We start from the raw sequence: 115,343 nt of genomic DNA, 5'->3' as shown, positions 1-115,343 counted from the left end.
ATACCATTGAGCGTTCGCATGTTCCGTTCATGACAATGGCCATTCGTTCGATATCCCTCTGTTGATATTGCCGCAGTGACGATAAAAAAGCCGGAAGAACATCCGGCCTCATTGCATCATTTTTTCTTATACAGTTTTCTGTATTGGCCCGGCGTTATGCCTTCCTGTTTGCGAAATTTCTCGATATACTTGGAAACACCGATATACCCGACGCGTCCCACGATCTCCTTCACCGGCATATCCGTCTCGACAAGTAGACGCTTCACCTCATTCTGCCTCAAATGCTGAACATAATCGGTAAATGTCATACCCGTTTGTTCCTTGATAAACCTGCTCAAATAGGAGGAGGATAATCGAAAATGCATAGCCAATTGTTCCAACGAAAAATCAAGGGAAGGATACCGCTCATTTATTTCGGCAATGACTGCATCCCTCAAGCGGGTATTGTTGCTTTCCCGATTATGGACGACATGCTCGCATATGTCCTCGACCACTTGCCGCAGCCGCGCTGCCAAATCATTCAGCGAAGCATACTTCGCAACCATCCGGATTTGATCCGATATGTCCACGAACCCCATCTCTCTCATCGTTTTGAATACCGAATTGATCAGATCGGAGCAAATTAAACGGAGCATCAACATCGACTGCTCCCTTTCCGCGATGCTGGCTATGATGCGCTGCAGCGTTTCCGAAGCAATCTCTGCATCCCCTTGCCTCAAGCTCTGTACAAACCTGACTTGCTCTTCTACTGGATACCATAGATCGTCATGCAAACTATTTTCGATCTCATCGAAGAAAATCAAACTGCCGCTGCCTTCCCGAAGTTTGAACGCCATTGCACCTGACGCTTCGATAAAAGAACGATTGATCCAGTGGAGTTGCTTGTATGCTTGTCCCACAGCCAGCGTAAGCGGCGTACCAACTCGCTCTGCCGTTAGTCGCTGCAATTTCCTCACCACATTCAATTGGACCTGTCTGATTTCATCTTCCTCGTGTTCGACCGATATAATTAGCGCCATCCTCGTTTCCCAGTCCAACATCACGCCATAAGCAGTGCCTCGATCCACCGTGAAATGGTTCAGAGCGCTCGAAATCTCTTCCTTTTTATCAGCTGACAGCAAGTCATCCGGACCGTTCTCCAAATCTACTGTCAGCACAAAAAACAGATTGCCCTGCAATTTCAGATTATATGTTTTGATCCCGTCTTCAAGCTCCTGCAATTCAAGCTTTCCTTCCAACACATTCAGGAAGAATTTTTCTTTCACGATCTCCTTTTGCAGATCGACTTGCTCGATCAATTCGAGGTTGTTGCGATAAGTCGTTTGCAACGTAGTTCCGATAAAATCGAGTTCGCTTTCCAACCGATGTCCGGAAGACCCGGAGCGAATCGTCAGCGCACTTTGAAACAAGCTGCCGATCGGTCGGTACTGACGCCGCGAAATGACAAGGGAACCGACAAATCCGAGGCAAACCATCATTCCCAAAACAATCCAAACAAACATCTTCATATCAATAACGCGCGAAAGAAACTGTTTCGTGGGCATCAGGGTGACATACGACCAGCCCGTACGTTCCGACTTGGCATATGCGAGTGAATAGCTTTCTTTTTTCCAATGGATTTGCCTAAGCCCCGGCGACCAATCCGATTGCCATACATCGGAAATGATCGTTTGTCCGACAGGCAGACTATTGTTCTTGTATGCCATCACCTGTCGGCTCTCATCAAGGACAAAGATGCTTCCGCGAAGATCCCCCAGCAGTTTATCGATCTGGTTCGTCAGACTGTCTCCGTTCAGCATGAGCACGGCCTTTCCGTAATGCAGAAACGTGCTTCTTGGAATGGGTGAAACATAGGCGATCAAGTTTGAATCTCGTTTTTTCTCAGTTCTGTCCTTCAAGTTGATCGCCTTTATGAAAGACGAGGCGGGCTGAACATCCGATCGCTCAAGCCAATCTGACAGATTTCGATCGGGGAAACTGTAAAATTCGCTGGACAATATATCCACCGACATCGTTCCGGTGGTGGAGTAAATATTGGGGTCGCCGTAATAATATATCAAAATATCTTCGAGATGCGGGTTGTAGGATTGATAACGATTCAGTTCACGAACGGTTTCCAGCAAAGAGTAGCCGGATTTGCTGACCAAATAAGGCGTAAGCTTAGGATCCAAGGACAGTTGAGTAGCCAGCGTATCCATCTCCTGCATAAGACTGTCCATTTCGTCGCGCACCAAGCCAAGTTGCCGAATGTTGCTCTTCTCGATTTCGCGCTGCAAGTTGATCACCATGCTGTAATAGACAATGCTGCCCAAAATCAAAAACGGTACGGCAAACATCAAACCGTAAGACAGCCATATCTTCTGTTTTAAACTCGGCCTTCTCATCATAAAAATCTCTCCACTGCTAAATTCATCTTTGAGCCGGCAGTTGATCTGGATTCATCTCTGACTGTCAGGATGATTCAAAATGAAACACCTCGTTAATCGGCCTCAGCACTTCTCCATTCTGCCGCAAGAGAAGATCCGACATGAATTGCTGCCATTTCACATTTGCCGGATGGTGCTCCAGCATAGCTAATGTTTCTTTAATATTAAGCGCTTCCATATAAGCATACAACCTGCCATTATCGTAATAAATGCTGTATGTCCGCACACCTGTTTCCCGAAAAGCTTGCAACAGGTCCTGATCGACGTTCCTGTGCCTCTCTAAATAAGTCTCCAAGTTAGCCGGATCGATTTGCAGCACAAACGAAAATCTTTCCATATTTTTATTCGCCCCTTTGTTTATCGTTTTACTTTGTCGGCTCCGCAGATGCATTCCTTTATTTTGGATCTGTTCTATGAAATAATAGGGCTACTCCGATGCAGTGAAAGAAGGAATGCACATTGTCGTCTTTCAAGGAAAATTATATCCAGGCTTGGAGCGCCGATTCCGAGCGAATTATCGCCACACCGTCCGCATTTGCTAAAAAAACGCTTTTCTTCATTCAGGAGATCGGAAATTTCCGCACGCATCCCCCTTACTTTACCGAGCGGGAGCAATTGACGTCCTTCCTGCTCGTATTCACAGTAAGCGGAGCCGGCAAATTAACGTACAATGGAGAAACTTACTCGCTGCGCAGCCGTCAACTGTTCTTGATCGACTGTATGGAATACCACCGTTATTGGACAGTACCCGGCGAATCATGGGACTTGCTGTGGGTTCACTTCAACGGACAATCCGCGAGAGGCTATTTCGAGCTGTATGACGAAGCTGCTGGCCCCATTCTGGATCTTGCCCCGGATTCGCAAATCCCGCTTTTGATCAAGCAAATGATTCAACTGCAAAAGCAACGAAGTGTTGTTCATGAACTGCTAATCTCCAAATTATTGGTAGAGCTGTTGACGATATGCATACTGGACCATCGTCATGCGCAAGCCATTGCCCTTGAACCACCGATATACATTCAAGGACTTATGCAGGAGATCACAACCCGCTATGCCAGTAAGCTTACACTGGATGATTTCGCCAAACAGTTCTCGATCAGCAAGTATCATTTGGCGAAAGAATTCAAGCGGCACACCGGATTCACGCCGAATGAATACGTTATCAATATACGAATCACGAAAGCCAAGGAATTACTCAAATATACGGATCGATCAGTGGCTGACATCGCTGCCGAAGTCGGGATTCACAACGTCAGCCATTTCATTAACTTGTTCAAGCACCGTGAAGGAAGCACACCGCTAGTTTACCGAAAACAATGGCGCCCCGAGTAGTGCTCCTCCCCGGATTATAACGCCACACACTTGGTATTCATGAGTTCCCCGACTTTCTCGAACAGGGAAGCGTTATGACCGATAGACATGGCGCAATGGTGCGTAGGCGCCTCCGCAAACCACTTCGACATATAGGCATCCGGATGGCTGCTAAATCTAATCGGGGTTTGCGTGTTGCCAATGCGCATAATAGGATTGTCCGTAGATTCGCCTTCGCTGATGATCATCTTCAATCTGCCGTCGCCCGTTTGTGTCATACCTAACGTTGTAATCGGTCCCGTCTTTACTTTCGCTTCCACGGACACGCCCGTTCCCTGTTTGCCATGATATAATCCCATGCCCCGAAGAATCGGCTTACCTTCGGAGATCGCAATATGAAACGGACCATCATGACCGAGCAAAATCGTACCGTCCACATAGTCCACGACGACGATTTCGGAATAGCTGCCACCGGTTCCAAGTATATCACAGATTTTCATCGCAACAGCTGTCTTCAGATCCCCTTCACCCGAACAGGGAATGCCGCGCGCCGTCAGCAAAGAGTGCCCAACGATGAACCCGCCCTGCAGCTTCTCGTATTCTCCCCCCGGAGACCCGTGATAGTAATAAGTCAATGCATCCAAGTCATAGGCCCGCACCATCTTCTCCTGAGCCGCCGCCACTTTGCACGACCACACCATCTGCTCGTCAGTCGGCTTACGGGCAATGGGGTCCGAAGGAGAATCGCCGCTAATTTGGAACATCGCTTGCACCTGCTCCAACTTCTCTTCAACCTCCGTCTCTGTAACCTCATGCAAAAAGCGGTTTAAGTCGCACAGCTCCAATACTTCGACATGAAGCCCCGTCTGCGCCTGAATCATGGTGAAATCACTGTACATATCGAGCATGCCGCTGTAGGTATTCCCCAGGAAACCGAATCGGCTGTGTCGCAACATTCGCGGAACGCTGGCCGCTTTCGTCCACTCCTCGATCTCCCGCCATGCGCGGATAGCCTCGATCCGTTCATACGTCGACTCATTCGTTAAAGATATCGCCGGGGTATCGTGCAGGCCAAGCAGACCGTTCACGACGCGGAATGCGATTCCCGCGCGCGCCAACGCGTTGGAAAACTCCGGAACCGGGCACGCCCCGCAATGCGCCAGCCACTCTCCTGTTGTCGTATGCTCATAATCGATACTCGCTGTCGGCTGCAAGTTCAATAGGACAACCGGCGCATGACAAATTTGGTGGACGGGCAATACCGTTGAGCTTGTCGCATAAGTGGCAGCATGACAAAAGACGATGTCGACGTTGTTGGCATTCAACCATTCGCCCGCTCTCCGTCCTTCCCCTTCGGTGTCTACTAATCCGAAATTATACACATCGGCCCATTCCGATATACGTTGTTCGATGAATGCATTGTACTCGCATAACCGCTCCCGCAAGCCCTCGAATTGCTCCCAGTACGCCCGCAATCCAACAGAATACAAGCCCACTCTGGCCTTCATGTTGGGTTTAATCGGTGAAAAAAGCACAGGCTCAGCCCCTCTCAATATAAAATAACAGCATCACAACTCCATTATAATTATTATATTTATAAGATCATCCAATAATATTGTTCAAATATAATAGAATCTTGTTGTCTAAATGCCACGGTGTAGATGCGCCGGCTAGCCCCCATCCAGACCGAAACATCCCTACTCTCTTGTAAGAGATCACCTATGTAGACGATTAGATAGATGCCTATACAGATGGCAAGCGCCCGCGTACCGTAGACGCAAACGGCTTTACCGGTAGCTTTGCAACACCAACAGCTTCTAACGGTCGTGACAACCGCTAATTCTATTAGCAGAGCTGCATTTCATTCTAGCGGTCGCGACTGAGCCTATTTAGCCACAAGCTGCAGTCGACACCGCGGCAACCTGCAAACCTTGCAGCATTATTAGACACCGCCCCTTCATTCATGATACGCTGAGCCAAATCAGTAAAAAGGAGAATCGGAATGAAGGCATTCAAGCAGTTAAATGAAGTGCGAGCGACAATCGAGGAGCATCGGCTGATGTTGCTCTTGATGAAAACGGAGCATTGCGGCGTATGCGAGGCTATTCAGGCTAAAGTAGAAAGTCTGGTGGAAGAGATGCCTCGTGCACATAGCGGATATGTGTATGTGGAGGATGTACCGGAGCTTGCTTCCGAATACTTGGTGCTTACAGCCCCTGTCCTGCTGCTATTCTTCGAGGGACGAGAGGTGCATCGCTTCTCCCGCTTCGTCCGTCTGGACGAGCTGCACAGCGTGTTAGAGCGATATATCCAATGGATGGATGCTGACACTGACATTCCGCACCCTGAGCATGTGGTAGCGGATGGAATTTTTGGGGGTCAACAACCCGATAAACGGATTTAGCGATGGTTCAAGGAGCAAAACCACCCTGGTCAGCAGACGGCTTTTCTGAGATTGAAGCTCCTTGGCCAGTATGCTGCTCCTTCCATATCGTCATTCCCCTCAAGGATCTTCTCCACTACAAGTAACTTTTCCCCTTCCGCTCTGGCCACAGAACACAAAAAAACAGGCTGATCCCTTGACATAACCGGAAATACAAGCTACTCTTTATACAAGATTAAACTTATATAAGTATAGACTTGTATAAAAACAAAATTTGCAGATGGAGCTGAGTGTTGATGTTTAATTTAGAATCTTGTTTGGGAGCGGTTACCCGTACGGTATCGGAGCTCGAGCGAGAGGGAAAGCCGGCTCGCAACGTTACGCTGGAGCGCTCTTACGATACGACGCCGGAGGATCTTTGGGATGCAATGACCAATCCGGAGCGGTTGCTTCGCTGGTTTGCGCCGGTCAGCGGTGAATTGAAGCTCGGGGGCCGGTATCAAATTAAGGATAACGCCGGCGGCCTTATTACCGAATGTGTGCCACCGCATTATTTCTCCGTGACCTGGGAATTCGGAGGTGGCTTTAGCTGGGTCGAGCTACGCTTGGCCGCTGAAGGGGAAGACCGGTCCCGCCTGACGTTGTCTCATATTTGCCCGATTGACGACCATTGGAAAAAATTTGGACCGGGTGCAGTCGGTGTCGGCTGGGATCTAGCTTTGGTTGGCTTGGCTTTCCACCTTTCGGCGAGCGATACGGACCGTATAGATGAAAACGCCTTTAGCGCCTCGAATGAAGGAAAATCTTTTATGGCTGACTGCAGCGAGGACTGGCGGCGTGCGGCTGTTGCAGCCGGAGAGAATCCGTCCTGGGCCGAGGAGGCAGCGAAGCAGGTCACGGCCTTCTACACGGGCAGCGGATTGCAGGGTGCCGAATGAACGCCTTCGACGTACTCGGCGACCCGGTACGGCGTCGCATCTTGGAGTTGCTCGCCGAGGGCGAACGACGCTCGGGTGATATTGTCGAGGTCATCCAACAGGAGTTCGGCATTACCCAAGCCGCCGTTTCGCAGCATCTTCGGGTTCTGCGGGACAATGGATTCGCCAGCGTAAAGATCGATAAGCAGCGTCGGATCTATTCGTTGGACGCCCAGTTGTTGCAGGAGGTCGACGATTGGCTCGATCGTTTTCGCTCCTTCTGGGAACCGAAGCTCAGCGCGCTCGAAACCGAGATCGCGAGGGGCAAAAAGATGCGGAAAAGTTGAAGTCGACCTTCAGACATGAGTGCAGGATGGACTTCGATAGCATGATATGGCGCAGTGGTATTGGGCTGGACATGGCTCACAGCGCTGGCAGCGCGGAGGTTTAAAAAAAGAAGAAGGAGTCGATTGTCATGGAAAAGATTACGCCATTTTTAATGTTTGAAGGAAAAGCGGAAGATGCGATGAATTTCTACATCTCTGTCATCGAGGATTCGGAGATTACGAGCATCTCTCGTTATGGAGCAAATGAAGCAGGCGAAGAGGGAAGCGTCGTTCAGGCTACCTTTACGTTAAAGGGCCGGGAATATATGTGTATCGATAGTAATGTGAAGCATAATTTTACTTTTACACCTTCGTTTTCTCTTTTTATTACAGCCGACACGGAAGAAGAAATTGAGCGTCTTTATAAACTGCTTTCCGAGGACGGGGCTGTCCTAATGCCGTTAGCTGATTATTCGTTCAGCAGGAAGTTTTGTTGGGTCGTTGATAAGTTCGGAGTTGCATGGCAAATAAATCTCCCATAATTGCGAATAAGTGATTGCAAAGGTTTACTATCTAGTTGCTCCACATGTTCAATACAACTCTACTACTTTTCTTTCTTCACAATGCCCTCGCATCAGCTCCGCAATGAACTAAAAGTTGATATGTGGATGATTGGTGCATGCGGCATTGCGTATCGGATGTCTATCTTGGCGATGTCGAGGGGGTGCAGCGCTCTCTCTCACCTCGAATTAATAGTAGATACACTCATTTTACCATACATACGTTCTCATGATAGGATATTTTTGTAAATCCATTCCTAACCTGTTCATTTCTCAAATGGCTGTTTTCCGAACATCCCAGAAGGGATGTTCGGAAAAAACGTCATTCATCCCCCACCTGCTTCGCTGAGGAAGGAAACTTCTGACGCATGGAGTTAAAACTAAAGGGTTCAGACAAAATAAACGCATCTATCCATCAGGATGGTACAAAATGAACGAGATGGTTTTGAGCTGCCGGAACCAGTTTTATTGTATAATATATGTGCAAATCACATTAAGGATGTGAAGGTGATGAAGAAAGCAGTGAAGTTTGCCTCCTAAATATCAAAAAAAATTTAGGAGGCATTTAAAAATGAATTTCAATCCAATTGATTTAAGAACTTGGGAGAGAAAACCTTACTTTGAACATTTTCTAAATAATACTAGATGTACGTTCAGTATGACTGCAAACTTAGATATTACAAAAGTGCTGGAGAGAACTTATGCTGAAGAAATTAAGTTCTATCCAACGTTTATCTATATGGTGATGAGGGTCGTTAATTCTCAAGTTGAATTTAGAACTTGTTTTGACAGAGAAGGAAAACTGGGTTATTGGGAATATATGATGCCTAGTTACACTATATTTCATAACGATAATAAAACGTTCTCTAGTTTATGGACAGAGTATGAAGTGGATTTTCAATCCTTTTATAAGAAGTATGAAGAGGATATGAATCAATATGGCCATGTGAAGGAGTTGAGTCCGAAAAAACAAGCCTCGGAAAACTTAATTCCCATTTCTTGCATTCCTTGGACGACCTTCACTGGTTTTAACTTGAATATTTTTAATGAGGGCACATTCTTATTACCAATCATTACAGGTGGAAAATATTTCAACCAGGAAAGCAAAGTAATGCTGCCTATTTCCTTACAAGTCCATCATGCTGTCTGTGATGGTTATCATGCCAGTTACTTCTTTAACGAGTTGCAGCGGTTAGCTTATACCTGTGATGACTGGATGCAATCGCATTGTTGTTGACAGCAATACAAGGTGGCCTAACGTGCAGTAAGCAAGGATTTGCAAAAGGGCGGTTGCTTCGGCAACCGCCCTTTCGCAACGAGCAATACTAACGATAGAACAAGAGAACGCCTTCCATTATAAGTGCGGCATATGCTACTTGTAGCAGCGGACCTCGCCAGTTAAACCTTGCTGTGAGGACTCGCATGCTGATTGCGGCTGTTAACTGGATTTTATGTCGTTAATCAAGCTGAAATCGTCGTATTAGCAGCCATACATGGAATTTGTACAGTTAAAACAGCTCATTTCGCACAATAGCCCAACTATGGTTGAAATCAGTAGCATGAAATCCAGTTAATCTCGAAAATGGTTAACCGTATGAAATATTAATGACATAAAATCCAGTTAATATTTGTGTGAGAGTAGTAAAAGAAGCAATCCGATCCACCCGATCCACTCCACTCACCAACCGGAATACCGAGAGAGCGAGCGCTAATACACTTCATATCCATAAAAAGGAGGTCGCCTTATGAAACCGGACAGCATTCAAATTCATTGCGATTATCCCGGAGGAAACATCATATGGACGGGCGTGGAAGGGAACACCGTCTTCGCCGGTCCCGACCTGCATGGAGGGCCTTGGTGGTTCTACTGGAGCTTTCGGCTGGAAGGACCTGCGGGGGAACTGGTCACGATCCAAATGAACGACGAAGTCATCGGGCCATGGGGGCCTGCCTTCAGCACCGATCGAATGCATTGGAATTGGCTAGGGGAAGAAAGCCGAATCGACACCAGCAGCTTCCGTTTCCGCATTCCGCAAGAGGGCGGCAGCTTCTACTTCAGCTTTGGTCTGCCGTACCAGCTCTCTCACTTCCATGCCTTCGCCCATTCGCTCGCGCACGATCCTCTTGTCAGCGTCAAGACACTGACGGTATCCGAGGGCGGACGCGATATTCCGCTCATGTCGGTGGGCAGTACAGACGCAAAGCGCCATGGGCTGCTGCTCGGCCGCCATCATGCTTGCGAGGCCGTTCCCGCTTATACTGTAGAGGGACTGCTGCGCGCTCTGCTGGAGCAATACCGCCCGTGTCTGGAAGGGATCTGCTTCCACTATGTGCCGTTCGTGGATATAGACGGCGTGGAAGAAGGGCTTCAGGGGAAAACAAGGCAACCGCACGATCATAACCGCGACTACACGGAGCAGCCGCGATACGCCGCCACAAAGGCGATTATGGCGTTGATCGATACGTACAGCTACGACATCGGACTGGACTGGCACTCCCCGTTCCGCTGGGGCGACCGCAACGATCACTTCTTCTTCGTTCTGCCGGAGTCGCCGGCAAGAGAGGAAGCGGTGAAGCTAAGCCGCCTTCTGACGAGGGCCGCTGCTCGCCTACAGCAAGCGAACGGGCCGGCGCTGCGTTACGATCCCGTCTGGAACATCGAGCCGGGAAAGGATTGGAATCTGCCCGGTAAGCCGACCTGCAGCGCCTATATGCGCGCGCGGCATATCCCGTTGGCGACCACGCTGGAATCCCCTTACTTCGGCACGCCCGATTCCAAGGTAACGATTGAGAGCGCGCGGCAGTTCGGGGCCGTATTCGCAGCGGGACTCATGGACTATCTGGCATCGTCCTAGCGCTCCAACAGCCACTTCGCCGTCTCTTCCGGCCGATTCAGCGGGAAGTAATGCCCGTGGGGAACACGCTTGACGCGAATGCTGGAAGGAATGTCATCCGGCAGACGGTACTCGCCGTCCCCCTCGCCCCAGACGATGCGCGCACGGCGGCCGAGCCGCGCCAGCTCCTCCGGCGCAAGCGCGAGCTCCCCGCCGTACAGCGCGCGCAGCAGCCCGGCGTTCGCCGACGCAATGCGCGGCGAGCTAAGCCTGCGGCTGGCCGCGGCGGCATAGCCCGGCGGCAGGCCGCCTTCGCCCGCGGAGCGGCGCATCGCCGCCGCCAGCGCGCGCGGCTTCATCCGGCGCAGCAGCATGCGCGCTGCAGCCGGGGACACGCCCAGCGCGCGCTGCAGGACGCCGCGCCGCGGGCGGTGCAGGACGGGCTGGAGCAGGATCAGCTCCTCCAGCCCGTCCTGCAAGAGCGCGGCCGCTCGGGCGGCGATGACTGCGCCGGCCGAGTGGCCGACCAGCCGCACGCGGGAGCCCAGCTCCGCGGCGGCCTCCGCGACGGCGGCGGCGAGGGCATCCGGCCCGCCGTCCGCCGCGGATGGCGACCTGCCGAATCCCGGCAGGTCGAGGGTCCACACCGGCGCGCCGCTCAGCGCGTGCAGCCGGTCAGCCAGCGGCGCGAGGTCCTCCGCGCCGCCCAGCACGCCGTGGACGAGCAGCCACGGCACCCCCTCGCTCGCACTCTCACTCTTATCCGCATTCACACCCGCTGTCGTCTCCGTTTTCTTGCCCGCCTTCACACTCGCTGTCGTCTCCGTTTCCTTGCCCGCCTTCACACCCGCTGTCGTCTCCGTTCCCTTGCCCGCATTCACACCCGCTGTCGTCTCCGTTTCCTTGCCCGCCTTCACACCCGCTGTCGTCTCCGTTCCCTTGCCCGCCTTCACACCCGCTGTCGTCTCCGTTTCCTTGCCCACCTTCACACTCGTTATCACCTCCGCCACTTTTCCCGCGCTATCGCCGCCGCGCACCAGTGCGGCGAGACGGCCTGCGCGGGCGCGGGCGAATCCCGCCGGCTCCGCATGCCCGGGATTCGACAGACGATAGTCGAGATCGGCGACGACCAGCGGAAGCACATCGCGCACATCCATATCTTGTTCGGCGTCCATCCCCCGCAGCAACTCCTTCGCTCTCGCCGTAGGGAACGGTTTATTCGTGATGAAGGCCATCGATTCCACGGGAATGCCCGTCAGCCGGCCAAGCCCCGTACCCATCGCCTTGCGCAGCAGCCCGACAGGCACGGAACCGCGCGGCTTCGGCATTCCAAGCCCTCCCGCAATCGTATCCAGCAGCTCTTTCATGTCGGGGCTCGCCGCCTTGTCGTCCAGCATGTGATAGGTGCCGCTCTGCGGCGCTTGCTCTCCCGCCAACCGTATGATCGCGCGGGCAATTACGTCGTTCGTCACCATCGGCACCCAGTAATCCGCGCCGCCGGGCACGACCGGCATAAGCCGGTTGCGCACCGCATGTACAAGTATGCCGAGCCCGCCTGTCTGCTCCGTTGCGCCGGAAGGCCTCGCACCGATGACCGTGCTGGGATTGACGACAGACAGCGGATATCCCTGCTTGAGAGCCTGCTGCCGGATATACAGATCGGCGAGAAACTTCATTTTCTCATACGGGGCCACTCCGTCCAGTTCCTTCTCCATCGCCGCCATATTCGTATTCGCTGTTACGTTGCCTTCGTGGAACGGACTCATATACCCCACCACATGAATCATATGGCGCAAGCCCTTCGCCCGATGAATCTCGGAGGCCAGCTCTGCCAGATAACGCGCGCCATCCAGGAACATTCGCCTTGCCGCAGCCTCGCCCAGCGTAATGTCCATCGGTCCTCCAGCGTGAATAATGACATCCGCCCCAAGCGCCCTCTCTCTGTCCGATTGGCTCAGTCCAAGCCCCTGCGCCGCGAGGTCTCCTCGCAGCAAGTGGATTCTCTTGCCCAGAACCTCCCCCAGACCAAGCTCCTCCAGCATCGCACGCGTCTTCTCCGCCGACCGGACAAGCAGCAGCAGCTTCTCCTCTCCCCCGGCCCATTGCCTCAGCACTTCCTTCCCGATAAAGCCGGTACTGCCCGTCATCAATACAACCATCATTGATTCGCCTCCCTGATCTCATGTGTGCAAGCCAACTCTCATTACGGTGATCGCCGAACTAACTCGCTCGGAATATCACACATTCAGCTTTATTTTAGTACCATTCAGTACTACTCAACTTCAAAAAAAGATGCTCCGCTAACGAAGCATTTTGAAAAACGACCGCCCCGATTGTGCAATGAGCGATGCATCGGACGTCGTCTCGGCCAAAACCAGCGCCCCTTCCAACGTGGTCAGGAACAGCGTGGACACCTCTGCCGCATCGATGCCGGAACGGAATTCTCCCGCTTCGGCCCCTTGCCGGAACAGCTGCTCCAGCGCCGGCCTCAGCTCCGTAAAGAAACGCCCGATTCGCGCTCTCACCTCGGACGCTTGGCCCGGACTTTGCACATAGAGCGAGACGAACGGACAGCCGCCTCCGCCATTGCGGGCCTCGAACCCTTCCGCCAACACCTGAAGAAAGGCCATCGTACGTTGCTCCACACTGCTTCCCCGGCTGCTAATCAGCTCATTAAGCGCCGTCTCATACTTATACGCCCAGTATTCCACGACAGCTAACAACAGCTCCTCCTTGCTCTTGAAATGATAGTAAATGTTCGACTTCGAAACCCGGCTTTCCCGCATCACATCATCCATGCTCGTATGGGCATATCCGCTCTGCAGGAACAACTGGGCGGCTGTCGCGATGGCATGCTCGCGATTGGATGGCTGGACAGACTTCATTTTTTTGGATGTTCTATTCATGAGTAGAACTATACAGTACTAATCCCTCATTAGTCAATAGGATTTATGGGAAGAAAGGACGGACACTAACAAGGGGAATGCGCACGATTTCCGCACGCACTCCCCTCTCTATCCCTCTCGGTCATTCCCCTCTATTCCCCAGCCTTCTATTTCACGTTACAGCAGCTTCGCCTCCAGCTTGTCTATGCGTTCGCATAATTCCCGCTGCCACTCCAGATCTCCGCTTTCATACGCCACAAAGGCTACCGCCTTCAACGAATCCAGATTGAACACGAGATCATAGTTCACCTTCAAGCAATGCTCCAGCTCTTGCCGCTCCACCGGAGACAATGCGCTGTAGCTCCCCAGCTTCCTTGCTTTGTTCGTCAGCTCCGCCAGCCTGCGATGCACAGGATGAATGCCAATCATGCCGCAGCCTCCTTCCAAATCATTGGTGTTACTAGCATTGCCCGACAAGGCTTTCGTGAAACGGAATAATCATTTGCAAAAAATAATTCCTTCGCCGGTGTGGCTTTTCCTCCCTATGCGGTGTCTAATAAAATGTAAGATCAAGAGGAGGAACCGCCCTATGTCACGAGCTCATGACAATAGCACTGTTCATCCGGAGGAACAGGCTAACCAGGCATGCTTTGAAGACGTCTATAATCGTTATCGCCATAACATTTACAACTATATCGCTATGAAAGTGAATCCCGGCGCCGCGGAAGATTTGACACAGCAAGTATTTTTGAAGGCTATGGAGAATCTGCAATCGTTCCATGGCAAGTCCGGCTTATTCACCTGGCTATTCAAAATCGCTCAAAATACGGTTAAGAACGAATTCCGCAGCCTATCCAGAAAAAAGGAACTCCTTTATGATTTTACAGACTACGATTCCCAAACGATCTCACTGGATTTCGCCAAATATGTAGAAATACGCCTCGATATTAGTCACGCATTAACGAAGCTAAAGGAATTGGATCAGCAAATTATAGTTTTACGCTTCTTCGTCGACTGTCCTATCTCTGAAGTAGCCGTCATTGTAGGCATGCGCGAAAGTGCTGTTAAAAACCGGTTATACCGGGCACTGGAAAAGCTAAAAAAAGAGTTGAAAGAATGGGGTGACATTGCCATTATGTCTATTCAAGAAATGATTTCAATTGTCAATAAAAACGAATCGGAATCCGCTGACAGCCGGAAGAAAGTCCATAACGACTTAATGCAGCAGTTGAAAAAGAACGTGGACCGACTATTGACGATTTATGAACATCAGCCATCTCAAAAAATCATAATCGAAATTTATCCGGATCTGCCGACCTTTCACCGGGCAGTCGGGGAAGCCGATGCTCCCAATTGGTTCATGGGCACTTACTCCGGGAACGTGCTAAAGATCGTCTCTCCGCTTAATCCCGGTCCGGAGCATACGTATGAATCGATTCTGAAATCGACGATTCATCTGTTCGCAATGTGGTTAATTCATGATGTGAATCCCCATGCGCCCAAGTGGCTGCGTCAAGGCATTGGCGGATTTGAAGCGAAGCAGATGGCGCCTGCATTCATTCAATCCACCACTGCGGATGCGATCCGCAACAAGAACGTTCCTACGTTCCGGCAATTAAACGATGATACATGGGGCTTCGGGAGCATGAAGGGATTTCAGTTCTCCTACTTGCTGGTCTCCTTCATCTTGCAGACGTACGGGACGGATGCGCTGAACAAGCTTATTAGAACGCCTGATGATTTCATGGGCATATTGCGTCTATCGGAATCGGAGCTATATGAGCAGTGGGTAGATTACCTGACGGAACGCAACGCTTAATAATCCTTGCATGCCAACAGAGCGAAGGGTCGACCATTCCGGCCCTTCGCTTCATGACCATAATCATTCCGTGGAATCCCCATGCTTACTTCTTCCTCAAAGGCACATCCTTCAAAAAAAGCATCAGCACCAGCCCGACGCCCGCAATGATGCAAGTCGTCGTATAGATTGCACCGATAGAAGCCGCCAGCGTCTCCCGCAAGCCCAGCAGGTAGTCGTCCAGCCTGACCGCCTCCTCAGCCGTTATGCCAGCCTTCAACGAAGCCACATATTCGCCGTCGAATAACGCTTCCGCACCTTCCAAGCCTCCCCCGCCGCTGCTATCCAGCTTGGCCGCGACAAAAGCGGGAGCCGCAGCTGCATCTCCGCCCGCCAAGCGGCTGTTAAGCAGCATGCCCAGCAAGGCCACGCCGACCATGCCGCCGATATTGCGAAGGAACTGCACCGAAGCCGTCACCGTCCCGCTCTCCGACTGCGGGAATACATTCTGTGCCGATATGACGAAGATCGGCATCATCAGCCCTATACCTGCCCCCGTCACCGCCATATTCACGGCCGCGTAGGCCGTCGACGTCTCCATATCCATCTGCGACAACAGCAGCAGGCCCGTCAGCAGGACGGCGAATCCGGCAACCGTCATCCACTTGTACCGCCCGATCCGGGAGATGAGCTGTCCGCTTGCAATGCTTGCCACTACGACGCTTAGCATCATAGGCATAATCAGCCTGCCCGCATCCGCCGACGATCCGCCGATAACCCCCTGGACGAACAACGGCGTATACGTAATCGTCCCGAACATGGCCACCGCCATGATGAAGCTGCCCAGCCCGCTAAGCGCGAAGGTCGCGTTGCGGAAGTAGCGCAGCGGTATGATCGGCTCCTTCGCCTTCGCCTCTACCCTGATCAGCAGCAGGAATGCCAGCAGGAACAGGCCCAGCAGGCCTATAATAAGCGGCGACGACCAAGCGTACAGCGAGCCGCCCCATGACAGCGCCAGCAGCAGCGGAACGAACGATCCAATGAGCAGCGCGGCTCCGTAATAATCGATCGACTTGCTCCCCGCGCGCCGCCCTACGGCAGGCATCCCAAGCCAGACGACCGCCAGAGCAATCAGACCAACGGGCAAGTGGATGTAGAAAATCCAGCGCCAGCTCAGCTGATCGGCAATAAACCCGCCCAATATCGGCCCTGCTACGCTGGCCAGCGCATAGACGGAGCCGAGAAGCCCCTGATACCTTCCTCTCTCCGCCGGCGGGAACAGATCCGATACGATAGCCAGGGCGTTCACGGAGATAATCCCGCCAGCTACACCTTGCAACATCCGGAATAGAATGAGACTGTTCATCGATTGCGCCAGTCCGCACAGCACCGAGCCCGTCATGAACAATACAATGCCAATGGAGAATATTCGCTTCCTTCCGTACAGATCCGCCAGCTTGCCGAAGATCGGCATGGAGATGATCGTGGCCAGCATGTAGGCCGTGAACATCCAGCTCACATATTCCACTCCGCCAAGCGCGGCGGCGATTCGGGGCAGCGCGGCGCTGACGATCGTCGTATCCAGGGAGCTGAGCAGCATCCCCAGCATAATGCCTGCCAGCACTAGCCCCTTGCGCCGTCTATCCAGACCAATATCCATCCGCTCACAACCTTATCTTCATCCTAGTATCGGGCAGCAACCGTATTGGCGCTACTCTTCCTCATTCGTCCTACTCCAAAATCTGCACATACCCTTCCGTTCCATTCAGACGAATGCGGGCTCCATCCTTGATCACCGACGTTGCGTTATCGATGCCCGCCACCGCGGGAATGCCGTATTCGCGGGCAATGACAGATCCGTGCGACATCAGTCCGCCGACTTCGATAACGAGACCTACGGCAGAAGCGAATAGCGGCGTCCATCCGGGATCGGTGAACGGAGCGACCAGTATCTCTCCCGCATTCAACTGCGCGTCCTCCGGCTTCATGATGACTCTCGCAACTCCCTCTACGATGCCTGCAGATACGGCCGTGCCTTCCAGCGCGCCCTCCGGCGCCTTGCCGCCCTTCACCTTGCCCGTCAGCACTTCCCCTTCGCTGGTCATGACGCGGGGCACCTCGCGCTCCAGGTTGCTCTCATGCTGATGCTTCCTCTCCTCGACCATACTGCGCACATCCCGGTAGAACGTCCCGTCAACGAGCGCTATAAGCTCCTCCATTGTCAAGAAGTAGACGTCTTGCTCCTCCGCCAGCACGCCCTTCTTCGCCAGCTTCCTAGCCTCTTCCATAATGACCTTCTTATACAGGGCAAAATGTCGGATAACCGCATATTTGTGATGCTCCCGCATGCCCATCAAGTACCGGTAGCGCTTGATCGCCTTCTTCAGCTTGCCCCGCTTCATAGCGCCTGTCTGCTCCAGAATGTGCCGCTCCGCCACTTCCGCTTCCTTCACGCCCTGCTGGAACTTGCGCCGATGCTCCCCGTTCGAGGAAGTGCGCATATGGCTAAGCAGGGATGGCAGTATAAGCGTAGGGTCTTCATACCATCGTGGCTTCGTAATGTCGATCTCGCCAGAGCAGCGCATGCCATGCTTGCGGAGGAACGCCTCCAGCGCTTGCCGGAACGCTTGGCCTCCGCGGCATGCGAGCAGCCGCTCCTGGAAGTCTTTCGCCTCCGCACGCTGCAGGTATTCCGCCACCTCCGGGTGTTGCCGAGCCAGATCGGCCAGATCCCCCAGCTCCAGCCCCATCTCGGACGTCACATTGCCGGGCAGTGACTTGTTCAACTGGCTCATATACTGCTCCGCTTGCTTCTCGCCGAATAAGCTCGTCAGCTCTCTCTTCAGGGCGCCCGCCGTCTGCACGCCTACTACCAGCCCTGTAGCCACCTTCGTGACGACCTGCGGCAGCAAGATGCCAAGCTGTTGTCGAATGCGGGCGAGCCGCTCAGCCCCCGTCGCCTCCGCAATCGCCCGTTCGTGCTTCACCACAGCCTCCTCGATGAAGGCGTCTCCCCACGCTGCCACCTTCTCCGGATCGGCCTTCTTGTGCCGCATCACTTGCATGACTCTGTCGAATGCGATCGGCACAAGCTTGCCTGCCATTCGTCGCACAGCCTTGCCCGGCAGCTTCCCGGATTGGAAGCCCTCATGCTGTACGGCTTCAGCAGCCGCCGCAGCCAGCTTCGCATCCATGCTGCCCAGCACCTTCAAGATGACCTTGCGCGCCGGCTTCATCTTCAGCGGTCCCGTGAAGTCGATGAACATGCGGCCGCCGGACGGATAGAAGAAGAAGCTGTCGACCGAATCCGGGTCCTCCTTGAGGAATCCCGGCAGCTTGCTGATGAACGACAGCGCAAGCGGCCTCATGGGGTCGGTCATCATCTGAATATGGCCGAAGGACAGCAGCACCCGCCACTCCTCATCCGGCAGCTCCGGTACGGGGTACAGCGTCGTAATCGGACGGCTTTGCAGAATATACAGCTTATCCCCTTCCAATCCCCACTCGATATCCTGCTCCGAGCCGTAATGGGCTTCGATCGACTGCCCCAGCTTCGCCAGCTCCAATATGTTCGCATCCCGGAGCGCTTGCTTCTCCTGATCCTGCTCCGGAATATCCGTCGTCATCGTTCCGCCTTCGGGCAGCGAGTAGATCGCCGTCCGCTTCCGGGAGATCTGCTTCTTCAGCAGCTTGCCTCCGCGCACCTGATACAGGTCCGCGCTGACAAGACCGGACACAAGCGCTTCCCCCAGCCCGAAGCTGGCATCGATCGAGACAGTGCCGCGGCGTCCTGAGATAGGATCGGCCGTGAACATAATGCCGGACACCTCGGGGAATACCATCTGCTGCACGACGACGGACAAGAAGACCGAGCGATGGTCGAAGCGGTTTTTGATCCGATAGAGAATGGCTCGATCTGTGAATAGAGACGCCCAGCATCGTTGAACGGCATGCAGCAGCTGCTCCTGTCCACGCACGTTCAAGTATGTATCCTGCTGACCGGCGAATGACGCGGTAGGCAAGTCTTCCGCCGTTGCGCTGGAGCGCACCGCATAAGCCTTGTCGCTCCCCGAATTCGTCCAAGCGTCTAGGATCGCATGCTCCATCTGCTCCGGCATCGTCATGGAGAGGATATGCTCCCGAATTCGTCCGCCCCATTCCTTTATGCCGTCGCTATCCTCCTGTCTCAGCTCATCCAGCCGCTCCAACAGCTCGCCGATCTCCTCGCTTCCAAGCAGCAGCACCTGATAGGCGTAGGTCGTCACGCAGAAGCCGTCCGGCACCGGGAAGCCCGCTTGACTCATCTCGCCCAGATTCGCGCCTTTGCCTCCGACATACGGCAAGCAGGATTTATCGATTTCCCTGAAGGATAGAACGTACTTATCCATCTTCCATTCTCCTCTTTATCGTCATTTGGCTTTCATAGAATACTATGAAACCATAAAGTATTTTTCAGTTTCCGCGCGCATGGGATGAGAAGAACGCGGCCTTCTTCCTATCCCGAACACAGTTCACCGCAGCCATCTGCTGCTCATCCTTCTATTCGCATGCCAGCTTCAACGCATCCATCCACTAATCCGCCTTTATACGCAAGCCTACCTTCACACATCATCCATCCACTAATCTGCCTTTATCCGCAAGCCTACCTTCCATTGCCACCCAAATGGATTTAATGTCATTAATTGCACCGATTAGCTTCGATTAGCACTATTCAAATGGAAATCATGTACTTATTTAGCCTGATCATGCGCCAACTCGACTCATATGGCAGAAAACAACTGGAAAAAATCCATTTAGCTGTACTCACCAACAAGATTCGTTAAATTTAATAGCCAATAATCCATTTAGCCAACTGATGCGAAAGCAGTAAACTTCTACCGATCGATCAATTGACCTGAATAGAGCATTCGATTAGTGCACTTCCGCATCTGCCCGTTATCATTACTCCGCAGCTGCCTCTTCTTCAATGCCTCCGGCTGCAATCCCCTTGCAGAAAATGTCCATGTACGTATCCAGCACTTGCATTCTGGAGTAGCGCAGCTCCGATGCTGCATCCCTCGTTGCCAGCGCGTGCATGCATGTCGACAAGATTTCCGCAAGTAGCGGTACAGAAACATTGTCGTCAATGACACCGTCGTCCTGCAGCTTCTGCAGCAGCCGCACCCCCTTCTCCCGCCTCTCCATTCGGAACGTCTTGTAGCGCGAAGCCAGATCGGGGAGGTACTTCTCCATATCCTTCAGGAATAGTGGGCCGAATCGCATCGATTCCTCCCTTACTTCGATGAGCACTTCCTTAATGACGCGAAGAGAATCATTCTTGTCCACATGATCGAACCTCTTGGACGCTTCGTCCAGCCGCGACATCGACTCCATGACGACCGCTTCCGCTATTTCCTCCTTGCCGGAGTAATATTGATAGATCGTCTTCTTGCTCATGCCGAGCTGCTCCGCAATCTCTTGTATCGTCACGCTCCGGTAACCCCTCGTATTGAAAAAATCTCTCGCCACCTTCAATATGCGGGCGTGATTGCCGTTATCCGTATGAACATGCATTTCTCTCACCTCATGCTTTATGTTAAGAAAAAACTAAGGAAACCGACTTATTTATTATTAGTTTCCATCTTATTCTTTAAAATTTACATTGTCAATAGCTTAAAACAAACTGGCCCATCCATAGAAAAAGCAGGCGGAGAGGACAAATCCGTGCCCCGCCCTCCCTTGCCTGCTTCTTACCTCAAAAAATTCGTCTTTACTCTTCATTAACATTTTCAAGCCAGTCAAATTGAAGACGAGACGCATCAGCATGCACTCCCAGTCCCAACATATTGAGCTAACCGCCACAGCATTTTTTATATTTCTTCCCGCTTCCGCATGGGCAAGGATCGTTGCGGCCGATTTTGACGACTGTGACGGGTGGATGCGATACCATCTTAGACACACTTGACAGCAACGATTGCGTGTCGAGCTTTTCCTTTAGCTGGAAGCATCCCCAATACTCCATTTCTTTAATCGTATCCGTCAGCAACTCATACCTATAACGATATGATTGAATGGCCATCTCCTTTGACTTTGCCAATGTTTCCTTCACACTGTCCAAGTCAATCATTCCAGGATCTAGCATGTCTTCGTCATACAGTCGTTCAATCTCCGGGTATACTTCTTCGGGATAGAGGTCATTGCTACAGCTGACGATCTCCGAATTAAAGTAATAGCTTGACTCCGTAAGCTTATCTGTCATAAGTTGCTTAAAGTATTCCAAAACGAACTCTCTCGAAAACGTCCCTTCATGAACAAGAGCAACCATAGCAACCAGCCCTTGTCCTCTGGCGTATTCGTCCGCTTCTTCATTTTCAATAAGGGAATATAGTAATGGGAGATCCCCATTGTAAGTGCTGGCCAATATCCTCCCCATGTCCTCCGCGATAGAGTCGCCGAACAACTCATCTGCTATATATCCTGGCAAGGACAATAACTCGATCAGGAGGGGGAATGCCTCTTGCACGCGGAATTGAGCCAATAAATAATAGGCATATGTAAAATCTATCCGACGCATATCTTCAGTAATGATTGTGTAATCATCTCTAACATCCTTCAATATCTGCAACAATAGCGGAATAGCCTCTTCCTTTCGCTCAATTATTTGCAGCAGCTCTTTCCGAGGAAAAGTTCCGTCGTTGTGCTTTATGCTTTGTATAAGCTCTTTCATGTCCATTCTCCCTTAATGTGATGATACTATAAGTATATATGCAGCAAGGCACTTGGGACCAGCACGTTTTGGCATTATTTTTTCACAAAACTATACGGATGCAACGGACGGGCGTTCCCGTATGGCGACAGTTCGACAGCATCCACCATTCCCCTTCAACCCAACTGAGCGTATTCATCCGGCTTGATGCCTTCATAGCGGGTGAAGGCGCGCTTGAACGAATAGACATTCTCGTAGCCTACCCGGTGCGCAATGTCGTCGATTCCGCGCTTCTGCTCCCGGAGCAATTCCTTGGCCATTTCCATTCGCAATCGGCACAGATAATCGTAAAAGTTGATGCCGCTCACTTCCTTGAATATTTTCGAGACGCTCGACACCGACATGCCATGCATCTCCGCCAGTTTCTTCAACGATACGTCCGCATGCGTATAGTTCTGATTGACGTATTGCAGCAGCTTGCCGCCGACTTCCATCGCCGACGACGTATTGGAATACTGATTGCGTTCGCATATTAACGTACCCACTTCGTACACATAGCTCCACAACGCCTCGGGCTCCGACCCGCTAATTCGATTGGCGAATTGCTTCGCATAAATGCCCGTGTCCAGATTCAGCTCTTGCAGCACCCGAAGCATCGTCTCCATAAGGAGAGACACCAGCTTGATCATTCTGCCTTCGGACAACTGCCGCTTCTCATTCTCAGCATTAATTTCCTGCAGAATATGCATCGAGGTATCAAGGTTGCCAACCTTCAAATTGTTGATCAGTTGCACTTCCCAATCCGTCGGATAATAATAGGCCACTTCATTCCCGATCTTCTCTTCCTGCATCGCATGCAGATGGCCGCGCGAGAATATCATATACTGCAAGCTTTCATTCGCCGCATAATAGGATTTACTAATCCCGATTAGTCCCCTCTCCACCTTGCCCGGCAGCACATCGGGGAGAAATCCGCTGGACTGCTCGATTTCCGACGCCGCCTCGAACGCGATTCGTTCCATCATGCTGTCGCTCCCGAATGCCGCGGCGGCGGATACGATGATCGCTTTATCGGCATTGGTAACTTCCAGAAGCTCGAACTCCAGCCGGTAGCGTTGCATGACCTTTCCTATGACAAGCATAGTGAGCATCTCCATTTTTCGAAGTTTCCCGAAGTCGGATATATCATGAACGGCGTTGAAGCTGACAAGCATGACACAATAATACATATCGTCGGTATACGGAATGCCTAATTTTTTTATTTCGCTCATGTGCATATCTTCTGCGAAGTAACCCTTCAGCAAGCGCAGATACAGGCTAGACTTGGCCGCATGCTCATAATCCTGCATCGTCTCATGAAGCGTATGGTTCTCCCTTACCAATCTCTCGAACGACTTCTCGATGAACTTGTACTCGGAGCCGGAGTAGCCCCCGCCGCGGGTGTCGTCGTACCGAATCGCGGTCATCAGCTTGTTCAACAATACACCAAGCGGACGGTAAGTGAGCTTGGCCAGGAAGAAGGCGCAGCAGGCGCCAAGCGCAATCGAGATAAGCGTCGCCGTCAGCGAGCCGACTAGCGTGCTGATTCCAATAGCGTTACTGTCGAAGTAGGTCATATTGTATTGCCAGTCGCTTTCTTGGGAAGGCACCGCGAATACACTTTCTTGCCGCCGGGAAGCGCTCCCCTCTTCCGTATCTTGTATATGTCTATAGACGAACGATTCGCCATGCGTTATCCATATGTTCTTGGCATCGAGACTGACGAAGCGTTGGATATACTCCGACAAGTAAGCGCTGTCAATAAACTGAACCAGGACAGCTCTCGGTTGATTGACGGCCTCCAGACTCTGAATGACAGGAATGACATGCTTGGCACTATCCCACACGTCGATTGCTCCCGCCGGCATGATTCGGAAATAATGCTGCTCTTGCATGGCGCTTCGGATCGCTTGCAGCATATCTCCCTCCGGAATCGCAACGGTCGAGAAGAATTCCTCCTCGGAGAACTCCCCCCAGGCCGACTGCACAAGCTGCTTCTCGGGAAAAACGATGATGCCGAAGGAGAGAATGTTCAACGAGCTGATGGCCGTATTCAGATCGTTTCGAAGCTCGATCATTTTGAGCAAGTCGAATTCCTGATTGTATACGTTCGTGCCTTGCATCATTTTTTTCAACCACAATTCATTGCGAAGATTTTCCCCCATCCACTTCAGATCGTTCAGCTTATTGTCCACAATACTTGCTATTCGCTTCGCATCCCTCTCGTGCTGCTCATACAGCCTCGCTTGCTCCTCCGTCCAATTCCGCTGCACGCTTATGGCGCTGAATACGATAATAGGAATAATCATGATCGCCATATAGGACAAAAACAAATTGCGAAACGCGCCGCTTCCAAATTTGATTTTACGCAATTGACCCGCTCCTTTCCGAAACGCTCTCTGGCAGGAAACAAAGGAAGGAAATGACGAATTGTCCGCATGATGAACGGAGTTCGCCATTCCCAATCCAGCTTATAGTACTGTGTTATTGAATGCTATTATACCTGTCATGCAAATACTGATCGATTTCCAGCAACTCGTCGAGTCCCAGCTTCTTCAGATCGGCCATATAATCGTCCCAGTTGTCGAGCGATTTCTGTCCAAGCGCCAGCTTCGTCGCCAGCTCGGAAGAATAGGTATTCAGGTTGGTTAAAATTTTCGTCTTCCGCTCTAATTGCTCATCATCCGGAATCGCCAGATAGTTGTGGTTCATGTTGACGTAATACGGCTTATAATCCATAATCTTGAGCTGGTGCTCCCCTTTAGGCTGCTTCACACCTTTAATCTCCGATTCGACGTTGTCGAATTGCACGCGCGGGAATACCGTATCTCCATAGAGCTCCTTCCCGACGACATTGCCCGTTTCGGCTTTTGCCGCCTCCGATCCCGCATCTATGCGTTCTTCCATCCCGCTCTCTCCCAATGTGTAGGTCTTCCCTTCGATTCCCCATTGGACAAGTCTGGCATACGGTTCAGAGTATACCGTATCGAAGAACTTGATGGCTGCTTCCACGTTTTTGGCGTCTTTCGTAATCGCATACTTCTCCCACACCAGGTATGGAGGCTCCACTTGCGCGGCCGGCACTATGGAAGGGTGCGCTTTAAGCGGCATAAGCGGGAGGAATTCGCCGCCCCCCTTAATGGTCGGCTCATACCACTCGATCATGTTGTAATCATGCAAGGAAGCGACCTGGTTCTCCGTTATTTTCTGTTGTCTCTGCTCGCTTGACCCGCCGATGAGGCTCGTATCCAGCACTCCGGCTTCCACCAGCTGCTGCAGATAACGGAAGTAATCCTTGATGCCTTCCTGGTACCACGGCGATACAACCTTCTTGTTCTCGATGTCGACTGCGGAGATATCCGTTCCAAGCCCGAACCATTGCGCAATCGCGCCGGAGAAGTTGCTTGGATCGTAGACCAGCACTTCATCCTTCTGACCGTTGCCGTTCGCATCGTTCTCACGTATATCTATTAACGTCTGCATATATTGTTCCGCCGTCGTTGGGACCGGGAGCTGAAGCTTCTCAAGCCAATCTTTCCGAATGAGCATAGTCAGCCCGACGGGCGCCGGCTTGGAGCCTTCGTACGTCTTTTTGTGCAGGTTGCTGAACCAGTACATTTTCCCGTCCGGCGATGTGGTCGCTTTTTTGGCGAATGGGAACTCGTCGTTATACATCTTCATGATATTTCCATTGCTGTACTTCTCGATGAGCGGATTCAGGTCGAGCAGGACGCCTTGCTTCGCCAGATTCAGCACTGTCGTATTATCGAGCCTGGAGATGTTGACGATATCGGGCAGATCGCTTCCCGTCGCCATCCGCGTCTTAATGACAACACTGTACTGTTCGTTCGGGACGATCTCGTATGCAAGGTCGAGACCGGCTTCATCGAACAGCTTGATCGTTTCCTGCCATACAGGATATTTTTCCCGCTCTTCGAATTTGATTTGCTTATGCGTTTTTCCCGGCCCCAACAAGTTCAGCTTAACGGCGGCCTTAGAATCGGAATCGACGTTCCCCCCGCTTTTCTCCATTGCTTTGTCGCTGCTGCAAGCCGTTGCGACAACGCCGACCACCATCATTGTCGCCATCGAAGCGAGCAACGATTTTTTCCAGTTTCTCATTTTTGAATTCCTCCTCGCAAGATCTCCATAATTATTCTTTCAAGGAACCAATTAGCGCTCCCTTGATGAAGTACTTCTGGAAGAATGGATAGGTGAATATAACGGGCAATGTCGTAAACACGATAATCGCATATTTCAATTGAATGTTCGACAGCATCGTAGTCATCGCTTCCTTCGCGTCCCCGAGCGACAGCGTCTTCAGATCGACCGATTGTTGGACGACGACGCGGTATAGGTACATCTGCAGCGGATGCAGCTTCTCATTCGACAAGTAGACGAGCGCGTCGAACCAGCTGTTCCAGATGCCGACGATCGTATAGATGGCGATAACTGCGATAATGGGCTTTGATACGGGCAAGATGATTCGGAATAGCAGCTGCCAGTGGGAAGCCCCATCCATGAAGGCGGACTCCTTAAGCCCGTCCGGAATGGTCGTGAAGTAGGTTCGGACGAGAATAATGTTCCAGATGCTGACCATGCCGGGTACAATGACCGCGAGCATCGTGTTGTACATCCCGAGCTTATATACCAGCAGGAAGGATGGAATCAATCCTCCTCCGAAATACATGGGGATCAGCAGGAAGGCGACCACCCATTTGCGCCCCTTGAGGTTTCGTACTGTAAGCGGATAAGCACCCGATACGGCCATCAGGCAGTTCAGTACGGTGCCGGCGACAACATAGATGATCGTATTGGAGTAAGCCCACCACATCTTTGTATCTTGCACGATCAGTTCATAGGAACCGAGGAAGAACCCTTTGGGATACCAGAATACATTCATTCCCGCCGCCTCCAGAGGCGAACTGATAGACATAATGATAACGAAATAGAAGGGATACAGCGTAACGATACAAATCATGATCGTAATGATGAATAAGACAACGTCAACGACGACAGAGCCTTGCTTGATCCTGTTCGCATTTTTCCTGAGCGCGATGGCCACATCGTTCTCCTCCTTACCACAAGGCGTAATCGGCGTATTTGCGGCTTAAGTGATTGGCGATAAACAGCAGCGTGAAGTTGATCATCGATACAAACAGTCCGACTGCCGTCCCCAAGCTGAAGTTGCCGCCCAGCAGACCGTCGCGGTACAAATAAGTGCCGATAACGTCCGCTGTCTCATATACCATCGGATTATAAATCAAGAGAATAAACTCGCTGTTCGCCGTGAGCAGGTTGCCGATGGCAAAGATCAGCAGGATGAAGATCGTTGGACGTATGGAAGGCAGCGTAATATGCATCATTTGTTTGAATCGGTTAGCTCCGTCCATCTTGGCCGCTTCATACAAGTGAGGGTCGATGGAAGACATGGATGCCAAGTACAGAATACTGCTCCAGCCGAATGACTTCCATATGCTTGTTATGATGTATATCGCTGGGAAGTAGCCCGGTTCTGTATTTAAGGCAATCGGCGCTCCACCGAACAATTTGATGACAGCGTTTACAATTCCGTCGATATTGATGAAGGATAACACCATGCCCGCTACGACAACCGTCGAAATAAAATGAGGCAAGTAGCTTGCCGTCTGGATCAATTTTTTGAATGCGCCACTCCTCAGTTCATTCAGCAATAGCGCGAACAGAATCGGAATCCAGAATCCGAACAGCAGGAAGTAGAAGCTGAGCAGAAAGGTGTTGCGCATCAATCGGCCGAAATAAGGACCGTTGAAAAATTCAATAAAATGCTTGAAGCCGACCCAGTTGGTTTCCGTAAACGAGAAAAACGGTTTTCCCGGGTAGTAATCTTGAAAAGCAATAATGATCCCATACATGGGAATGTAACTGAATATGAAAATATGAATCAATACAGGAACCATTATGAGATAAAGCTGCATATTCTCCCGAAAGCGAAAAGAAAAGCGTCTGCTGTTCGATTGTTCAATGGCCTTCATGATCTACCCCTTTCACCTGAAAATGACGGAAAATTCCGGGCCCGTTCCGCAAGATTTATGTTAAAGGGTCGCTTCCGTATGAGGCAAGCAACAATATTTGATCGGCTGCGCAATATTTGCGAAGCCCGACAGCATGCGGATTCGCCTCAAAAAAAAGCAAAGAAGACATCGACACCGCCAAGGTATCCCTGTCTTCTTGTTACCGCTATTACCGTGAACTTACCCGCCACAGCATTTCTTGTATTTCTTCCCACTGCCGCATGGGCATGGATCGTTGCGCCCTATCTTCTGCTTCGTCTGCATGCTGTACACATTGCCGATCTTGTTTTCCGCTCGCAACGGAGCAATCTTTTGTTCTTCCCTCATGTTTGACATCTGATTAGGCGAGTGACCCTTCAACGCCCACTGCGGTGTCGCATGGTATAACGTAAAGAACAAATCCGTCAATTGCTTCATGATTTCCATAGATGGCGCGTCGAATTGTCCTAACAGATCGGCCAGCACTTCGTTCGGCGAATTGCCCATTACTATCGCCATTACACTTTCTTCTACGATGAGGTCTGCCATTTCTCGCTGGATATCATAGTGACTCGTCAGGAACGACACCAACTTCAAGTAGCTTTCATTCCGCTCGACATAACCATCCTCTTCTTCCGCCGCTTGCATGACTTTCTTCCTGGGGAGATGGGCATATTCCAACTCCGAACGAGCCGCATGCTCCATGACAACCTCCTCCTGATCCGCCATATAGTAAGTGAACCCTCTGCCAAAAGGAATAATACCTTCATCAAAATGCGAATAGTCCAGCAAAATGTCCATTACATCTACAGATGAAACTTCTCGCTTCGTATATTCTTCTATCTTCCGCTCCAGCAAATCGAAGCTGGCATATCCATAATAGTAGAGCAAGCCCTTGGCAAGCTTGGTCCATTGCGTATTTCGCCGAATGACATCGCTGTACTCTCTCAGACGCTTGTCCGTCAGCTCCTGCCGAACCTCCCAAGGCACGCACATCCGGTCTTCTCTTGCAGCATCCGGCAGCAGGAGACCGTATGCCATGAAATAACCGATATTTATATCATCGAATATGACAAGCTCCTCGACCGCTACTCCTACAGGGCTATCCAGAACTTTTTGGAGCACCTCTAACCGGCGCACGTCGAAGCGATGCAGTGCCACATTCACATAGAACGGGATATCGCGCGCAAGACACGCTGCCAATTCGCTCTTATTCAACTGACTAGCTCCCTTTATCCTCAAGTTTTTCCGAATTTGATGAAGCTCGTCTTTCGTTAATGCAGCTAATAATTGTTTTAGCGTCTGCCCTTGACTAGTCATGCTCCAGCGCTCCTTGTTCGCTACCGCCAGTAACTGCTCTTTTCCCCGGATCTGCCTGACGTACCTTCGCAGCGGCTTTTTTTGCCGCTTTCTCCTGGCGCTCCTCATACAACTCGTGAATCCATACATGCACAGGGGCTTTCCACTGTTGATTGGGAGCAGGTATGTTCTTTATCAGACTCCGGGGGTTCAACCCCATTTCCTTCGCCATGCGAACCGTTTCCTCATTTAATCGGCATAGCTTCTTCGCCTTCTTCCATTCTTCCGCTTTCTTATCCGGATTAGCCAATGCTATCTCTCCTCTGGATGTAATTATAATGCCAGCAGCTCCCGAATGTCTTGTTCAGATAATGCGGACAATTGTTCTTCACCCGGTTGCACGACTTTATCGATCAAGTCCCGCTTCTCCTGCTGAAGCTCGTACATTTTTTCTTCAATGGTTCCTGCTGTCATCATCCGAATGACCTGCACCACATTTTGTTGCCCGATTCGATGGGCGCGATCGGCTGCCTGTTGTTCAACAGCGGGATTCCACCACATATCATATAATACGACTGTATCTGCTCCGGTAAGATTCAGCCCCGTTCCGCCGGCCTTTAACGATATTAAGAAAATACTGCGCTCACCTGTATTGAATCGTCTGCACAACTCTACACGCTCGCTTGATTTCGTGGAACCATCCAGGTAGAAGTGCTGAAAGCTTCGAGCATTCAATTCTTCGCGAATAATGGACAGCATTCCGGTAAATTGAGAAAACACAAGCACTCTGCGGCCAACGTCCATATATTCCTCAATCATCTCCATTAGCTGTTCCAGCTTGCCTGACTTCCCGCCATAGTCTTCAACGAACAACGAAGGGTGACAGCAAAGCTGACGGAGTCTGGTGAGCCCCGCAAGAATTTTCAATCGGCTCTTCTGAAAGCCCGCCTCATTCAATTGTTGAACCGTCTCCTCTTTCAATCGCATCAAATAAGCCATATATAGTTTTTTCTGTTCTGGAATCAATTCCGACGTCTGCAGCGTTTCGATCTTATCCGGCAGCTCGGTAAGCACATCCCTCTTCAGACGTCTCATCATGAACGGACGAGTTTTTCGAGCGATTTGCTCTGGCGACAGCTCCTTAAAGGATTGCCTGCCTGCAAACAATTCCGGGAAGATGGCATTATAAATCGACCACAGTTCCTCTATGCGATTTTCAATCGGGGTCCCTGTTAATGCGAAGCGATGTTTGGCGACAAGACTTTTAATCGCTTGAGCTGTCTGTGTCGTATGATTCTTTATCGCTTGAGCTTCATCAATTATGATGCTATGGAATTTCCGTTCCTCATATAAATCCGTATCTCTGCGAAGCAGCGGATACGATATAATCATAACATCAAATTGATCAACCCGCTCCGCCAATGACTCCCTCTCGGCACGAGTGCCAGACATAACTGCACACCTTATATGCGGCGCGAACTTGGCAAATTCATGTTTCCAGTTGAACATTAAAGATGCTGGACATACAATTAACGTCGGCGGCAAGGCCTGATTCGCCAATGGCCGTGCATCATGCTCCGATACGATGTAAGCGATGCTTTGGAGTGTTTTCCCCAAGCCCATATCATCGGCTAATATACCGCCGAAACCATAGTAACTCAACATTTTCATCCATTGGAATCCTGTCAGCTGATAATCGCGCAAAACACCCGTTATAGATGCAGGCAGCTCGAACTCCAGATTATCGGGATATCTCAAATTATGAAGAAGACGCTTCAACGATTTGCCCAGCTTCACATTGCCGCGACGCGAGTCGGACCACTCAGCCAGTGAAAGTCCGCGAACAAGAGACAACTGCACCTTGCCCCCTTTCAACTCAGCTTTCGTCATCCCCAACTCATCGAATAAACGGTCAATTTCCCTGAAAGCTTCATCTTCAAGGGAGACGAAAGCGCCGTCTGACAATCGGTGGTAAGAACGCTTCTCACGAATGGATTGCAGGAGCTTGAGCAGATCCTTGCGGTTCACTCCTTCCATATCGAATGTTACCTCTAGCCAGTTCAACGAATGGTCGGCCTCAACGGATGTTTTCGGAATCATTCTCCGTTCCGGTTGTATCGCCTTCACCGCATTGGTCGCATATACCTCGGCCACAGTCTGCAGATGAGTCAAGCTTCCATACAGGAATGCATATTGCCCATCCTCGGAGTCGAGAACAAGCTCGGCTCGCTTCTCCTGGAATCCGGCATGCCGCAACAGGGTGAGAATAGCAGCTTCTTCTTCCTTCTGCCGCAAGATGACGACTTCTGTCGTCTCTTCCTTTCGATTGTCGACGAAGCATGGAATAACGTGCTTCCCGTACTGGAACTCGACTTTAGCGCGAAGCAGACCGTCCTGATAGTCCAGATACACATGCGATTGAAGCGGTTCGTTGACGATGCGCTCTTCTACCCTTGCATCTATCGTGAGCTTTCCAATTTGCCTAAGCCCGGGAATGACTTGATTCAAATACGGCTCCAACTGAGCAGCGGGAATCGCCACTTTTCCTGTTCCCGTATCGGAAGCAATGGATTGCAATCGGTGAAGCCTCGCTAACTCGCTCTGCCCGAGCTTATACATCTCGCCTTGCTTCCCTACTGCCAATTGATAGGCATGTATCGGCAACAGTTCCTGAATGCCTGTCATTGACAACCAATACTCTCTATCTTGTCGTCCTCTCTCAATGCCGAATGTGATGGGCGGCGGCTCGTCCTTCCAAGCAAGGGAGGGGCAAGCTCGTCCATTCACCGTATATTCCGTATTCGTCTCCTTTAAGAGCTTCAGTAATTGTTGAAAAAAAGCAGGAGGAATAAACAGAGCGCGATCACCATTGCTTATAGAATAAGGATAAGATTGTTGTCTTTTCTTATAACACTGTTCTATACCATAGATTTCATGAAGCAGCTTCAAGACATCTTCATCTTGCTGGCGAAATACATGAACGTCGGAATCGTATGTAAACTTCTTCGTGAACGGATAAGATTGACCTGAGGCAAGCTTGGTCAGGAAATCTTTTATCTTGTGCACAACGTATGTCCTCGAAACGCCTACTTTAAGCTCAATCTCTACCGACTCTTGATAACCTGTGCTCATCTTGCAAATAAACTCCGTCGTTAATTCGTCTCGCCAACTATTTTCTCTGACCACTGCATTATTGTTCGTATGGCTATCGGCTTCGAATAAGGCTAAAAGCTGTTCGGATACTTGTCGTTCTTGCCATGATAGTCCGGCCGTATCCTTGGCCGGCTGGGCAACGGATGAATTCCGTCGAGGCTGCGATACCTTCTCTTTCAGGCTGACCAACTCCTCGACTTCCAGCATGACAGCGGCCACGTGCTTGCAGTATTGGTAGGAGGTCGCGAACGCCGGGCAATTGCACTGCGCCTCCACATCCATCGTATGCTCATCAATCATAACTGCAACTTGATAGCTGCTGCTCCCTCTTACAACCGCATGATAGGTGAATTCGTTGGGGTCATAGCTAAGCTTGTGCACTTTGCGCATAATCTGATCGTTCATTCCCCTTGTATAGGAAGTGTTTCCGCATAACTCCTTAATTTGCCGCTTGCTGAGCGAAGCGCCTGTGATCACATCGTATTCCCCTTTCAACCTGGACTAATACTAATTTCTGAATCCTCCGTACAGTTGATCGTATTTCCTCTCTCTCCTCACCATCCACTTTACGCCAACGTGCATTCCGTCCATTCGATATCGTCATTATCGCACCTTTTTTCGCGAGGCTCAAACCTAATAAAAAAAATTAAAATTTATTTTCAAACAATGTCGATTTCCCCATTTCTCATTCGTAGTCTTAGTAAACAGGCAAAGGAGACTTCCCATGACTATGAACATGAACATTGCAAAATCGAAAGACGGAACCAAAATCGCATATGACAAAATCGGAACAGGACCGGCGCTCATTCTCGTAACGGGCGCATTCGGCTATCGCAAATTCCCTGCGCAAATCGAGCTTGCGAAGCTGCTCGCGGGGCACTTCACCGTCTACAGCTACGATCGCCGCGGCCGCGGCGACAGCGGTGATACTGCCCCCTATGCAGTAGAGCGCGAGATTGAAGACCTCGGGGCGCTCATTCGCGAGGCCGGAGGCTCCGCCCATGTATGGGGCTTGTCATCCGGAGCGGTGCTGGCGCTGGAAGGAGCCGCTCGAGGGCTGAACATCACGAGATTAGTGCTTCACGAGCCGCCGTTCATTGTTGATCCAAGCGACCGCAAGCCGCCCGCCGACTTCAAGAAGCATCTGAGCGAGCTTGTAGCGGGCGACCGCAGGGCGGAAGCCGTAAAGTATTTCATGACCGAAGGAATGGGCGTCCCCTCCTTCATCGTCGGCATGATGCGCATGATGCCGGGCGTATGGTCGAAGCTCGTCGCGCTTGCTCATACGCTCCCTTACGACGCCGCTTTGCTGAACGACTATTTCCGCGGGGCTCCGCTCCCGGCGAGCCGCTGGAGCTCCGTCGCCATGCCTGCGCTGGTGATGGAAGGGCCGGAGAGCCCCGCATCGCTGCGGCACGCTGCACAAGCCGCCGCCCGCGCCTTGCCGAATGCGCGCCTGCTGAGCAAGAAGGGACTCGGCCATACGAAGAAGCTGAACGCAGGACTGATTAGCCAGGAACTTATCACGTTTTTCCAGGAGGAACAATCCCTATGCACATCCAAGTAACCGCGAGAAGAACGTCACCCGTCGTGCGAACACTTCTGGCAGGGGGCGTGGCAATTGCCCCGTTATTTTATGCCGTATCCATCATTCAGGCTTTGACACGAACAGGCTTCAATCTCAAGTATCACGCCATTAGCAATCTCACATTGGGAGAGCTCGGCTGGATGCAGAGCGCCGCTTTCGTTCTTGCAGGATTGCTTGCGCTGCTCATGGCCATAGGCATACGAGGCTTGCTGCGCGGCGGCAAAGGCGGAACATGGGGAGCTGTTCTGATCGGCATTTATGGCGTTGGCATGATCATGGCCGGCCTGTTCAAGCCTGACCCCGGCTTTGGCTTTCCCCCAGGCGCTCCCGACGGCATGCCTGCCGCAATGAGCAATGAAGCGGCTGTGCACATGATGGCTTTCTTCATCGCCTTCATCTGTCTGATCGCAGCCAGCTTCGTACATGCCCGAAGATTCGCCGCGATCGGCGAGCGCCGCTGGAGCGTCTGCTCGATGGCTTCCGGCATTATTGCCATAGCGCTCATTGTCTGGGGCATGAGTGCAAGCAGTTGGATCGGTGCCATTATGGGCTCCGCAGGAATTGCCGCCTTCGGATGGCTGTCGGCGCTTGCCGTCCGCCTGCGCGCCGAAGCCGCAGCCCGATGATATCCCACCTTGCAGGAACAGAGGCAGTCGTTATCGAAGAAGCTATCAGATGGTGATGAAGCGAATGCAATCCGTTTTTCAATAATAAGGAGGAATAAACATATGCGATTCATGATGATTGTAAAAGCAACGACAGATTCCGAGGCGGGCGTTAAGCCGAGCCATGAGTTAATTGAAGCGATGCAGAAGTATAATGAGGAGTTGGTGAGAGCCGGCGTATTGCTGGCCGCGGACGGCCTGCAGCCAAGCTCCTCCGGTATCCGAATCTCCTATCCCGAGCAGGGGGGCAAGCCTAAGGTAACCGACGGCCCGTTCACGGAAGCGAAGGAAATTATTGCGGGCTATACGCTGATTGAAGTGAAATCAAGGGAAGAAGCTATCGAATGGGCGCTGCGCATGCCGGACCCTCACGGCTTCGGACAAGGGGAGATCGAGCTTAGACCCGTATTCGAGGTGGAAGACTTAATGGATAATCCCGACTTGCTGGAGAAGGAAACCGTGCTGCGCCAGCAGCTTCAAGGTCAGAGCAAGCCGTGAGCCGCTCTCCCGGTATGCAGGCCTATCGTCAGATCGAGACGATATGGGGAATGGAATCGGCCAAGATCATCGCCGCATTGACTCGCATGCTGCGCGACGTGGCTCTTGCGGAGGACTTCGCCCATGATGCCCTGGTCGCAGCCCTGGAACGCTGGCAGGATACCGGCATTCCCGATAATCCCGGCGCATGGCTCATGATGACGGCGAAGCGGCGCGCGATCGATTATTTGCGCAGAATCAGGCTGCGTGACCGGAAGTACACGGAGGTCGCGCGCAATACCGATTGGCATACGGAGGTTCATGAGCTGTATACGGGCGAAGATACAATTGAAGACGATCTGCTGCGACTCATCTTCATGACCTGCCACCCCATCTTGTCGAGGGAAGCGCGCGTCGCCCTGACGCTCCGGCTGCTATGCGGACTGACGACGGAGGAGATTGCCCGCTCCTTCCTCTCTGCCGAGTCGGCAGTCGCGCAACGAATTGTACGAGCGAAGCGAACGCTTAAGGAGAAGGACGTTCCGTTCGAGGTCCCTGAAGGAGATGAGCTTCAAGAACGGCTTGCGACCGTCCTTGAAGTCATCTATCTCATGTTCAACGAAGGCTACTCCGCCACGTCCGGGAAGGAATGGGTCCGGCCGCTCCTATGTCAGGAAGCGCTGCGCCTGGGGCGGATGCTGGCCGCGATCGCCCCCGGAGAGCCGGAGGCTCACGGACTGGTCGCCCTGATGGAGCTTCAGTCTTCCCGATTGAAGACGCGGGTGGGACGTGACGGACAACCCATTCTTCTGATGGATCAGAATCGGGCACAGTGGGATCATCTGCTTATCCGCCGCGGCCTTGCCGCATTGGAGCGCAGCCGCGCAATTAGCCGGACACCGGGCCCTTATGCCCTGCAAGCCGCGATATCGGCATGTCATGCGCAAGCTCCCACTGCGAGTGAGACGAATTGGCCCCGCATCGCCGCTCTGTACGAAGCGCTTGCCCTCACAGCTCCATCGCCGGTCGTCGAATTGAACCGGGCCGTCGCGATCGCGATGGCGTTCGGTCCCGCCTTCGGTCTGCAGATCATCGATAACCTGGAGGAGCAGTCCTCTCTGGACGGGTATCATCTGCTGCCGAGCGTCCGCGGCGACATGCTGGCGAGGCTGGGCCGCCACGAGGAAGCCCGCATCGCCTTCCAATATGCCGCCTCCCTTACCCGCAACGAGCGTGAGCGTACCTTGCTCCTGTCGCGAGCTGAGGAATGTGAATGGGAGGCTTCCAGATGAGACATTGCATCGTATAGCTAGCTGACGAACACAGGCGATATCCAGGCGAACTGGTTGTTCGCCTGACGAATTTCCGCATAATACACATCCGTCTCCAGCTCTTTTTCAGTGTCGCTCCACTCCAGATGCACTTGATAAGCGGATTTCGGAACGGCGCGATGAATAAGCAGCGCTTCCGAATTGTAAGAATGGATATGCATCGACCTTGACCCTTCCAGCAGCTCTCCCACGCTTACTTCTTTCTCCATACCGTTAGCCTGAACGGCAAGCCTGGTCGCTTCGTCGCCTTCGATCTCCAGCACAACCGCCGCCGTTGCCGGATGCAGGGTAGAAGGGTTCTGGAAGGTGGTGCAGGTCCAGGCAAGACCCTCTTCCGATTGTGCCACGATTTCATTGCCCAGCTTGTTCATATCGGGGTTATCCCGCATGCCGGGCTCAGGCGCCAACACGCTTTGGCCCCGGAAGCAGCTGTCCACCGACAGCAGCTTGCCGCCGCTAACCCGTGCTTTCGCCTTCCAGCTATACCCCTCTCTCTCGCTGCCCCAGCCAAGCTCTATTCGCACTTTATAGGTTCCAATGCCGCCTTGACTCTCCTTACGCACCAAGCTCTCGCCCGCCAACGCTTTCCATGGCTTGGCATTTTTATAAATGGTGATTTTGTCGATGTAGTCGCAGCACTCCGCATCCAACACAAGCTGTCTCGGCTCCGAGGTTTCAAGGCTGCTGCCCATCTCGGCGCCGTTAACGGAGAAGCGGCAGGCAATCTTGTCTCCCGTTACCGCATATGTACGGCCGGCTTTGATCGCCTCCCATATCGATTCGCGCGTTTTCTCCTTCGCCCATACGGCCACCCTGCCGTCGCCGTATGAACCGGGATAGCCTGCATGATGATCGGTGGAGCCGGCGAAGCTGAATTTCTTTCCTTTCTTGAGCCCGGTCAGTACCGTATTGCGGGAATCCTTCGGCCCCATCGTATGGTAGTAAGGATAACTGCTGGAATCCGACATGCCGCAGCCATGCTTGGAGAACACCTCGACAATCGGCGAAATATCGGAACGGAATGCCTCCCAGTCAATGCCGCGATACCCTGGCGTGTAGCCGATATGATGCGGCACGGCGATGGCGTCATACGCAGCCAGCTGATCGGCCAGATCCTGAGGCGAAGCCGCATACTCCAGCGGCAGCTCATCGCTTGGCGACAAGATATGATGATCGCCGAATGCGCTGGAATGAATCTCATAGCCCTGGAAGGTCACGAATTCATGCGCAATGTTCGCTTCCTTCACCTTGGAGCGAACGTTCTCCCAATCCTCTCGCAATTTGGCGAATCCTTCATTGTGGAAGTCGACCAGGAAAGCCGTTGCGTCCGTTCTGCCCGGCATATCCGGCCACATCGCGTGACCGATAATGGCACAGAAGTCGAGCTGGCTCTTCGCCGCTTCCAGCGCATGCTCCAGTGCGCCGAATCCATAAGTAATGCCGCAATGATTATGCAAATCTCCCCATAAAAGCTTCATACTCTCTTCCCCTCTTCTTGCTGCAGCTATTGCTGCAATTGATATAAGCGAACCTCGGCATACGAATTCCATTGATTAATACTGTTGCCATGACCCGTAATCCGCACATAGCGGGCATCATGCTGTCTGACATATGTTTTCTCAAGAGCGAGCGTTTCGCCGCTGCTTTGCCCGGAGAATGACTTGTACCAGGAGACGCCATCCATAGAAGTCTCGATGTCGAACTTGAAGCTGCGCTCGTTGCCGCGTATGAATGCAATGCCGACGCTGTTCAGCGTTCGCGCTTCACCCAGGTCGAACATGATCCATTGATCGCCCTCGGCTCCCCAGTACGTATCGAAATTGCCGTCTATCGCTTTGTCTTCCGTATTGCCTTTGTCAGCCTGCGATGCGCTGGCGGACACGGCCGCGATTGGAAGCTCCGCCAATCGCTCCTCTTCGCCGTTCATAGGAACCAGCTTGTAATGGAAATAATAGACGCTCTTAATTTCCGGACTTTGCAAGGAAGAGACGATCAGCTTCGTTACCCCCGGCACCTCATCCGCCGGCACAACCTGAACCTGATAGCGAGTCTGATCATACGTGAATGTCAAGTCAGGGACATCCGTATAATCCAGCGGGTACGCAATCGTATAGTTGAACGTCCGCTCGTCGAAGCCTTCGACAGCCTTGCCGTCAATGCCGGCCCCTTGAATAACCGGAACAATGAGATCGCCGTCCGCAATGCTCCACTGCCCCAGCGGCATGGGAACGATTGTCGTATCCATGTCTTCCGCAGCGCCGACAATCGGAATCATCGTTACCGTCAAGCGCATTTCCTTCACTCCGTCAAGCTTGACATACAGCTTGCGAATGCCCTCATTGGCATTCTGATTCGCCGGATTCGGAGATTCCGGCAGCGGCTGTGCATCCATCACTGCGAATCGGGCGGATACCGGCTCGCCGGACTCGTCGCGGGCGTCGCTGTTCAAGCCGACCCACAGCTTCTCCCCGCCTTTGCTGAACACTGCGGATTGGCCGTCCTCGCCGATCTCAATCTCAGCCTCCGTATGCATGAACCAGTAGGCTGTCGATGGAGACAGGAATTGAACCTCATCCTGGATGGTCGCTCTCATCCGGTTGGAAGCCAGCATGACGCCCCGCTTCGCCTCGGACACCTGCCCGTCGTATGCTTCGGCAAGATTGGCGATTGCGAATCCGCCCAGCGGCTTGCTTTCCGTCTTTTCTATTTTCGAGAAGGCTTTAATATTTTGCTGCGCGCCGCCATCCGGGTTAATAACCAGCGTATTGTGGCCTTCCGGATTCAGGCGGTAATACGTCAGCCGCTCCTTGTCGTAATTGGAATAGCCGGGCAGATTGTAATCGTCCTTGCCCAGATCGATCGCCCACTGCTGGCCCAGCGCTTCGAAGACAAAGCTGCCCAGATCGTAGTGGCCGTGGCTCACAACGTTGTTCCCCGCCTTAAGGCCAAGGAAGGTCGCGGCAGGGTCATCCCACTTGCTTCGGAATGTCGCCACTTCCGTTCCGCTGAAATAACGATCCAGCTCAAGCATCTGACCGGGCATATAGAAGCTTGGCTCGTACCACAGCATTTCCAATTCCGATCCTGCGTTTCTGTATTTCACTTTGTTGTCCAGATGAACGGAAGCCAGCAGCCTGTCCCCGTATGTCTTGGCGATCCACAGCTCCTCCGCGGAGATGACTTTATTGTTCGAGGCATCGCCGTAGTTAAGCGAACCCACAGCTCCGCTTAAGAAGGTTGGGAAGTAAGCTGTCTTGTCCAGCCCGGGCGTCTGATCGTAGCCGTAGCTGGTGCCGAGCGCCGTCTCCATTGAGGAAATAAAGCGGACAATATACTCCAACGTATATTTCCAGTAGCTTGGCCCCTCCGCCCATGCGCCATCCGGCGTGAACTCCAGCAGGATAAAGTCCTCCAGCGCATTGAAGGCAATATCCAGTATCTTGCCTCCGAACTGCTGCATCGTCACCGTTTCTTTTGATGGAAGCGCAATCGACTTGTCCACGTCCCCGATTGCCATTAAGGCCAGTATCGTGGAGCCGTTGCTTACCGCATTCCAGTTGTTCGCTCGGGGATAAGTATGAATCCACCATACATTTTTGTTATAGGCTTCTAGAGATTTAATCAATCCTTTCTGAACAATCGCCTCTTCCAGCAGCTGCCGTTGGGCAGGTGTCCAAGCATCGTACAGCCAGTCATAGGCGATCGCCACGCCCTCCATAAACTCCGCCGTATTCAAAAATTCATTGTCTTCATTCCAGCTTGGAAATTGCGAGACGGCATACACTTCATCCCATATGCGCTGCTTGTACTGCTCCTTCTTGACCGCATCGTCGCTAAGATGATAGAGCATGCCCAGATTGATCACAAGCGGTCCGACCTGCCTGGAGCCGATCATGCGTCTGCCGTCCGGCAGGTCGTCGGTAGGGAGCGGCATGGCGAGGTGCTTTTCACCCTGCTTCCGGATATCCTCGTACCACTTGCCAATCGTTGGCTCGTTCTGCAGCAGCATGGCTTTAATCCGGTCGAAATCGGAGGACGTCGCCAGCACTCTCGGATGCGGAGCATTGTAGTCGATCAGGCGGTTCATCGCTTGCTCGCCGCTCGGGCGATCATACACGATCTGCTTTACCGCTTCCTCAATATAAAACTTCTCATTGTCCCTCGGCTTTATATTTTCGTCCGCCCGGTCAAGCGCATCGTCGAACGGCTGCGCATCGTCGCCTATGACGATAAGCCCCCTGCCTTTGTAATCCGTATAGACCTGCTTCTGCAAAATGCTTGCCGCCATATCAAGCGGCACCAGCACCTCGCCGGCAATAAATGCAATATGCTCGGTAGGATGAACGACGCCGCCAATAACGGCATGATTCTTCGTCACGACATTCATCTGTCCGTTTACTTTCGCACGGGCGCTTTTGCCGCTTATTTGCACGTCGATACCAAATAATTCGCCAATTCGGCGCAGCGGCACGATGACGGTTCCATCCACCTTGTGCGGCTCAGTCTGTTCATTGAATGCGTTAACCATTCTGACATTGTCCATGACCGCATTGGGATTATTCAGCATCATGGCCAGTGCGCCGGCCAGCCGATCCTGAATCGAAATGCCCAGCTCATTGTCGAAATCCATCAGCGATTCCGGTCTTTGAAGCTCCTCCAGCTCTTCCATCGTCTTCAGCTCAGAGCCCTCATACACCCGCATTTGATCAAGCAAAGTGGTAAAGTTATGATTGCCTTCCGTATCCGGCTGCAGATCGGCCGGCGATACTCTCTTGGCTCTTACTCTGATATAATTCATCCCCGCCGCTTGATTGCTGTTGTTCAGCGCAATCGAATCCAGCTTCTTCTCTCCGTCCACATAAAGAGAGGCCGTCATGGCGCTTCCTTCCACATTCATGGCGAAGGAAAGTCTGTGCCATTGATTCAATTGCAGCGGAACCTTGCTCATTCCCAGCTTCAGCATGCCATCCGTGCCGATACTGGCGAGCGTTATGCCTTTGTTGCCGCTATCCTTCATCTCGATGAATCGGCTGCCGTTGCGATCAAGCAGCTTTATCTCGAAGTCGACTATAAGCTCGCCGGTCAGATCGTCCGCCCCGAATCGCTTGGCTAATCCTGCATCCGGCTGATCGGGCACACTTTCCTCGATACGAAGAGACACGCTCGTTCCGTTGGGAACAGTATGCTCGTTCCGAAGCGCGCCGCTTGAGCTTTTCACGGCAGCATTGCCTGTCATCTCGAAGCCGCTTGGCGGAGCGCCCGTTTTCGCATAATCCTCGAAATCGTCATACAAGTGCACGGCAATATTCGCTTCTGCCGACGCAGGAAGCGCGGCGCCCGTTATTCCGCTCATCCCCAGAACCATACACAACAGTACACCGATGAATCGATACGTTTTTTTACACATTCTCATTGCTCCTCTCAGAGTCATTTATGAATCCGCATATCCTTGCCATATACGGCAATCCGATAACGTTCTTCATGTGTGAATTCGAAGACGCCGCTCTCCGCTTCGCGTATCCGCACTTCCGGAAGCTCTTCGCCTTGATACGGAATAAGCACCGTCAGCATGACTGCCGTGCCGCTGTACCTGCCTTGGAAGCGGACTCTCGTAGCCGGTCTCGCCACATCGTTCGTATCCGACAATCTGCCCGGCAGGAACTCCGGCCGCTCCAGCCCGCTCGAATAAATGGCCAGATTAGCGATATCGCTTGCTGCCATGACACCGCCCGGACATTCCCGCACATCGGTGAAATCCAGGTGGAAATAACGTTGAACGTTATTCCCCTCCAGCCCCTCCACACGATCCGCAACGACGATGAATCGGCTATCGACCAGCGCAATATGGCGATGATGGACGATCGGCTCGTAATTCAAGTGGTAAGCGCTTGCAATTTGATAAAACTCCCTGTTATCCACATTATAAATTTCTCCGTTTTTTTGCGGACCGTAATGGAATGAGCCCCTATACTCGAAGTGATCCCTCTCGTCGATTAAAAGCGTGGAATGATAGTTCGAGCTTTTGAACTGTTTGCGGTCCTCATCGTCCCGATAGCAGAAAATGCCGGGATCACACACCATATCCTTGCCGAGCGCCGTAAAGTCGAAGCTCATCAGATCGATATGGGCATGGAAATTTTGAATCGGACTTCTGCAAGTGAACAAGAAGCTGAGCGCCTCGGTATCCCAGCCGCTGCGAATAATCGCCTGATGCAGCGTGCGATTCCAGAAGGTCGTCCGCTTGTCGCATTGAAACGGCTTGTCTTGCACGATGCGCAGATCCTCCGCGAACTGCCGCACGTCAAGCGCGCGCCATGCATGCTTGCCTGCCTCCCGCATGACCTCTGCCGCATCAATCAGATTCGCGGCGAGCCCGAGCCATGTGCTGTCGTCCAAGGCGAAATAACCGTATACGCCTCCCATAACCGCCAGATGATTGGCATGCGAATCTCCGACCGGCACGCACTTCCCCGTAGGCCGCAGCGAATAGATCGAATAATCCAGATTGCTCCTGAATCGTTCCATATAGGCCTCCGAGAAGCGGAAGCCGAACCGCTTCGCGAGCACGACCGCCAGTCCGAACCAGAACATGCAGCCGTTATGATACGACGGACAGCCCTCGATCTGTCCACCGTCCTCCGTCAACTGCGCCATGCAGCATTTCTCAATGCCATCAATCGCGAACGCTTTCCATTCCTCCGCTTCCTTCAGCTCAGGGAAATAAAGCGACGTGGTCAAGATGCCCAGGCATTCCATCAAATAATGATTATGATCCGCATTGGGCCACAACTGCGGCGACACTTTACGCAAAATGATCATTTGCATGCGGACGGCGGCTATATATCGCTCCAGCACTTCGGCGGTGAACAGCTCGCTATGTCCCAGATGCTCCAGCACTAGCGGCCATGTCTTATAGCTGCGAATGCCGAGCTCCAATGCCCGAAGCGGATGACACTCACTATAATAGCTCAGCGGCCGATCCAGCAGGTCTTCCGTTATCTCCACTGTCTGAATCCAGTCCAGCAGCTCATCGACGACCTTGCGCCCGTATCTCTCCTCCTTCGTCAAGGAATAGGCCTCCAACAGATCCTGCCAATGGTTCATCCGGTTAAGCTGCCATAGGTACTCGTTGTCATTATGCCTGCGCTCCAGCCAGCATGGCGGATTGCCGACAAATTCCCTCACTCCTCCCGTGCCAGGGAGCTTAATCATCCCCTGATAAGCCAATTCCGCATTAGCGATCGTATCCCGAGCCAGCTCCGGCATATGACGGGCAATGTAGTCTGCCTTGGCATCCATCGGCTCCAGCCGGGAGCGCAATCGGTTCAGCAGCTCCGATGAGGACATCGGCTCCTTCAGCCAACTTTGCAAGCTCAAGCGCTCATCTCCTTTTCAAAGGCTGTAAACCTTTCAGCATCTTTCATCGCTTGACTACAGCTCATGAATGCATCCGGTTTACAGCCTTTTCCCTTCCCGATTATTGATTCAGCTCGGCTATATAGCGATCGTAAGCCGCCTGATTGATTTCGACCAGACGACGTGCACCAAGCTTCTCAAGCTCCTTGACGAATGCCGCGTGATCGACCGGCTTGGCTCCCAGTATCCATTGCTGCCTCGTTTCGACAATATAGGTGTCTACTTTGGGACTCAGCTTCTGGAGTTCGTTCTGCTCTTCTTCTGTAAATTTCAGTACGGGATATTTGTCCATGAACACATCATTTTCTTTATATTGATTAATGCCTTCCATGGCAAGCGGAAGCGTCCATTGCTCCTCGTAGAAATAATCCTGCTGGAAGCCGAAGTTCGATTGCGCTCCCGTCTCGCGAATGACGTCCACCGGCGCTTTATCCGATTTCAGCACCATATCTGTGAAGATCGGCTTGCCGTCTACCATGTTGTAAGTATCGCCTTCGATCCCAAAGTTGGCCATCCGTCTTCCTTCCTCTGAGAACCAGAAGTCAAAATATTTAATGGTTGCGACCGGGTCCGGATTGCTATGCGAGATTCCCCAGCCGTAGTTTTTGGCACGATCCCGCTTTGACGGCTCTTTCACAACGCCGTTCACGTCTGCCGGAGGCAGCATCGGCTCGAAGCGGAACCCTTCAATTTTGCCTTGAAGCTGCTCGTTGTAGTTGCCCGTAGATGCGAAGAAATCATGCGTCAAGCTGCCCAGATTGTCCGCAAGCAGTATATCTCTCGCTTTGCCGCCACGCGTAAAGATCTCTTTGTCGATAAGGCCCTCTTTATACCACTTGGCCATATTCGCCATAGCGTCGCCGTATTCCGGCTCAAGCGGACCGAATATGACTTGATCGTCGAAGGCGCGGAAGCTCGGATAAGCGTTCCACAGCGCCATCAGCCCTTCAATGCCGATCGAGGTATTTCTATGGAAGAAGCCCACCTCATCCTTCTTGCCGTTGCCGTTCGGGTCATCGTTCACGAACGCCGTTATGACCTTGTACAGCTCATCGACCGTCTTCGGCTCTTCCAGGCCCAGCGTCTCCAGCCAATCCTTGCGGATGAACCATCCCTTCTCCGCTTCGCCGTCCGCGATGAACGGGATGAACCACATGTTGCCGTCGTTATCCGATGCCGCGCTTCTCACTTGCGGATTCTCCTCCATGAACTTCTTCAGATGAGGAGCATGCTCATCGATCAAGTCGTTAAGCGACAGGAATGCGCCTTCGGGTCCGTATTGCAAGAAGTCCTTGGACAAAGCCTGCATAATATCGGGAAGCGAGCCGGAAGCGATGACAATGCTGAACGTCTCGCTGAAATCGGACACAGTTACCGGCAATGTGCCCTCAAGCGTAACATTGGTCAATTCCGCCGCTTTCTTGAATATCGGCCAATCATTATTGAATACGCCCGAATCCTTGGTTCCCATATGAACCGTGAGCTTCAACGGTTTTTCCGAAGCGAGATAAGGATTCTCGTTGGCGTTTCCTTGATCCGGCGCCTCGGCGGATTGCGTCGGCTCCGGCTCCGCATTTTTCGGCGAAGAGGAGCACGCCGCAAGCGCCCCCGTCAAGACCGTTGTTGCCGCCAACACACTAACGAATTTTTTCATCTTCATCGTATTGCACCCCGCAGTTTTTATATTGTCTAGCCTTTCACCGCTCCGACCAGCATGCCTTTAATAAAATACTTTTGAATATAAGGATACACCAGCACAATCGGCAGTATAGAAACAACGATTGTCGCGTAAGTGACGGTTTCTGCCGAGACAGTAGACGCAAAATCCAGCGCTGCCGCAAATTCCGACTGAATGTCATTTTCCACAATCATCTTCTTCAATAACACCTGCAGCGGAATTTTATCCATGTCCGTCAGCATAATCATGGACCAGAAGTAGCCGTTCCACCGCTCTATCGCATAGAACAAACCGACCGTCGCAAGCGCCGGCTTCACGAGAGGCAAATACACATAGCCCAGCACATGCAGGTCATTGCCGCCGTCCACCTTCACCGATTCCTCCAGCTCATCGGGCAGCGCCTCGAAGCTTGTACGCAGCAGTATGACTTTAAAGGCGTTGCAGGCAAAAGCGATAATAATGCCTGTCCGTGTATTCAGCAACCCCAAATCTCTAATGGTCAAGTAAAACGGGATCATCCCCGCATCAAACCATAATGTGAGCGTCACGAAGATCGTAAACCATTTTCGTCCGCGAAGGCGTCTCTTCGATAAGGCATACGCGCCGCATATCGTGAAAAGCATCGACACCGCCGTCCCTACTATTGTATAGAAAATCGTATTTCCGTAGGCGATCCATATATCGGAATTTCCCAACACCTGTTTGTAAGCGTCAAGAGTAAACCCTTGAGGCAGCAGGAGCACTTTGCCGGTTACGACATGATAGGGCAAGCTTATCGAAGCGGATAATACATATACGAACGGGTAGAGCGCCGCCGCGGCCATGATGGCCAACAATACGTTGTTGATGATTTTAAAAGCCTTTTCCCCTCTTGATTCAATCATATCGGTCACCTACCATAAGCCTGCATTCGTTACTTTCTTGCTCCATCTGTTCGCCGCGACAACAAGCACAAGAGCTACAATGGAGTTGAACAGCCCGACGGCTGTCGCGAAATCGTATCTGCCGTCAAGCAGTCCGGAGCGATATACATAAGTGCTGATTACATCAGCCTTCTCATAGGTTGCCGGCTGATAGAGCAGAATAATCGTCTCATATCCGACACTCAGCAGGCTGCCGATTTTCAGAATAAACATCACTACGATCGTGGGCAGAATGCCCGGCAATGTCACATGAAGTATTTGTTTGAACTTGTTGGCGCCGTCCATCTTCGCCGCCTCGTACAATTGCGTATCAATGCCGGCGATTGCGGCGATAAAGACGATGGAAGCAAAGCCCGTTTCCTTCCACAAGTTCATAATGGTATAAATGCCCCGGAAGTAATCGGGATTGGTCAGAAAGTAGATTTCCTCGAATCCCAGCTTCACCAGTATAAGATTGATCAGACCGCTCTCCGGCGACAGAAAGGTCGTGACGATTCCCGCAATGACGACAACCGATACGAAGTGCGGCAAATAAGTTAACGTTTGCACGACCTTCTTGAATTTGTCGCGGGTAACCTCGCTTATCATAATAGCCAGAATAATTTGCGCCGGGAAACATATGATCAAGCCGTACAAGCTGATAATGACCGTATTTTTAAATACGCGCAAAAAGTACTCGCTTCCAATAAATTCACTGAAATACTCGAAGCCGATCCATTTGCTGTCGCCTATTCCTTTGAATAAGCTAAAGTCCTTGAAAGCAATCTGTATGCCCCACATCGGAAAATACTTGAACACAAGAAACCAAATGAGGAACGGAATAAGCAAATAATATAGCATGCGGTCTCTGAATATATCTCTTCTTAAATCATGGAAGTAACCGCCAAGCTTGCTCCCGGGTTTCCTCCTATTCAGCATCGCGGACGGTTCGATTGAAGCCTCGGACTGACTTGCGTTGTTCATGCTAATGATTCACCTCCCTCAGCCGCATGGCAGCCTTGTCAATTAATTTGCCTTACCCGCATCGTATACGAGCGGCGATGAAAGCGATATCATTATTATTTGTCTTCATCCCCGTTTTATCGTTTTTGGATAGAAAGCGTTAATTGTATGCCTGTTTTGAAGATGAACAAAAAATCGATACAACGAGCCTGTCTTAACTGTAAAAGCGCTTACCCGCAAGGGTTTCCGCGGCGTCAAGAAATGTGTATGCTCCCTTTTTCCGCTGCTTCGCTTTTGAAGATTACGTAAAAGTAATGTAGACTGTATATGAAAATCCGAAGCTAGACAGCCAATTAGAGACATCAGTAGATTACGCAAAAGGGGATTTCGCGACATGATCGTAAAGAGGAAGTTTCTATACAAGATGCTGACCTTGTTTATCGTTATCGTGCTTCTATATTCGATCATCACGTCATCGATTATTTTTTACAAAAGCTATCAAATGCTCGACGCGCAAAACAACCACAGCTACCAGCTCTACACTGACCAAGCCGGCAATTATGCGGACTTCAAAATCCAAACGGCAATGGAATTCGTATACAAGATATCTACGCTGCAAAGCTTGATCGATTACCGTTACAGCGACGATACGAACTACCTCACTATTGCAAATCTGTACAACGACCTGATCGAACAATTGCACGGATTCGGACAGCTCGGCTTCACGCTCGGCATTACGAAACTGACGGATGATATGATCATTACGGGCGCTGGCACCTTCAGCGTTGACCATTACTTTAAAGAGCTTGGCATCCGGCCCGCTGCACTGGACCGCTTTGAAGAGTCCCAACACGAAGCTCTGGCCGCCGACACCTATGTCATTCCGCAATCCTTGGCAACAAAGCCGGATAAAATTGTCATGATTCACCGAACCGTCCATTCCCGGCTTGCGCCGCTCTATTTCTTTATCGTCGTCGACAGCGATTCATTGCTGCCCAAGTCGGCCGATAACCCGGAGGGCAATTTCTATTTATTCACGGATGAACTGGTCGCTTCCTATGGAGAACACAATGGCCTGAATGAAAACTTGCTGACTATGGATGACGGCATGAATGCGCAGATGGATCACAATCCGGTCAGATGGGGATCGACAATTCATTATGTGCATCATTCGAAGCTGGTTCCTAATCTGAAATATGTGTACTCAAGCGAATTAACTTCGTTCGGCACCATCTTTGCCGCGTTATGGAAGACAGCGTTATTTCCCGGCATGCTGCTTCTGCTGTTCGGCGTTATTCTCGCATATATGGCTACCAGATCCAGCTACAAGCCCATTCGGCAGCTGCTGCAATTTCTGGATGAGCGCAATAAAGCCCACGGCGATCAAATCAATCAAATTCATGAACTCGCTTACATTCAATCCAGTATTGAGCAAGTCTATTCCTTGAACCACTCCTTGCAAAACAAGCTGGAGCATTCGGTAGCGCACTTGCGCGAGGACTTCTTCCGAAAAGTCATTTATGGCATAGCAAGCGAGAGATTCATCCAGGATAATATAAAGACTCTGAATCTGGAAGTCTATGAAGATCGGCTGAATCTGATGCTGTTGGAATGCGAAGGCTTGGAAGCGCATACGATTCCTGCGCCTCATCTGTCGGCTACCTTCCACGATAGGGTCGAAGAGAAGCTGGGGAAGGAGGAGCCCTTCTTCGTCCTGCCTCTGGACCGCAATAAATATTGCATTCTCTTCCGTACGCTGGATTCCGACCGTCTCAGAGAGATCGCCGAGCATATCATACACCGCATTGAAAGCATCTTGTCCCTGGACATTACGATATGCATATCGGAGGCCTATCCACTCACCGAGCTGACTTCCGGGCTGCAGGAGCTGTTGCGCTTAGGCAACCATCAATACGCCGCGGTGAATAAAGTGATGACTTCCCGGGAAGCCGGTTATGCGGAGGAGGCCGTCTGCTACTATCCGCTGGAAATCGAGAGCTTCCTGATTAACTATGTAAGCACGAACGAGTTGGGCAAGGCATACGAGCTGCTCGGCAATTTAATTGAAGAGAATGAGAAGCAGGCCAAGCTGGCTCCGGCCAATCTGTCGAGCTTGAAGCATTCGCTCTTGACTACGTTCAAACGCTGCCTCAACACCAACAATAAAACGTTGAATCAGTTCGTCAAGGAATATCCCAATGCGCTGGAGGAGTTCATGGACGTGGGCGCGGCCGCCTTTTCCGAGAAGGCCATTGGCCTGTTCGAGCATATTTTCAACTATTGCAACAAAGACAAATTCAGCCTGGACAGCTCGACCGCTTCCCGCATCTTTATTTATATCCACAAGCACTTCGATAAAGATTTATCGCTGACGGATATCGCCAGCCACTTCAACTTGTCGGAAAGCTATGTGAGCAAGCTGCTTAAAAACTCGCTGGACATTAACTTCAAGCAATACGTGAATACGTTGAAAGCCAAACGGGCCAAGGAGCTGCTTAATCAAAAAACGTACAAGGTTCATGAAGTGGCTTCTATCGTCGGCTGCAACAACACCAATACCTTTATTCGCATTTTCAAGCAATATATCGGCGTCTCGCCCGGCGAATATTTGAAAAGTCTGGAGTAGCGAACTATGTAAGTTCGCTTGTGTAACGTTTTTTTGCACCGTATTCATTATTTGTTCTTTCTCGTATCTACCCGGTTCCAGCGCCGTTATTGGAGACGAAATCAAGTTATGGCGATATCCTTCTTTTGGCTTGCTCGGTACAATGCTGACTAGACGAAACCAATGAGAGGGGTAATCTTCTAATGACACAAACCATAGCACGCGAGCTTGACTGGATAGATCAGGCGTATTCGGATTCATTGAACAAAATCCATTCACTGCATGGGAGGATTGGAGCGAGCTTTCCGCATGTATGCCTGGAGGGCAGATACAATTGCGAGAATGCGGACTTTTGGACTTCCGGCTTCTGGGGAGGCTTGCTGTGGCTTGCTTATCGGGAGACGAAGGATGAGGCGCTGCGGGAAACAGCAGAGCGTATCGAACAGCAGCTCAATGTTCCTTTACAGCAATTTTATTCGATCCATCACGATGTTGGCTTTATGTATTTGCCTACCGCTGTGATCAACTACCGGTTAACCGGCCATGAAGAATCCCGCAGAACGGGACTGATTGCGGCAAGCCACTTGGCCGGGAGATTCAATCTGAGCGGGCAGTTCATTCGGGCATGGACGGACCGCGTCGATCCTAACAGCACCGGCTGGGCTATCATTGACTGCCTGATGAATTTGCCGCTCCTCTTCTGGGCGTCCAAGGAAGAAGGGGACCCGCGCTTCAAGCACATCGCCGTAGCTCATGCCGATACCGTTCTCAAGCAATTCGTCAGAGAGGATTGGACCGTTCCGCATATCGTCAGCTTCGATCCGGAGACAGGCCAGAAGCTGGAAAACCTTGGCGGTCAAGGACTGGGCCCCGACTCCGCTTGGTCGAGAGGTCAGGCATGGGCAATTTACGGATTTGCAATCGCTGCCCGCGAAACCGGCAAATCGGAATACTTGACCGCCTCCAAAAACATCGCCAACTACTTCCTGTCCCATCTTCCCGAGGATCGAGTGCCTTATTGGGACTTCCGCACAGCGGACAAGGATAAATTCGCACGTGATTCCACCGCGGCGGCCTGTGCGGCAAGCGGGCTGCTGGAGCTTGTCATGCTGCTGGAGGATGAAGCGGAGAAAGCGTTCTATTACGAGAGCGCAGTTGCTATTCTGAAAGGGTTATACGACAACTATGCCGATTGGGGAGATGGTCAGGATGCCATCTTGACCAAAGGCACTGTCTCTTACCCTGTTAATCGCCATGTCAATGTGCCGATCATTTACGGCGACTACTATTTCGTAGAGGCTCTGGTCAAGCTGAAGGGACAGCAGGGCTTGTTCTGACAAGCCCTCCAGTATAACGTTCTATAAATACGACGTCACCGATTTTTGTTCCTCGCGATGGCCGACAGCCCATGGGGGATTTGTACGATAAATCGTTACTACTTAGGTCTATTCGGTACGAGGCACACTTGACGGGGCTATGTGAGCAAAATGAGCGATAGCGCACACTATTCTCTATTTTTCCGATTCTATGTGACCATTTTGAGCGATAGCTCCTACTTTTCAGCGATACAAGGCACGCTTGACGGGGCTATGTGAGCAAAATGAGCGATAGCACACACTTTTCTCTATTTTTCCGATTCTATGTGACCATTTTGAGCGATAGCTCCTTCTATTCGGCGGTACGAGGCACGTTTGGCGGGGCTATGTGAGCAAAATGAGCGATAGCGCACACTTTTCTCTATTTTTCCGATTCTATGTGACCATATTGAGCGATAGCTCCTACTTTTCGGCGGTACAAGGCACGCTTGGCGGGGCTATGTGAGCAAAATGAGCGATAGCGCACACTTTTCTCTATTTTTCCGATTCTATGTGACCATTTTGAGCGATAGCTCCTACTTACTTTAGTATCTAAGTAGTAACGAAAAATCATACAAAGTGCCGAATATATGTAGCGTCCAACTCCAATTTGTAAGAAAAATCGTACAAAGTAGATACTTATTCGGGTGGTCTCATCATTTTAGTAGACGGTGCTTTTCAGACAGAACTGCTCAAGGTTACTAACGTTATTTTTGGATGGATATACCCTACCATTAATCCTCGTCACTGCGCCCCAGCTTCGCGCAGCGAGCTCTCGATTTCTCCGAACCCGAGCTTCTGCGCATGCTGGAGCGGCGTGATCCCCTGCGAGTCGCCGATATGAACGTCCGCTCCGTAATCGATCAGCAGCTTCACAATCGTCTGATGCTTCTCTCCGCCGTCTCCCAGAATGACCGCTTCCATTAATGCCGTCCAGTGCAAGTTGTTAATATGGTTCACATCTGTATCGGAATGTGCGAGCAGCTCCTTCACGACTTCCACATGGCCTCGTTCGGAAGCCGGAATCAGTGCTGTGCCTCCGAATCGATTCGTCAATGTCGTGTCGGCTCCTGCCGCCAGCGACTGCTTGACGATATCGAGATAGCCCGAGGCGCCCGCATACAGCAGGACATTGTTGAGATTGTTATCGCGGATATTGATATCCGCCCCTTGCTCGATCAGCGCCTTTACCGTTTCCGCCTTATTCGCATAGGTGGCCGCCACGACGGCCGTTCTTCCCCGATCGTCGACTGCGTTGACGTCCGCTCCCTCCTCCAGAAGGTTAAGAACTCGCTCTGTATCGCCATTCTCAGCTGCCAGTATCAGTTGATTGTTCACTTGTTCCGCCGCCTTTTCAATAGAATTTGTTTCTTCCGGTACGATATGAGAGGAATCCGTATTGCTCTGACATGCTGTTATGAACAATACGCCTGCCAGGACGATAGACATTGCCAATTGACGAAGCATCGTTTTCTTCTCCTTTTACAGCTTTATCCTGTTATACACATATGCTAACATGGAATAGTATTATATGAAAAATATTAATAAATTAATGATTTCTTAGGTTTTCCATATACAAAAAGGGGACGTGATTGAAAGTGGATATGAGACAGCTGCGTTACTTCATCGCCATCGTGGAAGAGAGGAAAATATCCGCAGCCGCCGAAAAGCTACACATCTCCCAGCCTCCATTAAGCCAGCATCTGAAAGCGATGGAAGAGGAGCTCGGAGCGAAGCTCGTGGAGAGAAGCGGAAAATACTTCGAGGTAACCGAAGCGGGAGAAGCCCTGTATAAATATGCCTTGCAAATGACGCAATTGCTGGAGGAAGCCAAAATGGAGGTAAAGGAGGTGGGAAACGGCGTTAACGGAAAACTGAAAATAGGCCTTAACACGTTCTCGGTAGCCGGATTATCTCATCTCCTCCATCAATTCCGGGAGCTATATCCCAAGGTGACTTATAAAATACAGCAAAACGAGTCGGCTCAGCTGTGCCAGCTGGTAAAGGACAGAGCCATTGAGCTCGCGTTCATCCGCTTGCCGCTGGAGCTGTCCCCCTTCTCGGTGCTTCATCTTCATGCCGAGCCCTTCTACTTCCTGACCTCCGCCCGCAGCAAGGAACAGATGAAGCGGGAGGTGTCGCTTGCCGACATCCTCCACTACCCGCTCATGCTTCCCAGCACGGAGGGATTAGGGGTGCACTATTTGGTGATGGAAGCCTTCTCCCGCCTCCACCTGCACCCCAACATGCTTGGCGAATGCTCCGACATTACATTGTTAATGGAGCTTGTCTCTTCCAATTTCTGCGCATCGATCGTTCCGGAGACGATGATCAGGCAGCATCGAAGCTACGACATTCACGCTACTCGCATATCTCCCTCGGACGAGCTGTCCTCGCCTGTCGGACTAATATGGCTGAAGAACCATACGCTCTCCAAGGCCGCTCAAAACTTCGTTGCATTGTTCCAACGCTCACTCGGCGTCTAATGCCCCGGACACCAGCTCGCCGCCGAACAGTACCGCCGACCGCCGGGCTCTCCTCGCTACCGCCTCTGCCGAGCAGCTCGCTTGCACGAACACGGCGTCCGCGGCATCCCCGACCGTCGGCCATACGCGCTTGCCTTCTTCGTTGAGAGGCAATACTCCCCCGGTAATGAAGCCGAGCGATGCCGCAAGCGAGCGCTCGTCGACGAACCGGTACAGCTCGGCAAGCCTTGTCGCCTTCTCCAGGCAGTCCCCCGTGCCGAACGGCGACCAATGATCCGTGATGCTGTCATTGCCGAGTCCTACCCGGACACCCTTCTCGCGCAGCATCGGAAGCGGCATGATCAAGCCGCCGAACGGAACCGTCGACGTAACGGATATGCCCAGACTTGCGAATCGCTCCGCCAGCTCCGCCGCGGCCGAAGGCTCGCCGGCAAAGCCGAAGGCATGGCTGGCCGTTACCCTTCCCTGCCAGCCGGCCTGCTCTGTCAGATCGGCAAGCCTGTGCATTGTCGCCATTCCCGTCTCGCCGCGATCGTGAATATGCACGTCCACACCCGCATTCGCCTCCACGGCAATGTCCATAATCGTCTGCAGCGATTTCTCCATGTCGCCGTCCACGGTGACCGGGTCGACGCCGCCGACATGAGTGGCGCCGCTGCGCATCGCCTGACGTACCAGCTCGACTGCATCGGAGCGCAGCAGCCCGTGCTGCGGGAAGGCGACGACTTCGGAGGACAGCTTGCCGGAGAATGTCTGAAGCGCTCCCATCGTCGCCTCCAGATTGCCGAGACCGATGACCGGATCGATATTACAGTGCGTCCGGACATGGGTGGAGCCGAAGCCAAGCAGCAAGTTCAGCATATTCTCCGCCCGCTCCTGTGCGGTCGGCAGCAGCTTCGGCAGCAGCTCTCGCTCCTCCTGAATTCGCCCGAATATATCCTTGACCGGCCTTACCGCCCTCCACGGCCCGCTGTAATACGTTTTGTCGATATGTATGTGCATCTCCTGGAACGCGGGCAGCATGAGCAGCCCCTTCGCATCCTGCTGCGGCAGACCGTCATCTGGCCGTTCACCGGCGGTAATGGCGGATATGCACCCATTCTCCACGCGAATATGGCTTAATTCCGTTTCGGTTCCGGCAATGACGCCGTCTCCATAGCTATAACCGCTCTCCAGTCTTACATTCACCAGCCAATAAGCCGATTGCTTCATCTCGATCCCCTCTCCAATGATCCCGCTACGATCATCCCTTTATTCATGACGGCAGGCCGTCTCGCTCTTCTGGCTACAGCCTCAGCCGAGCAGCTCGCTTCTGCGAATACGATATTCGCCTCGTCGCCCGGCTGCGGCCATACCTGCCGCCCCTGCTCATCCAGCGGCTTCCGTCCGCCCGTAATCAACCCGAGCGTCTCCGCCAATGCCGGCTCTGCGCTTCTGCCGAACCGCTCTGCCAGGCGTCCCGCCCTCTCCAGAATGTCTCCGTTGCCGAACGGCGACCAGGAGTCGAATATATTGTCGCAGCCGACCGCGACGGGAACGCGCTTCGCCTGAAGGAACGACACTGGCGGGATCACCCGGCCTATCGGTACACTTGTAATGACCGTTATGCCGGTCTCCGCCAGCAGCCCTGCCATCTCGTCGGCTTCGCTGCCCTCCATGTCGCCCAGGGCGAATGCGTGGCTGACGGCAACCCGGCCTTGCCAGCCGGCTTCCTCGGTCAACATCGCCAGCCGCTTGATCGTATCCAGCCCGATGCGGCCGCCGTCATGCAAGTGCAGATCGACGTCGGCATTCGCTTCTACCGCCAGCTCCATCATCCCCTGCAGCGACCGCTCCATATCTCCGTCCACCGTATGGGGATCGACCCCGCCGACGAGTCCGCAGCCTTGCCGCAGCGCTTCTCTTACAAGCCCGACGCTATGCGAGCGCAGCAGTCCGTGCTGTGGAAAGGCCACGATCTCATTAGATAGTTTCCCTTCGAATGAGGAGAGCGCTTCCTTCACGGCCTCCAGATGGCGAAGCCCGACGTCCGGATAGATGTCGACATGAGTGCGAATATGCGTCGATCCCGCCTGCAGAAGCGTACCGAGCAAGACTTCCGCGCGCTCCTTCATCGTCGTCTCCAGCTTCGGCAGCGTATCCTTCTCGATATTGAATCGTTCGAATATCGTGTGCGCCGGCCGAACCGGCCGCCAACGGTCTCCAAGCAATGTCTTGTCCAGATGACAGTGCTTCTCCACGAACGACGGCAGCGCCAGCAGGCCATGCGCATCCACAACCGGCAGTCCGTTATCCTCCTCGTTCCTCTCCGCCGCCGAATCGTTCGAGAATCCGCTTGCAGGAATGATTTGCGCAATTTTGCCGTTCTCGATTTTCAAGCTGTACAGCCCCGTCATTGTCCCTGCGACAGCGCCGTTCTCCTTAATAAGTCCATTCTCTAGGCGTACATTTGTCAGCCAATAGCTGCTATGCAAGCTTCCCGCCTCCTCTGCGCATTTGTCATTTCCTACAAACCATGCTAACACAGATGGACACCTATAAAAAAATATAGAATTCGTTGCATTTGCTTAGGTTTTTCATATAATCACTTTCTCTTTGTAAAAACGCCTGACGGCGTTCTACACTATTTCAGCTCGCACGCCACTTTCCGGTGCTACAGTGTAGGATTCCTACACTATTTCAGCTCGCACGCCACTTTCCGGCGCTACAGTGTAGGATTCCTACACTATTTCAGCTCGCACGCCACTTTCCGGCGCTACAGTGTAGGATTCCTACACTATTTCAGCTCGCACGCCACTTTCCGGCGCTACAGTGTAGGATTCCTGCACTATTTCAGCTCGCACGCCACTTTCCGGCGCTACAGTGTAGGATTCCTGCACTATTCCATCTCGCACGCCACTTTTCGCCGTTCCAGTGTAGGATTCCTACACTATTACGGATCGCACGCCACTTTTCGCCGTTCCAGTGTAGGATTCCTGCACTATTCCATCTCGCACGCCGCTTTCCAGCGCTACAGTGTAGGATTCCTACACTATTTCAGCTCGCACGCCACTTTCCGGCGCTACAGTGTAGGATTCCTACACTATTTCAGCTCGCACGCCACTTTCCGGCGCTACAGTAGGATTCCTACACTATTAATTGTATTTCGGGTCACCAATGAAGTGGTGGATATACTACTAATCGTTTATGTTCTCACCATTGAGCGGCATACGCGCGATATGGCTTTTAGAATTGCCCATGGAAGATTAAAGGCTATTCGGAAGCTTACTAAAGAGCAAACGCGACTTCTTCATGAGAAGCAAAAAAGTAGCCCCTCAAGCGTTCACCCGATTAGGAGCGATTAAAAGAAAAAGGTTAAAAGTTACAAAAAAAGATAAAGGAGCTGCCGCTGCAGCTCCTTTATCTTCTTCACCTTCACTTCTTGCACGCTTCGTTACTTCTTCACCTTCGCATACCATTCTCTTGCACGCTTCGTTACTTCTTCACCGCCGGATTTATGCCACTTCTCGACGAACTCGTCGAACTTGTCGATGGAGTATTGGCCCAGAATGATCTTGGTCGCATACTCTACGTACAGCGTGCGGTTATTAATGTCCGCGTAGCCTTCATAGATGCTCGCAGACAAGCCGTCGCCGGCAATCGTTTTGACATACTTCTGGTTCTCTTCCATATTTCTAATCCCCTGCTCGATAGCCCATCTCCGGTCCTCGGTGATATTGGAGCGGTACAGCTCCATTTTGAAGTCCAATGTGTCCAGATTATGCCACGGCGAGAATACCTTATTCTGCATCACGCTCTTGTCAGATGGCAGCATCATCCGCTTTCCATTCTCCATCACATAGTGCATGTCTTCTACCCCGTAGAACAGCGCATCCCATTTGCTTTTATCATAGACATTGTTCAATGCCTTCAACGTAGCCATCAGCTTCTTGTCATCCTTGCCTTTCTTCACGACCCATACCGGATTCAGCAGCTTCTTCGCCGAATAGAAGCCTTCATAGCCTTCCACCTTAGGAACAGGCATGACAGAATAGTCGCCTTTCACCTCGGTGTTCTTATAGATAGCTTCCAGGCGTGTGGTCGCGGCCTCTGCCCAGTGGAAGTAGTTGCCCACCTTGTCGGCGTCGATCTTGCCGTCCCAATCCGCCTTCTTGTTCAGCAGCGATTCCTTATCCAGCAATCCATCCTTGTACAGCTTGGCTATGAACGCAAGCGCGGCCTTCATGTTGGGCGTGACAGCCGAATAAGTGAGCTCTCCGTCGTACAGATCCCAGTCCGGCTTGCCTTCGTCTATCGCTACTCCATACATGGCGAACAGATGGTCCATCCATGCCGCCTGCTCGCGCCCTCCCGTAGGCAGCTCATCCTTCTGACCGTTGCCGTTAGGGTCCCCATCGCGGAACGCCTCCAGCACCTTCACATACTCTTCTTGCGTCGTCGGCATCGGCAGACCGACCTTATCCAGCCAGTCCTGGCGGATCATCCCGCCCATTCTTCCGTAGTCGAGCACGCCGGGGATGTAATAGATGCGGCCTTGTCCGGTAGGATCGTTCGCCTTGACAACATCCCATACTTGCGCCGGAATCGCATTCCACACGTTAGGGGCATGCTCCGGGAGCAGCTCGGTCAGGTCGGCAATCGCGCCGTTCTTCGCCAGCTCCGCTTCCAAGCCCTGTACCGGCATGAACAGGTCGGGCATTTCGTTCGCTGCGATTTTGAGATTAAGCTGATTCAGATACGATGTTCCGCCGTTCCATTCCACATACGGATGAATGACGCCTATTCCCAAGTGCTCCTTATAGAACTCGTATAACGGGCTCCCCTTGTCGATCGGCTGCGCCCCCAGATTCGTATACCATACTTCAATGTCGACGATTTCCTCCGTCTTTTCTTCGTCGGCCGGACTGCTTGTTTCTTTCGCTGTCCCCTCTCCCGATTTCGCTGTTTCTTTCGGCGCCTCCGACTCCTTGTTTCCGTTGTTTCCGGCACATCCGGCGGTTAAGGACGCCGCCAGCATAACGACCATTAGGAGCATACCCCATCTTTTCCACACCATTCTTACTTCCCCCTCTTATTGATTTTCGATTCATAACCTTCTTACTTCCACCAGCCGAATCTTCACGTCACATTACCCCTTCACAGAACCGATCATCGCTCCCTTGACAAAGTACCTCTGCAGGAAGGGATAGACGAGAATGACCGGGACAATCGCGAAGATAACGGTAGCCGAGCGGAGCGTTCGATCATTGTAGTTAATGTCGGTTACAGGCCCCATCAGCGGCATCTCGTTGACGTCTGTAATGAATTGTCTGATCTTGATCTGCAGCGGGAACCAATCCGGATCTTGGATGAAGAATAGCGGATGCTGGAACTGATTCCACAATACCACCCCGTAAAATAAAGCTAGCGTAGCCAGCACGGCCTTCGACAAGGGCAGCACGAAGCTGAATAAAAGCCTGAAGTACCCGCAGCCCTCCATGAACGCAGCCTCCTCCAGCTCCTTCGGAAACTGCTTGAAGAACGCTCGCATAATGATCAGATTGAACGGGCTCAAAATATGCGGTACGATCAGCACGAGAGGATCGTTGTACAGCCCGATGCTCCGCACTGTCAGGAAATACGGGATAATGGGAGCCTTGAACACCATTGTAATAACGACCGCTATCATCAGCAGGCCTGCCGGAAGGAATTCCTTCTTGGCCAGCGGGAAGGCCAGCAGAGCGGTGACAAGAAGCGCCAGGAGCGTGCCGATCACCGTCGTGGAGAGCGTCAGCATGAATGACTTCCACAAGTCCGGCCGGTCGATAATGTACAGCCAGGAATCGAAGGTGAATTCTCTCGGCCATAACGTCACTAGATTCTGGTCTACCATACGGCTGGAGCTGAACGATAGAGACAGCACCGACAACATGGGAATGAGCGCCGTCACGGACAGCAAGCACAGCAGCACTACGATGCTGTATCGCATCACTCTTTCGCCTCTGGATTCGAACATAATTACCACAACCCCCCGTCCGACACTTTCCTCGACAGCTTATTGAAGATGAACACCAGGATGAAGCCGATCACGGACTGGAACAGGCCGACTGCCGTAGCGAAGCTGTATTGCGCCTGCTGGATGCCGATCCGGAACACGTAGGTGTCCAATATATCGCCGACGCTGTAGGTCATCGGAGTAAGCAGGTTGTAGACATGGTCGAAGCCCAGTTCCATGAAGCCGCCGATCTCCAGCAGGAACAAGATCAGTATGGTTGGCAGCAGCAACGGGAACGTCACATGCATCATCTGCTTCAGCTTGGAAGCGCCGTCCATCATCGCCGACTCGTACAATTGGGGGTCGATCGAGCTGATTGCCGCAATATAGACGATCGTTCCCCAGCCTGCATCCCGCCATATGCCCGTCGCTGCATAGATGAACCGGAAGTATGCGCTCTCCTGCATGACCAGCACGGGGTCGTATCCGAACCATCCGATGACGACATTGAACAGTCCGCTTAAGGAGAAGAGATCGAATGCGATGCCCGCCACGATGACCCACGAGAAGAAGTGGGGAATGTACAGCGCCGTCTGAATCCCCTTCTTCAGCAGCACCTGCTTAACCTCGTTAATGAGCAAGGCGAGCAAGATCGGAACCGGGAACACGACTGCTACACGAAGCAAGCCTAATACCAGGGTGTTGGTGAATACCTTGCCGAAGTCGTAATGATGCAGGAGAGCTTCGATATGCTTCAGTCCGACCCACGGGCTGCCCAGGAACCCTTTGAATACCGAATAATCTTGAAAGGCGATCACCGATCCCATGAGCGGGATATATTTGAAAATGACAAGAAAGGTGACGCCGGGAATGGCCATGATGTACAGCGGCCAATACCCCTTCATATTTCTCAACAACAAATGTCCATCTCCTCCCCTTTGCCCCCTTGTTATGGCGCCTCCCGACTATGAATCCGTTTACATATTTAACTATAAAGCCCTTTCCATTTTCCGACAAAGGGAGGTTTTTAAGTTTGCATCAGGCCATTTTTAAGTTTCTGTCTCCGAAATAGACTCTCCAACATACAAAATGCCCCGCCTCCCGCATAGAGAGACGGAGCACCGCACATAACCCCCGCTTTACCGGTTGAATTGCCTTCTATACTCGCTTGGCATCATGCCGACTGTCTTCTCGAATAGCTTGCTGAAATAATTGGTGTCGGAGTAACCGACCATCTGGCAAATTTCATACACTTTCAAATCCGATGTCTCCAGCAGCTCCTTGGCCTTGTTCATGCGCACCCGCTTCACATAATTCATATACGTATTTCCCGTCTTCTCCTTGAACAATTGGCTGAGATAGAAAGGATTGATGAAGAAGCGCTCCGACAAGTCCGCCAAGGTAACGCCGCTGCCGCAATGGGAGGCGACATACTCCTTAATCTCGGCAATGACGTCCTTGCGGCCCGCCGACTGACGGGCAGTCTTCAGCTCAATGACGCTTCTCAGCGCTTGGGTCAGCCACTCCTGCACCTGCTTCAGCGTCCTGAATCCCGACAAACCCTCAAGCGACAGCATCCCCTGGCCGAGATCATCATGAAGTTGCAGCTGCACGAAAGACACCTTCCTCATGCCGGCAAGCAGAATGCTCAAGCACTGCTGTTGGATATCCGCCAGACTCCAATTGCCCTCCGCCTCAATTTTCTTGAAGATGCTGTCGACGATCGCCGCGCAGCCGTCGGGGTCCATGCTGTCGATACAGTGCTCCAGCTTCATGATTTCATCTGCATCCGCAACTTTCTTATCCGATTCATTCCTGTGGATAGTAGAGTAAGCCAGAACGGTACTGAAGCCCTTGATCACTTTATAGCGCAGCGCGTACTTCGCTTCCTGGAAGGAGAGACTGATGCCGCTGGGCAGATCATGCACCCGCCCCGTCCCGACCGATATCGGCAAGCCTGTGCCTGTCCATTCCCCGTGGAGCCTCCGGATGAACTGCTCCCACTCCGCCTCGTCGATGCCCGTCTCATGAGCCGTCAAGACCGCATATTGTCCGCTCTCATAGGGGAAGGCATACACTTGGCCCATCGGCCTTAAGCAAGAGATCAGCGCACGCTCCAACGTCTGGCGGATGTCGTCTCCCCAGCCGTCGCGCCCCCCTTCCCATTCCATGATCGCGCATGCGTACTGTCCGCCTGCAGCCGGCAATGGCAGCAGATCCCGCACAGCCTCCAGATCGGCGGCCGTCTCGTAACCGCCGTCCAGCATATCCCGCAGCACGAACTGGCGCATCCGGTTCCGCTCCGCTTGCTCGCTGTTCACTTCGGCCATCACCTTGTGCAAGCATTCGGCCAACTCATCCTCTTCCACCGGCTTGTTCAGGAAGAACTTCACTCCCAGCTCAATGCCCCGCTTGGCGTATTGGAAGTCCGCATAACCGCTCAGAATGATAAATTTCGCTCGGCTTCCGCCCGATATGAGCTTGCGAATCATCTCCAGACCGTCCATCTGCGGCATTCGAATATCCGTAATGACGACATCCGGCTGCAGCTCTTCGATCAGCTCGCAGCCACTAATCCCGTTATAGGCCGTGCCGACGATCTCGCACGCCGGCACATACCGGCCAATAAGCTTGTTCAAGCCGTCGACGATCCCCTTCTCATCATCCAGTATGACTGTTCTCAATCGCATAATCTCCCTTGCTTGATCTTCCAGGTATAAGCAGTTGCACTGTCGTGCCCGTCCCCAGGACGGACTGGACCGATACGCGGTAACGCTCCCCGTATTGCAGCCTGATCCGCTCCGCAATATTCGCAAGGCCAATGCCCTTGCCGGCATCGTCTACGTCCGTTCCCCACCTCGACTTATCGGCAGCCGCGCCTCCCAGAGCGTCATTCAGCTCCTCCAGCTTGCCGGCCGTCATGCCCGCTCCGTTATCCGTTATGCTAATCCGTATATCGCCCAGTTCTGTTACGTCTCCCTCAATCGCAATCCGGATCGGATGATCGTAATCCACGAATCCGTGCGCAATGCTGTTCTCCACAATCGGCTGGAAGACTAGCGGCATAATGGGGCAGTCCAGCACTTCCTCGCCAAGCCGGGTGGATAAGGTGAACAGGTTGTCGAATCGCATATTTTGCAGCTGGACATAATTCTCCGCATAGTCGACTTCCTGCCTGATGACATTCTGACCGCCGTCTTTGCTCAATGTAAGCCTGAACATCCGGGCCAGAATTTTGATCATGGCCGCAATCTCTTCATCGTCCTTCATAATCGCCTTCATTCTAATGGATTCCAGCGTGTTATACAGCATGTGCGGATTAATCTGGGTTTGCAGCGACAAGTACTGGGCATGCCGCTGCTTGATCTCCGCCAAGTACACATCCTCGATCAGCGTCTTGATTGTCGCGATCATTTTGTTGTAGCTGCCCACCAGACTCCCGATTTCGTCGTTGGCCGCATTGTGCGCGATAGGGGCATATTGCCCGGCTTCCACCAGCTTCATGCTTCTTCGCAGGTTTTTAATCGGCTTCACAACCGTTGCGCTTACGGTGAACGATGCTGCGATAATAATCAGAATGCTTATGGCGATAATCAGCCAGGTCGAGTATTTGATTTTCTCGATTTTCAACAGCAGCTTATCCCTTGGAATCTCCGTTCTGACCACCAGTTGATCCGCATTCGTGCTGCCGGACAACTGAATCAGATCCTCGCGCTTTGAGGCTTGGCCGATCTCTTCCGCAGATTCCTCGATCTCCTTCCAGATCAGCTTGCCAATGACCAGATCGGAATGATAGACCATTCCTCCGGAACGCGTATTGACGATGACGCGCATATCGTACCGGTCGCGGGCCACCCAGAAGTCCTGATTCAGCTTCAACAGCTGGGAAGGGTCCAGGTCAATAAGCAGTACACCGGCATACGCTCCGTTGCCGCTAAGCAGTATCCGCCCTACGGTGAATACCGCCCCTCCCCCTTTGTCTTCATAATACGACCGGTCGTGAAGCGGGGTAATGAACAGCGTATCCTCCGCATAATGGCTTTGCTTATACCACTGCTGCTCCAGCAATATGGCTTCGTTGATCGTATTGATCCAGTTCCCATTGGCATATTGGTAGACGTCGTCATTCCTCGTAATGAGCATAATGCTGCTTACCTCGGGTCTCAGGACGGCGATTCGCATCAGAATCCGGTCGATCACCAAATTATTGATAATTCGTTCATCCATCGATAGCTGCCCGTTCTCGTTCAAGCGCGAGATGATGTCGTTATCGATCAGGACGGACTTGGTCAGCCTGTCGTATTCATCAATAAATTCCTGTACCGAAGACTGAATCTGCGACGTGTACAGCGCGGCGAACTCCTCGGCTGCCTCCTGGAGGCTGCGGGCCGACTGATGATAGATAATGGCACACGCCGCAGCCAGCGGAATGATGCATACGAGCAAATAGCTGAGCATGAACTTTCTCTGCAGCTTCATGTTCTTCAATCGGATATTCAACCGGAATCCCTCTCTCCAATCCGCCATCGCAAGTCCCTTGCCGATTCATTAATTAATGAGCTTGAATGAACCCGACCATCTCCGGTTCGCCTCCATCATGAGCGGCTCGCCTTCGGCCGAATCTCCTTGCCATACGATCAGCGAAGCATCCTTCGGCTTGCCTAAGCTGAATCTTACCGTATACACTTGGCCCGTCTCGTCCGTCGCCTGTCCCTGCACATGCATCTCCTTGTCGGCAATGATGAGCCATTCGGCCGACTGCATCCGCAGCGACAAGCCGTTAGGCAGCGTATTCAGGACCAGGCTTCCTTGAGGCAATCCTTGTGCATCGTAGCCCCACTCCGCTTCTATCTGAATGCGTCTTCCGAATGCTGCGTTCTCCAGCTTGAAGCTTCCATCCGCCTTCGCCGAACCGGCAGCGGAATTGTATACGGCCAGATCATCTTCCCTTGCGACCGCTTCATACGAGCCGTTGTCCAGCAGCTCCGACTTCACCTGATAGAAGCCGGGCGTCAGAGGCATACGAATCGCGATATCCCCTTCCGAATCCGTATAGTGAATAATCTGCGACAAGCAGCCGCTCTCTTCGAGGCTTCCGTCCGCTCTTACCTGCGACAGAGTGAACCGGACAGGCAGGCCGTTCAGATCGTCAGCTCCTTCAACATCCTGAGGCGCGACGCGGGCCGCCAGCAGCACCGGGGCCGCATTCTCCGATAATATGGCGCCGGCATAGGCCATTGAAGCCTGTTGCTTCTCGACGACAGGATCACCCGGCTCCGCTACCCTGAAGTCGTCTATTCTGGCTTCCTTGTTGGCTACGCGTATTCCTGCTTTGCCTTGCAGCAGATCGATGTTGTCGGCGCCGAAGCCGAAAGCGTCGGCGGAATCGTCGATGTCGAACAGGAGATGGTCGTCCGCATAGCCCCGAATCGTCGTGCCTTCGACAACTAGCCGCAGCTGCACCCAGCGGTCGAGTCCATGCGCATATGGCGTCTCCTGTGCGCTTCCCAATTCTCTCATCGTGCCGTTCACCGTCTTGGCTATACTGATGAATCCACCGCCCTGATTATGGTGGCGCAGCATATAGAACGACTTCCCGTCATCGGACACTCGTGCCAGAATGCCGGGAATGGTCGTTGTAGACCCCGTTGCCTTGACGCGAGCCGTCACCTCGTAATTCGTCCACAGGGAGGAGCCTGCATAGGCAAGCGATGTGGACGTCGCATACTTCTCCAGCACCTTCCCGAATCCGTCCTCGACAACTCTGAAGCTGGAGGAGAACGGTTGCCCGTCCGGCATCGCCCAGGAGCTGTCATAAGCGCCGGATTCGAAATTATCGCTCAGCAGCACTACACCCGCTCCCGGCTCGCTATTGACCACGAACGTGAACGTATAGTCCTGGATCGCACCGCTCTCCGAAGTGACACGTACGCTGGCCGTCCCTTGTCCGTCGACAAGAGGAACGTTGCTAATGTCGACGGTCGCGCCATATGCCGCTCCGGACGGCAGCGCCTCCTGAATCAGCACCTCATGGGTTCTGGAAGGAACGGCTATCGTGTACTGATATTGTCCCGGCTGCAGCTCAATCATATTGGACACAGGGTTGGGAATGGGATTCGCATAAGGGTACAGGGACAGCTTCACGCTGGTCAAGCCGGTATCCCCGCTTATCTGGCGCATGTACAGACGATAGAGATTGGCGCTGTCCCCATCTGCGGACATCCCCATCGCCGTGTATTGCACGCCCTCCTGGGATACGACCGCCTGTCCATTGTCGGGCAGCCATACCAAGCCGCCGGATGGCTCGTCGTACACCGAAGCGCCGACCGTCACATTGGAATGGCCCGCTGGTACGGTAATGTAGTAATCAGTAAGCGTCGGGTCGAATCCGCTGACGGTGGTCCCGTCGACCCTCAGATCCGTAAGCAATGGAGCCGGATGCAAGGAATAGATATGAATGTCATCGAAGCTTGCTTTCGCTTCATGGCTTCGCAGTCCCGGCTTGCCGCCCGTTCGGCTTGCATCGGAGGTCTGAATAACCTGCACGCCGTTCACATATCCCGTCAGTTGCTCTCCTCTGCTCTCCAGCTTCAGCGTATACCATGCGGCAGGATCGATGGGCTGCGGCATATCGTAAGCGGCAAGCGCCGTTGTGCTGCCGTTGATTCGTTTCTCCAGTATGGCCTTGCTGATTCCCGACTTCCTCTCCAGCCTGAAGGAATAGTAGTTGTTGTAATCCGAAGCCCTTGCCAGCAGCCCCAGCTGGATATTCCCCGTATGCTGGTCATTCGCCGCCTTCACTCGCGCTTCAATGCCGTAATCCGTCATGCTGTCACCGAAGACGGCGAAGCTCGGCGTGACATCGTTCACCGTACCGTCCTTCCGCACGTAATCGGAAGGAGATTGTAGCATCCGGTTGCCACCGGCGGCTTCCTCGACAATGTTCCATAAGATCGGCGTTCTCCCGTAGCCTTCTTTCGTCCAGCTGTCCACATCCGCGGTCTCCCCTTGATTCGTGAACGCATTCGTATAGAATGCATCCGCGTAAAGGTGAATATCATCAATCGACAATGGCTCGTTATGATTGGCGCCGGTCACGGTTAATCGGACATAGCGGGCATGCGCGTCAAGCCGCTCCGACGCCGCTCCCGGAGGTGCTTGATACGCTGGATCTCCTCCGCCCGTCCGATCCGCAAGGGGCCAGTAATCCGTTCCGTTCCTGCTGGCTTCCAGCCTGTAGGCGTATCCCTTGCTGCTCGCCGAAGTCCAGTTCAAGTCGACTCCCGTCAGATGGTAGCTTCGATTCAGATCGATCGTAATCGTCTGAGGATACGCCGGGCTGGCAGTTGACCACGCCGTATGCGGATTCCCATCCAGCAGATTGCCGGCGGACGTCTCCGTCCCCGCCGGCACGATCGCCTGCTTGCCTAAGGAGACGACAGCCGAAGCTTCGCCGTCCTCGGCCGTCAGCACAATCAGCATCACAGCGTTGACAGCGAGACGCTCGTACAATACGGCTCCCCCGCCACCTTGCATCAGACGGTCGTCCGTCAACTGAAGCGAATCGTCCCCGTTGTATTTGTAGTTGCTGTGTGTCTCGTCTACCAGATACTTCTGCACACGGATACGCTTTCCCTGGAAGCCGGCGGGAAGATTGTCCGCTTTCAGATAGAAGGCCTTGCTGTCCGCGCCCTTCAGCTGGTTGTTCCAGACGAGCATGCTGACCTGCTCGTCGCTGTTCTTCGTGGCAAGCATCCGTACGCCGTGAGTTGCATCGCTGCCGCCCGAAGTATGAACCTTGGCGTCTCCGAGCATGGAGAACATGCGCAAGGTGTGGAAGTACGGCGTCATCCGCGTCTGCCCGACAATGTCATGGAAGCTTAGCGAATCGGTCGTCGCATAGATCTGGAAGCTGTTCTTCGCTTCATTGCCCCACAGTATCTTCACCTTCGCTACGGCAGGCGGATTCGGCCCCAGATCGAAGATCAGCTTCGACCAGTAGCCGCTCATGCTGAGGGAGGTCGCCGCATTGCCGTCGATCGTATATCCTGCATTCGCACGGCCTGAAGCGGAGACGATTGGAATTGGCTGGTTGCCGCTATCGAACAGCTGAATCTCTTGAATCACCAGCGGGCTGGACGATTGGGTGGATTCCCGCCATGCCCGCAGTGTATAGTAACGCTCCGCTACAGGGCTGGCGACCGAATAATCTTCATAGGCGGCTGGCTGTGCAGCCCCTCCGCTGCTCGTTGCCGGCTCTACTTCGAACTGGTTTTTGAACACGGCGTCTCCGGTGTGCACCTGCACCCAGTGCATCGGAATATCCGCGCCTCCGGCCTCGAGATAATAAGCCGCATCCGTCATATACGCAGCTTGCTTGGCAAGTCCGGTATTGGTCTGATACCAGATGTCCGGTATTTTCTCCGAGCCTTTGCCGCCCGCATAACCATACTCGCTGACGACGATTTCGGCACCGGGTATATAGCTGCTTGCCATCCCCCTGATCTGCTCCGCATGAGACTTATTCAAGGCGGCATTCGCATTATAGAGATGCCAAGCGATGAAGTCGCACTGCAATTGCTGGGTCTGGCAAGCGTTCGCGAACGCTTCCAGCTTCAGCAGATCGAAGTCGGCAAGCGCCGGTCCGCCAACCTTCAGCGGACTGCCCGGCAGGCCGAGCGCGTTCACCCACTGGACGGCGCTCGCCATGTGCTTATAAAGCTTCATATATCCCGCCATGTCACCCTTGGCAACGCCGAAAGCAGGCGCCGCAAGGTCCGGTTCGTTCATCACTTCCACGTACTCCAACTTGGGATTCCGCTCTTTCAACCGTTTTAAGATCTGCTTGCCGACCTCTTCGTACTCCACATAATTCAATTCCGTCTCCGTCGATCCCGGAAGCTTCATTCTGGCATGCTCGCTTCCGCCGAAGCTCAGGTTGATGAACAGCGCATCCGAGAATTGCGACAGAAAGTCGTAATAATCCCCTCTCCCCTTCTGCATGGCTGGACCGTTCAGGTTTACGGGGTCCAGTATCGACTTTGTCTTGTCCGCATAGAAATCGTCGATCTTCACAAAATCCCTTACCATTGTCGTATTGATCGCTTGCAAGGCTTGTACCGCATCGACCGGCAGCGGCCAGTAAACGGCGTTATTGTACCGTTCTGTACGTAAAAGCGTACCTTGTGGCTGTGAGAAGTCCGCCTCCAGCATTACCGTCTCTTCCGCGGCCGCCTGCGCCGCGTTGGATGGCCAGACGGCTGCCAGCAGCATGCTTATCATCACCACTAAGGCCATAGCGACACGTCTATTCCTCATCATATTACCCCCTCGATTGAATGGAATTTTCCGGGCACAACCTGCACCGCTTGTTTTGTATCCGCTTTCAAAAATAAATATATCGTTTCTTGCCATATGACTGAGAGGGGGATTTTTAAGTTTAGACTACGCCATTTTTAAGTAGTTTTCGTCGATGTCCGTTCTGCCGCCATACCAGTACTCCTTTATATCTTTTATCCTCCTCGCCTTTATTGCCTTGATCATCCTCCTTTCACGCCTTCACCCTCCTCGCCTTTATTGCCTTGATCATCCTGCCCGATCAATCTAACTGGATTTCTTGCTACTAATTTTATCAGACTGCTCCTTCTTATCTTCAAGAACTGGATTTCTTGCTACTAATTCGACCAATAGGAGAATCGTTGTGGATTATGACCGAATTTTAATGTACTTATTCCATTTGCAGCGTGTGACAACGATGATTTCAACTTCAATTATGACATAAAATCCAGTTAGCAGTCTCGTTAGCAGTCTCGTTACATGAAATTGACCGCCAAAATAAACTCACCGTCTGCCTCATCTCTCTATTAGTAGCGCCATTAGTAGCTCTTACGGCCTTAGATCCTTCAAGAATGAGCTTATATAATGAGTCGATTCTACAATTTGTCGAGCTTATCTTCTATGTTCCTCCTCTCCTGCTCGCCCTACAATAGAACGAAACAGAGGTGCATATGGAGGAGATCACTTGCGTACATTCAAGCAGCATCATAGAAGACAAACGGTATCATTGAACGGTCTGTGGCAGTTCCGCATCGACCCCGACGGGATTGGAGAAAAAGCCGGTTGGTTCGCCCGATTCCCGTCAGAGAGTGACGCCATGCCTGTACCCGGCTGCTGGAATAATGAGATCGGATATTACAATTACGAAGGTGCGGCATGGTACCGGACGTCGTTCGTACTGGTGGAGAACCGTTCCATTCGTCTCTTGTTCGGCGCCGTATTGGGTTATGCGAAAGTGTATATGGACAGCGTGCTTGTGGCTGAGCATGAAGGCGGCTTCACCCCATTCCAGTGCATCCTTCACAATGTCCCGCCGGGTAAGCACGAATTGATCATACGCACGGATAACACATCGGACGACGCCACTGTCCCTTACCGCATCGTAGACTGGCATCATTACGGCGGCATTCACCGCAGCGTAGAGCTTCAGCTGCTGCCGGATCACTACATTCATCATGTGAAAATCGACTACTCGCTTAATGATGCCTTAACGCAGGCCGCCTTATCGATTGAGACGGAAGTCGTCTCGCTGTCGTCGAAGCTGCAGCAGGTCCCGCTGCAGGTTCGCATTGGAGAGGGCGATATGGTGCTGACAGAGACGACATCGCTTCAACCCGGCGAGTCACGCATCGTCCGCTTTACTTGCACAATGGACGATATCGCCTTATGGCAAGTCGGCAAGCCGGCATTATACACCATCTCGGTCAGCACCGATCAAGACGACTACATTGATCGCATCGGCTTCCGCAAGATTGAAGTGGCTGATGGACAAGTGCTCGTCAATGGACAGCCGCTCTATATGCAAGGAGTGAATCGGCATGAGGAGCATCCGGAGTGGGGCTTCGCCTTTCCCGAGAAGCTGATGAAGAAGGATCTGGACATTATTGAGCAGGCTGGGTGCAACAGCATCAGGGGTGCCCATTATCCGCAAAACCCTTATTGGCTGGACTTGCTGGATGAGCGCGGCATCGTATACTGGGCGGAAGTGCCCGTATGGGGGGCGCATATGCCAGTTGAAGTGTTCGCCAATTCTGTCTATCAGGAGAAAGCAGCGATTATGATGGAAGAGATGATTCGGCGTGATTATCACCATCCCTCCATCCTGTTCTGGTCGGCGCATAATGAGATCGATACCCGGACAAAGGAAGCCTACCAATTCTCCGAGCTGATGGTGAACCGAATCCGGAAGCTCGATCACACACGACTTGTCGCTTACGCCTCGCATTTCCCGATGGAAGATATCGTCATGGATCTGTTCGATGTGATCGGCATCAACAAGTATGACGGATGGTACCGGGGAGATGTGGAGGAGTTCCAGCCGTTCCTGGAGCAATTCGAGACATACAGCCGCCAGCATGGCGGAAGCGACAAGCCATGGATCATGACTGAATTCGGCGCAGCGGGTATCTACGGTGATACGGGCTGGGAACCGCGCTTGTTCAGCGAGGATTATCAGGCGCATGTCGTCGAGACGGCACTGCGCATCTTCCGGCGGCATAAGCGCATTCAGGGCACATTCGTATGGCAGTTCGCCGATGTCCGTGCCGACCTGCACAGCGACAAGACGACTTTCCGCGACCGAGCGCGCGGTTTCAACAATAAGGGCATCGTGAACGAGTACCGCAAGCCGAAGCTGGCTTACCGGGCGGTTCAGCGAGTCTATCGGGAGCAGCGCGACAATGAGCATTAGCGGTACGTGAAGAAATAGACGCGAGCTCCAATGTATGCCGCATACGCTATTCCGATCCGAACTCACCATTCCGGCGCTCTATTCCGGCGCTCTAATGTATGCCACATACGCCATCCTGGCCCAAACGCACCATTTCGACGGTCTAGTGTATGTGGCATTCACTATTCCGCTCGAACGCATCATTCCAGCGCTCTAATGTATGCCACATGCGCTAATTCCGCTCGATCGCACGATTCCGGCGCCCTTAATGTATGCCACATACGCTATCCCGACCCGATCGCACCTTTCCGGTGCTCTAATGTATGCCACATACGCCATCCTGGCCCAAACGCACCATTTCGACACTCTAGTGTATGTGGCATTCACTATTCCGCTCGATCGCACGATTCTGGCGCCCTTAATGTATGCCACATACGCTATCCCGACCCGATCGCACCTTTCCGGTGCTCTAATGTATGCCACATACGCTATCCCGACCCGATCGCACCTTTCCGGTGCTCTAATGTATGCCACATACGCCATCCTGGCCCAAACGCACCATTTCGACGGTCTAGTGTATGTGGCATTCACTATTCCGCTCGAACGCATCATTCCAGCGCTCTAATGTATGCCACATGCGCTAATTCCGCTGCAAAGACAAAGTGCTCTCCCTCCAGCAATCCGGCGAAGGAGATACCCATCTGCAGCTTACAGCTTATGGGGTTACCGGCTCGGGTATCGACAGATAGAACATTCCCCCGCCACTGCCGCCGCAGCCATCAAGTCGATAGGCGGTGCCCCGCTCGTTCTTCTCCGCTTCCAGCTCCCTGCAATATTCCATTCGCTTATTAGGCGTGCCGAAGGAATCGTGCGAGTTGTCATAACGGTGCCGAATCGTCCCTCCGTCGAACCGCAGATGATGGAAGATGGGGTCTCCTTCCTTCGTATAAAATACAACCTGCACTTCACCTTCTACGCCGGTCTCCACGCTTTCCACAAAGCTGTCCCACGCCTCTCGGTTGCGCATGTCGCCAAGCGAAGTCAAGATAACGTCTCCATTCGCAGCCGCAGTGTCCGGATTGTACGGAATGCCCCAGATCAGAGTACGCAGCTCTTTCGTCGCTTTCTTCGTTAGCCGATAGCCCGTGCTCGTATCGTACACATAGGTGAACAGCCCCTGCTCGGATTCGGTATCCAGCCACAGGTGAATGTCATATTGCTTGCCATCCTGCATTACAACAACGTCAAAATCGGGATGGGCGATGTCCAGCTTGCCAAGCATGCGTTCCGCCGTTCTCACTGCTTTGGCGAATGACGCAATCTCGTCTTCGTCCCGAAATGTTCCATAAGTCTTCTTATTCACACGACCGAAGTCCAGCGAACGGCTGACGGTCACCCCATCTTTCACTCTCAGCCCCACATCCGGAATCGCTGTCCCCCGCGGCGTATCTGTTGGCGCAGAAGCCGCTCCTGAAGGCGCATCGTTCCCCGTCAGAGCATCGCATCCCGCTATGAGCAAGATGAGCAGCAGCAAGACTGCACTTATCATCCTCTTGACCATGGCCTAACCCCCTTTTCTATATTCGACGTATCATAACAGGAAAAGGGTGCTGCAAACGATTAGGCGTTGACTGATCCTGTAATGGAGCTCTAACGGATTTCAGCGACCCAAGTACTGTGGGGACCGCTAGCTTGGCGTTTCGCTTGAATTTAGCCAGATAAGGACCGTGACGTTCGCTAAACTGTGAACCAGCAGTCGGCGCAGGGTATGGGGGCAATGTGGAATCGGGTATGATACGGTACCGGGGGCGGTACGGGTACAGATGCGATACAATGCGAGGCGCGGGGTACGGGGCAATGTGGAGTGCGGGTATGATACGGCACCGGGGACGGTACGGGTATAGGTGCGGTGCGAGGCGCAGGGTATGGGGCCAATGTGGAATCGGGCATGATACGGCACCGAGGACGGTACGGGTACAGGTGCGGTGCAGTGCGAGGTGCCGGTACAGTGCGGTACCGCACCTGTAGACGTGGAGCAGTTGCGTGCCTCTGGACACATAAGAAGAAAAAAGGACGCCCGAAGGCGTCCTGAGGTTTCTCAACAGGTGCAAGTTAACTGCGTTAACCGTTCCATTTCTTATAGTAACTCCATAAACCAATACCTATTACTGCTGGCGAGTCTGCCTGCATCGCGACCGCACCTATTACTGCTGGCGAGTCCGCCTGCATCGCGACTGTACCTATTTACTGCCGGCGAGCCGCCTGCATTGCGACCACACCTATTACTGCTGCCGCGCCGCCTGCATCGCGGCCGTCTCTTCTTCGTTCGGGCCGTAGACGCCTGGAGCTGCAATACCTGCTTGCCGCATAAGAATCGTCATTTGCCCTCTGTGGTGAATTTGGTGACGGACAAGCGTAGTAAGCACTCCGCTGTAGGTCGTATCAATGAATCCGAACAGCTTCAGCCCATCCTTCAGCTTGTCATCGCTCCACTGTTCCTTCAGCGCTGCCACAGCCTCTGCGCTCATGCGGCGATAGCCTTCCGCAATATCGGCTGCGCGGGAAGGTGTCGGTCCCTTATAATCAGGCCCATCAAGCTGCAAGCCGCTGGAACCGAGGAATGCAGCGATACTGCCCACCAGATGCCAGCCCAGATCGCCCAGCGTTCTCGGTTGCGCTTCAGATACCGCTTGCTTCAAGGAATCGTCCGTCAGAGCATCCAGCACCTTCAGCGTCAGCCCTTCCTCATAAGCCCAATCTCTCATAAAGCCTTCCATACTTTGATACATTGTCCACCACTCCTTTAACCAGATACTACCACTAACTGGCAGACTAGCGCAAGAATGATATCACGGTACAGGATTACAGCGTCCACCCTCAGGTCAACTTGATAATCTGGTCCTTATACTGGCGGGTCTTCCGGAAGTCCGGCATCTCCATTACCTTGCCGCCGTTCATAACCGACAGCTCCGACAACAAGCCGACGGCTGTCCATTCGCACGCGTCATAGACATCTATTTCCGGCTTCGTCCCCTTCATAATCGCATCGATGAAATCCTGCACGATGAAGAAGTCACCGCCCCAGTGGCCTGCAGACCGCTGCTCTTCCGTCACCTGCTTGTATCGGTCCGGCAAGTAATCGTAGAAGTCCTTGAGCGGCCTCCACTGCGGATTGTCGCTGCCGCCATGCACGTCCTTCAGCCATATTTTGTGGTCATCGCCCATTCCCCGCGGTGCTTCATAGCACCCATTTGTACCTTGAAGCGAATAGTAATTCATGTTATGCGGCCGCTCCGATATGCAGTCTACCCGGATCTTGATCAACTTCCCGCTCTCCAGCTGGCAGAGTGTAATGGAAGTATCCTCTTGCCGCAGCTCCTTGGCGGTATGCCAGCCCGAGCCGACACAAGATATCGATTTTATGCGGTCGTTCTTGAACCACTGCATGACCGGTCCCAAGCTGTGCGTCGGATAGAAGGAGCCCCGTTTTCCCAGCTGCCAATATTTCCGCCAGGAGGTTCTGCCGTCTTCCTGATGCTTCCGGTTGTAGCCTTTCAGCAGCTTTTTGTTTTCGTGCAGATACTCCCCTTCTCCGAAGTAAATGTCCCCGAACATTCCCTTCTCCACCATATTCCGAATGAGCTGATTTTGCGGAATGTAGCAATAATTCTCCGCCATCATATACACTTTACCCGAAGCCTCCACCGCCTCGGTCAGCCACCACAGCTCATCCATCGTCACGCCGGCGGTTACTTCGCTCATCACATGCTTGCCGGCATCCAGCGCTTGCAGCGCCTGGGGAACGTGCAGCTGCATCGGAGTGGCGATGACAACGGCGTCGATATCGGAGTCCAGCATATCCTCGAATATTCGGTATGTGCGTGGAATCCCGTATTGCTGCGATTTCTCCTTCAGCAAGTCTTCATCCAGATCGCACAGCGCGACGACCTCCGCATCCTTGGAGACCTGGAATCCCTTCAGCGTGCTTAATCCTCTTGCCCCGGCAATCCCTACTTTAATGGCCATTCTCCCAGCTCCTCTACTTGTAAATGAATATCACCCGATTGTTACCGTATGCCAGCCCATGATGTCGCCGAACCGCTCCAGCACCTCGATAACGTCGCCGTAGACGATCACACCGTGATGGATGCCTCCATGCTTGCTGAAGGAAGAAAGAAACTCGGGTGCGGGAAGTGATGGTCTGAACCATCCGCGAATACTGTCTTCCATCCTGTCAATCCCCTCGACATCCAGCATCTGTATGCGCGACAAGATGAATGTATAGGCATTGTCCGCTCCCGGAGCCAAGCAAGCATACACCGCTTCGCCGCCGCGGAATCTGCCGCAGGCGACAATCGGGTTGCCCGCATCCGTGAAGGGGAATGGCTTCTCCCGAAGCACCGGCTTGTTCGCCGCGACACGCACATTCATCTCTCCCATATGGCTGAGGAATATCGCATCGTTATCCCAGTCCGGACAGAACATCTCCGTGAACGATGCATCCGGATAGACGGATAGCAGCGCGCCGACTAACGCCGCCGTCAGCACATCCCCTTCCCCGGCGTAGCCGATTCCCCGGCTCATCGCCTTGCTCGCTTCCAGGAAGGGCATAGTGAATAACGCAGATCGTCCCGTAATCGCCATGAAATTGACCGTTAATGCGGTTAATCGTTCCGCTTCGATCAGATGCCGCAGCGACAGGCCGTCGTGAACGGAGCGGCGGTACACCTCCTCATCAAAGCTGCCCCATTGATAATCCCGCTTATCTCCCTCCATCTCTTCATCGATCTGACGATCCGACACGGCTTCGAACAGCTCCGCGTCATTCTGAAGGTCGAAGCTTATCGTCTCGATCCCAATCGTTGCGCGCAATACCTCCTCCGGCACCAGGAAATCCCCCATGCCTTGGAACGGATCGCCGATTCTGCCTACCTTCGCCCGCTTCATCTCCTTCGAGATTCGCGCCGCCCTCACGCAAGCCGCAACCCGATCGAGGACATCCGACTTCTCCCAATGGCCTGATTCAATGAGAAAGCGCTTCCCATTGCGCAGCAGAAGATTGCACATATCCTGCACGCCGTGTATGCCATGGTTATACAGAATCTCATCGGGATGCTGAGCAGGACTGAAGTCGTAGGTGGGTGTCGTATTCAAAACAACCAGCGGTAGCCCGGTTGCCGCCAGTGCGCTTGCCGACTCCAGAGAAGGCGAGTAAGCCAGATGTAGCGTAACGACAGCGTCGGCCCCCTCCCTCTCGAAGCTTTCCATCGCCGCTTCAAATTCCGCCTGTACCCGGCATACGGGCGAAGAGACAACGTCCAGCCCCCTCTTTTCAAACTCTCCTATAATTATCTGATGGAACGCATCCACGCGCTCCCGCAGCTCAGGCCAGCTGTCATCGTAAAGCTGAATATACATGGGCAGAAGGGCCATCCTCAGTCTGTTCCCCATTAGCGCCGTCGCTCCTTCTCAATCTGATCGATAAGTGCCTTGGCATTAGAGTAAAAAATGTCCTCTACGTCCCGCTTCGTTAATCCTTCGGCCTCCGCCGCCACCCGGAAGGCATCGATCTCCTCGTACATGAAGAAGGAGAGCTCCTCCGCTTCCCGCCCTTCCACTTCCCGCATGTTGGGATCTCCCGATACATCCCCGTACAATCCCTTAGGGACAACATTGACGTACCTGCCGTTCTCGCAATAGCGCTTCATCCTCATCTTGACGATGGGAAGATCGCTGCCGAACAATATTCTCTTCGGGCCGACGGCCTTAATCAGCTCCCGGAACACATGCGAATTAGTATTGGCGCTAAAGTCGAATACCATGTTCCTCGTCTCCGCCAATAGGTCGAAAGCATCTCCCACATCCTCCGGACAATACGCTCGGCCGACATGGGCAATGATCAGCTTGACCGCGGGGTACTTCCGCTCGATCTCCAGCATCTGTGCCAAGTTGACAGGGTCCTTCAACCTGCCGTCCCTCGGAATATGCAGCATGACCATCCATCCGCGACGATTCAGCACCTCAAGCTGATGCGGCGGAAGGAAGTCGTAGATGCGAATTTCCTTCTCCGGAATGTACGGGTCCGCGAAATTCAGATACACCTTGCAACCCAGAAATCCGCCCCGATCGATGCCCTCTTCAAAATCGGCGGCGCTCTGCTGGGGCCTCGTCACCATCAGCGACGGCAGCTTATACTGCTCGGCACATGATCGGATATATTCGTTCCCCGCCGCAATATCATATTGCAGGCTTACTTGCGAGAAAATGAGCGGCGTCACTTCCTTCCCGGGAAACATCGCTTCATACGTCTTGAACAAATCTGCAATGGAATTGTCTCTTGCGACCAATGACGGCCAAGTCACCGCTCTAACGGGAGCACCGGTCGATTCGAGCCGGATGTGGTCCAGCCAGACATGCGTATGAATATCGATCATCCGGTCCGGCAAAAAATCCTTCAATTTCTCTTCATAGAAAATCTTGTCTACTTCCTTCATTTCGAACAAGGCATGCATGTCAAGACCTCCGAACCTTTTGATAATTGCCGGCAAAGCGCCGGTACTGCTCGCTGTACACCCTGTGCGCCGCTTCGTCCGGCGTACGGACACCCCTTCGAAAAACCAGCCTCCGATGCGCATCCTCTTCATTCCGATACAGTCCCGCACCGATCCCGGCCACGATCGCCGCTCCAACCGCACCCGCACAGGAACCGTTAACGGTGACCACTTCCCTTCCGAGAACATCCGCCACGATCTGCGGCCATGGCGCGGTCTCGGAAGGTCCGCCGACCATCGTCACCGATGTGAACGACAGGCCGGCAGCCGCCAGCTTCTCCACCTGCTGAAGCAATAGATAGGCCGTTCCTTCCATCAGCGCTCTCGCCAATTGTTCCTTCCCATAAGCTCCTCCAGCGTCGAGCTCCTCCTCCAGCATGGGATGAATGAGAAGCCCTCCCGCTCCCGGAGCCGCTGCGCTTGCAAGCCTGTCGAACTCGCGATACCGGTCCGGTCCGTCTGCGATATAGCGGCAAATGTACTTGTCTATGGAAGTCGCGATAGCCGGAAGCGAGAACATCGCTCCCCAAGGCCCTCTCGGCTGAAGGAACGGGTCCACCAGCAGCTTCCCTTCGACCGCCTTCCGTCGATCGAACGTCGGGAAGAAGCCTACCCAGGAAGTCCCGCAGGAGAGAAGCAGCTGTCCCTCCTTCACAATGCACGAGCCTCTCGCCGCACAGGGATGGTCGAAGGCGCCAAGCACGACGGGCGTTCCCTCTCGCAGCGTCGTAGCCGTAGCGGCGCTTGGCGTAATGCCTCCCAGCACGCTTCCCACCGGATGGATAGGGGGCAATTGGTCAACGGATACGCCTAATCGCTCTGCGTAAGGCAAGTGCCATTGCATCGCCTTCTGATCCTGCAAGTAAAAGGTCGTTGCGGTGGAGGGATCGATCCCCCACTGCCCCGTCAAACGATACAGCATGTAATCCGTACTCAGGCAGATGCGGGCTGCGCCTGCCAGCGTCTCCGGCTCATGACACTTCAGCCACGAGAGATGAGCCAGCGGAAACAGCGGCATGTACGGCCAGCCGATGCGTTCATGGACTTCGCTCGCTTCCGCATCCCCGAATACTTCGTCCATCTCTTCTCTTACTCGCTCGTCCATCCAGCTTATTGCCGGACGCACCGGCTCTCCCCGCTCATTTACAAGCACAGTATTGCCGCTGGCCGAAGCCATGCTGATCGCTGCTACTGTCCCCCCTGACGGAACAGCGCCCGCCAGTCTGCGGATGATGGCTGTGACAGACTCGTACCATTCACCGGCATTGAATTCGATCAGACCGTCATCGGACGGCAGATAGCGGGTGGCCGCCTTCTCACGCGAGAGGATGGCTCCGCCGGCCGACATCAGCACGCCTTTCACTGCAGACGTTCCGATATCCAGTCCGATGACGTATTCCAATTCGTTCTTTTCGCCCTTCATATGCTCATCCGACATCCCGATCGCCCCCTCGCTACACCAGCCGGATTTCAACGCCCTTCTCGCGCATTGCTTCCAATTCTTCTTTATTGGCATTGTCATTCGTAATCAAGCAATCGATTTTATCGACACCCTCAATTTGTGCAAAATTGCCCCGCCCGATCTTCGTGTAGTCGGCGACCAGAATCCGTTTATCCGCCTTGCGGATCATCTGCCGATACAGCTCCGCTTCAAGGTGATGATAGGTGGTGACGCCATATTCCGAGCTGACGCCGTCGGAAGACAGAATAAGCTTGTCGGCTTTGTACTTGCTCAGCTGGCGGATCGCGTCGTCGCCCGATACAAATTCATACTGTGTATTAATGTTGCCGCCAAGCATGACGACCACATGCAGATGGGGATGGAAGCCGGCTTCATACGCAATCGACAATGAATTCGTAATGATGATGAGGTTTTTATGATTTTTCAACTCTCGCATCACATAGAGCGGAGTCGTCCCGGAGCCCAGAATAATCGTGTCCCCATCGGAGATCATGGCGGCGGCTTCAACCGCGATCCGTCTCTTCTCCTCTTTGTTCGTCTCTACCCGGCCACGGAACGTCATATTGTAATAGTTTTTATAAGCGCTGATCGCTCCGCCGTGAACGCGCTGCAGCAGCCCTTGCCCTTCCAGCTCGTCGAGATCGCCTCGAATCGTCACTTCCGAGATGCCGAACCGCTTGCTCAGCTCTGTCACCTTCACCTTGCTCTCCTGCTGGAGCAATTCGAGAATCGTCGCTCTCCTCTGGTCAATGTCCAGTTCACCTAGTATCTTCTCTGTCATCAGCTTCCCTTTCCTCTCGGATGGCTTGCAAAGCTTCATCCATTCTGGCAATCATATAATCCAGCATCTTCATTGTAGCAATAATCGGCGGTTTCGTAAGCGCGGCCGGCGGGCAATTCGCTTTATACGTCTGCGCGCTAATGTCAATGCACTGTTCCCCCAACCTGCCTGTGAATGCGGCTGCCAGCTCCGCTTCATGGAAGAACAAGGTGGACAGATGCCCCTTGCCCTCCGTCCGTTCTATTATCGATGGATAACGCGAAGCGAGCGCCTTCAGCCGTTCTTCGTAATATTCGCCCATTGCGCCAATCCACGCAGCATTCTCCTCCGCGAAGGTCATTGTAATGAGATAAGCCAGCGCCGCCAACTCTTCTTGTCCGTTCGTCACCAATGCGCCGAATTGATTCAGCGTATCCATCTCGGCAGTCGTTATGATGCGCGAGGCCGGATACTGCCCTCCCGGGAAGCCCTTCCCGATAACGACAAAGTCCGGGTTCAGCCCGTAAGCCCGGAATAAAAACATCCCGGGATACCACATGCATGACTGGATCTCGTCACACATAATGGGAGTGTCGTTCCTGTGGCACATGTCATAAGCTTGCTGCAAGTAATGCTGCTCAAGCCTGATGCCGCCGTAATTCATCAGAATGATTTCATGCAGGAATCCCGCGACTTTGAACGGGGGTTGATTGTATCGTTCGAATTTGGACTTGAAATCCTCATAATCGTTGATGCCAACCGGACATACCTTCCATATGCCCGCATCCTCCAGCTTGTCGGTCATGTCGGGCCACATATTGCGCAGCGTCTGCGCAATGACGCTCGTCCCGTGGTAATTAGCGGCGGCTCCGCCGTCGCGATCGCCCATGACGAAAAATACCGGCGTTCTTCCTTTGTATTTCGGTTCAGGGAAAGTCGCATCCAGGCGATAGAACCTCGCAAGCATCATTTTTATTCCCGCTTCGCACGCCAACGTTCCGGTCTCCAGATTGATGACCCGGTTCAGCACATGCGGCTCGCGAGAATCCAGTACACCGTTCAGTGAATCCGTATCCTCCCGAGTGAGCCCATTCGCCGTTCTGATCAACTCCCGCTCCAGCAGCCGCGTCACATATCCCCGGGTATTGTTATGGGTAGCATTGGTAATGCCGAGCGCCCTGGCATAGTCGATGAGCTTGTAGCCGGGGAAGTTATGTCCCAGCGGCGTATGGTAATGCTCACTTTTCCCCACCAGATAGAGCCTGCCGTCCTCGCCTAAGCGTAGGTAGCCAATTCCGCCAAGCGGGCTAGCTTTCGGATTACTTGCTTTTCGATAAGCATTCGTAGGCGCACCGGAAGTAGACGCTTTCATTTCCGGAATGATCTGCTTCCCTACTTGTTCCAATAGCAGGTCCGTCTTATCCCTATACGCATCGGGCAAGAACTCGATCTCTTCCGCCGCAAGCTTCCTCGCCTCTTCGCCGCTCAAGTCGGTTAGCAAGGCAGCACCCGCCGTGACGGCGTTCGTGTACTCTCTTCCCAGCAGCCGGGACAACGATCGCTTCACAGTCTTCATCGTTTTCATGGTTTTCATGGTTTTCATCTCGCTCTCGCCGCGTAATGAGCTTCCTCATAACATTTCGTTCTACTTTCGTTTTATGTTATATAACTTTCTTTTTGTTGTCAATATATTTCGATTATGTTTCCAATCACTTTGTATTCGCATTTCGTTTCATTTCGGCTCAATATCACCAATGGAAGAAAAGCGCCTAACGGTGTCCATAAAGAAACTTAATGGCCTACTCACTTTTGGCTCGCGCGCACCTTTTCGGCGCTCCAGTGTAGACATACGTTCGAGGACGGGAATGGCTGGTTAGAGCAGCTATAGTGTATGTGGCATACGCTCGAAGTAGGGAATGGTTAGTTTGAGTAACTATAGTGTATGTGGCATACGCTGAAGACGGGGAAGGCTGGTTTGAGAAGCTATAGTGTATGTGGCATACGCTCGAAGTAGAGAAAGGCTGGTTTGAGTAACTATAGTGTATGTGGCATACGCTCGAAGTAGAGAAAGGCTGGTTTGAGTAACTATAGTGTATGTGGCATACGCTCGAGGACGGGAAAGGCTGGTTTGAGTAACTATAGTGTATGTGGCATACGCTCGAGGACGGGAAAGGCTGGTTTGAGAAGCTATAGTGTATGTGGCATACGCTCGAGGACGGGAAAGGTTGGTTTGAGTAACTATAGTGTATGTGGCATACGCTCGAAGTAGGGAATGGCTGGTTAGAGCAGCTATAGTGTATGTGGCATACGCTCGAGGACGGGAATGGCTGGTTCGAACAGCTATAGTGTATGTGGCATACGCTCGAAGTAGGGAATGGTAGTTTGAGTAGGTTATAGTGTATGAATTCTACACTAGTACGGCTCACACGCCCCCTTTCGGCGCTCCAGTGTAAACTGATGCTCGCATCATTTCCTAAACACCAAAAAAAGACCGCTCCAGCAGGAGCAGCCTTCATCATTCTTCGTTTTATTTTCCCATCTTGTCTATAAATCGTTTCTGCACATTAATAGTATTGAAGTGCATGCCCTCATGATAGAGCGAGAAATTGACGAACTCGCCAATCGTGTGCATCGTCAGCCCGCTTCCGGTTGTATAGGGAGCAATCGCGGGCTCCGACAGCCGCTGCTTCAATTCGTTCTCGACGCGGCCCGACTGCGCTTCAAGCATAGCCAGCAGTTCCTCCTTGGCAGGAGGCGCCACGGACCAGTCGGCCGGCTTCGTCCCTTTGCTGAACAAGCTCTCGAACCCTTCGGGCAGCTGCAGCTTCCCACCAGAGAAGTGGAAGGCGAACTTCTCTTGCACCAGGTAGATGTGTCCCAGATTCCAGCGGATATTGTTATTGAACCCTTCCGGCACGATATTCAACGCCTCTTCCGACAATTCCTTCACCGCATGAACCGTTAACTGTCTTACGAATGCAAGCTGCTTCCATATCGCTTGCTCCATATCCATATCCCCATCTCCCCCAATGCTGCATGATGTACAACCAGTGTACCATGATCGCCTGTTCAGGAACAGCTAACCATCCACTCCGTAATCGTACAGGAGAACACCCGACCATTCGCGCGAAGGCCATTTCTTCATCGGGAGCGCCCCATCCTCCGAAGGCGTTCCGTCTACCCCGTAAGCAATGCTCGTGCAAGGTGATACGAAGGCTCGCTTCTCCTCCTGCCATGACAGGATACAGCTTTCCCTCGCATTGGGATCTTGCGCCGAATACACCTCGTGTCCTTTATCCCTCTCCACGATGAAATACCGGGAGGAGCCGTACGATTCCCAGTATACCGCTTCTCCATCCCGGTCTTGCTCCAGCCTGTGGGCAGCCTGCCCTTCCGGCAGCAGAATGCTCCACGTCCCCGTATCCTTCGCATTGCGAATGAAATAATGGCCTTCATATTGATAGATCGGCGTTCCCTCCGTATACGTGCCCGCGCCATCCACCAGCAGTTCCGATATGTCGCTGCGCTTCGTATACCGGATGTGATCGGGAAGAGCCGACGTGACGACGGCAACCTGCTCCATCTCCTGCTGCACACTATCTCCCCAACTACTACCCATGAAATAAGACATATGCTTCTCCCCGTTAATGATTGCCATTGGACGCCAGTTATCCAGCGTAACGCTCACCTTGCCGCCGCTTGCCAGAATATCGTCCAGATCCATCGCGAGCAGCTCGGCCATACTGGAAGGCAATCCATAATGATAGCGGTCTTTGACCAGCATGATCCCGTTCTCCGTTAGTCCGTCGCCTGGATGACCAGAGTATATCTCTGCATTGAGCTTCATGCCGGCGCCGTCATTTATATATAGAAAATACCGGTCTCTGTATCCTTGCAGAATGGCGTTGTCCGGCGGAAAAGCCTCCTTCACATATGCCGCATCCTTCCACTCCGAGAGCAGCCCGCGAATCCAGGCTTTATCCCGAATGCTTATAATCTCCTCTTGCAGCGGCAGCTCCCCGTCCCTTCTGACCAGTTGAATCTCGTCCACTTGGTAGGGATTAAGCTTGGCTCCCTCTATCCATGGACGATCCATGAAGAACCAATAATAAATGCCCAAGGCGACAGCCGTTCCGGCTACGAATAGCCACTGCCTGCGTAATATTCGTGAATGGCGCACAGACCCATCTCCTTGCCTTTTATTCCATCTAGTCATTAGACACCTTGAACAAAGAGAATGTTGCGCCGCATCATCTATTCCCCCCGCGAATCAAGCCCTGAAGCACGCTGTACAGCAGTGCAACAATCCCTTACACTAGTAGGATAAATCTGTCCGATAGAAGGTGCTAGAGATTGGATTATCATCTGCTGCACAGGCTTCACCCCAAGCTTCTTGATGTTGTCATACGAGATGCCGACTTCTGGCCGCCCTTCCGCTATGAACTGATTCGCCGGCCTGCCAAGCTTCATATCCTCGCATTGGTCTATACGGGCAAGGGAAGCCTGGAGCTGAATGGCGAGCATTACGAGCTGGCTGCAGGAAGTATGTTCCAGCTCCATCCGGGGGCAAGCGTGCATATCAAGTCAGACGATACAGATACACTATGCTTCTACTCTATTCAATATAAAGGATATGTGAGCGTCACCGATCAGTCAGGCGAGTCGCTCGCTCCGCTGACAGGCATGCTGCCTATTCCCGCACATGCCGTCTATCGCGATTGGCAGCCGATGCGCGATGCGTTCCACTCGTTATGGCGCGATTGGAACGGCAAGCGCCCCCGCTACGAGTGGCGGAGCAAGCTGGCCTTCTTCACGCTATTGAACGAACTCGTGCAGCTTCAAGCGATGCAAGCGGAAGGCTATGCGCGAGCGGCCGCCATGGATGGCGTCATCGACTATATTAACGCCCACTACATGGATTGCCTGGACCGGGACCGTCTCGCGGCATTCGCCAATCTGTCGCCCAGTTACTTCTCCACCATATTCAAAGAACAGACCGGCTACTCGCCAATCCAATACGTCACTAAGGTACGAGTTGACCGGGCCAAGCAATTGCTCCGTTCCACCATGCTTTCCATTGCCGAGGTCGCCGCGCTTGCCGGCTTCCGGGACGCCTTTTACTTCACCCGGTTGTTCACGAAGGAGACGGGCTTCTCGCCCACAGAGTATCGGAAAGGATAGTATTGTGCGGAATTTTCACACTCCGCCGTACATTCATACAGTAGCTTCAAAAATATGCGAATAGAATGATAGGAAATCATCCACCTCTCAATTGCGAAAGGAATGAGGACATGTCAGACAAGCATATTTTTGATTACATTGTCATTGGCGCCGGAACTGCCGGAGGCGTCATTGCCAAAGAGCTGACAGACGATATGGAAACTTCCGTACTTGTTCTGGAAGCGGGAACCCGCACCACGAACAGCAGCCCCTCTCTTGAAACGGCAAATGCTTTATCCAGCGATCATAAGCTGTCCTTCAACACGCTCTCTTCCCTGGAGGCAAATATTAGCCGTCAGCTAAAGCTATCGGGCGGACGCGTGATTGGCGGGAGCTCGCAGCATAACTTTATGTATGCGGTGCGGGGCAGCCGGAACTTGTATAACGAATGGGCCAAGCTCGTTGGAAATCAGTGGAGCTACAAGAGCATTCGCTCTCTATTCAAACAGAACGAAACGTATACAGGCAACACACAACGACCAAGCGCACGAGGAACGACGGGGCCTATATACGTCAGACAACAAATTGTGCCGGATGGCGGGCTTACCTATACGCTTGCTAGGGCAGCTTCCCGAGCATTGGATATTCCCATTGTACAAGACTACAATACCGGGATAAGAGACTGTACCTTTTTCAAATCCCAGTTTATTCAACAAGAAGTAGACGGCAAGTTTGTCCGTTCATCCACTGCAACCGGATATTTAAACAAACATGTTGTTACTCAAGGAAATGAAGTTCATTCCGACGAGTATGGAGTCGGACAGAGAAAACTGGTCATCTGCGCTAAAACAACAGTTAATAAAATTCTGTTTAAAAAAGAAAAGCGGATGTATAAAGCTGTCGGCGTGGAATTTATAAAAAATGGTGTCTCGTATCGTCATTATGCCCGGAGAGAAGTCATTTTGTCCGCAGGCATATTTTCCTCTGCGATCTTACAGCGTTCAGGTATTGGGAGAAAGTGCGATCTTACCAAAGCAGGCATTAAAACGTTGGTGAACAGCCCTCAAGTAGGCTATAATTTCCGGACACATTACTTTGCAGGGATGGGCATAGAAGTAGAGACCAGCCGGCTGCTTGGTGTGCTGTCTTCCGATCCCGATCAGCCCATAGCGCTAGGTGCTTTCAAGAAGGGGAACGGTCCCGGCCGTCGCCTCCAGCTCTTGGGTGCGCCATTGCCATTGTTCATTCCCAATCCGGATGTATTCGCCAATCAGTGGGGATTCAACCCCGAAGCGCCAAGCAATGTTATGAGCATTGCAATATTAGATGTCAATCCCCGTAGTACAGGAAAAATTACTGTCACACATAGCGATCCGACAGCTTATCCGTCCATTGAATTTAATCCGCTTGAAAACGCTAGTGATTTAAACTATATGGTGGATCAATATATCCAGACTTTTAGATTGATTATGAAAGCCCGAGAGCTGGACCCGGAAGGAATCTATCGGGTCGTCTATCCATCCGAAGATGTCTTTCACATCCCTAATGAAGCTGAGAGAAGGCAGCGGCTCTCCGATTTCGTCAAAGCATCGTATACCAACTTCTCCCACTTTGGAGGGCATTGCAGAATGGGAAGAAATAGCCGGGAAGGTGTCGTCGACGGGTATCTGAATGTTTTCGGAACAAGAAATCTGAAGATAGCAGACCTTTCCATCGCTCCTTATATGCCGGATGGAAATACTTCCGCTGCAGCTCAAATGATCGGCTTGAACGCAGTTCGGTTTATCCGTGAAACTTGATTGGTGAATCATTCCGATAAAAACAAAAAGAGAGCATGATTTGAAATGTAAGACTTCAATTCATGCTCTCTTTTTCCTGTGACTGACCAATCAACAGACACAATACTGTCGTAGAACTCTATCTCTATCAGGCTTTCTATCACATCTTTGAGCTGCACCTTGACAGGATATCTGGACATGATTAGAATAAACATCAGATAATTGGATCATCCAATCACCTGATTATCTAATTATCCGATTTTCATCATTATTTTGGAGGGGTGTTCATGTATTCACGCAAATCAAAGCTTTTCGCTCTTGTATTTCTTTCATTGACTGTTTTTGCAGCAACACTGAACGTGGGGAATACCGAAGCGGAAGCGTTATCCGGCGGCACGACCGACACGGTTACTTTCGTCTCGCATGCTCTAACGGACGATTCCAGACCGGGCAATGACGAACTGACTTATAAGATATATTTGCCCGAAGGCTATGATGCCGACCGTTCCGAAGGTTATCCCGTCCTTTATCTGCTTCACGGAAGCTGGGGAGACGAGAACGGCTGGGATGATTTCTGGGATATTCTCGACGACATGATTGCAAGCGGTTCCATTGAACCGGCTATCGCGGTCGCTCCTGGCACGGGCAACAGCTACTGGGTCGATTCCGAGAAATTCGGCGCATATGAATCCGCCGTTACCCAAGATCTGATCGCCAAGATGGATCAGGATTATAACACGGTGGCCGATCGTGAAGGGCGCTATCTGATGGGTTATTCCATGGGCGGCTACGGCGCGCTGCGCTACGCGATGGTCTATCCCGAGCTGTTCGGTGCCGCTACACTGCTGAGCCCCGCCATCCAGCAGAACGAGCCGCCATCGACTTCGGGAGCTGTGGAACGCGGCGCGTTCGGCGATCCGTACGATCCTTCGCTATGGACAGCCAACAACTACCCTACGGCCATCGGCTCTTATGTGAATCAGCCTTATCGGGTACCCGTTTACATTTTCGCAGGCGATGACGACTGGAATCACCTTAGCGAGAAGGAGGATCTGCCGGACGACGCTTATAAATACAACATGGAAGTACAAGCCGTACAGCTGTACCAGGAGCTTCATCGAAAAAATCTGTTCACCCTTCCTTTCAATAAATGGGAAGAAGTCCCTTCAAATCCGGCGGAGCTGCGCATCATCAACGGCGCTCATGACGAAGAGCTGTGGCGGATCGGCTTCCGCGAAGGATTGAACTACATGTTCGGCAGAGATGAAAGCGTTGACACAAGTCCCGTCTACGATGCGGAGCAATATGCCGCGGTACAAAAAGGAAGCGTCGAAACGCATTCGGCAGAACTGGAAAGCTTGATCTCCGATTCCGCTGAAGGCAATGATATGACCTATAAAGTGTACTTGCCCCACGGCTATGACAACGCCGGAACGACACGTTACCCCGTCATGTACTTGCTGCATGGCAGCGGCGGCACGGCAACAAGCTGGGACAAATTCTGGCCGATTCTCGATAAGATGATCGAAGACGGAACCACCCCGCCCGTCATCGCGGTCGCGCCCGTGACAGGCAACAGCTACTGGGTTGACTCCGGCAAATACGGTTCGGTTGAAACGGCGGTCACACAAGATTTAATTGCGCTGATCGACCACGAATACAAGACGATTGCCAGCCGGAAAGGACGAGGGCTGGTCGGGTTCTCGATGGGCGGATATGGAGCGCTTCGCTACTCGCTTGCTTATCCGGAGCTGTTCGGAGCGGCAACGCTGCTTAGTCCGGCCATTCAGGACGGTGAGGCTCCGGTCACATCAGGCGCCGTATCGCGAGGCTCTTTCGGAGAGCCGTTCGATTCCGAGCTGTGGGATGCCAAGAACTACCCTCAAGCCTTGCAGACATACGCGGCGCAATCCAATCTTGTTCCGATGTACATCATTGCAGGAGACGATGATTGGAACCATCTGAGCGAGAAGGAAGATTTACCGGATGACGCCAACAAATACAATATGGAGGTTCAGGCCGTCAACCTTTATCAGAAGCTTCATCGCCAAAATCTGTTCGACCTGGAATTCGACAAATGGGAAGAAGTTCCCGGAAGCCCTGCCGAGCTTCGCATCGTTAATGGCGGCCATGACATGGGTGTATGGGCGGCAGGCTTCGAGCAAGGTCTGCCTTATATGTTCGGAAACGGCCTTCAAGCGCCGGTGGAAGACACAGATCCGTCTCTCAAGCCTTTCGAAATAAGCGGAGGAGCATTCAGCGCTGCCGGAGGCGTTAAGGCAACCGTCACCGTCATGCCTTCAGCCGGAGCGCCAGAGCATACCGGCAATGAAACGGTTATTTTCGAGCTTATGAAAGGGTCGGAGCCCGTCAGCATTGTCGCGATGGAACGCGACATCGCTTCTTCCGAGCAGTTGACCGCCCACTTCAATGTTGCCGGCAGCGGCTATTCTGTCAAAGTGTTCGTCGTCGACGGCTATGACAGCAGCTTTACCAGCATCGGCCTCTCTCTGGCCGAACCGCTAACTCTACAATAGTATGAAGAAAGCGAGGCAATAAGGTGAACAAAAAACGTTGGATTGCGGCCTTGTGTCTGACTTCGCTCCTGTTCTGGCTCTGCGTGCCGGGCATCCTGTTCGCTGATGCAAGTCCGGTTCGTCTCGATAAGCCGGCGAACAAGCATGCAGGCGAGACTGTGAACATATCAGGTGCGACAACGCTGGAAGAAATCACTGTGAAAGTCATTCGGCCGGACGGCACGATACTGTATTTCGATATTATGGAAGCCGCTGCAGGTACATTCTCGACTTCCTTCCGATTGCCTGCAGACGCTGCGCCCGGAACGTATACCATTGTCGCAGGTGCCGGAAGCGAGGTCGCTTCCGCCGCATTGACGGTAACCGAAGCGGATGCCGGCTCCGGAACGGCAACTCCGCCCCCGGCTTCATGGACGAAAGATCCCGAATCCGGTGAAATAACGCTTCATGACAGCTCCATTCATCTAAGCCGAACAACAGGCAGGGACGGGAGTGCCGAGACATCCGCTTCCGTTCGGGCCGAAGCGCTGCGCCAGGCGATAGCGGCAGCTTCCCGGACATCGCAGGAACCGCTCGTTCGTATTCCGATCAATGGAGCAACCTCCCGGCTCATCATAAAGCTGCCTGCCGATGTCCTGATGGAGGCGGCGGGCTCAGCTCCTGCGACTGTCATCATGCTGGAGGGTAATGGCGCTTCATATCGCCTCCCCTTAAGTCTAACCGGATGGCGGAATACGTTAAGCGAGCTGACCGAGACGCCGGCAGATGCAAATCTTGTCATCGAGATGAGTCCAACTAGCGGAACAGCGGCGCAGCGTGCAGCGGATGCGGCGGCAACTGCCAATGCCCGTCTCATTAATCCCGGTTACACGTTTCAGGTTTCCGTTGAGGCAAGCGGCAGTTCCTTCAATGTCGGCGGCTTGGGATCTGCGTACACCGTCCGCACGTTCACCATGGATGGCATCGTCCATGCCGCCGCCGCGACCATCGCCTTGTTCGACGAGTCGACCGGTACATTCGCTTTTGTTCCCGCCTTGTTCGAGCGCAGAGGCAATGCAACTCACGTTACGGTAAAACACTCCGGGAACGGCATTTATACTGTACTGTCGGCAGAGCGGACATTCCGGGACATTGCAGAGCACTGGGCCGGTTCAGATATTGAGCTGATGGCAGCCAAACTTATCGTGAATGGGCACACCGCCAACACCTTCGCACCGGACGCGCCCATCACACGGGCCGAATTCACTGCCCTGATTGTTCGAGGTCTCGGCATTCCGGCTTCGTATTCGGAACAATCGGCCGAATCGGGCGGGACATCGTTCTCCGATGTGTCCAATGATGCCTGGTATGCGGGATCGATAGCCGCAGCCATCGCGTCGGGGCTAATCGAAGGCTCCGGCAATGGCATCTTCAATCCGGATGCACCATTAACGCGTGAGCAGTTGGCGACGCTTGTCGTGAGAGCCTTGCAAGCATCGGGAAGCCTTGCTTCCGCACAGTCTCAGAATAATCCCGGCAACAGTGACTGGACCGATCGCAATGAAATCAGTGAATGGGCTCGCGATGCCGTCGCAATTCTGGCAGATGCAGGAATCGTTCATGGCTTCGCCGACGGCAGTTTCGGACCCGGGAAGACCACGACCCGCGCTCAAGCCGCCGTTATGCTCAAGCGGATGCTGGTCTATTGCGAATTCATTAATCCGTAAGTGAAATAACTCCACTTTTGAAGAGAAGAAGCGCGAGCTCCAGGGCAACTGCATTAGCCTCAGGAGTCGCGCTTTCCACTTATCTCACAACATTATTCCTGTTCTGAAGAAGCCCCGAACTCGATCTCCGTCAGGCTTTCTATCGCATCTTTAAGCAGCATGTAAGCTTCCCCATCCGTTAGCTGCTCCGGGTCGGCGATGAGATCCACTGTAGTCTGCGTAATGATCGACTTGCTCAGCAGGTCGTTGACGGCCTGTTCCCTGCTGGTCTCCACACCGGCGGCCTCGGCTATCGTCAAGCATGCCTGCTGCAGACTTAACGGCTTATTGGCAGGCTCCTCCACATTGTTCACGGCCGCATAAGGATCTCCCGGCAGTTGCTCGGGGAACATTCGCCTGGCTCCGTTCATCTGATTGACCATGCGTTGAGCATTGGAGGGACGATCGAGATCGAACGCTGCATTGCCATAAGAACCATAGGCCAATCCCATATATACAGCGGCCTTAAGCCCGGCATAATCCTTGTGCTTCATGTAGGACTGAGGCTCCAACGTGTACGGCTCAAGCTCCATTCCCTGATCGTTCAGCCGCTGCTGAAGCTCTTCAATCAACGGCTTGGATGCGGCCAGCTCACGGAAGGTGATGCCGTGCGCCTCCGCTAACTTCGCTGCGGCACCCGCCGCCTGCCCTTCAGCCATTCCGGTAGGAATCACTCGCGCGCTGCCATGGGCCAGCGTATCATAGCTGGCAGACCGCCCGACCACCAGCAATCCGTCGATATCCTTCGGAACAATGCTGCGGAACGGAACGGCATACTTCAAGGGATGAAGGACAACGGCCCCGTTGTCGGAAGGGGAGGTCCGCTGAATATCCGCGGGATAAGAGCCGAAGGCTATGCGATCCCAGTGGTCGCGATTTTCCAATAAATCCACAATACTGAGCCGGTATAATCCCACCATATGCCGAGTCTCGCGAACGTACAGCTCCGGGGCAACGGCGTCCAGCTCCGCATGCTTGAATTCTTTGTACTCCTTCAGGTATTCCACCACATTCGGAATTTCCTGTCTGGCCAATTCCAAGCCTTCCTCGCGGGATTCCGGGTCCAGCCCGTCAATGTCGAATATATGCAGCGCGTTGATCAACACCGTGCCATCCCGCTGCCGGCCTATGTTCAGACCGCGCATTTTGGTTCGTTCATTATCCAGCGGCAGATAGCCGCTCATTTCCTTTCCGTATCCCCATGCGGACATTTTGCTGACACCGGTATTGCCGTCTCCGTCACCGTTCAAGCGGTCGGATATTAACTTCCAGGCTTTGTCGTCCATGTTTTTCAAGCGAAAAACGGCCGTGACTGCCATCCGCGAATCGGGGTCTCCTATATCCTCGCGGCCCATCGTGAACTGCACTCCGGCCGCCGCGGCAATGTCCGCATCCTGCGTCGCATCGATAACCGACCTCGCCAGAACATTCTGCGTCGATCCATCCGAGTTCGTTAAGGCAATTCCCTCCACGGCCTTCGCACTTCCTTCGGAAACGATCGGCTCAACGGCTTGTGCGGACATGTAAAGATCGATGTTGCTCTCCTTGCTGACCAAATCGTAGAAAGCGTTGGCCGCAGTAGTCACATCAAAGGAATGGCCTTCCGTTTTTTTATACCATTCTTTAAAGATGCCTTTGTTATAATAATCCTGCTCCCGACCAGGCAAGGGCTTGCTAGTCCGGTCCCAATTCATGTCGATGCTGTTCAGCCAGCCCACCGTCATCAAGCCTCCCAGCAGTTCGCGCTGCCGGTTCTCGATGAGCAATGTCTTCGCTCCGTTGCGCGCGGCCGAGACTGCCGCACTGATCCCTTCCGGGTCGGTGCCGACGACGATGACATCATACGTATCCTGAAGCTGTTCCACGGAAACGACCTGTTTGAGCTTCTGACTTGCCAGCACGAATTCCGCAGCCGGACTTTCTTCTTTTCCTTGAATATAAAACCAACCCGCGCATGCTCCCAGCAGGACAACCATGACAGCGGCAATTGAATATAAGCGTTTCTTAGACATAAAGCACCTCTTATTTTCTGCAAATTTGAAATTGATCCTTCCCCTGCTCCCGGCGTTCTTCCAGCTGCCGCAGCTTCTCCTCATAGAGCGCCGCTGCTTGGGCCAGCCGGATAGTCCGTTCCGTTAAACGGGATACCGCTACGGTTAAATGCAACAAGATGAACAATATCCCGAGAACGGCCAACACATGCAGCAGCGAGGGCGGATACGACACATTAAGCCGGGCAGCCAGCCAATCCAACCCGTACGGGAACAGGGACAGGACCATCATTACGCCGCTTAACGCCAGCCATAGGAAGGCATATTGCTCCTTCAGCTTTTTCAACCGGATCAGTCGAAGAATGGTAATAAGGAACACCAAGCTCAGTCCGAAGCAAAGATAGAAGATATAAGCGGTCATAATGACTGCTCCTGCCCGGGCTTCCAGGAATGCGACAGGAGGATCGCCAGCGTCACTTTCACCATGTAGTACATCGACTTGATCGCAGTAATGCTCGATTTCCCAAATGCCCGGCTGCGCATCGTAACCGGTGTTTCGATGAACCGAAGCCCATGATTGTTCAACAAGATAAGCGACTCCACTTCGGGATAATCCGTCGGATACCAATGCGCGAACAGGGAGATCGCCCTTCTTCCGCATACGCGAAATCCTGAGGTCGTATCCGTCGCCCGATGCCCGGTTAGTCCGGAGACGAGATTCGAGAGAAAGCTAATGCCGATCTTCCTCATCCAGGTCGATTGATACCCTGCCTTGTCCAGAAAACGGGAACCAATCGCCATATCCGCCCCGTTGTCAACCAAGTCGCTCAACAATTGACGCAAGTCTGCCGGATCATGCTGGCCGTCTCCGTCAATCTGTACAGCTATATCGTAATCCTCATTCATAGCGTGCAAATACCCCGTCTGAACAGCGCCTCCTATGCCCAGGTTATAGGGCAGATTCAAGACGGTTGCTCCGGTAAGCAATGCCTGCTGCAAAGTGTCGTCTGCGGAGCCGTCGTTCACTACGGCAATATCCGCGTATGGGGCATGAACTCGGATATCTTCTATGACGGCTTTGATTTGCTCGGCTTCGTTGTAGGCCGGCACAATAATCAACACTTTCAAGTGAAGAGAAGAGACTGACATGAAGCATCCCATCCTTTATCCTTCGATTTTGGACATGTGAAGCCTTCGCCTGGCAGACAGCCATTGCCAAGCCTTCACGCCGACAATACAGTCGATCATTATAATCAGGGGCATGGTCATGACGTTATACCGGTATTCCGGTACAAAACCGAGCCTAATAAGCGTGATCGCCGCTACGATGACGACCAGCAAGGCCGAAATTTGCCGCCAGCGCCGGAGAATGACAACCGCAGCCAACACCCCCAGAACAAGCAGGGCATGATGAATCCGGTCCGGATGAAGCCCGGGAATGACATTGTAGAAAGGGGCGTGACCGCCGCCGTAATAGACATGCGCATAGAGATACGACAGCTTGCCGACGGTGTACCATTTTATGAACAGCCACGGTTGTGTCGAGAAGCCTGTCTTCAGTCTCTCCACCGCCACTTCCATCTCCGTTTTTCCGGCTTCATCCACCATTCCGTCATCATAGTTTTTGTACGGGTAGGTTCCGGCTTTGAACGGATTGGACTGAGTGGCGGTAAGCACCCATTCATCCAGCGTTACCGCATTGCGTATCCACCAAGGCATAAGGACAAGCGCCAGACCGATTATTGATAATGCAAGCAGCTTGAGAACCTCTTTCGCATTCCTCTTCCAGAGCCAATAGAATAAGTAATTGACTGCAATCAGGGGCAGGAATTCCGGCCGGACCAGAACCGTCAGACCAAGCAGGATGCCCGACGCCAGAGCTGATAGTAAGGTTGGAGCGCGGTACACCCGGAGCTGGGCCCATACGTGCCCGAGCAGCAGGAAGATGCCGAGCACTTCTGTCAGGATGGCTCCGTTCGCCCATACGAAGGGCGGATAGATGGCGGCCAGGAATGCTGCGATCAGACCGCCTGCAGCGTTGGATAGCCGGCGGGTAATGCTGTATATCATCCAGACGGACAACAGGCTGAGCATCACCTGGACCATCCGAACCCAGGGCAGCGGATCGTTCTGCTGATAGTCGGACAGCCAGTAGATCGCCGCCATGAAGAGGGGGTAACCTGGAGTCACCCGAGCATTCGGGCTGGTATCCTTGTAAGCGTAGACTCCTTGCTCCAGAAGCTGCCGGACCATGAGATCATAATTGATAGAGTCGTGCGGCATGACATGTGCGACTGACCGCACAAAGTCAATCCGCAAATAAGCGGCCAACAGAAGAATGGCTATTAACACTATCGGGACGATTTTGGATCGCTTCACGGATTCATCTCCTATCGGGAAGGCTTGATGGCATTAGTATACAAGCCACTTATTAATGAGTCGTTTACTTCCGCTTATCAGATGCTTAAGTAGTCCTTAATAAAAATTAATAATTGATTGCGCCCGGAACATGAAAATAACCCCACAAAGTGGGGTTCTACTTCGAAGCTTACTGGTTTACTTTGCGGGGGACCACGGAACATATAAATTCTAATAATGAAAAAACCGCCTGATGGCGTCCTTTTACTCCCCCCTCAGGTTAGCCCCTCTTTTCGGCGCTCCAGTGAAGGATTCAAACACTATAGCTGCTTAAACCATCCATTCCCTGCTTCGAGCGTATGCCACATACACTATAGTTACTCAAACTAACCATTCCCTACTCCGAGCGTATGCCACATACACTATAGCTGCTCAAACCAACCATTCCCTACTCCGAGCGTATGCCACATACACTATAGCTGCTCAAACTAACCATTCCCTACTCCGAGCGTATGCCACATACACTATAGCTGCTCAAACTAACCATTCCCTGCTTCGAGCGTATGCCACATACACTATAGCTGCTCAAACTAACCATTCCCTACTCCGAGCGTATGCCACATACACTGTAGCTGCTCAAACTAACCTTTCCCGTCCTCGTGCGTATGCCACATACACTATAGCTGCTCAAACTAACCTTTCCCGTCCTCGTGCGTATGCCACATACACAATAGCTGCTCAAACTAACCTTTCCCGTCCTCGTGCGTATGCCACATACACTATAGCTGCTCAAACCAACCATTCCCTACTCCGAGCGTATGCCACATACACTATAGCTGCTCAAACCAACCATTCCCTACTCCGAGCGTATGCCACATACACTATAGCTGCTCAAACCAACCAATCCCTACTCCGAGCGTATGCCACATACACTATAGCTGCTCAAACCAACCATTCCCTACTCCGAGCGTATGCCACATACACTATAGCTGCTCAAACCAACCATTCCCTACTCCGAGCGTATGCCACATACACTATAGTTACTCTAACTGCCTGGCTGCGGCTGGCTGCCGCTGCCCGAACGGCTTTCCCATTGCATACTGGACCCTCCTCATGATCTGGAAATGACATAGACGCCAATCAGAATAATGGCGATCCCTGCCCAGCGCGTAAGCGTAACGGTTTCTCCGAAGACCGGACCAGCCACAAGCAAGGCGAGGACATAAGCTATGCTCTGAAGCGGATAAGCTATGCTTAAGGGTAATCGTGACAGTACGACAAACCATAACACCGTCGCCGTACCGTACAGCGCCAATCCTCCATAAATGTAATACGAGGTCGCTAATTTATCCCAAACAAGCCCACCCGCTTTTTGAAGCCCCAGCTTGAAGAAGGTTTGGCCCAAGACCAGCAGGATAATATTGCCCAACAATATGCCGTAGTCTGTGAGATTTCTCATGCGAATCACCCAATTCAATAGTCTGTGAAAATCACACTAACTATAGCACTTCCGCCGCGAGGGATCTCTTAAGATATTCTTAAGGGGAGTAAAATAACCCCTCAAAGTGGGGCTCTACTTCGAAGCTTACTCAGGTACTTTGCGGGGACCCCGAAACTTATAAATAATAATGTAAAAAACAAGAACAAGCCGAGCGAAAATCAGGGAATGATCCCGGAAATTCGTTCGGCTTGCTACAGTCGCTATTCCATTAGTAGCCACGGTTGACCGGCGAGGCTGCCTGAAAAAACTCCTTCTCCCAATCATAATGTCAATCCGGCGTACCATCGTTTGTGTCGATATAGGCGATTTGAATGCTGCCCTTCGCCTCGTCAATATGAATAACCTATACAGCGGTTAGCGCGATAGGATTGGGCCTCATCGGCGATCCCGTCGCAAATTATCACTATTAAGCAAAGCTTTTTGCTTCCGTGTGGCATCTGCTTAGTCTTTTGGCTTTCACTTATATGCTATTAATCATCGTCATCGTCCCTGTCGTCATCATCATCCTTCTTGCCATTCGTGACGGTCACTACTGCTGAAGCTGTCGCAACGTTGCCCGCACGGTCTGTTGCTGTATACGTGATTATATATTCTCGTATTGCGTTCTTTTTCGAGGCCTCTGCACGCAGCTCGAATGAGGTATCATTTGTGCCATAATCGGCATTTTGTATATCCGCTAATCTCTTTTTTGGTTTTTTCTCGTTTTTTGCTTTGTTTGACTCGTTATAAGTAATCGAGCTTAACACGATTTTTTCTATTCCCGATCCAATGTCAACACTGTCGACCGAGACGTGAATCGGAATCATTTTATGATTAGCAGGCGAAAGTTTATACTGATTCAGTGCAAGCTCCAACGTTGGCCGTGTTTTATCGATATTTACGTCAAGCGTCTTTGGCAGTTCTGTATTTCCAGCCCGGTCCATGCTTCGATACAGGAGTTTGTTCTCGCCTTCCGATGCGATCGTTATCGCTTCGTTGTAAGGCAGCCACGTGCTGCCTTGATCAAGACTGTACTCGGTATACTCCACACCGGACAATGAATCGCTTGATAATAAGGCTACATGAACATCTGAGCTATACCAATCGTTATGAACGTTCCCCGACACGGCTGCTTCAGTTGAAGGAGCTGTTTTATCGATGTTAATCGTGATGCTGCCTGTTCCCGTCATCCCTCCGCTGTCTGTCGCCGAACCGCTAATAACTTGGTTAGCCCCCTCTGTCGCAACGAGTACCGGCGGATCAATTTCAAGCTCCGAGTCATCGTCACTCGCCGTAAAAGAAACCGTCACATCCTCGTTATACCAGCCGTTGCGATCCGGGGCGCGGTCTGCGTGCGCTTGGACAATCGGAGGATCGTTATGAATGAGCTCAAACTGTAATGGATACAATCTGCCATTCACGTATATACTTTCTTCTTGAGGCAAATAACCGGGAGCGGTCACTCTTATATGATGCAGCCCTCCTCGAATAACACCTGTGTCAAATACACTCCCTGTATACTGGAGTGCAACATCTTCTCCTATTATCTCAACTTCCGCATTGTGAATGGGACTGCCCGCTTCATCTATAATTTGACCCTCTATTACGCCGTTCAAATATTGTGGAGGAGCCATATCCGATACTCTTTGATCCGCCGTCCGATGATCTCCCGGATCAAGCCTGTAAGATGTCATTTCATAGCCGTTATTATGAAACATACTATACGTATTCGTGCCGCGTGCGGAAAAAAAATGACCTCCTGCAAGAGAGAATCTATAATTTCCATCTCGATCCGATACGGCAGTAGCAACATCAATATATCCGACTCTTCCTCCAAGATATACTTTCAAGCGCAGCGGATAACCTTCTATAGGTGTTTCATATGTATCTGTATAGGTAACCTTTCCTGTTAATACCGTTCTTTGCTCCGGCAATTGGTAGTCGAAAACCTCCGGTTGTGCCTGGAATTCATTAACGACAACAAATTCTTGGATGTTTAAAATGACAGTTACTGCTTCACCGAGATATCTCGTATAAGAAGGAATTGTATAATATCCGTCCTCATCCGTAACAGCCGAGGCGACTAGATGAAAACCACGCTCGTAACTATACGTCGCTATTTGAATCGTGGCACCTCCAACAGGCTGGCCGTTTTCATCCGTAATGAACCCTTGATGTGAACGAACCACCGGATCACCTTCATTTTGAGCATGAGCGAGATCTGCATTTGCTATCATAAATGCCAAAATCACGATCAAAATGACCGCAAGCTTTACCCTTCCTAAGCTAATCGTACTGTTCACGCCATCCCCTCGCTTTTCCATAATTTTCTAAAGTTTTTTTGTTCTCAATAAAGAATATCATGTCGCATTTATTTTTGTAAGGGGACTTTTCATTCCGTGACTTGAACCAGATCGGTTTTATTCCTTTTCAAATCCATAATCCCGCTCGACCTTGCAGATCCTCGTTTTGTATGCGCGATACCAGTCGGTCCTGCCTTGTTGTCGAGCCACTAAATGTCGTTCGTTCTGCTTCCATTGTTGTATCGCCTCAAGAGACTCCCAATAAGATATTGTAATGCCTAAGCCTTCTCGGGCACTTTCTACTCCTAGAAATCCTGGCTGGGCAGAAGCAAGCTTAACCATTTCTTCTGCCATCTCCCCATAACCATTATCGACATCCGTTCTTTCCGTTGTGAAAATGACCGCGTAATGAGGCGCTTTTGGTGTTTTTGCAATGTCGCTCATCATTTCCCTCCACATCTATTTTTGCTCATATATTTCAAATGAGTATACTACTTTGTTGTTGAAATTTATGCTCTTCAGAGCAGATTGATCGGGACAGCAGTTGCCTTCCGTACAAGCTTTGTAATACCATTAATGAAATTGATTCACATGTTAGAGGGGATGAGTAATCATTCATGAGCATCGTGCGATTCGAGATTGTCGCGAAAGTCGATGAGCTGGGCAGCTTCACGAAGGCGGCCGAGCAGCTCAATATGACGCAATCCGCCGTCAGCCACGCCATCGCCGGCCTGGAAGCGGAATGGGGTGTCACCTTGTTCCATCGTGATCGCAGGAGGGGCGTCGCACTGACGGACGTGGGGCGGAAGACGATTGTCCATATGAGAGAAGTGCTGAACCGGATGGAGAATATCCGGCAAGAGATCGCTCTGGCTTCCAGCCTTGAGATCGGGACGATTCGCATCGGCACATTCGCTAGCGCTTCGGCCTGCCTGCTGCCGAAAATTCTGTCCACTTATCAGAAGCGTTATCCGAAAATCGAATTCAGATTTTATGAAGGCACCTATGAGGAAATTAGCGAATGGCTCCATACCGGCATCATTGACATCGGCTTTGTCGTGCCGGGTGCGGCCAAGCCGTCATTCGAGCTTGTTCCTCTTATCAAGGACAAGATGGTGGTCGCTTTTCCTCCCGAGCATAAATTTCATAGCCAGCGCATGATTCGCATACAGCAATTGCGAGATGAACCCTTCATCATGCCGACCGGCATGTATCGGGTGCATGTCGAGGAGCTGTTCAGACAAGCCCATATGGAACCGGCTGTCCGCTTCGAAGTCCACGACTGCAATACGATTGCCAATATGGTGCGGGAAGGGCTTGGCGTCACCATTGGCCCCGAGTTGTTCTTGCAGACGCAGACGAACTTGAAGCTGGGCCGCCTGGATAATACCACCTGGCGTGAGGTGGCATTGGCCTGCCCTTCGGCTTCAGACGCTTCCCCCGCAGCCAAAGCCTTTCTGGCCGTTGCCAAAGAAGTGTTCGCCGACGGGAATGAAGCCGGGGCGGAGCTGTGATCAATTCTAACGGTCGCCATTACCGCTAATTAAGCTATTCGAGCTACCTTTTCGTTTTAATGGTCGCCATGGACCTTATTGGGCCGATATGCCCCCTTATCTCAGACTTATTAGTCAAATAACGTCACCCACGTCCGTTACAATTTCAACTGCCCATTTTCCATCGAAATAGCTTCTCTCGCGTTCGTTACGCCGATCGTTATCGAGCAGCTTCTCTCGTGTCTGTTACCGTTGCAGTTACCAACAATAGGAGCCCAGCTGCCTTTAAATCAACCGATATCCGCCCGCAATACCTGCAACGCCTGCAATACGGTGCGGATAATGTCGGGAACCCGGTCCCCATACTTGATACGCTAATGATGAAAGGAGGAGCGATAACGAAATGCTGGATAAGTTGAACAACGCACTGGAATATTTGGAGAACCGGCTGGAGGGCGACATTGACTTCGCCCAGCTATCAAGGCTGGCGCAATGCTCGGAATACCACTTCAGCAGAATGTTTTCCTTTCTGGCCGGCGTCACCTTGTCGGAATACATTCGGCGGAGAAGGCTTACGCTTGCCGCGCTGGAGCTGATGAACGGCAATGTGAAGGTCATCGATCTCGCTCTCAAGTATGGCTATAACTCGCCGGATGCCTTCACCCGGGCATTCCATGCCATGCATGGGGTAACTCCGACAGAAGCCAGACAAGGCGGTACGCCGCTCAAGTCTTATCCGCGCATCTCCTTTCAACTAACCGTTAAGGGAGGCAATGCCATGAATTACCGAATTGTGGACAAAGAAGCATTCCGAATCGTCGGCATCAAGAGAAGGGTGCCGATCCAATTCCACGGGGTGAACCCCGCCATCGCAGAGATGTGGAAGAGTCTGGATGCAAACGCCATCACGGAGCTTAAGCAGCTTTCCGATGTAGAGCCTGTAGGCTTGATCAGCGCTTCCGTGAACTTCTCGGAAGGAAGAATGGCGGAGCAAGGCTCGCTGGACCATTACATTGGAGCAGCCACAACGCAAGACTGTCCGTCTCATCTGACGCAGCTGGACGTTTCCGCCCTGACTTGGGCCGTATTCGAAGCCGTCGGACCTTTCCCGGACACCTTGCAGCAGGTATGGGGGCGAATCTACTCCGAGTGGTTCCCGACGACCGGCTATGAACAGGCTGAAGGCCCCGAGCTGTTATGGAACGAGAGCAAGGACGTCTCCTCTCCAACGTTCAGAAGCGAGATCTGGATCCCGGTGTCGAAGAAGAAGTAGCAAAGTTATAATGAACTGGGCTGTTCCCTTGCAGTTCACCGCGTACTGCGGGTCGAGGGATAGTCCTTTTTCATTTGTCACTCGCACTTCCCCTTAATGAAATTGGAGTCTTTCCACAGAATCCTTTCCCGCATACGTCACAGTCATTTATGCTATGTAACATAGCTTTATAGATTTATAGCTTTATAGATTTATAGCTTTATAGCTTTATAGCTTTATAGCTTGCTTGCATTGTATTATCCATTCTCCGGCCACTCATCACTCATCCACCTATCTCCTATCCACTTATCTAACTGGATTTCATGTGTTTATTTTCTTTGAAATATTCCTGCTTCACACAAAGAACTGGATTTCATGCAACTCTTTTGGTCGATTATCGGGCTTTTGCGCAATCCACCTTAATTCAACTGTACTTATTCCATTTGCAATGTGTGATTAAGGCGATATGTCCTCACTAATGACATAAAATCCAGTTAGTGCTCTCCATACTCTCCATGCTCTCCATACTCTCCATACTCTCCATGCTGTCCACGGCTCATCCCCGCACACTCCCCGATATCCACCGAAATGGAGGCCTTCCCCTTTCTACGTTTCTCCCTTGATTTTTCAAGCCAAATCCGTATAATCATTATTATCACTTACATTTACTTAAATTAACTTAAGTATTAACAAGCCATCTCAATTCATCTTGCAGCAAGGAGGGACTTACATTCACATGTTTCAAGAGGAACGACTGACATTAATCTTGCAATACCTGCAGGAAAAGCAGCGCATCGAAGTCGATGAAATTTGCGGATTGCTCGGCATTTCCCGGGATACCGCGAGACGCGACATCATTAAGCTGGAGCAGCAAGGTGTCATCGTCCGAACCAGAGGCGGCGCCATTCTGCCTCCCGTATCCAAGGTCATTCCGGGCTACGAGCAGCGCATGGAGCTGGATACACCGCTGAAGGATTCTATCGGCCGGCTGGCGGCAACTCTCATCCATGATAGCGATTATCTATATGTGGATGCATCGACTACCGTTCGCCATACGATCGAGCATATGACGAGCAAGAACAACTGCGTGGTCACGAATTCACTGCACACCGCCGAAGCGCTAACCCGGAAGGATGGCGTTCACATTCATATGCTCGGCGGCATTATGAGCAATGAGCATCGGTTCGTGTACGGTCCGCGGGCAATCGAGATGCTTGACGATTATCGGATTGAGAAGGCCTTCCTCGGCGCATGCGGCATCGCTTCAGACGGCCTGTCCACATCCTTCGAGGACGAATGCTACCTGATTCGTCACGTCATACGCATGGCGGAGCAGGTCATTCTGGTCACTGATCATTCCAAGTTCGGGAAGAAGCTGTTCCACAAAGTAGCCGATCTGAGCGACATCGACATTATCGTGACGAATCAAGAGCCGGATAAACAACTGAGGGAGCACCTTCACGCTAACGAGATTGACATTATGATTGCAGGGGAGCAAGATCGCATTGATTAACCGCTTGATCGGAATGAGCTGTCTTTCTTACATCATGACAGGAGTGGCGCTGGTCATCATCGGCGCCCTGCTGCCTGAGCTGCTGACGAAGTATTCTATCAGCTACGGGGACGGCGGCACGCTCGTCTTCGTTCAATTCATCGGTGTGCTGGTCGGCGTGCTCAGCATGCCTCTTGTCTCTCGCAAGCTAAGCCGGAAGACCAGCGTTACGCTCGGCCTTCTGCTCATTAGCCCGGAGTTGTTCGTGACGCTGCTCCCGCCTTGGCCTGTCGTAATCGCAATAACCGGGGTCGCCGGATACGGCGCGGGGCTTGTGGAGGCAAGCATCGGCACGATTATTCTGCTGTCTGTCAAGCGCAAGGTAGCCATTGCGATGAGCAAGCTCGAGGTAACGTTCGGCATCGGCGCGTTATCAATGCCCTTCATTGCAAGCTTTCTTATTATTCGCGGATGGTGGACTTACTCCTTTCTTCTGCTGGGCATAGGCTGCTTGCTGACGGCTGCTTTATGGATGCGCCTCTCATTCGGAGAGCTGGATGACCTGTTGTCGCTTCGGGAACGGAGGGACGAGGTCCGCGCCGCACGTCCGGCGTTCAGCAAGCAAGCCTTCCCTTTCCTGGTCCTATGTACATTGTTTTTTCTCGGCTATGGAGGAAGCGAGGTTTCCGTCGTGCACTTCTTCCCTTCTCTCTTTATGGAGAAGTGGGGCATTGCCAGCTCGCTCGCCGCATCGGTCGTAACCTTCTATTGGGTCGGCATGGTCATCGGGCGCATCTTCTGCGGCATTCTCGCCGAGAAGTTCACCTATTACCGGTACTTGGCCTTCTCTACGGCGGGAAGCTTGCTTGTGTTGCTCCTGTTGCCGATTACTACGGAAGCATGGGCCGGCTTTGCGCTAAGCTTTCTATTGGGATTGTTTATGTCCGGCATTTTCTCGATAGCGCTGATCTTCGTGAACAAGGCACTGCCGGGAATGACGGAGCAGACGACCAGCATCCTGTTCGCATGCAGCGGTCTGGGAGGAAGCCTGCTGCCTCTCGCAGTCGGCATGACGATGGACGGCTTCTCGGTGCAGACCGCATTCTGGCTGCTGTTCGGGGTTATGTCGGGCATGATGTTGTTATTGCTTATGGCGAAGAAACGGAGGGATTCTCTTGTACACATGCATCATATTTGATATCGACGGCACCATGATCAATACGGAGAAGGCGATGATTGAATCTATGAGGCAAGCTCTTTACGAAGTAACGGGCTCTTCATATTCCTACAACGATCTGCTCCCGTTCATGGGCATACCGGGCGATACGGCCCTGCAACAGCTGGGCATTGAGAATATAGCCGCAGTCAATAAGAGGTGGAGTGACTATCTAGGCCAATACGCCAATGATATTCATCTATATCCGGGTATTGATGTGGTGGTGAAAACACTGCATGACATGGGCATTGCAACAGGCGTTGTCACTTCCAAGACGAGACGGGAATTAAAGGACGAGTTCGCGCCTTTCGGCTTAATGCCTTATTTGCCCATCTCCGTATGCGCCGACGACACGCTGCTGCATAAGCCGAATCCGGAGCCGATGCTTGAATTTCTGGAGCTATCCGCTATCGACAAGAGCCGTTGCATCTATATCGGCGACACGATTTATGATCACATGTGCGCTTCTTCGGCCGGAGTCGACTTTGCATTGGCGACATGGGGCGCTTCCGCTCCCGACCGAATCGACGCCAAGTTCAAGCTGAAGGACCCCAGCGACATTTTACAGCTAGTTCAAGGCGTGTTATCGCAGTAATGGCGCATACCGCATCGTCCACAAAGTGAGCTTTGCCTCGCTGCTTGCTATGCAAAAAGCCGATCGGAGCTTCGCCTATAGGCGAAGCTCCGATCGGCTCCCGCATCAGCTTGCTTTATAACGATCGTATGCGGCTTGATAAATTTGCATGTATTGATCCTTGCCCATCTTGTCCAGCGTCTTCACGTAATTGTCCCATTCGTCGAACGACAACGAGCCGTTAATGAACTTGGCTTCCGCTTCGGTAATAAAATCCGACATATCCTTGCCTGTCGACGACATGAAAGTTGACTCCTCTTCCGTATAGCTGAAGTTGGACCAGATCTCCTGGACCGCCACATCCTTCACCTTATCCGCCGCCTCAAGCGCTTCCGGCAGCGCCTCGGAACCCATGAAATTATGCTGCGTAGCGAAGGACGGATAACTGCCCCCCATCCAGGTGAAGTACTTGACCGAAGCCTGATCTTGCGTCAAGCCTTGCGGATTGTTGATGATCTCGTCCACATACTGAATCGTACCGTCGGCACTCTCGGTATATGTCATATCCTTCTTGCCAAGGAAGTAGAACTTGCTGCCTTCCTCGCCGTAGAAGTAGTCAATCCAGCGAAGCGTAGCCTCAGGATGCTTATTGGCGCTTGTAATCGCGAATGCGCCGACCCACACCAGCGGTACCTTCACGTGAGAGAACAGCTTGTCCCCATGCGGCCCCTCCAGAGAACCGAGACCGATGTATCCCTTCTGTCCCATGACCGCCGCAGGGTTAGGCGAGATGACCGAACCCAGCAAGCCCGCTTGTCCCTTCGCGTTAAGCGAGGTTTGCTTGATCGTGAATATTTCCTGATCGATCAGGCCTTCGGCATACAGCTTGTTCATATATTGCAAGAGCTCCTTGTACTCGTTCGTCGTCTTTGTGAATCTCAGTTCGTTCGTCTTGGGGTCCACGTCCACCATCTTGTGCCCGAGCCCTCTTGTACCCAGCCCCCAAGAGCCTTTCAACATATCAATAATTTCATTCAGATTCCATGCGCTAAGCGGAACTTCATCTTGCTTCCCGTTATTGTTCAGATCGGTGTTCTTCACCGCTTTAAGGTATGCATAGAGCTCGTCGACTGTGGCCGGCTCCTCCATATTCAGCTGCTCCAGCCATTCCTGCTTCACCCAGAACGGCATCCCGATCAGCATGGACAGGAATTCCGGATCGTAGATGGTCGGAAGCGAGTAAATATTGCCGTCCGGCATCGTCAAGCCTCGTTTAATGTCCGGGTACTTTTCCAATAGCGCGCTAATGTTCGGCGCGTACTGCTCCAGCATGTCGTTAAGCGGCACGAATACCCCTTGCTTGCCATACTTGTACAGCTCGTTGGAGGATACCCTGGCGGAATAGAAGGCGTCCGGATACTCGCCGCTTGCCAGCACCAGATTGCGCTGATTCGTCAAATTTTCGAACGGAATAAGCTCGAACTGAACGTTCACATTCGACATGTCGGCATATTCGCTCCAGACCAGCGTATCCTCGAATTTGTTGCCGTTCGTAGGCGACTTGCCCGTGAAGAAGCGAAGCGTAATGGGCTCCTTTACGATCGGAAATCCCGTCTCATTCAGATTCGAAGCCGCCGTCTCTTGCTTTGCGGCCTGATTATTCACCGCCGGAGTAGAGTTGCTGTTGCTGCCGCTGCAGCCTGTAATGGAAGCTGCCGTTACTGCCGCCGCCAGCGCAAGCGCCATTCGTTTGTTTTTCACCATGTTCGCCCGATCTCCCTTTCGTACATCCCATTAATATTGTAACCGAATTAACCTTTAATGGCTCCAATCATGACGCCTCTGACAAAGTACTTCTGCAAGAACGGATAAAGAATCAACATTGGCAGATTAGCGACGATGACCGCGGCGAACTTGATCGCCTCGCTGTCCATCATGCTCTTCATGTTCGTATCGTCTCCGATTCCCACCATATCCTGCATCTGGCCTTGAATCAGAATTTCCCGAAGGATCAGCTGCAGCGGGTACAAGTCCCGATTCGTCAAATACATGAGCGCGCTGAAGTAGGCATTCCAATGGCTCACCCCGTAGAATAGCAGCATGACCGCAATAACCGGGCCCGAGATTGGCAATATAATGCGTATGAGCGCCTGCATATTGGAGCAGCCGTCAATGAATGCAGCTTCCTGCAGTTCATAAGGTATGCCGGTCTGGAAGAACGTCCGCATAATAATGACATTCCATACCGATATGGCCGAAGGCAGAATGAGCGCCCAGAACGTATTGAGCAGGTTCAAGTCTTTCACCAGCAGATAAGTGGGAATAAGTCCTCCTCCGAAAAACATTGTAAATACAATGATGCCCGTGAACAACCCACGACCATCGAAGTCCTTGCGGGATAGCGGGTACGCTGCTGCGATGGTCAGAGCCAGATTCAATGCGGTACCTCCGACAGTATACATGATGGTGTTGGCATATCCCCGGATGACCTCACCATTCTGCAGCAGTCTCTCGTAGCCGACGAACTGAAGGTCGGACGGCCATAGCCATACCTCGCCAACGAGCACCTTCTCCGGACTGCTGATGGAAGCAATAAAGACATACCACAGGGGATAGAGAACGATGAGCGACACAACGCCCAGTATGATCGCAATGATTCGCTCCGTCCAGACATCCTGCCGATTTTCCATCATCCGCAACACTCCTTCTTACCATAAGCTTGTCTCGTTCAATCTGCGCGCAATAACGTTGACGGCAACCAGCAGAACGAAATTGACTACCGCATTGAACAGCCCGACCGCTGCGGAATAGCTGTATTCGGCGCCTTGAATGCCGCTGCGATAGACGCTGGTCGAGATGACATCGGATGCCGACATATTGAGACTGTTCTGAAGAAGATAGATCTTCTCGAACCCGACGCCCAGCACCGAACCGACATTCAAGATCAACAGGATGACAATGGTAGGCATAATGCCCGGCAGGTTGATATGCCATATGCGCCGCAATCTGCTCGCCCCGTCGATTTTGGCCGCTTCATGCAACTGGGGGTCAATGCCTGACAGTGCCGCCAGGAAGATGATCGAGTTCCAGCCCATGCTCTGCCATATGCCCGATCCGACGAAGATGGTCTTGAACCAGGCCGGCTCCGTCAGGAATCCGATCTTCTCTCCGCCCGCCCACTCCATAAGCCGATTCAACAAGCCGGTCTCCTTGGACAGGAACATCATGATTATGCCCGCGACGACAACAGTGGAGAGAAAGTGCGGCGCATAAGTCACCGTCTGCACGAACCTCCGATAACGCTCGGAACGCAGCTCGTGTATGAGCAACGCGAGCAAGATCGGAAGAGGAAAGCCAGCGACCAGTTCATATAATCCGATGCCAAGCGTATTCCAGATCAGCCTCCAGAAGTAATAGCTGTCGAAGAAACGCTCGAAATGCTCGAACCCCACCCACGGGCTGCCCCAAATTCCTTTCGTGGCAATGAACTCCTTGAATGCAATCTGCACTCCGTACATCGGTACGTAATGGAACAACACATAATAAACGATGACGGGCAAGAACAACAAGTATAAATCATAGTTTCTCCTCATGCGAAGCAGCCTTACGCGCCATACGCCGGCCCTTCCCCTCGTTAGCGCTTGCTCTCTGTCTATCCTTGCTCCCCGGATTTGTTCCAGCTTCTCACCCCCTTCACGCCCATCATACCGGCAGCCATCCATCCGCGACTATCACCGATATTTTAGAATCTTGCCTTTGCTTATGAATCGTGTCATATGCCAGTCTCCATAGGCTTTGTTAAACCGAAATCGTAAAATGTGCAAAGCATCTAAAACAATGTCATCTTTCGCTCACAGCCTTGTTGCTGTAACATAAATGCTATTGGAAGCGTGCATGAACGGCGCGACGGAATGGAGGGAGTTGGACGGAATGGAGAGGAAGTCAACGGACCAGAGCTTATTCATGAAGATTTTCCTTAGCTTTTTGTCCATCATCGTGCTGTTTACTTTATTTCATATTTTTTCATTTGCTTTTATTATTTCCAACGTCCAGAAAAGGGTTATCGCATCGAATCAACAGCTGCTAGCCGAGTCGACGGACAAATTCGATTACTACTTCTCCAGAGTGCAAATGATGCTGCACAGCTTGTACAACGATAAGGCGGTATCCGAATTCGCAGGTCAATTGCGCAGAGCGCCGCAGGAGCAACCGGATTATTGGCTGGCCAAGGATACTGTCGCCTCCATCAGACGAGAGAGTTTCAATCCGTACTTGTATCTGCAAGCGCTTATCATACAGTACGGAAGCGCCTCCGTCACACTCGATCAGGCAGGCAGCAGCAGCGAAGAAGATATGTTCGGACGGGCTTATGCAAGCAGCGACTATCCGTTATCCTTCTGGAAAGAACCGACCCGCCAGACATTCCGTCTGCTTCCTGCCGCTTCATTCCACAGATCGGACGAGCTGCGGGAAGACAAGCTGCTGCTGCCTTATGCATTCGAAGTCCTATCTGCCGATTACCGGGTGATCGCTCTTATTGACATTCAGCAAGTGCTTGGCGCATTCTTCACGAGCGATGAATCGCGCGCGCTGTTAATCCGCGATCGGGAAGGCAAGACGCTGCTGGCAACGGGCGGGCAGGAGGTACAAGAATTGCCGACGATGGATGGCGATTCCGGTTACCTGCACGCGGGCGACAGCTATTACTTCTGGCAGACCGATAGCGAAGGAAGAAGGTACATCTCCTCCGTACCTCAGAACAGCATTGCGTCTCAAGCGCAGAAGCTGTCGCTGGGCTTGCTTTTAATCGCCGCTATGTCCATCGTAATCGCGCTATTCGCCTCCTACGTGTTCAGCAATCGGATTCATCGTCCGGTGAAGCGCATGCTCTCGGAGCTTATGCATCCCAATGCGGATCAACTGAACAGCGGCATCAAGGAATTCAATCTCATTCATGCCAACATGCGCGAGCTGGTTCGGGAGAAAGCGTCTATTCAGGAGGAAATCGCACGGCATTCATCCATTCTGACGAGCTATGGCTATATGAATAAGCTGAAAAGCATCAACCACGATATTCAAGAATGGAACGAGTTCCTGGCGATGGACGAGTCGTATCATATCGTGCTGTATACGCTTCGGCTTCGTCCAGCGGGACTGGCTGCCAGCCAGATTCCTGTCGAGAAAGCTTTGTACGCCTTGCGCGAGCATATTGGATTTATTTGCACAGGGACATTCCCGGATTCCCACACGTTCCAGATGGAGAAGGACCAGATTCTGTCCGTTATCAAGGGACGGCAACGTGAAGGTATTCTGAACATGCTTCGCAAGCTGAAGTCTATTGTCGACCGGGATCATGAATACTATCTGGTGACTGCTGCAGTCAGCTCGCACTTCGAGCACTCTTCCCAATTCAATTATGCGTACGATCAGGTTATCGGAATGAGCCGCAGGTCGCTGCTATTGGAAGAGATGCAGATATTCGCCGATTCCGGAGGCAGCGTCCCTGCTACAATCTTCTTCAATAATATGCAGCAGCAAGAGCTCCATGCGGCCATTCAATCTGGCCAGCCGGAGAACATGTTGTCTATCGTCGAGAGGCGACTCGACGAGCTTCACGAGAAGCAGGCTACCGCCGAGCAATTCCGGAAAGCTGTGGAGGAGTGGACGGCCAAGTTGCTGCACAGTCTGGAGCGCAGCGGGGTAGCAGCACAGACCGACTGGCAGCTGAAATCTTCGCTGCGCCAATTGGGAGAATGCTGTACGCTTGCAGAATACAAGGACGGATTTCGCCGCTTGTTCTGGCATGCGGGGGGACTGATGCAAGAGAGAGCGGAACAAATCGGCGATCCCGTCATTAACCGAGTGCTTCAAATCGTGGACGAGGAATATCGGGAAGAATTGTCGCTGGACTACCTGTCCGGCAAGCTGAACATGTCCAGCGCTTATCTGTCCGCTTACATTAAAGAGAAGACCGGCGAAAACTTCACCGAGCATCTGAACAGGACGAGATTGCGCAACGCACAGCAACTGCTGGCCCAAACGGAGGGCGGTATTGCCGATATTGGCAAGCAGGTCGGCTATCATAACGCTTCGTCGTTCAACCGGATGTTCAAGAAGTGGACCGGACAGTCGCCCAGTGAATATCGCAGGAGTGTCCATTTCACGGAGGAGGCGGAGGGATGACAGCGCAAGCAAGAAAGCTTCGCGGAGCCGTTAAGCTACGCGAAGCTTTCCTGTCAGTCGTTATGGCAGCAGCCCTCGTCTTCATTCAAGTGCCCGGACCGTTCGATTTTCGTCTTCAAATATTTCTCGTTGTACGGAGATACATCCCCCCACAGCTGCACGCGATCCTCCACATCCAGGCCTGCTTCTCTAAGCGCATCCAACTTTTTCGGATTGTTCGTCATTAAGGTAACCGGCTTAGTCCGCAACGCCTTCAACACCTGGATCGCATCGCTGTAATCGCGTGCGTCATCTGCGAATCCCAGCTGCAGATTGGCATCCACTGTATCGTATCCGTTCTCCTGCAATATATAGGCAAGTGCTTTGCTGAAAAGCCCGATGCCTCTCCCCTCATGATTGGCCAAATAAAATAGTGCTCCGCTTCCCTGATCGGCAATGTGCTTCATCGACTGCTTGAGCTGATAGCCGCAATCGCATCTTTTGCTTCCGAAAATATCTCCGGTGTGACAAATAGAATGAAATCGGATCAACGCTTGATCGGCATCATGAAAGTCGCCATGGACAAGTACGCTGGATTGTTGATATTCGGCCAGATTAGCAGAAGATAATTTGGCGACAATGCGCTCGAAATCCTCCGTCACTTCGTTGCAATTCAGCCAGCAATACCATTGAAACTGGGCCGTCTCCCCGAACAAATTAACCGGAAGCTGGATGGGTCCGACCAGATAGATGGCTCCTTTATCTGTCTTAATGAGTTTGATTTTATCTTTCAGAAGCGATATGGCTTCAGGATCAAAGTTTTTTACAGCAGGCATGGCAGCGAATCTCCTTTATTGATCACAATGTATGATTCCGATTAGTCACCTTTGTTCTTTATTTTGTTGAAAATACAAACCCGCTATGCAGGACTTCATCAATATTATTGAAATTGCCAGCAGCTTAGGCTCAGGTTGCCGAATTGATAGCTGCGGTGAAGCAGCTTCGCCTGACGATTGGCGTCGCCGCTTCCCATCGCAAGCAGTAGCGGAATAAAGTGCTCGCTTGTCGGGACGGCCTCGCGGGCGTGCGGAGCCTGTTCATGATAATGGAACAGCGCTTCTGTATCCCAGGATTCCAGCTTGCTCTGAAGCCAATTGTCGAACTGCTCCGCCCACTCGTCAACTCCTTGCGAGCGCCAATTCAATGCTCTCAAGTTGTGAACGGTCCCTCCGCTCCCGATAATAAGGACATCATGCTCCCTGAGCTTTCCTAATGCTTTGCCGATTTGGTACTGTTGTTCGTTTGTCAAAAACCGGTTCACGGATAAAGCTACAATCGGGATATCCGCATCCGGGTACAATAGCTTCAGTATCGCCCACGCCCCATGATCGAGTCCTCTCTTATCATCAAGCTCGCTTGGAATGCCGTGCTTCAACAACAGAGATTGAATCTGCTCACTGAGGGGACGATCGCTATTGGCGGGATAAGTCATTTCGTAAAGCTCGTCCTGAAACCCGCCAAAGTCATAGATCGTTCCGTACGTTTCTGCGGCACCGATGACCTGCACCGATTCCTCCCAATGTGCAGAGAAGAGGACGATCGCTTTCGGTCGGGGCGTTTGATCCTTGAATATTTTCAGCATTTGCGTATATTCATTATCTTCAAGCACGATCGACGGTGCGCCGTGCGCGAAAAAATAGGAAGGCATCATAATTCTTCTCACTCCTTGACTGATTGGATTTATATATTAGTTATAATAAAATATAATTTATATGAGTAATTTAATATAAAATACATAGCTTGTCAACTGAAAAATTGTTAATATGTAATTATGTTTTATATGACAAATATTCAAGAGGTGCAATCATATGGATATCGGCTCCGCTATCCGGGCCATTCGGAAACGAAAGAACATTACAATCGCTCAAATATGCGAGGAAACCGGTTTGTCTCAAGGCTTTATGAGTCAGGTGGAGAACAATAAGACCTCTCCCTCCATATCGACTCTGGAAAATATAGCTCAAGCATTAAAGGTGCCGCTGGCTTATTTACTATTGAAGAAAGAGGACCGAATGAATATCGTCCGGCACAATGAACGGAAGATAACGACAAGCGGTTCCGAGAAGTTGAAAGTGGAGCATCTGAGCTCCACGAAGAATATGAGGATGATGCTTGTAGAACTTCCTCCCGGAGCTTCGACGGGCGATGGGCCTCATGCTCATGAAGGCGAAGAAGTTCACATCGTGATCACAGGAAGAATCTACGCGGAGCAAGGGGAAGATACGGCCGAATTCGGAGAGGGCGATTCCTTCAGCTGGAACGCTTGCACGCCACATTTGGTAAAAAACATAGGGCATGATACGGCAACCGTGCTCATATCCGTCTATACGGAAACCGATAACGGTCCGTTGCTTCTCTGACCCGTTGAATAATCCCGAATCCTTTATTCGCCTAATTGTACAGCGAAGGCAGTCGGTCCATTCGAATTCGGCTGCCTAATTCATAATGATCAAGTTAACTACTAATTTTCTGTCCGTTGCCGATTCTTACAGCTACCTTCCGCTGCCCGCTTGATACAGACATCTGACCACTCCTTAGGGAACTGTACGTTATTTATGTATTATAGCATTTGAAATGACAAAAAAAGCCCCCTATCCAATTTGGATAAAGAGCTTATTCGATATCGGGATGACACGATTTGAACATGCGACCCCCTGGTCCCAAACCAGGTGCTCTACCAAGCTGAGCTACATCCCGAAAGGAATGGCACGCCCTAAGAGATTCGAACTCCTGACCTTTTGATTCGTAGTCAAACGCTCTATCCAGCTGAGCTAAGGGCGCATAATGGAGCGGAAGACGGGAATCGAACCCGCGACCCTCGCCTTGGCAAGGCGATGCTCTACCGCTGAGCCACTTCCGCATATGGTGCGGTCGAGAGGACTCGAACCTCCACGTCATTGCTGACACTAGAACCTGAATCTAGCGCGTCTGCCAATTCCGCCACGACCGCATATGAAACTGGTGAGCCATGAAGGACTCGAACCTTCGACACCCTGATTAAAAGTCAGGTGCTCTACCAACTGAGCTAATGGCTCGCAATTTGTTAAGCGTTATATGGGGCGATCGATGGGACTTGAACCCACGAATGCCGGAGCCACAATCCGGTGCGTTAACCCCTTCGCCACGACCGCCATGAAATAATGGTGCCTTGAGATA

At 52.2% G+C, this 115,343-nt stretch carries 80 protein-coding genes, 6 tRNA genes and 2 pseudogenes; 27 read left to right on the top strand and 61 right to left on the bottom strand.

Annotation, left to right across the window (positions count from 1 at the left end):
* Positions 1 to 116 precede the first annotated feature (116 nt).
* The gene (locus tag M6D81_RS10320; protein WP_262676798.1) at positions 117 to 2,387 is read right to left on the bottom strand and encodes an AraC family transcriptional regulator; all 2,271 of its coding nucleotides are present in this window, start codon (positions 2,385 to 2,387) and stop codon (positions 117 to 119) included.
* Positions 2,388 to 2,451: 64 nt separating this feature from the next.
* Positions 2,452 to 2,763: an L-rhamnose mutarotase gene (locus M6D81_RS10315; RefSeq protein ID WP_262676797.1), complete on the bottom strand. Its 312-nt coding sequence runs from the start codon at positions 2,761 to 2,763 to the stop codon at positions 2,452 to 2,454.
* A 122-nt stretch (positions 2,764 to 2,885) separates the two neighbouring features.
* On the opposite strand from M6D81_RS10315, the gene M6D81_RS10310 reads away from it, so the two are divergent.
* Complete coding sequence (locus M6D81_RS10310) at positions 2,886 to 3,758, top strand: helix-turn-helix domain-containing protein (protein ID WP_262676796.1); 873 nt, start codon at positions 2,886 to 2,888, stop codon at positions 3,756 to 3,758.
* Positions 3,759 to 3,772: 14 nt separating this feature from the next.
* Here M6D81_RS10310 and M6D81_RS10305 read toward each other — a convergent pair whose 3' ends face one another.
* Positions 3,773 to 5,272, bottom strand: coding sequence for an L-fucose/L-arabinose isomerase family protein (locus M6D81_RS10305; RefSeq protein WP_262676795.1), 1,500 nt, complete (start codon positions 5,270 to 5,272; stop codon positions 3,773 to 3,775).
* Between the two features lie 467 nt (positions 5,273 to 5,739).
* Here M6D81_RS10305 and M6D81_RS10300 point away from each other — a divergent pair, with 467 nt between their 5' ends.
* The 6 genes from M6D81_RS10300 to M6D81_RS10275 all read left to right on the top strand — a co-directional run bounded on the left by M6D81_RS10300 (position 5,740) and on the right by M6D81_RS10275 (position 10,778).
* A complete protein-coding gene (locus M6D81_RS10300; RefSeq protein WP_262676794.1) occupies positions 5,740 to 6,141 on the top strand; it encodes a thioredoxin family protein in 402 nt (133 codons plus the stop codon).
* Positions 6,142 to 6,416: 275 nt separating this feature from the next.
* Complete coding sequence (locus M6D81_RS10295; protein ID WP_262676793.1) at positions 6,417 to 7,058, top strand: SRPBCC family protein; 642 nt, start codon at positions 6,417 to 6,419, stop codon at positions 7,056 to 7,058.
* Positions 7,055 to 7,384: an ArsR/SmtB family transcription factor gene (locus M6D81_RS10290; protein ID WP_262676792.1), complete on the top strand. Its 330-nt coding sequence runs from the start codon at positions 7,055 to 7,057 to the stop codon at positions 7,382 to 7,384. Before M6D81_RS10295 ends, M6D81_RS10290 begins: the two co-directional genes overlap by 4 nt.
* A 128-nt stretch (positions 7,385 to 7,512) precedes the next feature.
* Entirely contained in the window at positions 7,513 to 7,905 is a 393-nt protein-coding gene (locus M6D81_RS10285) for a VOC family protein (protein WP_262676791.1), read from the top strand.
* A gap of 589 nt (positions 7,906 to 8,494) precedes the next feature.
* Positions 8,495 to 9,160, top strand: a complete 666-nt coding sequence (gene catA / locus M6D81_RS10280) for a type A chloramphenicol O-acetyltransferase (RefSeq protein ID WP_262676790.1) — start codon at positions 8,495 to 8,497, stop codon at positions 9,158 to 9,160.
* Between the two features lie 508 nt (positions 9,161 to 9,668).
* On the top strand, positions 9,669 to 10,778 hold the full coding sequence (locus M6D81_RS10275; RefSeq protein WP_262676789.1) for a M14 family zinc carboxypeptidase: 1,110 nt from the start codon (positions 9,669 to 9,671) through the stop codon (positions 10,776 to 10,778).
* Here M6D81_RS10275 and M6D81_RS10270 read toward each other — a convergent pair.
* The 3 genes from M6D81_RS10270 to M6D81_RS10260 all read right to left on the bottom strand — a co-directional run bounded on the left by M6D81_RS10270 (position 10,775) and on the right by M6D81_RS10260 (position 14,071).
* Positions 10,775 to 12,919 carry an alpha/beta fold hydrolase gene (locus M6D81_RS10270; RefSeq protein WP_262676788.1) on the bottom strand — a complete coding sequence of 715 codons (2,145 nt, stop codon included), beginning with the start codon at positions 12,917 to 12,919 and terminating at the stop codon, positions 10,775 to 10,777. The two genes, M6D81_RS10275 and M6D81_RS10270, sit on opposite strands and share 4 nt — an antisense overlap.
* 138 nt (positions 12,920 to 13,057) lie before the next feature.
* On the bottom strand, positions 13,058 to 13,663 hold the full coding sequence (locus M6D81_RS10265; RefSeq protein WP_262676787.1) for a TetR/AcrR family transcriptional regulator: 606 nt from the start codon (positions 13,661 to 13,663) through the stop codon (positions 13,058 to 13,060).
* A 156-nt stretch (positions 13,664 to 13,819) separates the two neighbouring features.
* On the bottom strand, positions 13,820 to 14,071 hold the full coding sequence (locus tag M6D81_RS10260) for a DUF7667 family protein (RefSeq protein ID WP_262676786.1): 252 nt from the start codon (positions 14,069 to 14,071) through the stop codon (positions 13,820 to 13,822).
* A 160-nt stretch (positions 14,072 to 14,231) separates the two neighbouring features.
* On the opposite strand from M6D81_RS10260, the gene M6D81_RS10255 reads away from it, so the two are divergent.
* Entirely contained in the window at positions 14,232 to 15,461 is a 1,230-nt protein-coding gene (locus M6D81_RS10255; protein ID WP_262676785.1) for an RNA polymerase sigma factor, read from the top strand.
* A gap of 85 nt (positions 15,462 to 15,546) precedes the next feature.
* On the opposite strand, the gene M6D81_RS10250 is transcribed toward M6D81_RS10255, so the two are convergent.
* The 12 genes and pseudogenes from M6D81_RS10250 to M6D81_RS10195 all read right to left on the bottom strand — a co-directional run bounded on the left by M6D81_RS10250 (position 15,547) and on the right by M6D81_RS10195 (position 33,125).
* Positions 15,547 to 17,100, bottom strand: a complete 1,554-nt coding sequence (locus tag M6D81_RS10250) for an MDR family MFS transporter (RefSeq protein WP_262676784.1) — start codon at positions 17,098 to 17,100, stop codon at positions 15,547 to 15,549.
* Between the two features lie 70 nt (positions 17,101 to 17,170).
* Positions 17,171 to 19,828, bottom strand: a complete 2,658-nt coding sequence (locus M6D81_RS10245; protein WP_262676783.1) for a phosphoenolpyruvate synthase — start codon at positions 19,826 to 19,828, stop codon at positions 17,171 to 17,173.
* A gap of 553 nt (positions 19,829 to 20,381) precedes the next feature.
* Positions 20,382 to 20,993, bottom strand: a complete 612-nt coding sequence (locus M6D81_RS10240; protein WP_262676782.1) for a TetR/AcrR family transcriptional regulator — start codon at positions 20,991 to 20,993, stop codon at positions 20,382 to 20,384.
* A gap of 277 nt (positions 20,994 to 21,270) precedes the next feature.
* Positions 21,271 to 21,342 (bottom strand): annotated as a pseudogene (locus M6D81_RS10235) (SEC-C metal-binding domain-containing protein); the annotation flags it as partial.
* Positions 21,343 to 21,429: 87 nt separating this feature from the next.
* Positions 21,430 to 22,146: pseudogene (locus M6D81_RS10230) on the bottom strand (DUF1186 domain-containing protein); the annotation flags it as partial.
* 155 nt (positions 22,147 to 22,301) lie between these two features.
* Entirely contained in the window at positions 22,302 to 24,536 is a 2,235-nt protein-coding gene (locus M6D81_RS10225; RefSeq protein ID WP_262676781.1) for a helix-turn-helix transcriptional regulator, read from the bottom strand.
* Positions 24,537 to 24,648: 112 nt separating this feature from the next.
* Complete coding sequence (locus M6D81_RS10220; protein ID WP_262676780.1) at positions 24,649 to 26,286, bottom strand: extracellular solute-binding protein; 1,638 nt, start codon at positions 26,284 to 26,286, stop codon at positions 24,649 to 24,651.
* Between the two features lie 31 nt (positions 26,287 to 26,317).
* Entirely contained in the window at positions 26,318 to 27,229 is a 912-nt protein-coding gene (locus M6D81_RS10215; protein WP_262676778.1) for a carbohydrate ABC transporter permease, read from the bottom strand.
* A 13-nt stretch (positions 27,230 to 27,242) separates the two neighbouring features.
* Positions 27,243 to 28,178 (bottom strand): ABC transporter permease, encoded by a 936-nt coding sequence (locus tag M6D81_RS10210; RefSeq protein ID WP_262676777.1) that lies wholly within the window; start codon positions 28,176 to 28,178, stop codon positions 27,243 to 27,245.
* Between the two features lie 219 nt (positions 28,179 to 28,397).
* Positions 28,398 to 29,516 carry a YecA family protein gene (locus M6D81_RS10205; protein ID WP_262676776.1) on the bottom strand — a complete coding sequence of 373 codons (1,119 nt, stop codon included), beginning with the start codon at positions 29,514 to 29,516 and terminating at the stop codon, positions 28,398 to 28,400.
* Positions 29,509 to 29,805, bottom strand: coding sequence for a hypothetical protein (locus M6D81_RS10200; RefSeq protein WP_262676775.1), 297 nt, complete (start codon positions 29,803 to 29,805; stop codon positions 29,509 to 29,511). The genes M6D81_RS10205 and M6D81_RS10200 overlap by 8 nt, the downstream gene beginning before the upstream one ends.
* Before the next feature lie 23 nt (positions 29,806 to 29,828).
* Positions 29,829 to 33,125, bottom strand: coding sequence for a DEAD/DEAH box helicase (locus M6D81_RS10195; protein WP_262676774.1), 3,297 nt, complete (start codon positions 33,123 to 33,125; stop codon positions 29,829 to 29,831).
* Positions 33,126 to 33,384: 259 nt separating this feature from the next.
* On the opposite strand from M6D81_RS10195, the gene M6D81_RS10190 reads away from it, so the two are divergent.
* The 4 genes from M6D81_RS10190 (at position 33,385) to M6D81_RS10175 (ending at position 36,670) form a co-directional block, all read left to right on the top strand.
* Positions 33,385 to 34,215 carry an alpha/beta fold hydrolase gene (locus M6D81_RS10190; protein ID WP_410795717.1) on the top strand — a complete coding sequence of 277 codons (831 nt, stop codon included), beginning with the start codon at positions 33,385 to 33,387 and terminating at the stop codon, positions 34,213 to 34,215.
* Positions 34,200 to 34,862 carry a DUF998 domain-containing protein gene (locus M6D81_RS10185; protein WP_262676772.1) on the top strand — a complete coding sequence of 221 codons (663 nt, stop codon included), beginning with the start codon at positions 34,200 to 34,202 and terminating at the stop codon, positions 34,860 to 34,862. Before M6D81_RS10190 ends, M6D81_RS10185 begins: the two co-directional genes overlap by 16 nt.
* Positions 34,863 to 34,964: 102 nt before the next feature.
* Entirely contained in the window at positions 34,965 to 35,399 is a 435-nt protein-coding gene (locus M6D81_RS10180; RefSeq protein WP_262676771.1) for a YciI family protein, read from the top strand.
* A gap of 14 nt (positions 35,400 to 35,413) precedes the next feature.
* The gene (locus M6D81_RS10175) at positions 35,414 to 36,670 is read left to right on the top strand and encodes an RNA polymerase sigma factor (RefSeq protein ID WP_262676770.1); all 1,257 of its coding nucleotides are present in this window, start codon (positions 35,414 to 35,416) and stop codon (positions 36,668 to 36,670) included.
* A gap of 17 nt (positions 36,671 to 36,687) precedes the next feature.
* Here the strand turns inward: M6D81_RS10175 and M6D81_RS10170 are convergent, their stop codons facing one another.
* The 6 genes from M6D81_RS10170 to M6D81_RS10145 form a co-directional block, all read right to left on the bottom strand.
* Entirely contained in the window at positions 36,688 to 38,187 is a 1,500-nt protein-coding gene (locus tag M6D81_RS10170; protein ID WP_262676769.1) for a DUF3604 domain-containing protein, read from the bottom strand.
* Between the two features lie 26 nt (positions 38,188 to 38,213).
* A complete protein-coding gene (locus M6D81_RS10165; protein WP_262676768.1) occupies positions 38,214 to 42,116 on the bottom strand; it encodes a discoidin domain-containing protein in 3,903 nt (1,300 codons plus the stop codon).
* 20 nt (positions 42,117 to 42,136) lie between these two features.
* Entirely contained in the window at positions 42,137 to 44,086 is a 1,950-nt protein-coding gene (locus M6D81_RS10160) for an alginate lyase family protein (protein ID WP_262676767.1), read from the bottom strand.
* Positions 44,087 to 44,186: 100 nt separating this feature from the next.
* Positions 44,187 to 45,785 carry an extracellular solute-binding protein gene (locus tag M6D81_RS10155; protein WP_262676766.1) on the bottom strand — a complete coding sequence of 533 codons (1,599 nt, stop codon included), beginning with the start codon at positions 45,783 to 45,785 and terminating at the stop codon, positions 44,187 to 44,189.
* Between the two features lie 29 nt (positions 45,786 to 45,814).
* Positions 45,815 to 46,687 (bottom strand): carbohydrate ABC transporter permease, encoded by an 873-nt coding sequence (locus tag M6D81_RS10150; protein ID WP_262676765.1) that lies wholly within the window; start codon positions 46,685 to 46,687, stop codon positions 45,815 to 45,817.
* A gap of 9 nt (positions 46,688 to 46,696) precedes the next feature.
* Positions 46,697 to 47,689, bottom strand: a complete 993-nt coding sequence (locus tag M6D81_RS10145) for an ABC transporter permease (protein WP_262676764.1) — start codon at positions 47,687 to 47,689, stop codon at positions 46,697 to 46,699.
* Positions 47,690 to 48,062: 373 nt separating this feature from the next.
* Between M6D81_RS10145 and M6D81_RS10140 the strand changes: the two genes are divergently transcribed.
* Positions 48,063 to 50,294: a helix-turn-helix transcriptional regulator gene (locus tag M6D81_RS10140; RefSeq protein ID WP_262676763.1), complete on the top strand. Its 2,232-nt coding sequence runs from the start codon at positions 48,063 to 48,065 to the stop codon at positions 50,292 to 50,294.
* A 182-nt stretch (positions 50,295 to 50,476) separates the two neighbouring features.
* A complete protein-coding gene (locus M6D81_RS10135; protein WP_262676762.1) occupies positions 50,477 to 51,610 on the top strand; it encodes a glycoside hydrolase family 88 protein in 1,134 nt (377 codons plus the stop codon).
* Positions 51,611 to 52,372: 762 nt separating this feature from the next.
* On the opposite strand, the gene M6D81_RS10130 is transcribed toward M6D81_RS10135, so the two are convergent.
* On the bottom strand, positions 52,373 to 52,966 hold the full coding sequence (locus M6D81_RS10130) for an ankyrin repeat domain-containing protein (RefSeq protein ID WP_262676858.1): 594 nt from the start codon (positions 52,964 to 52,966) through the stop codon (positions 52,373 to 52,375).
* Between the two features lie 260 nt (positions 52,967 to 53,226).
* Here M6D81_RS10130 and M6D81_RS10125 point away from each other — a divergent pair, with 260 nt between their 5' ends.
* Complete coding sequence (locus M6D81_RS10125) at positions 53,227 to 54,114, top strand: LysR family transcriptional regulator (protein WP_262676761.1); 888 nt, start codon at positions 53,227 to 53,229, stop codon at positions 54,112 to 54,114.
* Here M6D81_RS10125 and M6D81_RS10120 read toward each other — a convergent pair.
* The 8 genes from M6D81_RS10120 to M6D81_RS10085 form a co-directional block, all read right to left on the bottom strand.
* Positions 54,100 to 55,326, bottom strand: a complete 1,227-nt coding sequence (locus tag M6D81_RS10120) for an amidohydrolase family protein (RefSeq protein ID WP_262676760.1) — start codon at positions 55,324 to 55,326, stop codon at positions 54,100 to 54,102. The genes M6D81_RS10125 and M6D81_RS10120 overlap by 15 nt on opposite strands.
* Positions 55,323 to 56,588 (bottom strand): amidohydrolase, encoded by a 1,266-nt coding sequence (locus M6D81_RS10115; RefSeq protein ID WP_262676759.1) that lies wholly within the window; start codon positions 56,586 to 56,588, stop codon positions 55,323 to 55,325. The genes M6D81_RS10120 and M6D81_RS10115 overlap by 4 nt, the downstream gene beginning before the upstream one ends.
* Before the next feature lie 959 nt (positions 56,589 to 57,547).
* Entirely contained in the window at positions 57,548 to 59,170 is a 1,623-nt protein-coding gene (locus M6D81_RS10110; RefSeq protein WP_262676758.1) for a type 2 periplasmic-binding domain-containing protein, read from the bottom strand.
* Positions 59,171 to 59,242: 72 nt separating this feature from the next.
* Positions 59,243 to 60,109 (bottom strand): carbohydrate ABC transporter permease, encoded by an 867-nt coding sequence (locus M6D81_RS10105; protein WP_262676757.1) that lies wholly within the window; start codon positions 60,107 to 60,109, stop codon positions 59,243 to 59,245.
* 2 nt (positions 60,110 to 60,111) lie between these two features.
* Positions 60,112 to 61,008 carry an ABC transporter permease gene (locus tag M6D81_RS10100; RefSeq protein WP_262676756.1) on the bottom strand — a complete coding sequence of 299 codons (897 nt, stop codon included), beginning with the start codon at positions 61,006 to 61,008 and terminating at the stop codon, positions 60,112 to 60,114.
* A gap of 219 nt (positions 61,009 to 61,227) precedes the next feature.
* Positions 61,228 to 62,772, bottom strand: a complete 1,545-nt coding sequence (locus tag M6D81_RS10095; protein ID WP_262676755.1) for a helix-turn-helix domain-containing protein — start codon at positions 62,770 to 62,772, stop codon at positions 61,228 to 61,230.
* The gene (locus M6D81_RS10090; protein ID WP_262676754.1) at positions 62,750 to 64,615 is read right to left on the bottom strand and encodes a cache domain-containing sensor histidine kinase; all 1,866 of its coding nucleotides are present in this window, start codon (positions 64,613 to 64,615) and stop codon (positions 62,750 to 62,752) included. Before M6D81_RS10090 ends, M6D81_RS10095 begins: the two co-directional genes overlap by 23 nt.
* 21 nt (positions 64,616 to 64,636) lie before the next feature.
* Positions 64,637 to 69,409 (bottom strand): discoidin domain-containing protein, encoded by a 4,773-nt coding sequence (locus M6D81_RS10085; protein WP_262676753.1) that lies wholly within the window; start codon positions 69,407 to 69,409, stop codon positions 64,637 to 64,639.
* 700 nt (positions 69,410 to 70,109) lie between these two features.
* Here M6D81_RS10085 and M6D81_RS10080 point away from each other — a divergent pair.
* The gene (locus M6D81_RS10080) at positions 70,110 to 71,834 is read left to right on the top strand and encodes a glycoside hydrolase family 2 protein (RefSeq protein ID WP_262676752.1); all 1,725 of its coding nucleotides are present in this window, start codon (positions 70,110 to 70,112) and stop codon (positions 71,832 to 71,834) included.
* 694 nt (positions 71,835 to 72,528) lie between these two features.
* Here M6D81_RS10080 and M6D81_RS10075 read toward each other — a convergent pair.
* The 10 genes from M6D81_RS10075 to M6D81_RS10030 all read right to left on the bottom strand — a co-directional run bounded on the left by M6D81_RS10075 (position 72,529) and on the right by M6D81_RS10030 (position 84,766).
* Complete coding sequence (locus tag M6D81_RS10075) at positions 72,529 to 73,374, bottom strand: DUF4362 domain-containing protein (protein WP_262676751.1); 846 nt, start codon at positions 73,372 to 73,374, stop codon at positions 72,529 to 72,531.
* Positions 73,375 to 74,095: 721 nt separating this feature from the next.
* Positions 74,096 to 74,602, bottom strand: a complete 507-nt coding sequence (locus M6D81_RS10070; RefSeq protein ID WP_262676750.1) for a DinB family protein — start codon at positions 74,600 to 74,602, stop codon at positions 74,096 to 74,098.
* Between the two features lie 88 nt (positions 74,603 to 74,690).
* Entirely contained in the window at positions 74,691 to 75,839 is a 1,149-nt protein-coding gene (locus M6D81_RS10065) for a Gfo/Idh/MocA family protein (RefSeq protein ID WP_262676749.1), read from the bottom strand.
* 30 nt (positions 75,840 to 75,869) lie between these two features.
* Complete coding sequence (locus M6D81_RS10060) at positions 75,870 to 77,264, bottom strand: L-arabinose isomerase family protein (RefSeq protein ID WP_262676748.1); 1,395 nt, start codon at positions 77,262 to 77,264, stop codon at positions 75,870 to 75,872.
* Positions 77,264 to 78,325, bottom strand: a complete 1,062-nt coding sequence (locus M6D81_RS10055) for an amidohydrolase family protein (protein ID WP_262676747.1) — start codon at positions 78,323 to 78,325, stop codon at positions 77,264 to 77,266. The genes M6D81_RS10060 and M6D81_RS10055 overlap by 1 nt, the downstream gene beginning before the upstream one ends.
* Before the next feature lies 1 nt (position 78,326).
* On the bottom strand, positions 78,327 to 79,802 hold the full coding sequence (locus tag M6D81_RS10050) for a xylulokinase (RefSeq protein ID WP_262676746.1): 1,476 nt from the start codon (positions 79,800 to 79,802) through the stop codon (positions 78,327 to 78,329).
* Positions 79,803 to 79,818: 16 nt separating this feature from the next.
* The gene (locus M6D81_RS10045; protein WP_262676745.1) at positions 79,819 to 80,607 is read right to left on the bottom strand and encodes a DeoR/GlpR family DNA-binding transcription regulator; all 789 of its coding nucleotides are present in this window, start codon (positions 80,605 to 80,607) and stop codon (positions 79,819 to 79,821) included.
* Complete coding sequence (locus tag M6D81_RS10040) at positions 80,585 to 82,180, bottom strand: aminotransferase class III-fold pyridoxal phosphate-dependent enzyme (RefSeq protein ID WP_262676744.1); 1,596 nt, start codon at positions 82,178 to 82,180, stop codon at positions 80,585 to 80,587. Before M6D81_RS10040 ends, M6D81_RS10045 begins: the two co-directional genes overlap by 23 nt.
* Before the next feature lie 933 nt (positions 82,181 to 83,113).
* Positions 83,114 to 83,599, bottom strand: a complete 486-nt coding sequence (locus tag M6D81_RS10035) for a DinB family protein (RefSeq protein ID WP_262676743.1) — start codon at positions 83,597 to 83,599, stop codon at positions 83,114 to 83,116.
* Between the two features lie 66 nt (positions 83,600 to 83,665).
* The gene (locus M6D81_RS10030) at positions 83,666 to 84,766 is read right to left on the bottom strand and encodes a hypothetical protein (protein WP_262676742.1); all 1,101 of its coding nucleotides are present in this window, start codon (positions 84,764 to 84,766) and stop codon (positions 83,666 to 83,668) included.
* Between the two features lie 173 nt (positions 84,767 to 84,939).
* On the opposite strand from M6D81_RS10030, the gene M6D81_RS10025 reads away from it, so the two are divergent.
* From M6D81_RS10025 to M6D81_RS10010, 4 genes are all read left to right on the top strand, one after another.
* Entirely contained in the window at positions 84,940 to 85,767 is an 828-nt protein-coding gene (locus M6D81_RS10025) for an AraC family transcriptional regulator (RefSeq protein WP_262676741.1), read from the top strand.
* A gap of 110 nt (positions 85,768 to 85,877) precedes the next feature.
* Entirely contained in the window at positions 85,878 to 87,545 is a 1,668-nt protein-coding gene (locus M6D81_RS10020; protein ID WP_262676740.1) for a GMC family oxidoreductase, read from the top strand.
* A 266-nt stretch (positions 87,546 to 87,811) separates the two neighbouring features.
* Entirely contained in the window at positions 87,812 to 90,061 is a 2,250-nt protein-coding gene (locus tag M6D81_RS10015) for an alpha/beta hydrolase (RefSeq protein ID WP_262676739.1), read from the top strand.
* A 23-nt stretch (positions 90,062 to 90,084) separates the two neighbouring features.
* Positions 90,085 to 91,767: an S-layer homology domain-containing protein gene (locus M6D81_RS10010; protein ID WP_262676738.1), complete on the top strand. Its 1,683-nt coding sequence runs from the start codon at positions 90,085 to 90,087 to the stop codon at positions 91,765 to 91,767.
* 92 nt (positions 91,768 to 91,859) lie between these two features.
* Here the strand turns inward: M6D81_RS10010 and M6D81_RS10005 are convergent, their stop codons facing one another.
* From M6D81_RS10005 to M6D81_RS09975, 7 genes are all read right to left on the bottom strand, one after another.
* Positions 91,860 to 93,818 carry an FAD-dependent oxidoreductase gene (locus M6D81_RS10005; protein ID WP_262676737.1) on the bottom strand — a complete coding sequence of 653 codons (1,959 nt, stop codon included), beginning with the start codon at positions 93,816 to 93,818 and terminating at the stop codon, positions 91,860 to 91,862.
* A gap of 10 nt (positions 93,819 to 93,828) precedes the next feature.
* The gene (locus M6D81_RS10000; RefSeq protein WP_262676735.1) at positions 93,829 to 94,218 is read right to left on the bottom strand and encodes a DUF2304 domain-containing protein; all 390 of its coding nucleotides are present in this window, start codon (positions 94,216 to 94,218) and stop codon (positions 93,829 to 93,831) included.
* Positions 94,215 to 94,946 carry a glycosyltransferase family 2 protein gene (locus M6D81_RS09995; RefSeq protein ID WP_262676734.1) on the bottom strand — a complete coding sequence of 244 codons (732 nt, stop codon included), beginning with the start codon at positions 94,944 to 94,946 and terminating at the stop codon, positions 94,215 to 94,217. Before M6D81_RS09995 ends, M6D81_RS10000 begins: the two co-directional genes overlap by 4 nt.
* 15 nt (positions 94,947 to 94,961) lie before the next feature.
* A complete protein-coding gene (locus tag M6D81_RS09990) occupies positions 94,962 to 96,176 on the bottom strand; it encodes an ArnT family glycosyltransferase (RefSeq protein WP_262676733.1) in 1,215 nt (404 codons plus the stop codon).
* A gap of 1,090 nt (positions 96,177 to 97,266) precedes the next feature.
* On the bottom strand, positions 97,267 to 97,614 hold the full coding sequence (locus tag M6D81_RS09985; protein ID WP_262676732.1) for an EamA family transporter: 348 nt from the start codon (positions 97,612 to 97,614) through the stop codon (positions 97,267 to 97,269).
* Between the two features lie 512 nt (positions 97,615 to 98,126).
* Positions 98,127 to 99,938, bottom strand: coding sequence for a carboxypeptidase-like regulatory domain-containing protein (locus M6D81_RS09980; protein WP_262676731.1), 1,812 nt, complete (start codon positions 99,936 to 99,938; stop codon positions 98,127 to 98,129).
* Between the two features lie 117 nt (positions 99,939 to 100,055).
* Positions 100,056 to 100,382, bottom strand: a complete 327-nt coding sequence (locus tag M6D81_RS09975; protein WP_262676857.1) for an antibiotic biosynthesis monooxygenase family protein — start codon at positions 100,380 to 100,382, stop codon at positions 100,056 to 100,058.
* Between the two features lie 173 nt (positions 100,383 to 100,555).
* On the opposite strand from M6D81_RS09975, the gene M6D81_RS09970 reads away from it, so the two are divergent.
* From M6D81_RS09970 to M6D81_RS09950, 5 genes are all read left to right on the top strand, one after another.
* Positions 100,556 to 101,452, top strand: coding sequence for a LysR family transcriptional regulator (locus tag M6D81_RS09970; RefSeq protein ID WP_262676730.1), 897 nt, complete (start codon positions 100,556 to 100,558; stop codon positions 101,450 to 101,452).
* 382 nt (positions 101,453 to 101,834) lie between these two features.
* Positions 101,835 to 102,704 (top strand): AraC family transcriptional regulator, encoded by an 870-nt coding sequence (locus tag M6D81_RS09965; protein WP_262676729.1) that lies wholly within the window; start codon positions 101,835 to 101,837, stop codon positions 102,702 to 102,704.
* 715 nt (positions 102,705 to 103,419) lie between these two features.
* Positions 103,420 to 104,196, top strand: a complete 777-nt coding sequence (locus tag M6D81_RS09960) for a DeoR/GlpR family DNA-binding transcription regulator (RefSeq protein ID WP_262676728.1) — start codon at positions 103,420 to 103,422, stop codon at positions 104,194 to 104,196.
* Positions 104,189 to 105,373, top strand: a complete 1,185-nt coding sequence (locus M6D81_RS09955; RefSeq protein WP_262676727.1) for an MFS transporter — start codon at positions 104,189 to 104,191, stop codon at positions 105,371 to 105,373. Before M6D81_RS09960 ends, M6D81_RS09955 begins: the two co-directional genes overlap by 8 nt.
* A complete protein-coding gene (locus tag M6D81_RS09950; protein ID WP_262676726.1) occupies positions 105,351 to 105,986 on the top strand; it encodes an HAD family hydrolase in 636 nt (211 codons plus the stop codon). The genes M6D81_RS09955 and M6D81_RS09950 overlap by 23 nt, the downstream gene beginning before the upstream one ends.
* A gap of 105 nt (positions 105,987 to 106,091) precedes the next feature.
* Here the strand turns inward: M6D81_RS09950 and M6D81_RS09945 are convergent, their stop codons facing one another.
* The 3 genes from M6D81_RS09945 to M6D81_RS09935 are packed head-to-tail and all read right to left on the bottom strand — an operon-like array spanning position 106,092 to position 109,558.
* A complete protein-coding gene (locus M6D81_RS09945; protein WP_262676725.1) occupies positions 106,092 to 107,729 on the bottom strand; it encodes a type 2 periplasmic-binding domain-containing protein in 1,638 nt (545 codons plus the stop codon).
* Positions 107,730 to 107,776: 47 nt separating this feature from the next.
* The gene (locus tag M6D81_RS09940; RefSeq protein ID WP_262676724.1) at positions 107,777 to 108,658 is read right to left on the bottom strand and encodes a carbohydrate ABC transporter permease; all 882 of its coding nucleotides are present in this window, start codon (positions 108,656 to 108,658) and stop codon (positions 107,777 to 107,779) included.
* Positions 108,659 to 108,673: 15 nt separating this feature from the next.
* A complete protein-coding gene (locus M6D81_RS09935) occupies positions 108,674 to 109,558 on the bottom strand; it encodes an ABC transporter permease (protein WP_410795716.1) in 885 nt (294 codons plus the stop codon).
* Positions 109,559 to 109,895: 337 nt separating this feature from the next.
* Here M6D81_RS09935 and M6D81_RS09930 point away from each other — a divergent pair, with 337 nt between their 5' ends.
* On the top strand, positions 109,896 to 112,148 hold the full coding sequence (locus tag M6D81_RS09930; protein ID WP_262676722.1) for a helix-turn-helix domain-containing protein: 2,253 nt from the start codon (positions 109,896 to 109,898) through the stop codon (positions 112,146 to 112,148).
* A 53-nt stretch (positions 112,149 to 112,201) separates the two neighbouring features.
* Here M6D81_RS09930 and M6D81_RS09925 read toward each other — a convergent pair whose 3' ends face one another.
* Both M6D81_RS09925 and M6D81_RS09920 read right to left on the bottom strand, forming a co-directional pair.
* Positions 112,202 to 112,963 (bottom strand): GTP cyclohydrolase II, encoded by a 762-nt coding sequence (locus M6D81_RS09925; RefSeq protein ID WP_262676721.1) that lies wholly within the window; start codon positions 112,961 to 112,963, stop codon positions 112,202 to 112,204.
* Between the two features lie 104 nt (positions 112,964 to 113,067).
* On the bottom strand, positions 113,068 to 113,838 hold the full coding sequence (locus M6D81_RS09920; RefSeq protein WP_262676720.1) for a DODA-type extradiol aromatic ring-opening family dioxygenase: 771 nt from the start codon (positions 113,836 to 113,838) through the stop codon (positions 113,068 to 113,070).
* Positions 113,839 to 113,995: 157 nt separating this feature from the next.
* Between M6D81_RS09920 and M6D81_RS09915 the strand changes: the two genes are divergently transcribed.
* Positions 113,996 to 114,547: a helix-turn-helix domain-containing protein gene (locus M6D81_RS09915; RefSeq protein ID WP_262676719.1), complete on the top strand. Its 552-nt coding sequence runs from the start codon at positions 113,996 to 113,998 to the stop codon at positions 114,545 to 114,547.
* A 263-nt stretch (positions 114,548 to 114,810) separates the two neighbouring features.
* On the opposite strand, the gene M6D81_RS09910 is transcribed toward M6D81_RS09915, so the two are convergent.
* The 6 genes from M6D81_RS09910 to M6D81_RS09885 form a co-directional block, all read right to left on the bottom strand.
* Positions 114,811 to 114,884, bottom strand: a tRNA-Pro gene (locus tag M6D81_RS09910).
* Positions 114,885 to 114,891: 7 nt separating this feature from the next.
* Positions 114,892 to 114,968: transfer RNA gene (locus tag M6D81_RS09905), tRNA-Arg, on the bottom strand.
* Positions 114,969 to 114,972: 4 nt separating this feature from the next.
* Positions 114,973 to 115,047: transfer RNA gene (locus M6D81_RS09900), tRNA-Gly, on the bottom strand.
* 3 nt (positions 115,048 to 115,050) lie between these two features.
* Positions 115,051 to 115,137: transfer RNA gene (locus M6D81_RS09895), tRNA-Leu, on the bottom strand.
* Positions 115,138 to 115,146: 9 nt separating this feature from the next.
* Positions 115,147 to 115,222, bottom strand: a tRNA-Lys gene (locus tag M6D81_RS09890).
* A 20-nt stretch (positions 115,223 to 115,242) separates the two neighbouring features.
* A tRNA-His gene (locus M6D81_RS09885) sits at positions 115,243 to 115,318 on the bottom strand.
* Positions 115,319 to 115,343: the final 25 nt, after the last annotated feature.

The sequence above is a fragment of the Paenibacillus sp. J5C2022 genome (assembly GCF_025567625.1).
GTDB lineage: Bacteria > Bacillota > Bacilli > Paenibacillales > Paenibacillaceae > Pristimantibacillus.
The sequence above is the reverse complement of the archived record's forward strand: the minus strand, read 5'-3'. Positions and strand labels throughout refer to the sequence as shown.

Coding starts and splice junctions, on each gene's coding strand:
- M6D81_RS10320 (WP_262676798.1), bottom strand. CDS start 2,387: ATGATGAGAAGGCCGAGTTTAAAACAGAAGATATGGCTGTCTTACGGT.
- M6D81_RS10315 (WP_262676797.1), bottom strand. CDS start 2,763: ATGGAAAGATTTTCGTTTGTGCTGCAAATCGATCCGGCTAACTTGGAG.
- M6D81_RS10300 (WP_262676794.1), top strand. CDS start 5,740: ATGAAGGCATTCAAGCAGTTAAATGAAGTGCGAGCGACAATCGAGGAG.
- M6D81_RS10295 (WP_262676793.1), top strand. CDS start 6,417: ATGTTTAATTTAGAATCTTGTTTGGGAGCGGTTACCCGTACGGTATCG.
- M6D81_RS10290 (WP_262676792.1), top strand. CDS start 7,055: ATGAACGCCTTCGACGTACTCGGCGACCCGGTACGGCGTCGCATCTTG.
- M6D81_RS10285 (WP_262676791.1), top strand. CDS start 7,513: ATGGAAAAGATTACGCCATTTTTAATGTTTGAAGGAAAAGCGGAAGAT.
- catA (WP_262676790.1), top strand. CDS start 8,495: ATGAATTTCAATCCAATTGATTTAAGAACTTGGGAGAGAAAACCTTAC.
- M6D81_RS10275 (WP_262676789.1), top strand. CDS start 9,669: ATGAAACCGGACAGCATTCAAATTCATTGCGATTATCCCGGAGGAAAC.
- M6D81_RS10270 (WP_262676788.1), bottom strand. CDS start 12,919: ATGATGGTTGTATTGATGACGGGCAGTACCGGCTTTATCGGGAAGGAA.
- M6D81_RS10265 (WP_262676787.1), bottom strand. CDS start 13,663: ATGAATAGAACATCCAAAAAAATGAAGTCTGTCCAGCCATCCAATCGC.
- M6D81_RS10260 (WP_262676786.1), bottom strand. CDS start 14,071: ATGATTGGCATTCATCCTGTGCATCGCAGGCTGGCGGAGCTGACGAAC.
- M6D81_RS10255 (WP_262676785.1), top strand. CDS start 14,232: ATGTCACGAGCTCATGACAATAGCACTGTTCATCCGGAGGAACAGGCT.
- M6D81_RS10250 (WP_262676784.1), bottom strand. CDS start 17,100: ATGGATATTGGTCTGGATAGACGGCGCAAGGGGCTAGTGCTGGCAGGC.
- M6D81_RS10245 (WP_262676783.1), bottom strand. CDS start 19,828: ATGGATAAGTACGTTCTATCCTTCAGGGAAATCGATAAATCCTGCTTG.
- M6D81_RS10240 (WP_262676782.1), bottom strand. CDS start 20,993: ATGCATGTTCATACGGATAACGGCAATCACGCCCGCATATTGAAGGTG.
- M6D81_RS10220 (WP_262676780.1), bottom strand. CDS start 26,286: ATGAGAAACTGGAAAAAATCGTTGCTCGCTTCGATGGCGACAATGATG.
- M6D81_RS10210 (WP_262676777.1), bottom strand. CDS start 28,178: ATGAAGGCCATTGAACAATCGAACAGCAGACGCTTTTCTTTTCGCTTT.
- M6D81_RS10205 (WP_262676776.1), bottom strand. CDS start 29,516: ATGACTAGTCAAGGGCAGACGCTAAAACAATTATTAGCTGCATTAACG.
- M6D81_RS10190 (WP_410795717.1), top strand. CDS start 33,385: ATGAACATTGCAAAATCGAAAGACGGAACCAAAATCGCATATGACAAA.
- M6D81_RS10185 (WP_262676772.1), top strand. CDS start 34,200: ATGCACATCCAAGTAACCGCGAGAAGAACGTCACCCGTCGTGCGAACA.
- M6D81_RS10180 (WP_262676771.1), top strand. CDS start 34,965: ATGCGATTCATGATGATTGTAAAAGCAACGACAGATTCCGAGGCGGGC.
- M6D81_RS10175 (WP_262676770.1), top strand. CDS start 35,414: ATGCAGGCCTATCGTCAGATCGAGACGATATGGGGAATGGAATCGGCC.
- M6D81_RS10170 (WP_262676769.1), bottom strand. CDS start 38,187: ATGAAGCTTTTATGGGGAGATTTGCATAATCATTGCGGCATTACTTAT.
- M6D81_RS10165 (WP_262676768.1), bottom strand. CDS start 42,116: ATGTGTAAAAAAACGTATCGATTCATCGGTGTACTGTTGTGTATGGTT.
- M6D81_RS10155 (WP_262676766.1), bottom strand. CDS start 45,785: ATGAAGATGAAAAAATTCGTTAGTGTGTTGGCGGCAACAACGGTCTTG.
- M6D81_RS10150 (WP_262676765.1), bottom strand. CDS start 46,687: ATGATTGAATCAAGAGGGGAAAAGGCTTTTAAAATCATCAACAACGTA.
- M6D81_RS10145 (WP_262676764.1), bottom strand. CDS start 47,689: ATGAACAACGCAAGTCAGTCCGAGGCTTCAATCGAACCGTCCGCGATG.
- M6D81_RS10140 (WP_262676763.1), top strand. CDS start 48,063: ATGATCGTAAAGAGGAAGTTTCTATACAAGATGCTGACCTTGTTTATC.
- M6D81_RS10135 (WP_262676762.1), top strand. CDS start 50,477: ATGACACAAACCATAGCACGCGAGCTTGACTGGATAGATCAGGCGTAT.
- M6D81_RS10120 (WP_262676760.1), bottom strand. CDS start 55,326: ATGAAGCAATCGGCTTATTGGCTGGTGAATGTAAGACTGGAGAGCGGT.
- M6D81_RS10110 (WP_262676758.1), bottom strand. CDS start 59,170: ATGGTGTGGAAAAGATGGGGTATGCTCCTAATGGTCGTTATGCTGGCG.
- M6D81_RS10105 (WP_262676757.1), bottom strand. CDS start 60,109: ATGTTCGAATCCAGAGGCGAAAGAGTGATGCGATACAGCATCGTAGTG.
- M6D81_RS10090 (WP_262676754.1), bottom strand. CDS start 64,615: ATGGCGGATTGGAGAGAGGGATTCCGGTTGAATATCCGATTGAAGAAC.
- M6D81_RS10085 (WP_262676753.1), bottom strand. CDS start 69,409: ATGATGAGGAATAGACGTGTCGCTATGGCCTTAGTGGTGATGATAAGC.
- M6D81_RS10075 (WP_262676751.1), bottom strand. CDS start 73,374: ATGGTCAAGAGGATGATAAGTGCAGTCTTGCTGCTGCTCATCTTGCTC.
- M6D81_RS10070 (WP_262676750.1), bottom strand. CDS start 74,602: ATGTATCAAAGTATGGAAGGCTTTATGAGAGATTGGGCTTATGAGGAA.
- M6D81_RS10065 (WP_262676749.1), bottom strand. CDS start 75,839: ATGGCCATTAAAGTAGGGATTGCCGGGGCAAGAGGATTAAGCACGCTG.
- M6D81_RS10060 (WP_262676748.1), bottom strand. CDS start 77,264: ATGGGGAACAGACTGAGGATGGCCCTTCTGCCCATGTATATTCAGCTT.
- M6D81_RS10055 (WP_262676747.1), bottom strand. CDS start 78,325: ATGCATGCCTTGTTCGAAATGAAGGAAGTAGACAAGATTTTCTATGAA.
- M6D81_RS10050 (WP_262676746.1), bottom strand. CDS start 79,802: ATGTCGGATGAGCATATGAAGGGCGAAAAGAACGAATTGGAATACGTC.
- M6D81_RS10045 (WP_262676745.1), bottom strand. CDS start 80,607: ATGACAGAGAAGATACTAGGTGAACTGGACATTGACCAGAGGAGAGCG.
- M6D81_RS10040 (WP_262676744.1), bottom strand. CDS start 82,180: ATGAAAACCATGAAAACGATGAAGACTGTGAAGCGATCGTTGTCCCGG.
- M6D81_RS10035 (WP_262676743.1), bottom strand. CDS start 83,599: ATGGATATGGAGCAAGCGATATGGAAGCAGCTTGCATTCGTAAGACAG.
- M6D81_RS10020 (WP_262676740.1), top strand. CDS start 85,878: ATGTCAGACAAGCATATTTTTGATTACATTGTCATTGGCGCCGGAACT.
- M6D81_RS10015 (WP_262676739.1), top strand. CDS start 87,812: ATGTATTCACGCAAATCAAAGCTTTTCGCTCTTGTATTTCTTTCATTG.
- M6D81_RS10005 (WP_262676737.1), bottom strand. CDS start 93,818: ATGTCTAAGAAACGCTTATATTCAATTGCCGCTGTCATGGTTGTCCTG.
- M6D81_RS10000 (WP_262676735.1), bottom strand. CDS start 94,218: ATGACCGCTTATATCTTCTATCTTTGCTTCGGACTGAGCTTGGTGTTC.
- M6D81_RS09995 (WP_262676734.1), bottom strand. CDS start 94,946: ATGTCAGTCTCTTCTCTTCACTTGAAAGTGTTGATTATTGTGCCGGCC.
- M6D81_RS09985 (WP_262676732.1), bottom strand. CDS start 97,614: ATGAGAAATCTCACAGACTACGGCATATTGTTGGGCAATATTATCCTG.
- M6D81_RS09975 (WP_262676857.1), bottom strand. CDS start 100,382: ATGAGCGACATTGCAAAAACACCAAAAGCGCCTCATTACGCGGTCATT.
- M6D81_RS09970 (WP_262676730.1), top strand. CDS start 100,556: ATGAGCATCGTGCGATTCGAGATTGTCGCGAAAGTCGATGAGCTGGGC.
- M6D81_RS09965 (WP_262676729.1), top strand. CDS start 101,835: ATGCTGGATAAGTTGAACAACGCACTGGAATATTTGGAGAACCGGCTG.
- M6D81_RS09960 (WP_262676728.1), top strand. CDS start 103,420: ATGTTTCAAGAGGAACGACTGACATTAATCTTGCAATACCTGCAGGAA.
- M6D81_RS09945 (WP_262676725.1), bottom strand. CDS start 107,729: ATGGTGAAAAACAAACGAATGGCGCTTGCGCTGGCGGCGGCAGTAACG.
- M6D81_RS09940 (WP_262676724.1), bottom strand. CDS start 108,658: ATGATGGAAAATCGGCAGGATGTCTGGACGGAGCGAATCATTGCGATC.
- M6D81_RS09935 (WP_410795716.1), bottom strand. CDS start 109,558: ATGAGGAGAAACTATGATTTATACTTGTTGTTCTTGCCCGTCATCGTT.
- M6D81_RS09930 (WP_262676722.1), top strand. CDS start 109,896: ATGGAGAGGAAGTCAACGGACCAGAGCTTATTCATGAAGATTTTCCTT.
- M6D81_RS09925 (WP_262676721.1), bottom strand. CDS start 112,963: ATGCCTGCTGTAAAAAACTTTGATCCTGAAGCCATATCGCTTCTGAAA.
- M6D81_RS09920 (WP_262676720.1), bottom strand. CDS start 113,838: ATGATGCCTTCCTATTTTTTCGCGCACGGCGCACCGTCGATCGTGCTT.
- M6D81_RS09915 (WP_262676719.1), top strand. CDS start 113,996: ATGGATATCGGCTCCGCTATCCGGGCCATTCGGAAACGAAAGAACATT.